The organism is Azospirillum sp. HJ39 (assembly GCF_041507355.1).
Lineage (GTDB): Bacteria > Pseudomonadota > Alphaproteobacteria > Azospirillales > Azospirillaceae > Azospirillum > Azospirillum thiophilum.
Map to the genome: position 1 here is coordinate 7,501 of NZ_CP167911.1, position 109,516 is coordinate 117,016.

The following is a 109,516-nucleotide window of genomic DNA, read 5'->3' on the forward strand; positions in this document are numbered from 1 at the left end:
GGGGCAACATTCCTATAAGCCGGCGGTCAAACCGAATACGGAAGCGGGAGAGAGTTCCGAACCCACGGATATTCCAGAGACTGCAAAAGCCGATGATGGTCCGGCAGGCCCGATCGACCGCCGCACCCTGTCGATCGGGCGTGGCGACACGCTGATGGATCTTTTGGCCGGGGCGAATGTGCCGGCCAATGATGCCCATGACGCGGTTGCCGCCCTGCGCGACGTCTACAATCCGCGCCGCCTCCAGGTCGGGCAGCGCGTGACCGTTCTGTTCGAGCCGCGCCGCGGCGGTGCCCGCAAGTTCGTCGGTCTGGAATTCGCTCCCGATCCCCTGCGGTCCGTGTCGATCGCGCGCAAGGGCGATGCGGGCTTCACCTCCAGCCAGATCGAGAAGCCGGTGACACGGAAGCCGGTCGCGGCACAGGGCGTCATCCGGTCGAGCCTGTTCGAGGCGGGGGCCCAGGCCGGGGTTCCGATCTCGGTCATGATGGCTTTCATCCAGAACTTCTCCTACGACGTCGACTTCCAGCGCGACCTGCAGCCGGGCGACCGCTTCGAGATCATGTACGAAAAGCTGGTCACCGCCGACGGAACCACAGCCGGCGAGGGAGACCTGCTCTATGCATCGCTGACGCTAAGCGGCGACGACATGCCGATCTACCGCTTCAAGAGCCGCGACGGGCGCATCGACTATTTCAACAATGACGGCGAGAGCATCCGACGCGCCCTGCTGCGCACCCCGGTCGACGGCGCGCGCATCACCTCGGGCTTCGGCATGCGCCGCCACCCGATCCTGGGCTTCAGCAAGATGCACAAGGGCGTGGATTTCGGAGCTCCGGCGGGCACGCCGATCTACGCCGCCGGCCGCGGCACGGTAGAGCTGGCCGAACGCAACAGCTCTTATGGCAACTACATCCGCATCCGCCACAATACCGAGATTTCCACCGCCTATGCCCATATGAGCCGTTTCGCCAAATCGATCCGGCGCGGCGGCCGGGTCGAACAGGGCGATGTCATCGGCTATGTCGGCTCCACCGGACGATCCACCGGGCCGCATCTGCATTACGAAGTGCTGAAGGCCGGGCATCAGGTGAACCCGCGCTCGGTGGACCTGCCGACCGGCGAGAAACTGGAAGGGCGTGAGCTTCAGGCCTTCCAGCAGGCCCGGAAGGCGATCGACAAGCTGTTCGAGGAGAACCGCAGCGGCCTCCAGTTGGCGCGCACCCCGGCGCCGGCGGAAGAAAAAGGCTGCAGCAAAGCCACCAGCTGCTGACGGCGCGCCCCCCGATCAGCTCCGTCAGCTCTGGTTCATGATGTTGCGGAGGGCACCGACAAACTGGCGGGCGGTATGTTCGTCCTCCAGCATCTTCTGCAGCTTCTCGCGGATGACCATCGCCTTGGGACGCTGCTGCATCGCGCGTTCGATGGCGAGATCCGCTTCGCCGGGCTTCAACGGTTCGAGGTCGGACATGACGGACATCCCGTGCTGGTGCCGGAAGTCGGCACTGGGGCAAGGATAGCCGGTTCCGGACCGGCCATCATCAGACAAAGCGCGTTGACGGTATTGCTTGTGCGATCCTGCATCAGCGGTATTGACCGACGGTCTCCACCGCTTCCCCGCCGGTGCCAAGCTTGAACTCGGTGACACCGGGGGCGGTGTCGGGATTGATGCCGCCAAGGTCGAGGGCACGGACCCCGCGCCGCTTCAGTTCCTGCATAGCCCGCCACAGCACCAGTCTCATGGCGCCGCTCTTGCGGCCCGACTCGCTGGCCCAACTGATCTGGCTGGTGGCGCACACGCCATGACGGAAGAACAGGCCGCAGGCGACCGGCGTACGGCCGTCCAGCGCAGTGACCATGACGACGCCATCGTTGCAGCTACCACCCTTGACCATGGCATTGCGCAGACGGACAGCCAGCGGTCCGGTCATCGCGCGGAAGCCTTTATCCCGCGCCTGGTCATGTTCCTGCTTCATCAGCCAGGGAAGATTGTCGGCTTTCCAATCGACATCGAGGACCAGCCCGGCCTTCTCCGCTCCGCGCAGCCGCTGGCGCCAGTCCCGTGCCAGCCCGGTGCGCATCGCCTCTTCGCTGCGGGTCAGGTCGAACCAAACCGTTTGGTAACCGGCGCCGATCTTCTGGAAGCCGCAGCGGGCAAGCAGTGCCTCGCTCTCCAATCCGGCCGGGAGCTCCGGCAACAGGTTGGCGCGGCTGAGTGGCGAGCGCGGGCAGGCACGGCGCAGCCGACGGAACACAGCCTCCAGCATGTCGGGTCCAGGGGTTGCACCATCGAGCCACAGCGGGCCGCGATAGCACTGGCGGTCGTGGAACAGCTTCAGCATGCGGCGGTCGAGCGTCTGCACGACGCCGACCGGCTCGCCGTCTCCACGGATCACGCCCAGGCGCGGGACATGGCCGTAGGTGCGGCCCATGGCGCGGCCATAGGCGAAACTCTGCAACAGGGTGGAGCGCGAAACACGTGCGAACAGTGCGTCCCACTCGCCGACAGTGCCCTCGTTCCAGGAAATGTCGATCTCGGGCATCGAGGGTCCCCGCCGGTTCAGGCCGGCGGCAGGGCGGCGGTCGCCTCTTCCACCTGGGCGAAGGACGGACGGTATTCGGGTTCGAGCACGTTGCGCGCGTACTCCACCGAAATGGCTGGAGCATAACCGGACAGATGCGCGATCAGACCGGTCTTCATCGCGTGATAATATTTGCCCTCGGCATGATAGATGTTCTTCAGGCCGCTGGCGATGGGAGCAAGAAAGCCGTAGGCGACCAGGATGCCGGTGAAGGTGCCGACCAGCGCACCACCGATCAGCTTGCCCAGAACCTCCGGCGGTTCGGTGATCGACCCCATGGTATGAATCACGCCCAGCACCGCGGCCACGATGCCCAGCGCCGGCACCGCGTCGGCCACCGCCTGGATGGCGTCGGCAATGCGCTGGTGTTCGTGGTGCATCGTCTCGATGTCCTCGTCCATCAGGTCGACCAGTTCATGCGGGTTGTCGGCCCCCAGTGACATCAGGCGCAGATAGGTACAAAGGAAAGCGATGGCGTGGTGGTCGCCGTAGAATTTGGGAAACTGCTGGAAGAGCGGCGAGTCTTCCGGCTTCTCGATATGCTGCTCCAGCGCAAGCAGGCCCTTGGTCTTCGCGATCTTGAAGACCTGATACATCATGGTGAGGATTTCCAGGAAATCCTCCTTCTTGTATTTCGGACCCTTGAAGAGGTGGCCGAGCTCCTTGCCCGTATGGGTGACCACGGATTTTGGATTGGCGATGAAGAAGGCACCGGCTGCCGACCCGAGAATGATCAGGAACTCGAACGGCATCCACAGCACGCCCATGTGGCCGCCACCCAGGACGTAGCCGCCGAACACGCTGAAGATCACGATGGCCAATCCGATGATCACGAACATTCGGTTTCTTCCTCCCCCGATACCGGTCACGGACTGCAAGCCGACCCGGCTGACAGATGGCCGGAGATCGATTGAGTTTCCGTGAATCACCCGAACGGCCTAACGCCTTTGCGACAGGCCGCGCGATCCTACCGGGGCGGGCGGGTCCTGTCACGAAAGGACTGGCGACCTAGGGTTTCCAACCAGTTCACGACTGCCGGGCGGGGAAGGCGCGCAGCGGATGGCGGATCGGCAAACAAGGAGGACACGAAAAGGTCACAGACCGGTCAGGCGCCGCATTGCCATCAGCCTGCCCCTTTGTTTCCCCTCCTGATCCGGCAGACACCGGACACCGTATCAGTCATCATATGTGCAAGGATGTCGCGATCCCTCCAGCCGGGCCACTGCCATGACCGTCCGAACCCACCTCCGCACCATCGCCCTGGCGGCGCTCCTCCCCTTGATGGGAGCCGCCTCGGCCATGGCCGCCAGCGCCTACGACTTCACCTTCCAGGGTATCGACGGCCGGCCCCTGCCGCTGTCGCAGTTCGCCGGCAAGACGATCCTGGTGGTCAACACCGCATCCCAGTGCGGATTCACTCCGCAATACAAGGGGCTGGAGGCACTCTGGCAGCGCTACCGCGACCGCGGGCTGGTGGTGGTCGGTGTGCCGTCCGACGATTTCGGCGGGCAGGAGCCGGGGAGCGCCGCGCAGATCAAGGATTTCTGCGAGGTCAACTACAGCATAGACTTTCCGATGACGGACAAGACGGTGGTGTCCGGCGACGGTGCCCACCCCTTCTACCGCTGGGCGGCCGACGAGCTGGGCTTCCTGGCCAAGCCGCGCTGGAACTTCCACAAATACCTGATCGGGCCGGACGGCAAGCTGCAATCCTGGTTCTCGACCATGACCGATCCCGAGTCCGAGAAGGTCCGCGAAGCGATCGAAACGCTGCTGCCGGCGACCGCACCGAAGTCATGACGACGGGACGGGCAACCGGCAATGATCTTCACTCCACCGCCTGCCGCAAGGCCGCTGCACCTGCCCAGGGTGCCAGCGGCAGGGCGGCGGCGAGGATGCCGGCCAGCAACAGCAGGTGCGGGCGCGGGGTCAGCCCGTTGATCGCCGCGTCGATGGCGCCGGCACCGAAGATCAGCACCGGGATGTAGAGCGGCAGGATCAGCAGCGACAGCAGCACGCCACCGCGCCGCGCGCCCAGGGTCAACGCCGCGCCGATGGCGCCGATCAGGCTGAGGATCGGTGTGCCCAGCGTCAGCGTCAGCACCAGCACGCCGAACCCTTCCGCATCCATGTTAAGCAGCACCGCCAGCAACGGGGCGGCGACGATCAGCGGCACGCCGGTGACCAGCCAATGGGCCAGGGTCTTGGCCAGTACCGCCGCTTCCAGCGGCAGGGAGGAGAGCGAAAGGAGTTCCAGCGAGCCGTCCTCGTAATCGGTCTGGAACAACCGTTCCAGCGACAGGAGGGAGGCGAGCAGCGCCGACACCCAGATCACGCCGGCGGCGATCCGGGCAAGGATGTTCGGCTCCGGCCCGACGCCGAAGGGGAACAGAACCACACACAGCACGAAGAACATGACGGCGATGGTGGCGTCCGACCCCTGGCGCAGCGCCAGCCGCAGGTCGCGTGCGACCAGACGCAGGAAACGGCTCATGCAGCGGCCCCCTCTTCCTCTTCGTGCCCGTCCCCTTCGTCGGCATAGGGGGTGAAATCGTCCAGATGCAGAGCCTCGCCGCCGGGGGTGGCGATGTCGGTGTGGGTCGAGAGCACCACCATGCCGCCTTGGGCGCGGTGTTCGGCGATCAACCCCTCGAACTGGGCAATGGCCGCGCGGTCGAGCGCCACGGTCGGCTCGTCCAGCAGCCACAGCGCCGCCGGTGCGGCCAACAGCCGCGCCAGATTCAGCCGCCGCTTCTGCCCGGCCGACAGGTAGCGCCCCGGCACCGCGGCGATGTGCGGCACCCCCAGCCGCTCGAGAGCCGTCCGGGCATTGGCCGCCGGATCCCCGGCCCCCGCCAGCGCCGCCCAGAAGGCGAGATTCTCCGCCGCCGTCAGCACCGGCTTCACTGCGTCGAGATGGCCGACATACTGCACCCGCGCCCGGTGACCGTCGGGATCGTCGGCGATCGAGCCCCCATCCCAGCCGAGCGTGCCGTGCAGGGGCTTCAGCAGTCCGGCCATCACCCGCAACAGGCTGGATTTGCCGCTGCCGTTGGGGCCGAGCAGCACCAGCGCCCCGCCGGGGGCGACGCTAAACTCCAGCCCGGTGAAGACCAGCCGGTCGCCACGCAGGCAGGTCAGCTCGGATCCGGCGAAGACGGGCATGGCTACGGGTCGCGCTTCCGGTTGAGGGAGGCGCTGCTATAGCACAAGGCGGCACGAAAGCCGGAGCAAGAATGGCGTCTTCATAGCCACGACTCCGGGCGGACAAAGGAGCGGACAAAGAAAAGGCCACCGCGAGGGGGTTCTCGCGGTGGCCTCGTGCCCGGCCGGGTCCGGCTGGGCGATGCTCTGTAGAACGACCCCCGCTTCACCGCAGCAACAACGTTAGGGGAGACGTCGTGCGCGACCTAATGGGGCCGGTTGCTTGAGAACCCATTTTATGGAAGAAAATGGCAAAATTTGGATGGGGTTCGAGCGATCGGACATCGTCTCCGCTGATAAGACCGCTCCCCCGACAGCACCGTCCCATGCGTGCACTGCAGCACCGGGTGCCGCGATTGTCACGGCTGGACGGGCAACGATTGTTCTGAATCAACGCCTTCGCTCCACCGATCGCGCATCTTCACGCCGTCTTTCCCCGGTCCCCCGGGGATGCGGCACGCTGCTCGGGGCGTGCCGGCGACATGCCAAATTGTGTCCAGGAAGCGAGTTCGCCATGTCGGCCTTTGCAGACATCCTCCAGGCCATGCCGCCGATCGCGCGCGTGGTCCTCATGCTCGGTCTCGTCTCGGCGGCCGGGGTGGCGCTCGGCCATGTGAAGATCCGGGGGGTCGGGCTCGGCATCGGCGGGGTGCTGTTCGCGGGCATCGCCGGCGGCCATGTCGCCAAGCAGGCCGGCATCGCCTTCAATCCGGAGATGATGGACTTCATCCGCGATTTCGGGCTGATCCTGTTCGTCTATACCATCGGCATCCAGGTCGGTCCCGGCTTCTTCGCGGCGCTTCGCCGCACCGGGCTGGCGCTGAACGGCCTGGCGCTGCTGATGGTGGTGTCCAGCATCCTGCTGACCGCGGTGCTGGTGGGATCGGGAGCATTGTCGCTGGGCTCCTCGCTGGGGGTGTTCGCCGGTGCGGTGACCAACGCCCCGGCGCTGGCCGCCACCCAGCAGGTGCTGACCGAGGTCGGGGCCGATGCCGCGGTGATGGCCCTGCCAGGCCTCGCCTTCGCCGTCACCTACCCGTTCGGCATCGCCGGCAACCTGCTGGCGATGGCCGCCGTCCGCATCCTGTTCCGCATCGACCCCGAGGCGGAGGCCCGCCGGTTCGAGGAGTGCCGCCGTGCCGAGGTGTCGACGCTGGAAACCATGGATCTGGCCGTGCGCAACCCGGACCTCGCCGGCAGGCCGCTGGGCTCCCTCACGCTGATGGGACGCCTGATGTGCGACCAGGGCGTCGTCGCCTCGCGCCTGCTGCGCGACGGCGTGCTGTGCGTGCCGCGCCCCGACACCCTGCTGAGGCTGGGCGACGTGCTGCACGTCGTCGGGCCGCGGCCGAAGCTGGAGCAGGCGCGCGCCCTGCTGGGACAGGAGTTCGACCGGCCGCTGACCACCAAGGGCACCGACCTGAAGTGGGAGCGCATCGTCGTCACCAACAGCGCCGTGCTGGGCAAGTCGATCGCCGCCCTGAACCTGCAGGAGGCACATGATGTCGTGGTGAGCCGCGTCAACCGGTCGGGCGTGGAGCTGGTGCCGACCCCGGCGCTGAAGCTGCAGTTCGGCGACATCCTGACGGTGATCGGCCGGCCGGAGAGCCTTGCCGCCGTCGGAAAGGTCTTCGGCAACTCGTCCCGCCGGCTGCAGCAGGTCGAGATGATCCCGATGTTCCTCGGCATCGCGCTCGGGGCGGCGCTGGGTGCCATCCCGATCTTCCTGCCGGGGATGCCGGCGCCCCTGCGCCTGGGTCTGGCCGGCGGGCCGCTGATCGTCGCGCTGATCCTGGGCCGCATCGGCCATGTCGGGCCGCTGGTGTGGTTCATGCCGCCCGCCGCCAACCTGGCGCTGCGCGAGATCGGCATCGTGCTGTTCCTGGCGGTGCTGGGCATCGCGTCGGGCGACCGCTTCGTCGCCACGCTGGCCAGCGGCGCCGGCTGGCCCTGGATGCTCTGGGGCGTGCTGGTGACGCTGGTGCCGCTGCTGCTGACCGGGCTGATCGCGCGCGGGCTGATGAAGCTGAATTTCCTGACCATCTGCGGCGTGCTGGCCGGGGCGCAGACCAACCCGCCGGGGCTGGCCTATGCCAACGCGCTGGTCGCGTCGGAGGCGCCGGCGCTGGCCTATGCCACAGTCTACCCGCTGGCGATGTGCCTGCGCATCCTGGGACCGCAGATCCTGGTACTATTGTTATGGTGACGGAGCATTTTCCGACACAAGCGGCACAACGTGCACGCGGTGTGAAATCCGCGTTGCGGAACCCATACGCCCCGGTCTAGCCTGTGCCGCAATGGTCAGACCATGGCCCGCCACCACAACCCAGCCGGTTCCTGCGCATGCATCGACACCCGCCCGTCAGTGAGTCCGCCCCCGCCGCCGTCGTCGTGGAGGGGTTGCACAAGCGGTTCGGCGAGCTGGAGGTGCTGAAGGGCGTTTCGCTGACCGCGCGGGAAGGCGACGTCATCACCCTGATCGGCTCGTCCGGCTCGGGCAAGAGCACGCTGCTCCGCTGCATCAACATGCTGGAGATCCCCGACGAGGGGCGCGTCGTCATCGGCGGCGAGTCCATCGGGCTGAAGAAGGCCCGCGGCGGCCGCACCGTTCCCGCCGACAGCCGGCAGGTCGAGCGCATCCGCACCCGGCTGGGCATGGTGTTCCAGAGCTTCAACCTCTGGACCCACATGACGATCCTGGAAAACGTGATCGAGGCGCCGGTGCATGTGCTTGGCGTGCCGAAGGCGGAGGCCGTCGACCGCGCCCGCGGGCTGCTGGACAAGGTCGGCATCCTGGCCAAGGCCGACGCCTACCCGGTCCAGCTGTCGGGCGGGCAGCAGCAGCGCGCGGCCATCGCGCGGGCGCTCGCCATGCAGCCCAAGGTGATGCTGTTCGACGAGCCGACCTCGGCGCTCGACCCGGAGCTGGTCGGCGAGGTGCTGCGCGTCATCCGCCAGCTGGCGGACGAAGGCAACACGATGATCCTGGTGACGCACGAGATGGGCTTCGCCCGCGAGGTGGCGTCCAAGGTGGTTTTCCTGCACCAGGGGCGGATCGAGGAGGAGGGGTCACCCGACAAGGTGCTGACCAACCCCGACTCGGACCGGGTGCGGCAGTTCCTCTCGCGCCATCTGTCCGGCGCGGCGTGAGGGGACGAGGCAGAGGGCAGGACCGGACCGTCAGAAACAGCCCGGCCCCGGCAGGGGCCAAAGAACGGGCGAACCGAACAGAGGAGTGTGTTCCTTGAAGAAGATCGTTTCGGCCCTGGCGCTCGGCGCCATGATGGCCGTTGCCGCCGCCGGCGCCGCCGGTGCGAAGGAGTGGAAGACGGTCCGCATCGCCAGCGAGGGCGCCTATCCTCCGTGGAACGCCACCGACACCTCTGGCAAGCTGATCGGTTTCGAGGTCGAGCTCGCCAATGACCTGTGCAAGCGCATGAAGGTCACCTGCGAGTATGTGGCCCAGGACTGGGACGGCATCATTCCGGCCCTGCAGCAGGGCAAGTACGACGCCATCATGTCGGCGATGACCATCACCGACGAGCGCAAGAAGGTCATCGACTTCTCGGTCCCCTACGGCACCGAACCGTCGGTCTTCGCCGTGCTGACCAGCTCGCCGCTGGCCAAGGCGCTGAACCTGGGCGCCGAGCGCGTCGACCTGAACGACCAGGGCAAGGCGAAGCCGACGCTGGACAAGCTGGCCGAAGTGCTGAAGGGCAAGGCGGTCGGCGTCCAGGTGTCGACCATCCAGGCCGATTTCATGGACAAGCATCTGTCGAAGGTGACCATGCGCACCTACGACAAGATCGACAATGCCGGCATCGACCTCACGTCCGGCCGCGTCGACGCCATGCTGGGCGACCGCTCGGTCGTCGAGGCGGTGGTCAAGACCGACCCGACCAAGATGGTCATCGTCGGCCCGAACTTCATCGGCGGCGTGATCGGCGAGGGCATGGGCGTCGGCCTGCGCAAGGACAGCGCCGACCTGAAGGCGATGTTCGACAAGGCGATCGCCGAGGCGCTGAAGGACGGCACCGTCAAGAAGCTCAGCACCCAGCATTTCGGCTACGACATCTCGCCCAAGTAAGACGGACCTCCGGTCCATCCACGCGACCGAACGGCGCCCGGAGGCCTTGGCGGCAACCGGGCGCCAATCGTTCGTCGACCCTGTTCGCTGACCCCGTACGGCCGGCCCCAGCCGCGCCCGGCGGGCCTTACCGGGCGTGCCAATGCTGGAACTCCTTTCCTTCGGTCCCAACGGCTGGGGCGGCCAGCTTCTGCTGGGAACCGCGATGACGGTCGCGGTCGCCGTGTCGGCCTTCGCCTTCGGCATCCTCGTCGGATCGCTCGGCGCGTCGGCCAAGCTCAGCCACAGCATTACGCTGAACGCACTCGCCGACGTCTACACCACGGTGGTGCGCGGCATTCCCGAACTGCTGGTCATCTACCTGCTGTTCTTCGGCGGCAGCGGCGTGGCGACCTCCATCGCGGTCGCCTTCGGCTATGACGGGCGGGTGGATCTGAACGCCTTCACCATCGGCGTGCTGGCAGTCGGCCTGATCTCCGGCGCCTATTCGACCGAGGTGATCCGCGGCGCGGTGCAATCGGTCCCCTTCGGCCAGATCGAGGCGGGGCGTGCCTGCGGGATGAGCCGCTGGCTGATCCTGCGCCGGGTGCTGGTGCCGCAGACGCTGCGCTACGCCCTGCCCGGCCTGGGCAATGTCTGGCAGCTGACGCTGAAGGACACCGCGCTGGTGTCGGTGACGGCGCTGGCCGAGCTGATGCGCGTGACCCATCTGGCCGCCGGCGCGACGCGCGAGCCCTTCCTGTTCTACAGCGCCGCCGCGGTGCTGTACCTGCTGCTGACCACCGTTTCCACGGCGCTGTTCACCCGCGCCGAGCTGTCCGCCAACCGCGGCGTCCGGAGGGCCTGAAGCCATGAACTGGCAACTGATGTGGGACAGCCTGCCCCGCATGCTCGGCGGGCTGTCGCTGACGCTGCAGCTGATCGTGGGATCGCTGGCGCTGGGCGCCCTGGTCGCCTTCGCCGTGGCGCTGCTGCGGCTGTCGGGCAACCGCGTGGTGGAGACGCTGGCCACGGCCTATGTCTTCGTCTTCCGCGGCACGCCGCTGCTGGTGCAGATCTTCCTGGTCTATTACGGGCTGGGCCAGTTCGAGTTCATCCGCGACAGCATCCTCTGGCCCATCCTGCGCGAGCCCTACTGGTGCGCCATCCTGGCGCTGACGCTGAACACCGGCGCCTACACCAGCGAGGTGCTGCGCGGCGCGATCCTGTCGGTGCCGCAGGGACAGGTGGAGGCGGCGCGCGCCTGCGGCATGTCCCGGGCGCTGGCCTTCCGCCGCATCGTGCTGCCGGTGGCGATCCGCCAGATGCTGCCGGCCTACGGCAACGAGGTGATCCTGATGGTGAAGGCGACCTCGCTGGCCAGCACCATCACGCTGATGGAGGTCACCGGCATCGCCCGGCGCATGATCGCCCAGACCTTCGCGGTCTTCGAGCTGTTCATCGTCGCCGGGGCGATCTATCTGGTGCTGAACTTCGTCGCGACCCGCCTGATCAAATACGCCGAATGGCGCCTGACCCCCTATCTGCGGGCGCGGGCGTAAGTAAGGATAGCGCTGCAACAGCCCTCTCCCGGCTCTCCCGGCGGAGAGCCCTAGGAGGGGCGTCATCCTTACTGCCCCAGCATCTCGAAGCTCGGCGGGGCCGGGTCGACGATGCGGGCGCCGGTGGGAGTGATCTCCAGCACCGCGAGGCCACGTTCGACCATGCCGTCGGCGCGCAGGCGGAACAGGCCGTCCAGCCCCTCGAAACCATTGGGATTGGTCATCGCCATCCGGTCGAAGGGCACCGGGCCGCCGGCCCGGCTCAGCACCGCGGCGATGGAGGTCGCATCATAGGCCAGCGTCGCGATGCGCGGCGGCTTGCGGCCGTAGACCTGCTCGAACTGCGATTCGAAACGGGCGCGGGTCTGCGGGGCCGGGGCGGCATACCAGGCGCCGACCAGCGCCGGCTCCTGTCCCAGGGCGCCTTGCGACGTATCGTCCCACAGGCCGGTGCCCAGCAGCTTGACCTGCTGCGGCTGCACGCCGTTGGCGGCCAGCGCCTGGGCGATGCCCTGGGCGCGCTGCCCGCCCTCCGCCAGCATGACCGCCTGCGGCTGCGGCGTTTCCTGCGCCACCTGCTTGGCGGGGACCGACAGGTCGGCAACGGCCGGATCGTAGCGCTCGACCTGCGTGGTCATCGCCCCCAGACGCGGGGCCACAGCCTGCATGGCATTGACCACCGCGTCGCCATAGGGGGAACGCGGCGCCAGCACGGTGAAGCGGGTCGCCCCCCGCGACCGGGCAAGGCCGGCGACGCGGCTGACCTGATCGGCGGGGACGAATCCCATCACATAGGTGCCGTTGCCGGCCTGGGTGGCGTCGTTGGTGAAGGCCAGCACGTCGACGCCGGCATTCTGGGCGATCGGCCGCACCGCGGCGACGTCGGCGGCGAACAGCGGGCCGATGATCAGACGGGCACCCTCGGCCAGCGCCTGCCGGGCCGCGTCGGCGGCGCCGTTCGGCGTGCCCTTGGTGTCGCGCGGCATCAGCTGAAGCTGGTCGCCGGCCATGTCGAACAGCGCCATCTGGGCGGCATCCAGCATCGCCTGGCCGATGGCCGCGCTCTGCCCGCTGAGCGGCACCAGGACAGCGACCTTGACCGGGCCCTGCACCTCCGGCAGGGGAGCCACCGGAGCGGGGACCGGTTGCGGCGCTTGTGCCACCCGCGGCGGCGCGCTTACAGTCGAACAAGCCGACAACAGGCCGGCGACCAGCAAGGCTGCCACGCCGTGACGTTTCAGACCCTGTGAGAAAGCTGTTGCCAAGCGTGCCACCAATCGTCTCCACATCTGCTGAAACAGCCGCCGAACCCGAAAGCGAGGCCCAGGGCATGGCCGGACAAGGCATGGCCGAAGGCGAGCCCACGGGCGGCGCGGACCAAAGTGGCGCTCAAGGTAGCCCCCTCGCCGCGCCAAGTAAACTCGCACCAAGTAAACTCAAAGGGGGCCTCCATGTCGTCGCCACCCCGATCGGAAACGCCGCGGACATCACGCTGAGGGCGCTCGACGCGCTGAAGCGGGCCGACGCCATCGCCTGCGAGGACACGCGCGTCACCGCCAAGCTGATGGGCATCCACGGCATCCACACCCCCTTCGTCTCCTACCACGAGCACAACGCCGCAAAGATGCGTCCGATCCTGATCGAGCGTATGAAAAAGGGCGAGGCCATCGCGCTGGTCACCGACGCCGGCACGCCGCTGGTCTCCGACCCCGGCTACAAGCTGGTGCGGGAGTGCGTGGCGGAGGGGGTGGCGGTGACCACGCTGCCCGGCGCCTCGGCCCCGCTGGTGGCGCTGGTGCTGTCCGGCCTGCCGACCGACCGTTTCCTGTTCGCCGGCTTCCTGCCGAACAAGAGCAGCGCACGTCGCGCCACCGCCGGCGAGTTGAAGGGCGTGCCCGCCACGCTGGTCTTCTTCGAATCGCCGCAGCGTCTGCCGGACTCGCTGGTCGACCTCGCCGACATCCTGGGTCCGCGCGAGGCCGCCGTCGCCCGCGAACTGACCAAATTCTATGAAGAGGTGCGGCGCGGCACCCTCCCCGAGCTGGCTGCCCATTATGCCGAGGCCGGCCCGCCGCGCGGCGAGGTGGTGGTGGTGATCGGCCCGCCGGGGGCGGAGGCGACGCCGGGCGAGGCCGACGTCGACACCCTGCTGCGCGAGGCGCTGACCCGCCTGTCGGTGCGCGATGCCGCCGCCGACGTCGCCGCGCGCACCGGCCAGCATAAGCGCACGGTCTATGCCCGCGCCCTTGAAATGTCGCGTGAGGAGAGGGGAAAATGACCGGCCTGGATGCGCGGCGCCTGCGTGCCGAAAGCCTGGGCCGCCGGGCGGAGGCGCTGTGCCGCCTGTCGCTGCGGCTGCGAGGCTACCGCATCCTGGCCAGTCGCCTGCGCACGCCCATGGGGGAGATCGACATCGTGGCGAGGCGCGGCAAGTCCATCGCCATCGTCGAGGTGAAGGCGAGAGATGACTGGGACACCGCGAACGAGGCGCTGAACGCCCGACAGCGCGGCCGGCTGGCCCGCGCCGCCCATGCCTTCCTGGGCGCAAACCCGCAATATGCCGGCTATGTCTTGCGCTTCGACGTGATGCTGGTTACCCCTTGGGCCTGGCCCCGTCATCTCGTCGACGCCTGGCGGCTCTAGGGGCGGATCTGAGAGGATGACAGCCTTGAGCAACCGCGCGGAAGCCCGCGAGATCCTTCGCCTCATCGGCGACCAGCCCGACGACGAGATCGATCTGGCCGAAGCCGCACTGGCGCTGGGCGCGCTGGAGCTGCCGAATGCCGACCTCGCGCCCTACCGCGCCCACATCAAGGCCATCGTCGACGACCTTGCCGCCCGCGTATCGCAGACAGACGCGGCGGACGACAGCCTGGACAGACGCATCGGCCACCTGCACGCGGTGATCGGCGGGCGCCATGGCTATTCCGGCGATCACGACACCTACGACGACCTGCAGAACGCCAACCTGCTGCGGGTGATCGACCGCCGGCGCGGCCTGCCGGTCGCCCTGGGCATCCTCTACATGCATGCCGCCCGGTCGCAGGGCTGGCCGATGGTCGGGCTGAACTTCCCCGGCCATTTCCTGACCCGCATCGAGAAGGACGGCGCGCGCGCCATCATCGACCCCTTCAACGAGGGCCAGACCCGCAGCGTCGTCGACCTGCGCGACCTGCTGAAGGCCACCGCCGGCAGCGCGGCGGAGCTGGAGCCCGGCCATTACCGGCCGGTGTCGAACCGCGACGTCCTGCTGCGCCTGCAGAACAACATCAAGCTGCGCCATCTCTCGGCGCACGAGGTGCCCAAGGCGCTGGAGGTGCTGGAGGCGATGCGGCTGTTCGCCCCGCACGAACCGGCGCTGTGGCGCGAAACCGGCCTGCTGGAAGCCCATGCCGGCAAGCTGAAGGATGCCATCACCGCGCTGGAGACCTTCATGGCGCTGACCGCCGACGAGCATCACCGGCACCAGACCGCCTCGCTGATCCAGCAGCTGAAGAACCGCCTGAACTAACGTGTCATAATCTGACTGCCCCATCGGGGGACCGGAGACCCGTCATGAGCCTCGCCGTCGCGTTCCAGATGGACCCCATCGAGTCGATCAACATCGACACCGATTCCAGTTTCATGATGGCGTTGGAGGCGCAGAAGCGCGGCCATCGCCTGTACCACTACCAGCCCCGCGACCTGATCCTGACCGGCAACCGGCTCACCGCCCGTGTGCGCGAGATGACGGTCGTGCGCCAGCGCGGCGCCCATTACACGCTGGGCGAATCGGTGGCGACCGACCTGTCGACGATGGACGTCATCCTGCTGCGGCAGGACCCGCCGTTCGACATGGCCTACATCACCTCCACCCATCTGCTGGAGCATGTGCAGCCCAAGGTCCTGGTGGTCAACGATCCGGCCGAGGTACGCAACGCCCCGGAAAAGCTGTTCATCACCAAGTTCCCCGACCTGATGCCGCCGACGCTGATCACCAGCGACAAGCAGGCCATCCTGGACTTCCGGGCGGAGCACAAGGACATCATCGTCAAGCCGCTGTTCGGCAACGGCGGCGCCGGCGTCTTCCACCTGAAGCCGGACGACGAGAATCTGGGCTCGCTGCTGGAGATGTTCACCCAGCTCTACCGCGAGCCGGTGATCGTCCAGCGCTATCTGCCGGAGATCCGCCAGGGCGACAAGCGCATCATCCTGATCGACGGCGAACCGGCCGGCGCCGTCAGCCGCATGCCGCTGGAGGGCGAGGCCCGCGCCAACTTCCATGCCGGCGGCAGCGCCAGGAAGACCGAGCTGACCGCGCGCGAGCGCGAAATGTGCGCCGCCATCGGCCCGGTGCTGCGCGAGAAGGGCCTGGTCTTCGTCGGCATCGACGTGATCGGCGACTATATGACCGAAATCAACGTCACCTCCCCCACCGGCATCCAGGAGATCAACCGGCTGAACGGCGTCCAGCTGGAATCCCTGCTGTGGGACGCCATCGAGCGCCGCCGCGCGGATAAGTAAGGATGCGCCGTCGCGCGGGGAAGTAAGGATACCCCGCCGCGCGGGACGGTAGGAAAAGCACCGTCGCGCGAAAGCATGACGCGCGGAATGGAAGGGCGGCCGGTCAGGCCGCCCGCCTGGACCGGACGAAGGCGTCGCGGATGTGGCGAACCAGTTCAGCCGCCGCCAGCGAGGGCGGGCGGGCCGGCTGGTGCAGGGTCACGGCGAAGGACGGCAGATCGGGAAGACCGCTGTCCGGCGGCAGGATGTCCAGGTCGGACGGTACGGTGAAGGCCAGCCAGGCCGACACGGCGAGATCCATCCGCACGGTGGCGAAGGTGGCGTCGAGCCCGCCATTCTCGAACATGCTGCGCCAGTCCCGCCCCTGTCGGCGCAGCGCCGCCATCACCGCCGGCCGGAAGACGCAGGTTTCCACCACCAGTGACAGCGGCAGCGGGGTCGACCTATGGGCGCTGCCGCCGCGGGCGCCGACCCAAACCAGACGATCGGTCATCAGATGCTCGCCGCGCGCCGTCTCCACCGGCTCCTCGACCACCGCCAGATCGAGGTCGCCGTCAGCGATGCGGGCCGCCAGCTCGGGCGACGACCCGCAGATGAGCGACAGCTCGACCTGCGGACAGGCAGCGGCGAAGCTCCGCAGCATCGGGGCGATGCTGGGAGCGACCAGATCGTAGGGAACGCCGATCCGCACCGGCCCATCGACCGCCCCGCCGGTGATGTCGGCCCAGATTTCGTCGTTCAGCGCCAGCAACCGGCGGGATTTTCCCAACAGCCGTTCCCCCAGTGCCGTCGGGCGCAGGCCGCCGCGGTCGCGGACGAACAGGGGGCCGCCTGCCAGCGCCTCGAGCCGCGCGATCTGCTGGCTGACCGCCCCCTGGGTCAGGTTCAGGATCTGGGCGGCGGCCGTCATGCTGCCACGGTCGGCGACCGCGGCGAAGCTGCGCAGCAGAGTGGTGTCGAGATTGCGAGCCATGCCGTCATTATCATCCGTAATGTTGTGCATCTCCACTATTAGTTTCCATCGAGGATGCTCCGGCGCTATCCCGGTCCCACCCACACCGCAGCCATCCTGGACCGGAGGAAGCCCCGCATGATCCCCGCCGTCAGCATCGACGCCGCGCTCGCCGCCCTGACCGACCACTGGTCGCCCAAGGTTGTCGCCCGGGTGAACGACCAGTATGTGAAGGTTGCCAAGCTGAAGGGCGAATTCGTCTGGCACCGCCACGACGACGAGGACGAACTGTTCCAGCTCGTCCGCGGCCGGCTACGCATCCAGTTCGAGGACGGCAGTGAAACGCTGCTGTCGCCGGGCGAGCTGTGCGTGATCCCGCGTGGTGTGATGCACCGCCCGGTTGCCGACGAGGAGTGTGCGGTCCTGCTGATCGAGACGGTGACGACGAAGCACACCGGCGATGTCGAGACGCCGATGACCCGTTCCATCGCCGAACAGCTGGCCTGACGGCGGGCGCGGCTGCGGCGCACCGTGCCTTGACCGGCGGACTTCGGGGGGCGATAACTGCCGCCTCCCAGAGTTTTCGAGCGAGACCACCCGTGAACCGCATTTTCTCCGGCATGCAGCCGACCCGGCAGCTTCACCTCGGCAACTATCTGGGGGCGCTGCGCAACTGGGTGGAACTGCAGAACAGCTACGAGTGCATCTTCTGCGTCGTCGATCTGCACGCGCTGACCATCGACCAGGATCCGGAGGTCCTGCGCAACAACATCCGCGAGGTCGCCGCGGCCTACATCGCCGCCGGCATCGACCCGGAAAAGAACATCCTGTTCAACCAGTCGGTGGTTTCAGCCCATGCCGAGCTGGGTTGGATCCTGTCCTGCCACACGCCGCTCGGCTGGCTGAACCGCATGACGCAGTTCAAGGAAAAGGCCGGCAAGCAGAAGGACATGGCGAACCTCGGCCTCTACGCCTATCCGACGCTGATGGCCGCCGACATCCTGCTGTACAAGGCGACCCATGTGCCGGTGGGCGAAGACCAGAAGCAGCATCTGGAATTGGCGCGCGACATCGCCGGTGCCTTCAACCGCCGCTATGAGACCGACTTCTTCCCGCTGCCCGAGCCGCAGATCCTGGGCGAGGCGACACGGGTGATGAGCCTGCGCGATGGAAAGAAGAAGATGTCGAAGTCGGACGAGTCCGAATATTCGCGCATCAACATGACCGACGACGCCGACACCATCGCGCAGAAGATCCGCAAGGCGAAGACCGACCCGGAACCCCTGCCGGAAACCGTCACCGAGCTGGAAGCCCGGCCGGAAGCCGACAACCTCGTCACCATCTACGGTGCGCTGGCCGGTCAGTCGCGCGAACAGGTTCTGGCGCAGTTCGCCGGTTCCCAATTCTCCGATTTCAAGAAATCGCTGGTCGACCTGTCGGTGGACAAGCTGGCGCCGATCACCACCCGTATGAAGGAACTGCTGTCCGACAAGGCGGAGATCGACCGCCTGCTGAAGACGGGCGGCGAGCGCGCGGCAGCCATAGCGGAGAGGAACCTGAACGACGTGAAGGACATCATCGGCCTGTTGCGGCCCTGAAGGACGGTATCGGCGTGACGGCTCCCATCCTGCTCACCGGTTTCCAGCCGTTCGGAGCACTTCCGGACGGCGAACCGGGCCCGGCACCGGACCATCCCTGGAGGTCCGACCCGACCACCCTCCTGATGGAGCGGCTGGCCGGCGAGCCGGGAGTCGTCACCGCCTCGCTTCCCCCGCTCTACGACGCCTGCGGCGACGCCTTCGCCGGGTTGCTGGCGGAACACCGTCCGCTGGCGGCGCTCAGCTTCGCCTGTCTGGAATCGAGCGACTTCATCCGGCTGGAACGGCTGGCCTGGAACCGCGACGAAAGCCCGCTGCCGGATGCCGCCGGCACCGTGCGCGAGGCTGCCGACATCGTGCCGGACGGACCGACCGCCTATGGCAGCACCCTGCCGGCGCCGCGGGTGATACGGGAACTGTCGATGGCCGGGTTGCCGGTGACCTTCGGCGACTTTTCCGGCGGCTTCCTCGGCAACCATCTGTTCTACCGGGCGCGGCACATCATCGAGAGCGCCGACCTGGACGTTCCTTACGGCTTCTTCCACATGCCGCCGCTGCCGGAACGCGGGGCGGAGTTGCGGCGCTTCGGCGGTCTGTCGATGGAGCGGCAGGAATTGGCAGTGCGCACTCTTGTGAGAATGCTGCGCACGGCACTGGCCGGAGTCGCTTGAAGGAGGAAGTCAGGCCGTCCTGGCGGACCGGCGCTGGTCGGGCGGGTTCACGATGGCGCGCAGCGCGTCCAGGAACTCACGGCCCTTGTCGGTCAGGGTGACGATCTTGCGGCGGCGCTCGCGCGGGTCTTCCTGCGCCTGCACCAGATCGAGGCCGGCCTTGCCGAAGCTGTGCCAGCGGCTGAGCGCCGCGACGTTGCGCGACGCGGAGGATTGGGCGATGCCCAGGCGTTCCGCCAGTTCGCCGATGGAAATGCCTTCGCTCTGCGCGATGGTCATGAAACTCAGCGCATACTGGATGGGCAGGTCGGGGTCGAGCTTGCGGAACGCCTCAAGCACCTGGACGACGGTGAGAACCTCGTCGTGACGGACGCGGGCCGGCATTCAGCGGCTCTCCGCGGCGTCATGCGCTATGCAGCGCGGGAGGGTGGTCCCCAGCGGGCCGGTGTGTAGATGACGTTCAGGCGTCCAAGCCATAGGATGACTTCCCCGTTTTCCCGCCGCAGGTCGAAGGACCCGGCCGGCGATGCCCAGCGGGCGTGTTCAACGAAGAGACGGTGACCGCAAAAGCCCAGAAAGACACACATGGGATCCTCTCGTTATCCTGAATTCGCGTTCGAAGAATGCGCAAAGCGTAAGAATCGGTTGTGCCGGGGTGCGATTGGCGGCCTGATGGGTGACATGCATGGCCGGATCGCCCGATCGGCGGGTCCAGGCAGTGGCTACGATGGATTTCATCGAAACTCTCCAGTGGTTGGGTGATGCCGACGCTTTCATGCCGGCGGATCCGGTATCGCCGCTCAGCGATACGGTTGCAAGGTCAAAAATGTCCGCGCGTCCGATAGGTTCCGATCGCGGATGCAAAAAGGCGACAGGCGGGGTGCGGGCACGCCCCCCTCCCCGTCCGACGGCTCCCTGTCCGTCAATCCGATGTCGCGCCGCAGATGCCCGCACAGGCTGCCCGGTCCGGGCACTGCGCCGGAATCGAGCCATCGCCTCCGCAATGCGGTCCACAAGGTGGGCATGGTCTGCTCCTCTCCAAGGCAGGAGGACCGAACAGCCGGACCTCCAAAGAGGAATAATTCCGTATCCGGATATGTTCCGTCAAGCCGTCCATGACGAAGCCGGCGACATTGCAGCGGCCATCGGTCGATGCGCTTCACAAACGCAAGGGATTCGACCGGAGAGGTTCAGGCCATGACGCGCAGCAGCAGCCCGGCCAGCGAGCACAGCAGCAACACCGGAACCATCCCGAGCTTGAAGCGGAACACCGCCAGCACCGCAGCCACGGTGAGCAGCGCCGCTGCCGGATCGAGCGAAGACGGCACTGGAACCTCCAGCCGGAGGCCGGACGCCGACACCGGGCGCAGCTGATGGAACAGCACATGCGTTCCGAACCAGAGCGCCAGATTGAGGATCACCCCGACCACCGCGGCGGTGACCGCGGTCAGCGCCGCCGACAGCGCCCGGTTGTCGCGCAACGCCTCGATGTAGGGAGCGCCCAGAAAGATCCACAGGAAGCAGGGGACGAAGGTGACCCAGGTGGTGAGCAGCCCGGCCAGCGTGCCGGCCAGCAGCGGCGGCAGGCTGCCGGGATCGCGGAAGGCGGCGAGAAAGCCCACGAACTGGACCACCATGATCAGCGGACCGGGCGTGGTTTCCGCCATGCCCAGTCCGTCGAGCATCTCGCCCGGCCGCAGCCAGCCATGGATATCGACCGCCTGCTGAGCGACATAGGCCAGCACGGCATAGGCGCCGCCGAAGGTCACGACCGCCATCTGGGAAAAGAACAGGGCGACACGGCTGTAGACGTTCGCCGGACCGAGGACGAGCAGCAGCGCCGCCACCGGGACCAGCCAAAGCGCCAGACAGACGCCGGACACCCGCAGTGACCGGGCGAGGTTTGGGCGGGCATGCGCCGGCATGTCCGTCCCGAGCAGGGAGTCGGCATCCGCGACAGTGTGGGCGAAGCTGGCATGGCCGCCTCCGCCCCGGAACGCCGGCAGGCCGAGCCGCCCGCCGATATATCCCACCGCGCCGGCCACGGCGATGATCAGTGGAAAGGGAATGTCGAACAGGAAGATCGCCAGGAAAGCGGCTGCGGCAATGCCGAGCATGACGCCGTTCCGCAACGCCCGCGCGCCCACCCGGATCACCGCCTGCACGACGATCGCCAGCACCGCCGCCTTCAGGCCGAAGAACAGCCCTTCGACGGCCGGGACAGCACCGAACAGCACGTAGATCCAGCTCAACGCCATGATGGCGGCCATGCCCGGCAGCACGAACAGGATACCCGCGATCAACCCGCCGACCGTGCGGTGCATCAGCCAGCCGATGTAGATGGCAAGTTGCTGCGCCTCGGGACCCGGCAGCAGCATGCAGTAATTGAGCGCGTGCAGAAAACGCTCCTCGCCGATCCAACGTTTTTCCTCAACGACGATGCGATGCATCACCGCGATCTGCCCGGCCGGGCCGCCGAAGCTGAGCGCAGCAATCCGTGCCCACACCCGCGTCGCCTCGCCCAAACCGACCCGCGGGCCGACCACCCCCGCACCGACCCCCAAGCCACTCGCCAAGTCACTCGCCAGGTCACCCCCATGCCGGCCGTTCGGCTCCCCGGATGCGGCCGTACCCGAACAGGCCTTCGCTTCGGTCATGGCGAACCTCTGTCGTTGCGCATCTTGCGGAAATACTCATAGAGGTTCCAAGCCCGCTCCGCCCCTGTGGTAAATCGGCACCGCTCCCGCACCGTTTCGCCACAGGTCCGGGCTTCGGCCGGCATCTCTGGACAAGCAGGGGGCCGGTCGGTCAAACAGGTCCATCCGCGGTACTCCGTCCATCAGTCTCCGAGTCGCCCGTGCCCCACCCTTTCCTCTTCGCGCGGTCCATGCAGGCAGGCTCCGCCCGTCGGATGCTGGCGGCCCTGCTGATGGCCGCTGCGACGGTGACGGGGACAGGCGCGGCACCCGCCGCCGCGGAAACCCGCTTCACCCCCGGTCCCTGCTGGTTCACCGTGCCGGAGGGCGAGGCGGCACTGTGCGGTACGGTGGCGGTGGCGGAACGACGCGACCGCCCCAACAGCCGCAGCCTGCGCCTGCCGGTCGCCGTGCTGCTGAGCACCGCGCGCCAGCCCGCCCCCGACCCGGTGCTGTTCCTGGAGGGCGGCCCCGGCGCCTCCCCCTTCGGCAGCGGCGAGGCGACGGAGGAGCGGATGGAGGTCTGGTGGGAATTGTCCGCCCCCTTCCGCCGCACCCGCAACCTGATCCTGTTCGACCCGCGCGGCGTCGGCCGGGCGGAACCCGACACCGACTGCCCCGAACTCGACGCCGCCGGCGCCACCCGCCGGACCCGGCCGGTGACGCGCGAGCAGCGGGCGGCGGCGGAGCGCACGGCGGTCGCCGCCTGCGCTGCGCGTCTGGGTGCCGCCGGGCTGGACGGCACCCAATTCTCCACCCCCGTCGCCGCGGAGGACGCGCTCGACGTCGTCACCGCGCTGGGCGCCCAACGCGTCAACCTGTTCGCGGTGTCCTACGGCACGCGGGTCGGGCTGGAGATCCTGCGGCGCCAGGGCACCCGGGTGCGGACCGCGGTGTTCGACAGCGTCTATCCGCCCGACGTCAACGCGCAGGAGGAGACGGCTTGGCTGGCCCAGCGCGCCTATCGCCGGCTGTTCGACGACTGCGCCGCCAACCGCGGCTGCCGCTCCTCCTTTCCCGACCTGGAAAAGCGCTTCCTCGATCTGGTGGAGCGGCTGGACCGCAACCCGGTCGACCTCGTCGTCGGCGACCACGAGACGCGCCGTGCCCTGCGGCTGAGCGGCGGCTCGGCCATTGCCGCCGGGCTCGAGGCGATGGCGATCAGCGAGGCGGTCCCCACCGTGCCGGCGATGATCGACAGCGCCATCCGCGGCCAGTATGCGGCGATGGCCGAATGGGCGCCGACCAACTGGCTGGGCGATCCCGAGATCGCCGACGGGCTGGCCTTCTCCGTGGAGTGCCGTGAGTCGGTGAACCCGGCCGAACCGGCCAAGCGTGCCGATGGCGCCCGTCGTTTCCCGCCCTACGGGATCGTCGCCGTCGACGATCCCGGCCAGCGCGTCTGCCGCCTTTGGCCGGCCGGCCACCAGGAACCGGCCGAACGCCTGCCGGTCGCCAGCCCGGTGCCGGTGCTGCTGTTGTCCGGCGCCTACGACCCGGTCACCCCGCCGGACTGGGGCGACCGCGCCGCGGCCACCCTGCCCAAGAGCCGCCATCTGGTCTTCCGCGCCGCCAGCCACATCGTCACCTCCAGCGAGGACTGCGCTCTGGCCGCTGCGGTGAATTTCGTCGAGCAGGAATCGATCCCGGCGACCGTGTGTCCGGGTGCGGCAAGGCCGCCGGTATTCGAGAGGCCCTGACCGATGCCGTTTTCCAGCGAAGAGCGCGCACGTCTGCTGTCCGTCAAGGGGGTCGGCCCGAAAGTGGTCGAACGCCTCGAACAGCTGGGCATTCACGATCTGGCGACGCTGGCCCGCCGGGATGCGGCGGAAATCTGTTCAGCGGTGTCAGACGGTATCGGCAGCAGTTGCTGGAAGAACAGCCCGCAGGCTCGTAACGCCATTCAAGCGGCGATCCTGATGGCCGCGGCCGATCGCGGCATCTGACCGCTCACCGCCCCGGCGCGATCCGCCGGTAACTCAGCGCCTCGGCGATGTGCCGGCGCCTCACCCCTTCCACGCCGTCCAGGTCGGCCAGCGTGCGCCCGACCCTCATCACCCGGTGATAGCCGCGGGCCGACAGCTTCAGCCGCTCCGCCGCCTCGGTCAGCAGGGCACGGCCGGAGGCGTCCGGGGAGGCGACCTTTTCCAGCAGCTCGCCGTCGGCTTCCGCATTCGTCCGCACCACGCGGCCGGCCGGATAGGGGCCGAAGCCGCCGTAGCGCTCCGCCTGGATGGCGCGGGCGACGGCGACGCGGGCGGCGATGTCGGCGCTGCCCTCCGCCGGGGGCGGCAGGCTGAGATCCGCGGGACTGACCGCTGGAACGTCGATGTGCAGGTCGATGCGGTCGAACAGCGGGCCGCTGATTTTCGACTGATAGTCGGCCGCGCATTTCGGCGCGCGGGCGCAGGCGAGCGAGGCGTCGTCGAGATGGCCGCAACGGCAGGGATTCATCGCCGCCACCAGTTGCACCCGTGCCGGATAGGTGACGTGGTGGTTGGCTCGGCTGACCACCGACTTTCCCGTCTCCAGCGGCTGGCGCAGCGCCTCCAGCAGCGGACGCGGGAACTCCGGCAGCTCGTCGAGAAAGAGAACGCCTTGGTGGGCGAGGGAGATCTCGCCCGGTTTGGCCCGTGTGCCGCCGCCGACCAGCGCCGGCAGGCTGGCTGACTGGTGCGGTGCCCGGTAGGGGCGCTGGCGCAGAAGCCGCCCACCCTCCAGCAGGCCGCCGACGCTGTGGATCATCGACACCTCAAGCGCCTCCGCCGGATCGAGCGGCGGCAACAGTCCCGGCAGGCGGGCGGCCAGCATGGACTTGCCCGAGCCGGGCGGTCCGATCATCAGCAGGTTGTGCGACCCGGCGGCGGCGACCTCCAACGCGCGCTTGGCGGTCTCGTTGCCCTTGACGTCGCGCAGGTCGGGCGGCGGCGCCTCCTGTTCCTGCATGCGCGGCTTGGGCGGCGTCAGCACCTGGGTGCCCTTGAAATGGTTGATCAGCGCCAGCAGGTTGACCGGCGCCAGCACGTCGAGGTCGGGACCGGCCCAGGCCGCTTCCCCGCCGCAGGCGGCCGGGCAGATAAGGCCGCGGTCGTTGGCCAGCGCGTCGATGGCGGCGGGCAGGACCCCCGCCACCGGGGTCAGGGTGCCATCCAGCGCCAGTTCGCCCAGCGCGGCATAGCGGGCGATCTCCACATCCGGCAGCACGCCCATCACGGTCAGCAGGCCGAGCGCGATGGGCAGGTCGAAATGGCTGCCCTCCTTCAGCACGTCGGCAGGGGCGAGGTTGACGGTGATGCGCTTGGCCGGCAGCGCCAACCCCAGCGCATGCAGCGCGGCGCGCACCCGCTCCCGGCTTTCCCCGACCGCCTTGTCCGGCAGGCCGACGATGGTGAAGGCGACGATTCCCCCGGACATCTGGACCTGGACGTCGATCCCCAGCACCTCGATGCCCTGGAACGCCACCGTGTTGACGCGCGCAACCAAAACCGCACTCCGATGAAGACGCTGGACCGGACGAATTGCACGCCATTGTAGTCATCGTTTTACCATTGCGCCAGCGCGGGATGAATTCGCACGCGACCATGGCGTCGTCATGCCGGCCCGGCGCAGGGAGCGGTTGTCGTCACCGCGGCGCGGCCTAACATGAAGGCCACGCCAAATCCTGCATCCAGCTTCCTGCTTCCAGTCGAGGATTCGCCACCGTGCAGCTTCACCTGAGCACCTGGGCCGAGGTCGAGACCTATCTGAAGACCTCCAAGGGCATCGTCATGCCGATCGGCTCGACCGAACAGCACGGGCCGAACGGTCTGGTCGGCACCGACGCCATCTGCGCCGAATTCATCGCGCGGGGCGTCGGCGATGCCACCGGCGCCCTGGTCGGCCCGACGATCCCGGTCGGCATGGCCGTCCACCACATGGAATTCCCCGGCTCGATGACGCTGAAGCCGTCGACCCTGATCGCCGTGCTGCGCGACTATGTCGGCTCGCTGGTCGAACACGGGTTCGAGCGCTTCTTCTTCGTCAACGGCCATGGCGGCAACATCGCCACGCTGCGCGCCGCCTTCTACGAAATCCATGCCGAGAACCGGGCGCAGCGCGGCCGCGACGCGCCGGACCTGCGCTGCACCCTGGTGAACTGGTGGGAGAATGCCGAGGTCGGCCGCCTGTCGCGCGAGTTCTACCAGGGCAAGGAAGGGTCGCACGCCACCCCCAGCGAGGTGTCGGTGACCCAGTACGCCTATCCGGACTCGATCAAGGCCGCGGCGATGGAGCCGGAGCAGGCGCCGGCCGGCGGTTTCCACGACGCCCGCGACTTCCGCCGCCGCTATCCGGACGGCCGCATCGGCTCGGCTCCCGGCCTCGCCCGGCCCGAGCATGGCCAGCGCCTCTATGAGGCGGCGGTCGGCGCCATCAGCGCCCAGTACCGCGCTTTTCTGGCGGAGCAGTGATGCCGGAGTGACGCCGGCGGGGCTTCTTCGCCCAGCACGTTGATTCGGCGGTCGGACCTGCCTAAATTCGGACCGGTTGACGGAATTCCCGTTCCGCAACCGTCCTGTCCGAACAGAAACCGGCCGTCCCCAGACCATGATCAGCGAGCTGAACCAGCGGTCACGCGAAATCTTCCGGTTGATCGTCGATGCCTATGTGGCGTCCGGCGAACCGGTCGGGTCGCGCACGATCTCCAGACGGCTCGGCATGGCCCTGTCGCCGGCGACCATCCGCAACGTGATGGCCGACCTGGAGGAACAGGGGCTGCTCTACGCCCCGCACACCTCGGCGGGACGCATCCCGACCGACGCCGGGCTGCGCATGTTCGTCGACGGTCTGCTGGAGATCGGATCGCTGACCGAAGACGAGCGTGCCGGGATCGAGGCGAAATGCGCCGCTTCCGGCCGCGCCTTCTCCGACGTGCTGGGCGAGGCGTCGGGAATGCTGGCCGGCCTGTCGCACTGCGCCGGGCTGGTGGTGGCGCCCAAGACCGACCGGCCGCTGAAGCATATCGAGTTCGTATCGCTCGGCCCCGGCCGTGCGCTGGTCGTGCTGGTGAACGAGGACGGGCTGGTCGAGAACCGGGTGATCGAGGTGCCGGTCGGCCTGCCGACCTCCACCCTTCAGACCGTATCGAACTTCCTCAGCGCCCGCCTTGCCGGCCGCACGCTGGACGAGGCGCGGCAGGAGGTTCTGCAGGACATCCAGGAACAGAAGACCCAGCTGGACGAGCTGTCGCGCAAGGTGGTCGCCGCCGGGCTGGCAACCTGGGCCGGCAGCGGCGGGTCGAACGCCGGCCAGCTGATCGTCCGCGGCCAGTCCCGGCTGTTGGAAGACGTGACCGCGCTGTCCGACCTGGAGCGCGTCCGCGGCCTGTTCGAAGCGCTGGAGACCAAGGAGACGATGCTGCGCATGCTGGACGCCACCGGGCGCGGCGACGGCGTGCAGATCTTCATCGGCGCGGAGAATGTGCTGTTCAACCACTCCGGCTGCTCGATGATCATCTCCCCCTTCCAGAACAGCCGCGAACGGGTGATCGGCGCCATCGGCGTCATCGGTCCGACCCGCATCAATTATGCCCGCATCATTCCGCTGGTGGACTACACCGCCAAGGTGGTCAGCCGCCTGATCGGCTGACCGCATCCATCCCCCCGCCTCACTCGACGAAGCAAGAATTGAGAAAACCATGAGCGAAGAGCAGAACAAGCCCGCCGACGCCGCAGTGGAGCCGACCGAGGCCACCGCCGAGACCGCCACGGCCCCGGAGAGCGCATCGCCGGAGGACCGCGTCGCCAAGCTGGAGACCGAGGTCGCCGGCCTGAAGGACCAGCTTCTGCGCGCCATGGCGGAAACGGAGAACACCCGCCGCCGTGCCCAGCGCGACCGTGAGGATGCCAGCAAGTTCGCCGTGTCGAGCTTCGCCAAGGAGCTGGTGACGGTCGCCGACAACCTGCGCCGCGCGCTGGACGCCGTTCCGGCCGAGGGGCGCGAGCAGGACGAAATGCTGAAGGGCCTCGCCGTCGGCGTCGAGGCGACCGAACGCCAGCTTCTCGCCGCCTTCGAGCGTGCGGGCATCAAGAAGATCGACCCGGCCGGCGAGCTGTTCGACCCGAACTTCCATCAGGTGATGTTCGAGATCGAGAACACCGGCAAGACCGCCGGCACCGTCGTCCAGGTGCTGCAGCCCGGCTACACGATCCACGGCCGCCTGCTGCGTGAGGCGATGGTCGGCGTCGCCAAGGGCGGCCCGAACGAGGCCGGCGGGCAACACGTCGATACGAAGGCGTAACGACTGAACCCCGGCGAGGCCCCGGCACCATTACCCGCGTGCCCGGGGCCTTGCCTGCGGTTCATGGGACCGGGGACGCTATCGGTTGACGGTCGGCGGGAAATTTCCTACGCCTACGATCCGATCCAATCGGCCGAGCAACCGGAGCCGTCCCAATGCCCAAGAGCGTCCTGACCGTCGACGATTCCAAGACCATCCGCGACATGGTCGGCTTCACGCTGAAGAATGCCGGCTATGAGGTGGCGGAGGCGTCGGACGGCAATGCCGGGCTGGCGTTGGCCAGCCAGCGCAAGTTCGATTGCATCATCACCGACCTGAACATGCCGGGCCTGGACGGGCTTGCCCTGACCCGTGCCATCCGCGCATCGGCCGTCAATCGCGCGACCCCCATCCTGCTGCTGACCACCGAGGCCGACCCCGGCAAGAAGACCGCCGGCCGCGAAGCCGGAGCCACCGGCTGGCTGGTCAAGCCCTTCAACCCCGAAAAGCTGGTCGAGACGGTTCGCAAGGTCTGCCCGTAAGGATGCGCGCTCCTGATCGGTGGGATCAGGAACTCCGCCGCGCCACCAGGAATTCCCCCTCCGGGTCGTGCGCGGCGAAGCGGCGCTGGGCCGTGGCACGGTCGGCGACGGCGTAACAATAGACACAGCCATGCGGGCAGCTGTCGTAATCGCCGATATCGCGGCTTTCGGCACACAGGCAGCCGGGACGGTTGCCCTTCTCCCGCGCGGCAACGGGATATCCTGCGACATCCGACAGGCGGGCGGCGTCGATGCAGCGGGCCGCTGCCGTGCCGGGCGTGTCCGCCAGGTCGGGCTGGGTGCAGAGGGTGAGCGCCATCCCCTCCCCCGCCGCGATGGATGCGAGGTCGGACAGCAGGACGCGCTTCTCCCCGGCATCCGGATCGTGCCAGCCGATGCCGGCGGCGGCGAGGTTGCGGGCTGTCTTGCGATAGGGCTGGAGGAAGGACACCGCCACCTCGTCGGTCACGCCATGCAGCCTGCGGGCGATGCGGGCGAAAATCTCCCGGTGCCATACGGGCGGTGTGGCGTCGGTCACGACGATGGGGTCGTAGCGCCAGACCGCGGCGCGCGGCCCCCATCGGTCGCGCACCCGCTCCATATGGCCGGCCGCCGTCTCCCAGTCGGGAACCGAGCGTTCCAGCGCGGTGGGCAGGCCGGTGACGCTGTACTGCACGACGAAGGGAAAGCCCTGCTCCGCCACGCTGTCGAGCGCGCCGAGGAAGGGTCCGAGATTCTTGGTCCAGAAGACGAAGCCGTCGACCGCCGGACGGGTCAGGTCGATGCGGTAGGTCTGGCCGCCATAGGGATTGACCATCCGGCAATGGCCGGCCTGGAGGCGGTTCAGGAACCAGCGTCCATAGAAGGCGGGAATGTCGGTCTTGTAGCTGGCGGAGATGATCATCGCCCCAGCATGGGCATGCCGGCCCGCCGCATCAAGGGACGGGCCGGCACAGGGCCTATTGGACCGAACGGACCTCGACCACTTCCGGGATGTAGTGGCGCAGCATGTTCTCGATGCCGTGCTTCAGCGTGGCGGTGGAGCTGGGACAACCGGAACAGGCCCCCTTCATCGCCAGATAGACCACGCCCTTCTCGAAGCCCTGGAAGGTGATGTCGCCGCCGTCCTGCGCCACCGACGGGCGGACGCGGGTGTCCAGCAGTTCCTTGATCTGCTCGACGATCTCCTCGTCGTCGGCGTTGGCCGCGGCGGCGTGGCCGTCGCCGCCATCCTCCAGCAGGACCGGCCGGTCGGCGGTGAAATGCTCCATGATGACGCCGAGGATCGACGGCTTCAGCAGGAACCAGTCGCGCGCATCGGTCTTACTGATGGTGATGAAGTCGGTCCCCAGGAACACGCCGACGACGCCCTCGATCTCGAACAGGCGCTGGGCGAGCGGTGAACGGGCGGCATCCTCGCGGCTGGTGAAGTCGGCGGTGCCGCGTCCGAGCACGTCACGCCCCGGCAGGAACTTGAGAGTCGCCGGGTTGGGCGTCTGCTCGGTCTGAATGAACATGGTCTGGTCCTCCATCGGCGCCGGAACGGAACTGCCGGCGCGCCCGGGATTGGGCTGCGGAACGATCGGATGGAAATCTGGGCCGAATCGCCGGAGGTATCAAGGACCCGATCCGTGTGGGTATTCGGCAGGTAAGGATACCGTGGCAGCTTCTGGCATGGAAATGGCGCTTCCCGGCCGGAAAAAACGACCGGCGCCCGTCCATCCTTACCTGGTCGCTATCCTTACTTACGTGATCGCGTCCAGCGCCTCGTTGCTCAGCCCGCCGGGGACGATGGTCAACGGAATGTGCAGGCGGCCCAGGCCGCGGCCGGTGTAGTAGGAGATCAGCGGGCCGGGGCCTTCGGGATCGGTGCCGGCGGCCAGCACCAGGATCGAGATGCTCGGCTCCTCCCCGATCAGGGCCAGCACCTCCTCGGTGCGGTTGCCTTCGCGGACATAGAGCGCCGGCAGGGTGCCGGTCAGCTGGTTGACCTCACGCGCCAGCTTCTGGAGCTTCTGTTCCGCCTCGGCGCGCTGTTCCTCGCGGATCAGGTTCTCCACCGCCAGCCAGTGCTGCATCTCGCCTTTCTCCAGCACGGCCAGCAGCGCCACCTTGCCACCCGACTTGCGGGCGCGCAGGCAGGCATAGCGCAGCGCCACCTTCAGCTCCGGGCTGTCGTCGACCACCACCAGGAAGATGCGCACCGGCTTCGCCGGCTGGGGAGCGGGGTTTTCCGGCGTCGGGGCCGGCATCGGGAATTGTGTCGCGTCGGTCATCTCAAAACACCTCTCGGCTAGACCCGGCGGAAGGCGGCGCCGGCCGCCCAGCCGGCCGCGATGGCGCCGACGACGGCCGCCACCCCGTAAACGACCGGGCGGTTGCGGGCGAAGTCCGACACTTCGGCGCTGAACCCGATCTTCGACACAACCAGCGGCGTGGTCTGGGCGCTGACCACGTCGCCGTCCCGGATCAGCAGGGCTTCGACATTGTACAGCCCGGTGGGGACATTGGCGGGGAAATAGATGTTGGTGCGGAACAGCCGCTCGCCCAGGAAGGCGACCTGCCCCGACGCGATGGCGTAAAGCCCCTGGCGCTGCTTGTTGCGGATCAGCGCGGAGCGGAAGGCGGCCTGCTCGTCCGGCGGCAAGGCGGCATCGGCGGCCAGTTGCAGCTGCGGCAGGCCGAGCTGGTGACGCTCCAGCACCGGACGGCCGACCAGCTGGTCGAGCGGCCGGCTGACCGCCACCGTGTAGAAGCCTGGAACCTGGTCGAAACGCAGGCTGTCGGTGTTCATCCACATGCCGGCCACCCGTTCCTTGCGGCGGACGGTGGCGGAGCCGCGCGGGCCGGTGACGACGATGGCGACGTCGCCCGCCCCGTCGGTGGTGCCGAACAGCACGACCTCCGTCCCGGTGAAGCCGGTGGTGATGGCGATCAGGTGGCTCGACAGGTCGGCGACCAGCTGCTGGGCCCACACCGTCGCCGCCACCGTCCCGCCCAGCAGCAGCCCGGCCAGCCCCGCGGCCCCCTGCACCAGACGGCGTTTGGCCAAGGCGCCCATCACCGCATCCCCATCGTCAGGGTGAACAGGTCGTCGGGCCGGGAAAACAGGTCCCAGGCCAGCTTCAGCGCCACCGCCACCACGATCGTCGCCAGCGCCAGCCGGGCGGTCTCGCCACGCAGGCGGCTGCCGGCCCTGGTGCCGAACTGCGCGCCGATCACGCCGCCGACCAGCAGCAGAAGCGCCAGCATGGCGTCGACCGTCTGGTTGGTCGCGGCCTGCAGCAGGGTTGCCGCCGCAGTGGTGAAGATGATCTGGAACAGCGAGGTTCCGGCCACCAGCCCCGCCGGCATGTTCAGCAGGTAGATCATCGCCGGCACCAGCAGGAAGCCGCCGCCGATGCCCATGATCGCCACCAGCATGCCGCCGACCGCCCCGATCCCCGCCGGCAGCAGGGCGGAGATGTAGAGCTTGGAGCGCTGGAACCGCATCTTGAAGGGCAGGCCGTGCAGCCAGATGTGGCGGTGCAGCTTGCCGCGCTTGGCGGTCGGGGCACGGCGGCGCAGGATGGCGCGGCTGCTCTCCACCAGCATCATGCCGCCGATGGTGCCAAGGAAGAAGACGTAGGACAGGGTGATCGCGATGTCGATCTGGCCCAGCCGCTGGAGGATGCCGAAGATCCATACCCCCACCGCGGTGCCGATGACGCCGCCGGCCAGCATCACGACGCCCAGCTTGACGTCGACATTGCCGCGCCGCCAGTGCGCCAGGACGCCCGACACGCTGGCCGCGACCAGCTGGTTGGCCTGGGTGCCGACGGCGATGGCAGGGGGAACGCCGATGAAGATCAGCAGCGGCGTCATCAGGAAGCCGCCGCCGACCCCGAACATCCCCGACAGGAAACCCACCAGCCAGCCCATGCCGAGCACCAGCAGCGCGTTGACCGACATCTCGGCAATCGGCAGATAGACTTGCATGGGGAGCGTGTCGGTCGGCTGCGGCGGGTGCGGCAGCTTACCCGAGGCGGTGCGCCCTTGAAAGCTGGAAGGGGAAAGCTGGAAGGGGAAAGCCGGAGCCGGTCAGTGGACGGGGGCGTGGAAGTAGACCTTGTATCCCGCCTTTTGCGGAAAGGCATGGTCGGCCTCGCGCCGGGCCGCCGACAGGTCCGGTGCATGAACCATCACCCGGTTGCCATATCGCCAGGCCGGATTGACCGGTCGGCCGGCGGCCCGCGCAGAGGTCGCATCGAACTCCACCTCGGCCCGGAAGCGGCGCCGGCCGCTGCCGGGCTTGCCCAGGACGTGGAGGAAGACCGGCGGCGCCTTGTCGAATGCTTCGATCTGCCGCTGAATCTGCTGCACGCGCTGTTCGGCTGCGCCAAGGCGGATCTTCGCCTCCTCAAGCCGGCAGTTCAGGTCGAGCAACGCTTCGGTATCGGCCTGGTGCCGTTCCTTCAGCGGCACCACCGACTGCCGCAGCCGGTCGAGCCCCGCCATGCGATCCCAGCCGCGCCGGATGCCGATCCAGCACAGGTGACACAGGATCGCCAGCGCAGCCACCAGCGGAACCGCCGAATCGAGAATGCTCCGCACTGTTTCCATCACCGCACCGCCCTTCCCCTTCATTCAATCGCTCCCGTGCCGATGGCACGGCGGTTGCTGGCTGAAGACGACGCAGCAAAGAACATGCCGGAGAGAACAATGGACGAACCGTTTCAGCCGATGGCCGGACGATGAGCACGGGGGCTCCGCTGGCCCTGCTGCTGGAAATGGTGATTTCGCTGGCTTGCCTCAGCTGGATCACCGCATCGATCCTGCGGGCCGGAAAGCGGATGGCGGCCGTCCAGCGGCGCCGGTACCAGTTGAACCGGGGCCGGAAGGAGCTGGCGCAGACCTCGGAGGTCCTGCGCCGCGACATATACCGTCAGGAAATCGAGCTGCGCCAGACGGAAGAGGCCATCTCCGTCCGCCAGGCGGAGGCGGCGGACCTGCAATCGCGGCTGAACGACCTGCGCCGCCAGGGGCCGCGGGAATACACGCTGCTGAACGAACGCTTCGGAGACCGCGACCAGCTGTGGCTACTGACCATTCCGAAGCCGGAACGACCGGAATGCTGGGCGGTGGCGGCATCCGACAGCGGGACGGCGATGGCGCTGCTGTCCGGTCATGTTGCCGCCGTCGAGCGGCCGGTGCTGGACGGGCAACTCAACTGAACGTGACCGGCCGGCATTGCAAAACGCAACCCGGCCGGCAGCATCTTCGCGATCTGACGTGCGAAATGCAGTTACAGCACGCCCTTGCCCGCGACCAGGTCACGCAGGTCCACTTCCGGCCGGGCGCCGACATGGCCGATGATCTCTGCCGCGGCGATCGCGCCCAGGCGGCCGCAGACCGCAGGCTCCAGGCCGCGGGTGTAGCCGAACAGGAAGCCGGCGGCATAGAGGTCACCGGCACCTGTGGTGTCCACCACCCGCTCCACCCGCTCGGCCGCCACCTCGACGACCTTGCCGTCGGCGACAATGACCGCGCCCTTCTCGCTACGGGTCAGGGCGGCGGTCTTGCCCAGGCGCGCCACCGCGGCCAGCGCATCCTCGAACCGGTCGGTGCCGTAGAGCGCGCCGATCTCATGCTCGTTGGCGAAGAGGATATCGACGTGGTTCTCCACCAGATCGACGAATTCGGCATGGTGACGGTGGACGCAGAAGCTGTCGGACAGCGACAGCGACACCTTGCGGCCGGCGGCATGCGCAATGGATGCGGCCTTGCGGAACGCCTCCTTGGCGCGGGGAGGATCCCACAGATAGCCTTCCAGGTAGGTCACCTGCGAGCCGGCGATCACTGCCTCGTCGATGTCCTCCGGCCCCAGTTCCACGCAAGCGCCGAGATAGGTGTTCATCGAGCGCTGCGCGTCCGGCGTCACCAGGATCAGGCACCTTGCGGTCGGCGCCCCGGCCACCAGCGGCGCGCTGTCGAACGCGACGCCCGAGGCGCGGATGTCGTGGCGGAAGACGTCGCCCAACTGGTCCTTGGCGACCTTGCCGATATAGGCACCGCGCCCGCCCAGCATGGCGATGCCCGCCATCGTGTTGCCGGCCGATCCGCCGGAGACCTCCACGCCCGGCCCCATGCGGCCGTACAGCTCCTCCGCCCGGGCGGCGTCGATCAACGTCATCGCCCCCTTTTCGATGGTGTTGGCGGCGAGGAAGGCGTCGTCGGCGTGGGCGATCACGTCCACGATGGCGTTGCCGATGCCGGTGACGTCGTAGGCGGACGCGGCCATGGGCTCTCCTGACAGGTCTTGCGGTGAAGGCGATGTTGCGGCGCGAGTATAGCCGCGGCTGCCAGCTTCACAAGCGCGGCCCCTGGAATCACTCCCTTGCTCCGGTCTCCCTTGCGTCCGTGATGTCGGATCCGACTTACTTGCATTATGAAAGTAACAATGCCACAGTTGCGGCGATGCGACGCACCCGCCTGGCCGACGCCCCTTGCCCCATCGCCCGCAGCCTCGACGAGGTCGGTGAATGGTGGTCCCTGCTGATCCTGCGCGATGCGATGCGCGGCGTGACCCGCTTCGACGAGTTCCAGCGCGGCATCGGGCTGGCCACCAACATGCTTTCCCGCCGCCTGCAGGCGCTGGTGGAGGCGGGACTGCTGGAAAGGCTGCCCTACCAGGACCGGCCGCCGCGCCACGGCTACCACCTCACCGACAAGGGACGGGACTTCCTGCCGGTGCTGGTCGCCATGGCCGGCTGGGGCCGCCGCTGGCTGCTGCCGGACGGCGCCTTCGAATTGATCGACCGCGAGACCGGCCGGGCCGTCGACCCGGTGCTGGTCGACCGCAACACCGGCGAGCCGATCCGGCCGGACCGGCTGCGCGCCGCGATGGCTTTCCCTTCACAGGACGCAACGGCAAAGGACGCAATGGAATGAGACGAGTCGTGGTCACCGGCCTTGGCGCCGTCACTCCGCTCGGGGCCGGCGTGGGGTCGAGCTGGCGCGCCGTGCTGGACGGGAAAAGCGGTATCCGGGCGGTGGTGGGCGTCGATGCCGCCGACCTCCCCTGCCGCATCGCCGGACAGCTGCCCGGGACCGGGGACGCTCCCTTCGACGCCGACGCGGTGGTGCCGCCCAAGGACCAGCGCAAGATGGACCGCTTCATCCTGCTGGCGCTCGCCGCCGCGGAGGAGGCGGTCGCGGACGCCGGCTGGCGCCCCGCCGACACGGAGGCGCAGGAACGCACCGGCGTGCTGATCGGCTCCGGCATCGGCGGGTTGCCGGCACTGGCCGAAGGGGCGTTGTCCCTGCACGGGAAGGGACCGCGCCGCATCTCCCCCTTCTTCGTGCCGTCGACCCTGATCAATCTGGCCTCCGGCCATGTGTCGATCCGCTACGGCTTCCGCGGTCCGAACCATGCCGTCGTGACCGCCTGCGCGACAGGAGCGCACGCCATCGGCGACGCGGCACGGCTGATCATGATGGACGACGCCGACGTCATGCTGGCCGGCGGCAGCGAGGCGGCGATCTGCCGCCTGGGGCTGGCCGGATTCTGCGCCGCCCGCGCCATGTCCACCGGCTTCAACGACGATCCGGCCCGTGCGTCGCGCCCCTGGGACCGCGACCGCGACGGTTTCGTGATGGGCGAAGGCGCAGGGGTGCTGGTGCTGGAGGAGCTGGAGCACGCGAAGCGGCGCGGCGCCACGATCCATGCCGAGGTCACCGGCTATGGCCTGTCGGGCGACGCCTACCACATCACGTCCCCGGCGGAGGACGGCAACGGTGCCTTCCGCGCCATGCGCGCCGCGTTGAAGCGGGCCGGCCTGTCGCCGGACGCCGTCGACTACGTCAATGCCCACGCCACCTCGACCCCTGCCGGCGACCCGGTCGAGATCGTCGCGGTCAAGCGGCTGTTCGGCCCGGCGGCGTCCAGCCTGTCGATGTCCTCAACCAAATCGGCGACCGGCCATCTGCTGGGTGCCGCCGGCGCGGTCGAGGCGATCTTCGCCATCCTGGCGCTGCGCGATCAGGTGGCGCCGCCGACCCTGAACCTGGAAGCACCGTCGGAGGGCTGCGACCTCGACCTCGTGCCCCTGCGGCCGAAGGAGCGGCGCATCCGCCATGTGCTGTCCAACAGCTTCGGCTTCGGAGGCACCAACGCGGCGCTGGTGTTCAGCCCGGTGGCGTGAGGGTGCTTTTTGGACGGTCGGGGGTGGAAGCGGGCAACCGGTAACCGTAGATATGCGGGCGGCTTTCACCCCTTTCCCCCACCGTTTCACGGACCGCCGATGATACGCGCCCTCGTCCTCGCCTTTGCCCAGCTGTCCGATCCGCGCGTGCGCCGGGTGGTGTGGACCGGCGTGTTCGTCTCCGCGCTCGCCTATGGGCTGCTGGCCGGCGGGGCCTGGTGGGCCCTGTCGGTGACGCCGCTGACCGGCTATGGCTGGCTCGACGGCATCATCGACCTGCTGGGCGGGCTGGGGGTGCTGCTTCTCGCCTGGCTGCTGTTCCCGGCAACCGTCGGCATGGTGTCGAGCTTCTTCCTGGACGAGGTGGTTGAACGGGTGGAGGCACGGCATTACCCCACCCTGCCCGCCCCGCGCCGGGCCGGCTGGCTGGAGGAGCTGGCGACGGCGCTGCGCTTCCTGATCTTGGTGCTGGCCATCAACCTGCTGGCCCTGCCGATCTACCTCTTCGCGCCAGGCCTGAACCTGATCGTCTTCTACACCGTCAACGGCTATCTGCTGGGACGGGAATATTTCGAGATGGTGGCCCATCGGCGGCTCGACCGCGTGTCGGCCCGGGCGCTGCGGCGGTCGCGGCCGCTGAAACCTTTTTTGGCCGGGATCGCCATTGCCTTTCTTTCGTCAATCCCCTTCGTCAATTTGCTCGTCCCGGTCGTCGCCAGCGCCTTCATGGTTCATGTCCTACAGTCCATGTCGGCTCCTCTTGCGGCAGGCCGGACGACCGTGATACGCCGCTAGGTGGCACGGTCGCAGACGGCCTGCCAGAGACCAGCCCGCCAGAGGCCCGTCTGCCCGGCGGCGCCTTTCCGGCACCGGGCCTCTCGACTTCCGGCTCACTCCGCCACCCGTATGTCCTGATTGGGGGAACCGCTCATGCTGTTCGGACGAAAGACTCCGCCCGCCGCTCCCAAGGCCGACAGCCCCACCCCACCGCCGCCGGGCGCCCGTCCGTACGGCGCGGGCGATGCCGGCACCGTCTCGCCGCTCGCCTCGCTGAACACCCCGGCACCGGGCGCCGAACCGGTATCCGCCGTCGCGACCGGAGCAGCCGCACCCAGCATGGCCCACGCCCTGGCCGACGCGCAGCCCGCCGCACCGGCTTATCCCGCTATGCCTTCCGCCTCGAAGGGACCCGATATGACCAGCATTCCCAAGCCTCCGACCGCGCCGTCCGTGCCCGGCGCCGGCTTCAAGACCGATGTACCGCGCCGCGTGGTCGATATGCCGGGCTCGGCCCCGCGCCAGCCGTCCATGCCCATTGCCACCCCGTCGGCCGCACCGATGGCCGCCGCCCCCGCCCCGGTCCCGGTGGCTCCGCTCGCACCGGCGATGCCGGAGCAGCGCCGCCTGACCGTCGGCCGCGACATCTCCCTGTCGGGCGAGATCGGCTCCTGCGACGTCCTGGTGGTTGAAGGCAACGTCGAGGCCAAGCTGCGCGAGGGCCGGTCGGTCGAGATCGCCGAGACCGGCCTGTTCAAGGGCTCGGTCGAGATCGAGGAGGCCGACATCGCCGGCCGCTTCGAGGGCGATATCTCCGTGCGAGGCCGCCTGACCGTGCGCTCCACCGGCAAGATCACCGGCTCGATCCGCTTCGGCGAACTGGCGGTGGATGCCGGCGGCCAGTTGATCGGCGACATCCAGCTCTACAGCACCGGCGTCAAGCCGGCCGCCGCGCCGGTTGCGGCTCCCGCCGCCCAGCCGGTTGCGGTTCCCTCCGCCGAGGCCCCGCTCGCCCCGGCGGAAGCCGTCTGAGCAAGGCCGACCCCGCTCGAACGCTACCCCATCACGGAGAACGCCCGGCTGGCCCCCGCCACGCCGGGCGTTCTCCGTTCCGGTCAGGCCAATCGGCGTCGGCCTTCCCGTCAGGCGATGATCTTGTCCTTGAAGGCGCAGAGATCGGCGACCGGGCAGATCGGACAATCGGGCTTGCGCGCCTTGCAGACATAGCGGCCGTGCAGGATCAGCCAATGGTGGGCGTGGCGGCGGTAGAGCTTCGGCACCGCCTTCAGCAGCTTTGCCTCCACCGCGTCGGGTGTCTTGCCCGGAGCGAGGCCGGTGCGGTTGCCGACGCGGAAGATATGGGTATCGACCGCGATCGTCTCCTCACCGAAGGCGACGTTCAGGACGACGTTGGCGGTCTTGCGGCCGACCCCGGGAAGCTGTTCAAGCGCCTCACGGTCGCGCGGCACCTCGCCGCCGTGCCGCTCGATCAGCAGCTCCGACAGCCGGATGACGTTCTTCGCCTTGGTGTTGAACAGGCCAATGGTCTTGATGTAGCGGCGAAGCCCCTCCTCGCCCAGCGCCACCATCTGCTGCGGTGTGGTGACGATCTGAAACAGCGGGCCGGTGGCCTTGTTCACCCCGATGTCGGTTGCCTGGGCCGACAGCACGACGGCGACCAGCAACGTGTAGGGATTGAGGTATTCCAGCTCGCTCCGGGGTTCCGGGTTGGCGGCGGACAGGCGGCGGAAGAATTCCTGGATCGCGGCGGGCTTCATGGCCGCCACCTTAACCGCAACGCCCAGGCTTGCGCCAGTGGGTCAGTCTGCCTCCCGGTTTGGATCGGCATGTCGCAGTTTGCGACAAAAACTGAAAGAATTCGCATAAATCCAACAGAAATCGACGCAGGAATACGGCTTTGCCGGCGCTTCCCCGGTGGCGTATGATTTGCTTACCGCCAAGACACCGTTTGAACGCCTGTAAATGAACCGCGAACTGTTTGCGGCGGTGGCGTTCGGATTGGATAAGGATGTGTGGAGATGACCGCGTCTTATCTTGTGGAAATACTGGATTGGGGACTGCACTTGCGATTGCAGGGCGCGCTGCCGGTGGAGGTGCGCGACAACATCGCCCGGCAGGTCGAAATACAGTGTGCCAATCTGGCCGCCCGCTCCACGCCGTGGAGCAGTCTGGTCGAATTCGACCATTTCGAAGCCGATGGGTTCCGGCCCGAAATCGTCGTGGCGCTGATGAAGCTGGCCCGCCGCTGCGGCCATGTCCGCAGTGCCGTGGTGATGACCGACTGGCATTGGGCCTCGGTGATGGCCGAGACGATGATCGCCGCCGGCATCGACGACCAGGCGCGGATTTTCGTGCAGGCGGCCGGCGGACCGGGAGAGGCGCTGACCGGCGAACCGCAGGCCGGCGATCTGGCAGGGCTGGACAGCGCCATGGCCTGGGTGCTGTACGGCGGCGCGGTGCCGATGGTGTCGAAGGCGGCATGACCCGCCTTCCTTGCCATTTTCAGACGGGCACCGGTCGGCTAGAATGATCGCTATGCCCATCGTCAGCTCAGAGAACAATCCAGATTTGGATGCTCCGCCGGCCGTTCCCATGGTGTGTTCCACCGGAACCGGCGCGGTGCGCGTGTTCTTCGATGCCATCCTCCATCCGCATCGCAGCCTGGGACGCGGCGGTTTCCGGATGCTGATGGCGGTAGTGGTGGCGATGAACATTATCATCGCCGGCATCTTCGTCGCCAACGGCGCCTGGCCGGTGGTCCCGTTCTGCGGCCTGGACGTGCTGGCCCTGTGGCTTGCCTTCCGCGTCAGCTACCGTTCGGCCCGGCAGTATGAGCGGGTCCGGCTGACCGACAGCGCCCTGACGGTGCAGCGGGTCCATTGGAAGGTCCCGGAACGGCGCTGGTCCTTCCATCCCTATTGGCTGCGCGTCAGCCACGATGAGCGGGCCGAGCATGACCGGCGGGGCTTCGCCGCCGGTCATGTCATGCTGAGTTCGCACGGCCAGTCGGTCCGCGTCGGATCCTTCCTGTCCCCGGACGAACGCTCCGCCTTCGCCCTTGCGCTGGGCGACGCCCTGCGCGCCTGGCGCCGGCCGCGCTGTCCGGCGGAACCGGCGGGTTGAGAGCGGGCCGAGGCTCCCTCCACCCGGCCGGCTGCCGGTTTTGTTCCGTTACGACCCCTGGCTCAACGCCTCCGCCAGCGCACGGTCCTGTGGGTTGTGCCCGACGACCAGCTGCATGGACTGGGTCGGCATGCTGATCCCCAGCTCGTCGAACCGCTTCTTCAGCAACCGGTTGAACTCGCGGGTCACGCCCCACTGGCGCGTCGGCCGGGTCTTGAACTGGGCGAGGATGTTGATGCCGGTGTCCGACAGCTTGTCGACACCCAGCACCTCCAGCGGGGTCAGGATGTCGGCCGCGAACTGCGGCTGGGCCTGCACCTCCGCGCCGGTCTCCTTCAGGACGGCGATGATGCGGTCGGGATCCTCGCGGTTCGACACCATGACGTTGAACAGCGTGACCGAGAAGTCCTTGCTCATGTTCTTCACGGTGGTCACGGCGCTGAACGGAACGGAATGCACCGCGCCGGCTCCGTCGCGCAGACGGATGGAGCGAATGGAGATCGCCTCCACCGTACCGGAATGGCCGCCGCCGACATCGACCACGTCGCCCACCGACACCGTGTCCTCGAACAGGATGAACAGGCCGGTGATGATGTCCTTGACCAGCGTCTGCGAGCCGAAACCGATGGCCAGACCGACGACACCGGCACCGGCCAGCAGGGGAGCGATGTTGACGCCCAGCTCCGAGAGGCTGATCAGCGACACCATCGTCACCAGCAGGATCAGGAAGGCGTTGCGCAGCAGCGGCAGCAGGGTGCGCATGCGGGCGCTGCGCTCGATGCGGGTGCCGTTCCTGTCGGTGGTGCGCAGGAAATGCTCGATCAGCGCACTCACCACCTCCCAGGCGACGATGGCGCCGGCCAGCAGCAGGCCGATGGAGATGGCGCTGCCGACGATGCGTCGGCCGATGGCGGATTCGACGAGGCCCAGCGTGTCGATGCCCCAGCCGTTCAGCGCCACGCCCAGGGCAACCAGCCAGATGATGGCCTTGCCGATGCGCTGGACGATGGGAAGGTAATGGAAGGCGCGGATATGGAGTTGCGGCAGGTTGCCGGCAAGCTCGCGGTTCATGGTCAGGCCGCGGCGCAGCGCCCGGTTCAGCCCGGTCACCAGCAGCCGCGCCACCACCACCGCCAAAACGGTCAACGCGGTGCCGCGGGCCAGATATTCGAAGCCGCCATAGACGTTCAGCACCCAGACGCCCAGCGTCACCACGACATAGAGGATGGCGAGCACATGCCAGATCTCGGCGAAGCGGCGGCGCGCGGTGCGCAGGACCGCCCCTTGCCCTTCGGCCTCGCGCCGGGCAGTCGCCAGCGGGTCGCCGTCGCCCGACAGCGGGTTGCCGCGCATCCAATCGGCAACGCCGACGCGATTCTGCAGGATCAGCGCGATCAGCATGCCGGCGATCACCACGCCCAGCAGCTTCAGCAGCGCGCCGTAGGCACCCAGAGGCAGGCCCAGCACATAGGCGCCTTCCGCCAGGAAATAGCCATAGACCGCGACCGCGATCAGGCGCCGCGACCAGACATAACAGCGCTGCGCCCCGGCATCGCTGGTCTGGACCAGCCGCAGGTTGCCCGCTTCCGGCGCGAACAGCATGCGCACCACGATCAGCAGCGCCTGGGTGATGACGGTGGCGTTCACCACCGCCAGCGCCACCAGGCGCACGCGCGGCGCCGGCTCGGTCACCGACAGGACGGTGTAGGCGACGACGATGAAGGCGACGATCGGCGCCAGTTCCAGCACCGCACGGCCCAGCAGCATCGGGATGCGCAGCAGGGCCGAACCGACATGGCGGGCGGCCAGCGCATGGCGCGGCCGCTTCAGCAGCCACTCCACTCCGCCTGCGACGAGTGCGCCGACGCCCAGGATCATCGCCAGCTGGATGCCGATCTGAACCCAACGGTCGCGGGCAGTGTCGTCCTCCACCTGCCGCTGGACCCAGGACAGGGCTCCGGGCAGATCGGAGAAGACATTGCCGACCTGCACGATCTGGCGGCTGACCACATCCATCCGCGCCGCCAGGAAAGCCAGCGCATGGGCGCCGATGGTCTGCGGCAGCGCCGACTCGCCCTCCGATTCCTTGGCCTGGGCCAAGCCGCGCTGGGCGGTGATCAGGTTACGCAGCTGGGTGACCAGCTGTGTCCGCGCATCCTGGTTCTCCAGCGTGCCGACCAGCGCTTCGAGCTGCTGGACGGTCGCCTCGTCCACCACAACCGGGGCTGCCCCCGCAGCGGCCGCGGCCCCGCCTGCGGCAGGTGCCGGGACGGCGCCGGAAGGTACGGGCGAGGCGGCCAGGGCGGAAGGTCCCGCCCAGGCAAGCAGGGCCGCGAGCAGCAGGACGGCCAGGCCGCCGGACAGGAACAGACGCCAGGCGCGTGCGACAGGGTTTGCGGCGGGCGTTGCGGACCGGATCATCGGCAATTCACTCGGCTGGTCTTGGGAAAACGGACGGCAAGGACAGGCGGACGCTTGAGCCGCCGGCCGGAACCCTGGCGCGGAACTGTGGCTCCAATATGCCGGGCTCCGGGAAGTTAGTTCTCCCGCTTCCGCTTGCCAACCCGGCCGTCTGTTCCTTTTTTAAGCGGACCCCATGCCGGAACCGATAGCCACCCGAAGCAGCCGACCCGAAACCCCTGAGTCAAGGATATGCCATGAGCGATACCCCCGCCGGATCGGACCGGCCCCTCGGGCCGGATGCCGCCCAGGATGTGGAACGGGAGGGTGCCGTCCGCGACAAGCTGGTCGCCACCAAGGAGCAATGGGCCCGGCAGGGCCGCGCCCTGACCGGACAGGCCGCCGACCCGGCGCGCGCGCGGCTGCCGCCCGGCCAGCGGCTGGTGACCGACTGGCCGGTGCTGGATCTCGGCATCACACCGAAGCTGACGACCGGCAACTGGACCCTGACCGTGGACGGGCTGGTGGAGAACCCGCTGTCCTGGCGCTGGGAGGATTTCCAGGCCCAGCCGCAGGAACGGTTCGTCTCCGACATCCACTGCGTCACCACCTGGTCGCGCTATGACAACCGGTGGGAAGGCGTCAGTGCCCGCCGCCTGCTGGAACTCGCCCGTCCGAAGCCGGAGGCGAGCCATGTCGTCTTCCATTCCTTCGACGGTTACACCACCAACGTCGCGCTGTCCGACTTCGACGATGACGGCGTCCTGCTCGCCACGAGCTGGGAAGGCCAGCCGATCAGCCGCGACCATGGCGGGCCGGTGCGCGTCGTGCTGCCCAGGCTGTATTTCTGGAAGAGCGCGAAGTGGGTGAAACGGATCGAGCTGCTGGCCGGCGACCGCAAGGGCTATTGGGAGGTCCGCGGCTACAACAACCACGCCGACCCGTGGCTGGAGGAACGCTATTCGGACTGACCGTCCCCTGTGTCGCTTCCGGCGGCACTTGTCAGCAAAAGCCACTTCCGCCATCGGAACGAAACGGCTAAGGTGCGGCGCAAGTGGCCCCGTAGCTCATCAGGATAGAGCGCGAGTTTCCTAAACTTGAGGCAGCAGGTTCGAGTCCTGCCGGGGTCACCATTTTTTAAAAACACAATAAAATCAATTGCTTAGATAGATAGCAAGCGCCAGCGATGGCACAGCAAATTGGCACATTCGTTGGCACATGTCTGGCACGCAAGGGACGCTACTGGAAACGCAGCGCCCCTTGTCGATTGCCAAACCCATTAACTGCATAACGGCGGTTTGCTTCGCTCAGTAGAGTCGGGAGAGACCACCCATTGGATACGCGCCAGCTAACCCACCGTTAGCGGCATAGCCTGTATTATAGGTGCTTTGGGGATAGAGGCCGCCGAGGCCATTAGGTGGGCTGGCGTAGCTGTTCTGCATGCCCGCTTGCGATAGCCCGAAAAGCGCAGCGATCAGGCCTCCATTTGCTCCAAGTCGTGCATTCGTCAGCCAGTTCAGCGGACGTAGATTGGAAACATCATCAAGGCCACCCATACACTTAGGAACCGGGAAATGGTCCATCTCCCAGCCGTATAGATGGCTACGGTCCCCATATGCCCAGAAGAACATAAACTGCCCAAATGCATCCACGCGCCATAAGGCTTGGTCATATCCGTAGACCGGACTTCCCTTGATCCATACGGCGAATTTCTTTTGCTCTTCGGTAGGCTTGTTCATGCGCGGACGCCTCCTTCGGGGCCTCTAACTGTGGATAATCAGGAATAGACACCAACGTTCCGTAGGTGTTCTTTTGCACAATAGCATCACCTGATATTTCGAGACAGCTACATTTAGGGGCTATGCCAAAGGAGCAGCACCAGCCATAGCGCGTGTTGACCTTCTTCCCTGAAATACCAATAGGTTGAAATTCCTGATCACATTAGAAACAGAATTATCCAACCATTTCAAGAATTCGATAGACACTTGCACGACCGATCCCAAGTCGTTTTGCAATCTCACTGGCTCCCATACCCTGAGATTTCAGCGCCATCACGTCTTCTGCTTTCGCTTGTGCCGTTGGCTTTCGCCCCTTGTACTTCCCTTCCGCCTTGGCCTTGGCGATACCCTCCCGCTGACGTTCAAGCATGATCTCCCGCTCAAACTCCGCCACACCACCGAGCATGGTCAGCATCAGCTTCCCCGTAGGGGTGCTGGTATCGATCCCCATGTTCATGATGCGCAAGGACGCGCCCTTGGCCTTCAGCGTGTCGAGGATCGTCATCAGATGGGCAACGGAGCGTGCCAAGCGGTCCAACTTCGTCACTACCAGGGTATCGCCTTCCCGGATGAATTCCAGCGCCAGCGCAAGCTGCTCGCGACTCGCCACGTCTACGGATGATACCTGTTCCTGAAACAGCTTCTCGCACCCGGCCGCTTGAAGGTCACGTACCTGCGCTTCTATCCCGGCCCTCTGATCAAGCGTGCTCGTACGTGCGTAGCCGATCAACATGGCGCTATCCTCCCTATCCGTCCCAATAGACTCTTGGACTTTATGACCGAATTGCCTCAAATCTGTCAACACCATTCTATTGAGACAGCTTGAGCGCTGGTATGAGACGACTCACATGGCCTCGCTTTATTGAGACGGCACGCAAGACGGATGATGCGCTCGATATGAACTGCGGGAACGCACCCTTACCGATTTCCGCCTTGTAAGAGGGAGCCGTGCCGAGCAGTCGTCATGCTCAAAATGTTTTGACCCAGTTTGGCGCAAGTATCGTCCAAGTACCCCCCTCACCTGGGCCACCCCCACCCCACCATCTTGCGTATACGAGAAAGACATAGATTACCAAATTTTGATTGTTACCAAGTTATTATACCCTGCTTCTGTGACACTTAAATCATCGTATTGGCTTGGTAACTTCTCGCACGGGAAGGTTACCAAGATCAAGTCTTTGAAATGGTTTCAATCAATCCATGGTGTCTGCATACGTGCTTGCGACTGGCTGCCCCATCACCGATTTCGTTACCATCCCCATTCTTTCAGCAAAAACATGCCAGTCACCCCTTGAAACCGGGTCTGGCAATCCCCATATATCTGTTCGTCTGTCGTTTATGGCGGACTCCCCCCTTATACTGCATCCGAAACGTTGACGATTTTCGCCCTGCGTTAGCCGGGAAAGATCGTGGCGGAACAGCACGTTATTGTCTGTGCTGCTGCCGGATCAGTATTAAGAACATCCCGTATTGTTATTCATACCATCCCCACGGCATTACCCGTGCGAGATACGCTGCCTTTTACAACACAAGGATTTGAATGTCCCCTGTTAAGACCGATGCAATCAGCATCGACTCTGTTATTTCGCTCGTAAATGCTTTCGCGTACGCCGAATACACTGGCACCCCGTTTACCGTATACCTTGCTATTTCATGGTCTAAGACACAGGATTGGACCGATGATCAAATTTCCAACAAACAAGAGGCCTTTGCCCGTAAACTGCGCAAGTGGTTGTCTGCCCGAAACATCCCTCTCGCTTACCTGTACACGTCAGAGATTGGGAATAAACTTGGCATAAACACCCACGTCGCAGTTCACATCCCGTTTGAACACTTCTTTGAATTTCAAAATGTTTTGAACAGTCTCGTACCAGGGTTCAATGGCAATCATGCCACTGCAAAGGTCCAAGACGACAAGTGGAGGAAGCAGCCAAAGTACCATTACCACCCGAATCAGCGACTTGGGTCGTTCAAATATCTGCTTAAAGGCATCGATCCCGATGCATCCTTCAACGCCAATGGCACTCGGATCAAATGGTGCGAAGCCATCGGCATCATACCAAAGTCACAAGGAGTCATAGTAGGACGGCGTGCAGGTGTCTCCCATACGCTTGGAAAGATTGCCAGAGGAAACGCAGGCTGGATTGACCGAACTTCACCAGCGGCCATTGCAGCGGCTCTGACGCTCCTTCCCAAGGGTAAGCGAGGTGCGGAATGAATTACCGCAACCTGCGCAAAGCCATCATGGCCCGACCAAAGGCACGTCGTTACTCGCCTACCCGGAAAGGACCGGACGGAATGCCTGTCTTCCAGCCCCTCAGTGAAGGGCTTGAAGCCGCCATTGACCGGCTTCAAATCGCTGGCAAACTCAATGGTGACATGACTCCGCCGGGCTTCACCGACAGGCGATGAAAATGTTTTGGGATCGGAGGTCAGCCCCCTTCGATCCCGAACTGCACCTTGTCGATAGCCGCTTTCATGCTGGGGATAGAGTGCTTGCCGTAGCTCCGTCCCACATGGCTGCTTTTGTGTCCGGTAAATCGGTCGTGAGTGTCTTCATCCAGACCCGCTGCGCGACAAGCACTCTTGAAAGTGTGTCGCAGAGAGTGAAATGTCTTCGACTCGTCGGTAATGCCAGCCCTATCAATAACTCTGTTTAGTCTCTGCGAAGCAGCAGCGTGCCTTCCTCCAAACATCGGTCCTTCCGATGGAACGAAATCCTCAATTCCATCAGAAATTAACTGCTGATGTACAGGTACCTTTCGGTAGGAACTTGCTGTCTTTAGACTTTTTTCACCTTCATCCGTTAGGTTGAAGTATAGTACTCCACCCTCTTTTTTTATGTCGTCCGCCGTCATCTGGTGGATTTCACCAAGCCGTGCTCCGGTGTAGAGGCAGATACGGAACAGCCACCAATCTTTTGAACGGTTCGGCAGAACCCCGAAAATATCCTTAAGATCATCTGGAGTGAAGTCATCCCGTCGCTTGCTGTCATTTGGCGGGGAGAACGTAACCTCTTGAAACGGGTTAACCTGAACGCGACTATTCCCCATTGCAGTCTTGAATATCGTGTTCAGAAGCGTCCAAGACTTTGCTTTGGTAGCAGATGCTTGATCTAGACTGATTAGGTGGTTCTTGAATGCAAGCACATGTTCCTTCGTAACGTCGTCGTATGGTAGCGGGCCGTTTACCTGTTCAAAAAGACGAATTGCTTTCTTTGCTTCGATGATCGTCTTTTCCTTGACGCTCTTTTCTCGTTTCCAATCATCCATCAAAGAAAGTATACCATTACCTTTTCTACACAGATCATCGCTAGAACGATCTAGAATAGCGGATCTCTTTGCCCACAACGTTTTTTCTTCAGCATCAAGCAACTTGATCAGGCAATCTCGGACCGGAATGACAAACCGTTCGGGAATTACAAAACGCGGCTCTCCGTCCTCATGATGACCCACGATGAAGCTGGTGCTATGCGCACGTTCATATCTGTTCTGCGCAATCGCGTCGTCAATCAGCGCCAAAACATTTTCAGCGGTATCTTCCTCATTAATGATGGCTTGTCTCATCACGCTTTGAATCAGCGTCTCACGGTCGGGCGACGAAAGGGAGAGACCTTTCTCGTCTACCAGCGCCGCCGCTTCTTCATACGTGGGGGTGCGCAGCCAATGATGATCTCCATCCTCCATCACATCGACCATGCTGCGGGCGGTAGAATTGACCGCCTTGACAGCCTCTACAAAGGCCGTGGATTCAAGGAACTGCTTTTCTGCTGCGACCCTACGCGCCTCTTCTTCAAGCGCATCAGCGGCCTTCCTACGGGCAGCACGGACTGCTTCAAACTCGGCGTCCAGTTCGGCTAGCTTGATATGCAACAGCCGTTCCGCCTCCCGCTTCTCCTGCGTGCCAAGGGAGCCGCGAAGGTCCGTCTTAGGAAAGTCAGCACGCACATCGTTGGGTACGACCTTGCGGTACCACCAGTACCCTTGTCGCTGATAGAGGTGCTTGACGGGCTTTGCCATTGGAGCGCTCAAAGTGGCACACGAGAATGGCACATTCGTACCACGATCCGGCCCCTGCTACCAATGCATTCAGTGTTTCCAACGCATATTGCGCCAAGGATGAACCCCTCCTGCCGGGGTCACCACTCGGTTTTCGCAGCGATGCCTAGAGTGCGAGCGGTTCAAGCGGAATGGCTTGAACCGTGAATCACACGGAAAATCAAAAAGCTAGAGTCTGTCAGGTGCTTCAATTAAGAACCTGACAGACTCTAATGAGCGACAATGGCGCAGACCATCGCTTTCGTCATTCCAGCAAGATCGGCGGGCGCCAGCACGATCTGCAGGCCGCGCCGGCCGCCATTCACCACCATTTCCGCCAAGTCTTCGGCGCTCCGGTCGATGAAGGTCGGCAAGGCCTTCTTCTGGCCGAGCGGGCTGATGCCGCCGACCAGGAAGCCGGTGGTCTTTTCCGCCAGCGCCGGGTCCGCAAGGTCGGCCTTCTTTGCCTTGGCCGCCGCGGCGATCGCCTTCAGGTCCAGCTTGGCCGCGACCGGGATGACGGCGCAGGCCAGCGCCTTGGGTTCCAGCTGGACGATCAGCGTCTTGTAGACGATGGCGGGGTCGAGCCCGAGCGCCTCGGCCGCATGCAGGCCGATGGCGTCGGCCGACGGGTCGTACTCATACTCCATCAGCCGGAAGGCGACGCCCGCCGCCTTCGCCGCATTGACCGCCGGTGTCACCTTCGCCGCCATGCCCAGCACCCGTCCGCCGATGAATCGCGGCGGGAGCTTGGCAGGGCCGGTTGGGAGTGTAAAGCCTCCCCCGGCATCGGCAGCCGTGGATAAGGGATCACTCCATCCCGCGGGAAGACGGGTTGCCGATCATGGTCAGGAATTCACGGCGGGTGGAAGGGTCGGTGCGGAAGGCGCCGAGCATTCGGCTGGTCACCATGGTGACGCCGGTCTTGTGGATGCCGCGGGTGGTCATGCACTGGTGCTGCGCCTCGACCACCACGGCGACCCCCTCGGGCTGGAGGACCTCGTCGATGGTGTTGGCGATCTGGGCGGTCATCTTCTCCTGGATCTGCAGGCGCTTGCCATAGGCCTCGACCAGCCGCGCCAGCTTGGAGATGCCGACGACGCGGCGGCGCGGCAGATAGGCGACATGCGCCTTGCCGATGATCGGCACCATGTGGTGCTCGCAATAGGATTCCACCCGGATATCGCGCAGCACGACCATCTCGTCGTAGCCGTCGGTTTCCTCGAAGGTGCGCGACAGGATCTCCACCGGGTCGATGCCGTAGCCGGCGAAGAACTCCTCATAGGAGCGGGCGACCCGGTCCGGTGTGCCGACCAGCCCCTCGCGCGTCGGGTCGTCGCCGGCCCAACGGATCAGGGTACGCACCGCCTCCTCCGCTTCCGCGCGGGACGGACGGACGACAGCGGGCGTCTCGGAGCGGGGCCGTCCGAGGCCGCGAAGCACGTTGTCGACGAGCGGGGTCTTGGTAGCCGTCACGGGAGACATCCTTTCCATACCTGGTCCATAACTGGTCGGCATCCTGCGCAGGCCGGCGGCAATCGCGCAAAACGCCCATCCTTGTGTGACGTCAGTACGGAGCCGGGCCTTTGGCGGATCAAATCCCCCGGCTCATAAACTGTCGGGCTCGTAAGCTGAACGGGTAACCCCCGCCTTTCGGGAGTCCCAAGATGGTTCTGCTCCCACCGCCTTCAAGGTACGGACAGCCATGCGGCTTGTCAAAGCCGGCTGTTGAATAATTCTAGATATACACGCATTCTATTGTATTATCTGTCCGGCTCAAGGGCCGGTCCGGCTCCGGCCCTTTTCGCGACGCCGCGGTCCGGGCGCGTCAGTTCAAGCGCATCGGCTGGTGCGGACTGTCGAGGGAGAAGGCAGGGATCGTCACGTCGAAGGCACGGCCGCCCGCCCCTTCCATCCCGTAGCTGCCGGCCATGATGCCTGACGGCGTGCCGAGCGGCGTGCCGCTGGTGTATTCGAAATGCTCGCCCGGCTCCAGCACCGGCTGCTCGCCGACGACGCCCGGACCCCGCACCTCCTGCACGCGCCCCATGGCGTCGGTGATGCGCCAATGGCGGGTGCGCAGCTGCACCGTCTCGTTGCCTTCATTCTCTATGCGGACATGGTAGGCCCAGACGAAACGCCCCTCCGCCGGGGCGGACTGGTCTTCCAGGAACATTGGCTGGACGGTGACGCGGATGTCGTTGGTGACGGCGGTATACATGGCGGGCGATCCGATGAACGGCGCCGGCCGGGAACGGGCCAGCGGCAAGGGGTTCCCGGAGGAGTCCGGGAGGGCCGGGCGACGACTCTCCGCAGAATAAGGTCGCCCATCCGGACTGTCCAGAACCCGGCCGGACAATCCTGCGACATCCACGCACTGCGATGGATACAGTCATGCACAGTCTTCGGGTCTGCACGGTCTTGCGACAGGGGGACGACGATGATATATGCGCAAGTCCCAGCAACGGCCGAAGTGCCTTGTCCATGTCTCGTTCGCACGCCCTTCGCATCCGACGACGGAGCCTCGCACCGCGCATCGCGGTTGCGGCCGTCCTTGGGTCGCGTGCGAACGCCAAAGGCACAACGGGGACCTGACACCCCGGCCTTCCGGCGGCGGCGCGATCCGCCCTTCAGAAGCCTTCTGAGAAGACCTTCTTCCCGCCGGGAGCCCAACGCATGATCATCACCGTCGAAGAGCCGAAGCACGCCGCCGCCATCGAAGCCCTGCTGGATGCGTCCTTCGGTCCCGATCGCTTCACCAAAACCGCCTACCGGCTGCGTGACGGCGTCGACTCCATCCCCGCCCTCAATCTTGTCGCCATCGAGCATGACGAGCATGGGCGCGAGGTGGTGGTGGGCACCATCCGGTACTGGCCGATCCAGGTCGGCGACACCACCCAGTCCATCCTGCTCGGTCCCATCGCGGTCGCCGCGCACCTGCAAGGCAGCGGGCTGGGCAGCAAGCTGATCCGGATGAGCCTGAACAAGGCGGTGGCCCTGGGCCACCAGTCGGTCATCCTCGTCGGCGACGCCCCCTATTACGAGCGGTTCGGCTTCTCCCGCGCCCTGACGCTGGGCATGGAGATGCCGGGTCCGGTCGACATGAACCGGCTGCTGGCGCTGGAACTGGTCGACGGCGCGCTCGCCGGCGCCACCGGCATGATCGGCCAGCCTCTCAGGACCGACACGCTCGACCGGCCGATGGCCGGTTCCGCTCCGGTCCTGGGCGGAGACACCGGCGCCCCTTTCGGCATGCTGTTCAACCGGACGGGGACGGAGCGAGTGTGGACTGACCGGGTCCGGACCGACTGGTTCTGGCATGGCGGGCTGCAGGCCGGCGCGGCGTGACGGTTCCGGATCGCGGAAAGGTTCGGATTGCGAAATGCCTGGGGGCGAAGCGGGATTGACTCGATTCGCCCCACACGCGATACCATCTCTCCAGGAGCGACGCCGGTCGGACGGCGTGCCGCGCGCCACGCATCATCGTGAGCGCGCTATTCGTTTTGGTTCAGAGCGGAAGGGTGCGGGTTGACCAAGAAGCTGTTCATCAAGACCTGGGGCTGCCAGATGAACGTCTATGACTCCGCCCGCATGGCGGACGTCCTGGCACCGCTGGGCTACCGGCCGGTCGATGAGCCGGACGGCGCCGACATGGTGATCCTGAACACCTGCCACATCCGCGAGAAGGCGGCCGAGAAGGTCTTCTCCGAACTGGGCCGGCTGCGCCGGATGAAGGACCGCAAGGCGGAGGCCGAGGACGGCCGGATGATCCTGGCGGTCGCCGGCTGCGTCGCCCAGGCCGAAGGCGAGGAGATCGTGGCGCGCGCGCCCTTCGTCGACATGGTCTTCGGCCCGCAAACCTACCACACCCTGCCGGAGATGGTGGCCAAGGCCAGCCGCGCGGCCGGCAGCGTGCTGAACACCGACTTCCCCGCCGAATCCAAGTTCGACTTCCTGCCGGAGGAGACGGCGAGCCAGGGCGTGTCGGCCTTCCTCGCGGTGCAGGAGGGTTGCGACAAGTTCTGCACCTTCTGCGTGGTGCCCTACACCCGCGGGGCGGAGTTCTCCCGCCCGGCCGCGCAGATCCTGGTGGAAGCGAGGCGGCTGGTCGCCAGCGGCACCCGCGAGATCAATCTGCTGGGCCAGAATGTCAACGCCTGGCACGGCGACGGGCCGGACGGGTCGAGCTGGGGGCTTGGCCGGCTGATCCGCGAACTGGCGGAGATCGACGGGCTGGAGCGCATCCGCTACACCACCTCGCACCCCCGCGACATGGCCGACGACCTGATCCGCGCCCATGCCGAGGTGCCGCAGCTGATGCCCTACCTGCATCTGCCGGTACAGGCCGGATCCGACCGCATCCTGGCTGCGATGAACCGCAAGCACACCGCCGACGACTACCGCCGGCTGGTCGACCGGCTGCGCGCGGCCAAGCCCGATCTGGCGATGTCCGGCGACTTCATCGTCGGCTTCCCCGGCGAGAGCGACGCCGACTTCGCCGCGACGCTGAAGCTGGTGAGCGACATCGGCTATGCCCAGGCCTATTCCTTCAAATACAGCTCGCGTCCGGGCACCCCGGCGGCGGTCGACGGCGGGCAGCTGCCGGAGGATGTGAAGGAGGCCCGCCTGTCGGCGCTGCAGCAGTTGCTGAACGCGCAGCAGGTCGCCTTCAACCATGGCTTCATCGGCCGCAGCGTGCCGGTCCTGTTCGACCGCATCGGACGCCGCGACGGCCAATTGCTCGGCCGCAGCCCCTGGATGCAGTCGGTCCATGCCGAGGCGAACGAACGGCTGCTCGGCCGCATCGTCGAGGTGCGGGTCGATGCCGCGCTCGCCAACAGCATGGCCGGCACCGTGGCGACCGGCGAGTTCACCACCGCCTCTTTGCCCCGGACCCCTTCCTTCCCGCCCGCCCAACCTCTGGAGGCCAGCGCTTGAACGGTCTGCCCGAACGGCGTATCGACGTTCAATTCGACGACAACCGGCTGCTGCCGATGCTGTACGGGGAGCATGACCGCCACCTCGCGCGCATCGAATCCCTTCTCGGCGTGTCGCTGATTTCCCGCGGCAACACCCTGACGATCTCCGGCCCGCCCGATGCCGCCGAAACGGCGCAGGCGGCGCTGAACGGCCTCTATGTGCGGCTGACCCGCGGCCAGACCATCGACAGCGGCGAGGTCGACGGTGCCGTCCGCATGGCGAACGCCGCGCCCGTCCTTGCCGCCGCCCCGGGCGGCGAAGAGCCGCGCGCTGCCGGCCAGCAGGCGACCGTCATCCGGGCGGAGATCGCGCTGCGCACCCGCCGGCGCGGGCCGATCACCCCGCGGTCGCCCACCCAGGCCGCCTATCTCCAGGCCCTGGCCGAAAGCGAGCTGGTCTTCGGGCTCGGCCCGGCCGGCACCGGCAAGACCTATCTGGCAGTGGCCCAGGCGGTGGCACTGCTCACCACCGGTCAGGTCGACCGCATCGTGCTGTCACGCCCGGCGGTGGAGGCGGGCGAGCGGCTCGGCTTCCTGCCCGGAGACCTGAAGGAAAAGGTCGATCCTTACCTGCGTCCGCTCTATGACGCACTGCACGACATGCTGCCGGCGGAGCAGGTGAAGAAGCGGCTGGAATCCGGCGAGATCGAGATCGCGCCGCTGGCCTTCATGCGCGGCCGGACGCTGGGCAACGCCTTTGTCATCCTGGACGAGGCGCAGAACACCACGCCGATGCAGATGAAGATGTTCCTGACGCGCCTCGGCGAAGGCGGACGGATGGTCGTCACCGGCGACATCTCGCAGATCGACCTGCCGTCCGGCACCCGGTCGGGCCTGCGCGACGCGATGGAGATCCTGCGCGGGGTGGAAGGCGTGCGCTTCGTCCGCTTCACCGACGCCGACGTCGTCCGCCACCCGATGGTCGCCCGCATCATCCGTGCCTACGATCAGGCCGACGCCCGCGAGGCGACACGCAGGCAGGCCCGCCGGACCGGGGCGAATGCCGGATCGGATAGCGGAACGATCGCTGATGAGACAGAGGCCGTTGGGGATCCGAAATGACCAGCGCCGTCGATATCACTGTTTCACGTGAAGCCGGTGCCTGGGCGGAGGATGCCGACTGGCTGGCCGAACGCGCGGCGCTCGCCACACTGGGCGCCGCCTACGATGACGAGGAGGGACCGGCCGAGCTGTCGATCGTTCTCGCCGACGATGAACTGGTCCACAGGCTGAACCGCGAGTATCGTGGCAAGGACAAGCCGACCAACGTCCTGTCCTTCGCCCTGACCGAAGCGGAGGAACCGGAGCCCGAAGACGGCATGCCCGTCATGCTGGGCGACATCATCCTGGCCTATGAAACGATTGCGCGCGAAGCATCCGAACAGCGGAAAAACTTCAAAGACCACATGACCCATCTCGTGATGCATGGCGTTCTGCATCTGCTGGGCTATGATCACGAGACGGACGACGAGGCCGAGGAGATGGAGGCGCTGGAAACCCGGCTGCTTGCCACCCTCGGGATCGCCGACCCCTATGCCGACAACCACCAACCGCCGGACCGATGAGCGAGATATCCGACAGTCGCACGCCCCGTGATGACCACGGGGCCGAAGACCATTCCCTGGGCCACCTGTTCAAGGGGTGGCTCCGCACCGTCTGGGGCGGCCGCGAGGACACATCCCTGCGTGGCACGATCGAAGAGCTGATCGCCGGCCTGGACGGTGCCGCGAGCGAGGACGGCGAGGATTCGCTGGCCTCCGGCGAGCGGGCGCTGCTGACCAACATCCTCAAGCTGCGCGACCGCACGGTCGCCGACGTGATGGTGCCGCGCGCCGATATCGTCGCCGTCGAGATCGACACTCCCTTCCCCACCCTGGTCCAGCGCGTCGCCGAAGAGGGCCATTCCCGCCTGCCGGTGTTCCGCGAGACGCTGGACGACGTGGTCGGTTTCATCCACATCAAGGATGTGCTGACCCTGCTGGCGAAACAGGCCGTCTCGCCGGAGGGTCTGCGCAACAATCCCGACCTGACCGGCATCATCCGCGAGGCGAAGATCGTCGCCCCCTCCATGCTCGTGCTCGACCTTCTGGTGCAGATGCGCCAGACCCGCCAGCACATGGCGCTGGTGGTGGACGAGTTCGGCGGCATAGACGGCCTCGTCACCATCGAGGATCTGGTGGAGGAGATCGTCGGCGAGATCGAGGACGAGCATGACGAAGCGGCTGCGCCACGGCTGGTCCAGCGCCCGGATGGCAGCCTGATCGCCGATGCCCGCTTGCCCATCGAGGATTTCGAATCCCGCGTCGGCCCCGTCCTGACCGAAGAGGAACGCGAGGACATCGACACGCTCGGCGGCCTGGTGGTGTCCATCGCCGGCCGCGTGCCGGGACCTGGCGAACGTCTGGTCCATCCGTCAGGCCTGGAGTTCGAGATCATCGACGCCGACTCCCGCCGCCTGAAGCGCCTGCGCGTCCACAATGTTCCGGCAAACAGCAAGGAACTGACGGAAGCGGTCTAGGAATCGGGGTGGGGCGGCGAGAATCCGGCGTCGGCTGGCGTTGCCCCACTCGTCTCTCGATGCCACTCCCCTTCGGCAACGCAGCCCCGCCGACATCGGCCTTGGCGCCCCTGGTCGGCCGCATTACCTATGGCGCCGCCCGCCCCTGCCGCAGCCGGAGTTTCCGCCTTGACCGTCACCGAAACGCTGCCCGTCCCGGCCCGGCTGGGCCGCGTCTCCGCGCGTCTGGCTGCGCTGACCGGCTGGCGCCGGCTGGCCGCCGCAGCCGCGCTGGGCGGGCTTGCGACCTTCGCCCTGCCGCCGGCCGATGCCCTGCCGCTGCTGCTGATCGTCTTTCCGGGACTGATCTGGCTGCTGGACGGCATCGAGACGAGGAAAGGCGCCTTCGCGGTCGGCTGGTTCTTCGGCTTCGGCCATCACCTGCTGGGACTCTATTGGATCAGCGCCGCCCTGTTCACCGACATCGAGCGCTTCTGGTGGGCGTTGCCGCTGTCTGCCGTCGGGCTGCCGATCCTGCTGGCGATGTTCACTGGCGGCGCCACCCTGACCTTTCACCTGATGCGCCGGCGCGGCTTCGGCAGCGGGCTGGCACGGCCGGTCCTGTTCGCCGCCTGCTGGTGCCTGTGGGAATGGCTGCGCGGCCATGTCTTCACCGGTTTCCCCTGGAACCTGATCGGCTATGGCTGGGTCGGGGTGCTGCCGGTGCTGCAGACCGCATCGCTGGTCGGCATCTACGGGCTGACGCTGGTGACCGTGCTGGTCGCCGCCCTGCCGGCCGCCCTGCCCGACCCCGGCACGACACCGCGCCGCGCCTGGGCCGGCATTGCCGCCGGGATGGCGCTGCTGGCGGTATTGGGCGGCTGGGGAGCCTGGAGGCTGGCCGGCGCGGTCGACGAGCCGGTACCGGGCCTGCGGCTGCGGCTCGTCCAGGCTGCCATCGACCAGCGGCTGAAATGGGCACCGAACGAGCGGGTCCAGAACTTCCAGAGCCACCTTGCCCTGTCCGCCGCGCCGCCGGCGGACCCCTCGGCCCCGCCGCCCAACCTCATCATCTGGCCGGAAACCGCCGTTCCCTTTTTCGTCGAGGATGATGCGCGGGTGCGACAGGCGATGGCCTCCGTCACGCCGCCGGGCGGGTTGCTGATCACCGGGGCCCCGCGCACCAATGTCGGCGCCGACGGCGAGCGGCGCTATTACAACGGCATGGTGGCGGTGGACGGCAGCGGTGCGGTGGTCGCCGATTACGACAAGTTCCATCTGGTTCCCTTCGGAGAGTACATGCCGTTGCGCCGCTGGCTGCCGGTGGGGGCCATCGCCGGCAACGGGGCGGAGTTCTCGGCCGGTCCCGGTCCCCGCACGCTCCATCTGGCCGGCCTGCCGCCGGTCAGCCTGCTGATCTGCTATGAGAGCATCTTTCCAGGCGCAGTGGTGGACGGCACCGACCGGCCGAAATGGTTGCTGAACCTGACAAACGACGCCTGGTACGGCCGCACCGCCGGCCCGCACCAGCATTTCGCCATCAATCAGGTCCGTGCGGTCGAAGAAGGGCTGCCGCTGGTGCGGGTGGCCAATACGGGTATTTCCGGTCTGGTCGACGCGTACGGGCGTGTGCGACAATTGCTCGGTCTGGGTGAGAGAGGATTCATCGATACCACGTTTCCGAAAGCTCCTGATGGAGCCACAGCCTATGCCCGTATGGGAGATTGGATTTTCGGCATAGTGCTTCTTGGCTGTTTTTTGATGGCCTTGGCCTCGCGATATCACCGTTGACGCAACATTGCGGGCAATCCGCCCACCACCTGTGGAAAAACTCGTGTATCCGGGTCGACCGGAGCGGGCTTGACTGCATACGTGGATATGTCGTAACTAGGTTGCACAACCTATACAGGGATAAACGAGATGCAGACTGAAACTGGAGCGCCGCGCGGGCGCCGTGCGGGCGCCGGCCGTCCGAAGACCGGAAAGCCGAATCCCATCGACGTGCATGTCGGATCCCGCGTCCGTCTTCGCCGTACGCTGCTCGGCATGAGCCAGGAGAAGCTGGGCGAGGCCATCGGCCTCACCTTCCAGCAGGTGCAGAAGTACGAGCGCGGCGCCAACCGCATCGGCGCATCGCGCCTGTTCGACCTGAGCCGCGTCCTGGATGTGCCGGTCTCCTTCTTCTTCGACGACATGCCGGTCGAGGCGGCATCCGCCCGCGTCGACGACGAGGATGAGTCGGGTGCGACCGAAGAGCGCTCCGCCGGCGCCTACGAGCCGGATCCGATGGCCAAGCGCGAGACGCTGGAACTGGTCCGCGCCTATTACAAGATCAGCGATCCGTCGGTGCGCAAGCGCCTGTTCGAACTGACCAAGGCCGTCGCCAGCGCTGCCGTCGCGGAAGCCGCCGAGTAACGCCTGCCCCTGCCGCACGGCATGTGACACCGCCGAAAGGGGGATGGCGCGGCACGACTGCGCTCCCCCTTCGTGTGGTGCTATGCTGATCGGTTCGAAGCCCTACCGCCGGTAGTCCGCTTGACCCCGGCCGGATTCCTTGTCAAAACCGGTTTTGGACCGGTGTCTGCGGCCGCTGTACCGGTCTGCCGTTTCGGCTCATGAAATAGCGTGCCGCCGAATGCCGAGGTTTCCCGTGGCAAAGCTGAACTACGTCTTCACCAGCGAATCCGTGTCGGAGGGCCATCCCGACAAGGTGTGCGACCGCATTTCGGACGCCATCGTCGATCTGTATCTCTCGCACGACCCGCATGCCCGCGTGGCCGTCGAAACGCTCGCGACCACCAACCAGGTCGTCCTGGCCGGTGAAGTCCGCGGGCCCGACAGCATCAAGGCCGATCAACTGGTCGAGGTCGCCCGCGCCGCGGTGAAGGACATCGGCTACGAGCAGGACGGCTTCCATTGGGAGAAGATGGACGTCAAGTGCTTCGTCCATTCCCAGTCCGCGGACATCGCCGTCGGCGTCGACGCCGCCGGCAACAAGGATGAGGGTGCCGGCGACCAGGGCATCATGTTCGGTTATGCCTGCCGCGAGACCCCGGCGCTGATGCCTGCCCCGATCTACTACTCGCATGCGATCCTGAAGTCGCTGGCCGAGGCGCGCCATTCCGGTGCCGCTCCCCAGCTGGGCCCGGACGCCAAGAGCCAGGTCACCCTGCAGTATGTCGACGGCCGGCCGACCCGCGCCACCGCCATCGTGCTGTCGACCCAGCACGCCGAGGGGCTGGAGCAGGACGCGGTGCGTGAGATCGTGCTGCCGCACATCGTCAACTGCCTGCCGGAAGGCTGGATGTGCGATGCGCCGAACCTCTACGTCAACCCGACCGGCCGTTTCGTCATCGGCGGCCCAGACGGCGACGCCGGCCTGACCGGCCGCAAGATCATCGTCGACACCTACGGCGGCGCGGCCCCGCATGGCGGCGGCGCCTTCTCCGGCAAGGATCCGACCAAGGTCGACCGTTCGGCCGCCTACGCGGCCCGCTACCTCGCCAAGAACGTCGTCGCGGCGGAACTGGCGGAGAAGTGCACGATCCAGGTTTCCTACGCCATCGGCGTGTCGAAGCCGCTGTCGGTGTATGTCGATACCCACGGCACCGGTCAGGTCGACGAGGACCGTCTGTCCGACGTGCTGCAGCAGCTGGTCGATCTGTCCCCGCGCGGCATCCGCACGCATCTGGGACTGAACAGGCCGATCTACGCCCGCACCGCCGCCTACGGCCATTTCGGCCGCGAGCCGGAGGCCGACGGCGGCTTCTCGTGGGAGAGGACCGATCTGGTCGAGGCCCTGCGCGGCGCCTTCTGACCGTCCGATCCGACGGATCACGGACCTGAACGGGACAGCGGGGGCCGGAAACGGCCTCCGCTGTCTTTTTATGCAGGCCCGTTTTCCGCTGCCACCCTCTTCAAACCGCCCCTACCGATCGCCATGACCGACAGCAAAACCGACCGACCGAACGACGAATCCCCGCAGACCGACACCGGAAACCGCCTGTTCGGCCGGCGCAAAGGACGCCCCCTGCGCAAGCGCCGGACGAGCCTGATCGAGGATCTGCTGCCCCGGCTGGAAATTCCGGTCCCGAAGCCGGGCGACCGGCTGGATCCGGCCGCTCTGTTCGACGGCCCGAAACGGGAGGTCTGGCTGGAGATCGGCTTCGGCATGGGCCATCACCTCGCCTGGCAGGCCGGACACCATCCGGATATCGGCATCGTCGGCGCCGAACCCTTCCTCAACGGCATCGCCGGCCTGTTGGGCATGGTCGAGGACGGGGACCTGCGCAATGTGCGCGTCCTGCCGGACGATGCCCGGCCGCTGCTGGACGCCCTGCCCGACGCCTCCATCGGCCGCGCCTTCGTGCTGTTCGCCGACCCCTGGCCGAAGAAGCGCCACGCCGACCGCCGCTTCATCGGGCCGGAGAACCTGCCGCGGCTGGCCCGCGTGCTGAAGGACGGGGCCGAGTTGCGGCTGGCCAGCGACGACATGGGGCTGGTGCGCTGGATGCTCGAACACACCGTCAAGCACCCCGATTTCGAATGGACGGCGCGCCGCCCGTCCGACTGGCGCATCCGCCCCGACGACTGGCCAGCAACCCGCTACGAGGAAAAGGCCATCGCCGCCGGCCGCAGCCCGGTCTTCATGCGCTTCGTCCGCCGGCCACGCGGCTGAAAATCCACCCGTCCCGCTTGCGTTTCCCGGCACCGACACGATCCATCCGGAAAAGGCTTGCGGCATCGGCTGGAATGACTATATTCACCCTCTGAGAACCCATACGGATCGGCGGCCCGGGCAACCGGGCCGGCGAGACGCTTTGCGGGTGGGCTTTTGCCCACTTATTTTTTTATCAGCGTGCGGCACCGTACGCTTCGTAAACCCAACGTTGTAAAAAGCCCCGTCCGGTTCGATCCCGGCCGCAGGCTCAGGTCAGGTGGAATGGACGCTACAGGTCGCATCGAACAGATCATCACGCCGTCAGTCGAAGCCATGGGCTATGAGGTCGTGCGCGTACAGATCTCCGGCGGCCAGCGGTCGATTCTCCAGATCATGGCGGAGCGCGCCGACGGCGCGCCCATGACTGTCGAGGATTGTGCCGACATCAGCCGTTCCGTTTCCGCCCTGCTGGATGTGGAAGACCCGATCCGCGAGGCCTACACGCTGGAGGTCAGCTCGCCCGGCATCGACCGGCCGCTGACCCGTCTGAAGGATTTCGAGCGTTTCGCCGGTTTCGAAGCCCGGCTGGAAACCCGACAGGCCGCCGATGGCCGCAAACGTTTCAAGGGCATGCTGAAGGGCGTCGATGACGGCCTCGTGTGCATCGACACCGAACAGGGAGCCGCTCGGCTGGAGTTCGACAACATCCTGCGCGCCAAGCTGGTTCTGACGGACGAACTGATCCGCGCCAGCCAGGAGCAGCAGGAGGGTCCGCAGAACTGACGGCCAGCCGCCAGGACGCCCAGCCAGGACGCCCGGCGACCCCCGCCCGCCCGCCGACCCGACCGGACATTACGCAAGACCGGCATCACGCAAGACCGACTCAGGAAGTGTAACGGATGGAACTGCTGCAAGTCGCTGACGCGGTCGCCCGCGAAAAGAACATCGACCGGGACGAAGTCCTGGAGGCGATGGAACAGGCGATCCAGAAGGCCGGCCGCTCCAAGTACGGCCATGAGCACGACATCCGCGCCCGCATCGATCGCAAGACCGGCGACATCCATCTGACCCGCCACCTGGAGGTGGTCGAGGCGGTGGAGAATGAGGCGACGCAGGTCACCCTGCCCTACGCCCTGCGCCGCAAGCCGGGCGCCAAGCTCGGCGATTTCCTGGTCGACCCGCTGCCGCCGATCGATTTCGGCCGCATCGCCGCCCAGACCGCCAAGCAGGTGATCGTGCAGAAGGTGCGCGACGCCGAGCGCAAGCGCCAATTCAACGAGTACAAGGACCGCAACGGCGAGATCGTCAACGGTCTGGTCAAGCGCGTCGAGTACGGCAACGTCACCGTCGATCTGGGCCGCGCCGAGGCGATCCTGCGCCGCGACGAGCTGCTGCCGCGCGAGCATTTCAAGAACGGCGACCGCGTCCGCGCCTACATCTACGATGTCCGCGAGGAGCCGCGCGGTCCGCAGATCTTCCTGTCGCGCACGCATCCCATGTTCATGGCGAAGCTGTTCGCCCAGGAAGTGCCGGAGATCTACGACGGCATCATCGAGATCAGGGCGGTCGCCCGCGATCCCGGCTCGCGCGCCAAGATCGCCGTGCACAGCAACGACAGCTCGATCGATCCGGTCGGCGCCTGCGTCGGCATGCGCGGCAGCCGGGTCCAGGCGGTCGTCGGCGAGCTGCAGGGCGAGAAGATCGACATCATCCCGTGGTCGGGCGAGGCGGCGACCTTCGTCGTCAACGCGCTCGCCCCGGCCGAGGTCGCCAAGGTCGTGCTCGACGACGACAACCACCGCATCGAGGTGGTGGTGCCCGACGACCAGCTGTCGCTGGCCATCGGCCGCCGCGGCCAGAATGTGCGCCTCGCCTCGATGCTGACCGGCTGGGACATCGACATCCTCACCGAACAGGAGGAGTCGGAGCGCCGTTCGGAGGAGATCCACAACCGGTCCGGCCTGTTCATGAAGGCGCTGGACGTGGACGACGTGATCGCCCACCTGCTGGTCGCCGAAGGTTTCACCTCGGTCGAGGAGATAGCCTTCGTCGAGACCGAGGAACTGGCGGAGATCGAAGGCTTCGACGAGTCGGTCGCCGACGAGTTGAAGCAGCGCGCACTCGCCTTCCTGGAAGTGCAGGACGAGCAGGCGAACGAGCGCCGGCTGGAGCTGGGCGTCGAGGACATCGTTGCCGAGCTGACCGGCTTCTCCGCCATGCAGCTGGTGAAGCTGGGCGAGAACGGCGTCAAGACGCTGGACGACCTGGCCGATCTGGCCGGCGACGAGCTGGTCGAGATCCTGGGCAAGGACGGCGCCAAGGATGCTCCGTCGGAAGAGGAGGCGAACGCGATCATCATGGCCGCGCGCGCCCACTGGTTCGAGGGTGAGGAACAGGGCGGTGACGCCGCCGCCGCGGCTCCGGCCGTCGACGGCAAGGGTGACGGGCACGGCGCGCAGGCCTGACCGGCTTGGATGCCGGTTGGATCCGCCGCCGACTGGAACGATGATTTGGGACCGCGCGAGCGGATGACGATCGGATGACCGAACGGAACGACGAACGGACACCGACCGCCGCCGCGGATGCGGTGCCGGATGAGGAATTGGCGCAGGACGAAGGTCCCGGGATGGACCACCTGCCGGCCGATGACGAGAAGGGGCCTTTGCGCCGCTGCATCGCGTCGGGCACGGTCGGGCCGAAGGAAGGCATGATCCGCTTCGTGATCGGCCCCGACGGCGAGGTGGTTCCCGACCTGGAGGAACGTCTGCCAGGCCGCGGCCTTTGGGTCACGGCCGACCGGGATGCCCTGGCGAAGGCCATGGGCAAGTCCGTTTTCGCCAAGGCGGCACGACGGGCGGTCAAGGTACCGCCCGATCTCGCCGAAAGGCTGGAACGGCTGTTGGAACGGCGCTGTCTGCACGGATTGGGCCTTGCCCGCCGTGCCGGCCACGTCCTGGCTGGGTACGAGAAGGTGCGCGAGGCGTTGAAGGCCAACCAGGTCGGCCGTGCGGGTCCCCCGCCGGCCCTGCTGGTCGAGGCCGCCGACGGCTCGCTGGACCAGCGTGGCAAGGTGACGGCGCTTGCGCCGTCGCTGCCGGTAATTGATCTGTTCGTGTCCTCGGCCTTGGCCGCGGCGCTCGGACGCGATCATGCGGTGCATGCAGTGGTGGCGCGGGGCAGGCTGGCCGTTGGGCTGGCTCGCGATGCGGCACGCCTGAGGGGGCTGAAGGGTCCCCAAGGGCAACAGGATTTTGATAAGGGCTTGGGAGTCGGCGATTCGGCCGGCCGGCCTGCGATGTAACGTCTGACCATTCGGGAACCGATGACCGACAGCAACGACCAGGACCAGAAGAAAGTCTTGCACCTCAACTCCGGCGCCGGCAAAGGAAAGCTGGAGTCGAAGAAGCCGGTCGAGACCCAGGTCCGGCAGAGCTTCTCCCATGGCCGGTCCAAACCGGTGACCGTAGAGGTCAAGCGCAAGCGTCATGTTGAAAAGGGCGCCGTCCCCGGCGTGGCCGATGGCGGCGCTGCCGCCCGTCAGGCCGCCCAGGGGCTGCCCATCCGCGGTGCGTCGGGCCAACGGCCCCGCGGCGGCAGTGCCCCTGCTGGGCGCCAACTGACCCGTGAAGAGCTGGAATCGCGCCTGCGCGCACTTCGTGGCGCCGCTGCGTTCGAAGAACAGCGCCGCGTCGAGGCCGAGGAAGAAGCGGCCCGCGCCGAAGCCCGTGCCGCGGAAGCGGCCGAGCGCGCCGCCAGCGAACCGCCGCCCGCCGAAGCCTCCGCTCCAGTCTCCGCCGACGCTCCCGCGACGGCCGAGCCGGATATGCCGCCCGTCATCCTCGACGCCGATACCTTGCGCCAGCGCGAGCTGGACGAGATGCGTGCCATCCAGGAGGAGGAGCGCAAGATCGCCGAGGAGGCCGAACGCCGCCGCAAGGAGGAAGAGGCCAAACGCAAGGAAGCCGAGGAGGCCAAGCGTCGCGACGCCGAGCCGGCACCCCGCCGTGACGGTGCCCGTGACGGTGCCGGCCGCGATGGTGCGCGTCCGGGTCCGGCCGGCACCCGTTCGGGGACCGACCAGCGCCCCGGCGGCGCCGCTTCCGCCCGCCCCGCCGCCGAGGCCGCTCCCGGCCGGCCGCAGCCCGGCGCCGGTGCGCCGCCTGCCCGTGCCGTCGAGGAGGAAGAGGACAACCGCCGCAAGGGCGGACGCAGCGGCGCCCCCGCCAAGGCCGCGCCGGCCCGCCCCGCCGCCAAGGCTCCGGTCGGCGCCGACCGCCGCAAGGGCTCCAAGATGACCGTGTCGCAGGCGCTCAGCGACGACGGCAGCGACCGCACCCGGTCGCTGGCCGCCGTCCGCCGTGCCCGCGAACGCGAGCGTCTGCGCCAGATGAGCCGCCAGGAGACGGCGAAGGTCACCCGCGACGTCGTGCTGCCGGAAGTCATCACGGTCCAGGAACTCGCCAACCGTATGGCCGAGCGCGGTGCCGACGTCATCAAGTCGCTGATGCGCATGGGCGTGATGGCGACGATCAACCAGACCATCGACGCCGACACCGCCGAGTTGCTGATCACCGAGTTCGGCCACCGTGTCCGCCGCGTCTCGGAGTCCGACGTCGAGATCGGCCTGCGTGCAACCGAGGAAGAGGGTGCGGTCCTGATCGCCCGTCCCCCGGTCGTCACGATCATGGGCCACGTCGACCACGGCAAGACCTCGCTGCTCGACGCGCTTCGCCAGACCGACGTGGTGTCGGGCGAGGCCGGCGGCATCACCCAGCACATCGGCGCCTATCAGGTGCAGCTGGAGTCGGGTGCGAAGATCACCTTCATCGACACGCCGGGTCACGCCGCCTTCACCGAGATGCGTGCCCGCGGCGCCAACGTCACCGACGTCGTCGTGCTGGTGGTCGCCGCGAACGACGGCGTCATGCCGCAGACGATCGAGGCCATCCGTCACGCCAAGGCGGCCAAGGTTCCGATCATCGTCGCCATCAACAAGTGCGACCTGCCGGATGCCAAGCCGGAGCGCGTCCGCCAGGAACTGCTCCAGCACGAGCTGGTGGTCGAGGAGATGGGCGGCGACGTGCTCGACGTCGAGGTGTCGGCGAAGGCCAAGCGCAACCTGAGCAAGCTGGAGGAGGCCATCCTCCTGCAGGCCGAAATCCTGGAGCTGCGCGCCAACCCCGACCGTGCCGCCGAAGGCGTCGTCATCGAGGCGAAGCTGGAGCGTGGCCGCGGTTCGGTCGCCACCGTGCTGGTCCAGCGCGGCACGCTGAAGGTCGGCGACGTGTTCGTCACCGGGTCCGAATGGGGCCGTGTCCGCGCCCTGATCAACGACCGCGGCCAGACCGTCAACGAGGCGGCCCCGGCCGTCCCTGTCGAGGTCCTGGGCCTGAACGGCACGCCGATGGCCGGCGACGACTTCACCGTCGTCGAGTCCGAGGCCCGTGCCCGCGAGATCGCCGAGTTCCGCCAGCGCAAGAAGCGCGAAGCGGCGGTGGCGGCCTCGGCCCGCGGTTCGCTGCAGGACATGTTCAGCCGCATCCAGGCCGGCGAGGCCAAGGAACTGCCGGTCGTCATCAAGGGCGACGTGCAGGGCTCGATCGAAGCAATCGCCAGCTCGCTGGAGAAGCTCACGGCCGAGAACACCGAGGTCAAGGTCCGCGTCCTGCACAACTCGGTCGGTGCGATCAACGAGTCCGACATCACGCTGGCGAATGCCTCCAACGCGATGATCATCGGCTTCAACGTCCGTGCCAACCCGCAGGCCCGCGACCTCGCCAAGCGCGACGGCGTGGAAATCCGCTACTACTCGATCATCTACAACGTGATCGACGATGTGAAGGCGGCGCTGACCGGTCTGTTGTCTCCGACGCTGCGGGAACGCTTCATCGGCTACGCGACCATCCGCGAGGTGTTCAACATCACCAAGGTCGGCAAGGTCGCCGGCTGTATGGTCACGCAGGGCACCGTCAAGCGTGGCGCCGGCGTCCGCCTGCTGCGCGACAACGTCGTCATCCACGAGGGTACGCTCAAGACGCTCAAGCGCTTCAAGGACGAAGTCAAGGAAGTGCGCGAGGGTTACGAGTGCGGTATGGCCTTCGAGAATTACGACAACATCCAGGCCGGCGACCAGATCGAAGCCTTCGAGATCGAAGAAATCGCTCGCGAGCTGTAACCTGTTCGGTTCGCCCGGCCCCATCCGGTTTACCACCGGAGCGGGCCGGGCGGATTTCTTCGCTTGAAAGGGCGCGGGATCCGTCCTGCGCCCTGTTCCTATGGTGCAGTGATCTCCGCAACCCAGCCCATGACCATGCCCTGGCTGGCATGAGTGGGGTTGGACGGACAGCTCCCATATGTGTGATCGGCCGGAGAGCTGAAGCAGCCCCGGCACAAGACATCGACGAAAGACATCGACCATGGCCAGCAAGAAGCGCGGCGCGTTCACCGCCGGCAAGCCCCCGTCCCAACGGCAACTGCGCGTCGGCGAGGAACTGCGCCATGCGCTCGCCGACCTGTTCCGCCGCGGAGACTTCCACGATCCGGAGCTGGCCTCGCTGAACGTCACGGTCACCGAGGTCCGGATCAGCCCGGATCTGTCCAACGCCACCGTCTTCTACAGCACTCTCGGCGGCGAACGGATGGAGGAGGCCCAGGTCGCGCTGCGCCGCGCCGCCGCCTTCCTGCGCGGGCAGGTCGCGCGCATGGTCAATCTGCGCCACGCCCCGACGCTGAGCTTCGAAGCGGACACCTCCTTCGACTACGCCCATCACATCGACAACATCCTGCACAGCCCGGAGGTCGCCCGCGACCTGAGCGGCCACCCGCTGGGCCGCGTCAATGGCGACGACGACCATGACGAGGATGAGGACGATTCCTGGGACGAGGATGAGGAGGACGACCTCGAGGCGGACGACGATGCTGACGACACCGCTCCCGACGAGGCCGAGGACGACGATCACGACGAGGATCGCGCGATGCTCGACGACGAAGACAAGGGCGAAGCCGAGGACGAGAGCCGGGGCGGCCGTCGTGGCTCGTAAGCGCAAGGGGACGCCGATCCATGGCTGGATCGTGCTGGACAAACCGGAGGGCATGACCTCCACCCAGGCGCTGTCCAAGGTGCGCCGCCTGCTGAACGCCGAAAAGGCCGGCCATGGCGGCACGCTCGACCCGCTGGCGACCGGCATCCTGCCGATCGCGCTGGGCGAAGCGACCAAGACCGTCTCCTATGCCATGGACGGCGCCAAGACCTACCGTTTCACCATCCGCTGGGGCGAGCGCACGACCACCGACGACCGCGAGGGCGAGGTGATCGACCGGTCCGACTTCCGCCCCGCGACGCAGGCGATCCGCGACGCGCTTCCTGCCTTCCTGGGCGAGATCCAGCAGGTGCCGCCACAGTTCTGCGCCATCAAGATCGATGGCGAGCGCGCCTACGACATCGCGCGCGAAGGCGATGCGGTCGATCTGGCCGCCCGCACCGTGCGCATCGACCGCTTCGAACTGGTGGAGGAACCCGACGCCGACCATGCGATGTTCGAGGTCGATTGCGGCAAGGGCACCTATGTCCGCTCGCTCGCCCGTGATCTGGCGGAAGCGCTGGGAACGGTCGGCCATGTCGGTCTGCTGCGCCGCCTGCGCGTCGGCTCCTTCACGCTGGAGCGCGCGATTTCCCTGGACGAACTGGCCGCCATGGATCAAGGTGCGGCCGTCGAACGACTTCTGTTACCGATCGAGACCGCGCTGGACGACATCCCGGCGCTGGCCCTGACCGAGACGGAAGCGCACCGACTGAGGCATGGCCAGACGGTGGCTCTCCTCACCCGGCAGGACCGTGAACGCCTGATGGCGATCCAGGGACCTGACGGTGGGGATGGCACCGTCATTGCGCTTTTCGGCGGAACGCCGGTGGCGTTGGCCCGTGTCGAGGGGGCGGAGGTCCGTCCGGTGCGCGTGCTCAACCTCTGAATATTTAGGAGACCCCGATGTCGATTACGCCCGAGCGCAAGCAGGAGCTGATCAAGGAATATTCGCGCGGTGAGGCCGATACCGGCTCGCCCGAGGTTCAGGTCTCGATCCTGACGGAGCGGATCAGCAACCTGACCGAACACCTGAAGAGCCACAAGAAGGACTTCCACTCCCGCCGTGGTCTTCTGGTGATGGTCGGCCAGCGTCGCCGTCTTCTTGACTATCTCAAGAAGAAGGACAATTCCCGCTACGCCACGCTCATCGAGCGTCTGGGCCTGCGTCGCTGATCGGCCATCGCTGATCGGTACGCCATTCCCGTGACGGTATTGGATCCCCTGGCCGGCCGCCGGCCGGGGGAGTCCAAGCTGGATGCGCAGGGCCATCAGGATTTTCGTCCACCTGTATCGTTTCGGAACATCTCATTGGTTACTGGCAATAGAAACTCGATCTTGAGCGTTTCGTGACGGACAGGCCGGCCCGTTTATTCGGGGACCGGCCTTTTTTGCATCCGCCGCGCCTCTATCTTGATTCGCTTATTCCTGTTGTCGAGCTCCATATCTCCATTTTTCTCGCGGGGTCCTACGACCGATGGCCCCGGCCTTGGGCGGCAATCCGGCCGTTGCAGGGTGTCGGATGGAAGGAAAGAATCCATGTTCACTGTTCATCGCAAAGAAATCGAATGGGGCGGGCGCAAGCTGGTCCTGGAGACGGGCAAGATCGCCCGCCAGGCCAATGGCGCGGTTCTGGTGACCTACGGGGACACCACCGTCCTGTGCACCGCCGTCGCCGCCAAGGCGCCGAAGCCGGGCATCGATTTCTTCCCGCTGACCGTCAATTACCAGGAAAAGGCTTTCGCGGCCGGCAAGATTCCCGGCGGTTTCTTCAAGCGTGAAGGCCGTCCGACCGAGAAGGAAACGCTGGTCAGCCGCCTGATCGACCGCCCGATCCGTCCGCTGTTCGCCGACGGCTTCCGCAACGAGACGCAGGTCGTCTGCACGGTGCTGAGCCATGATCTGGAGAATGATCCGGACATCGTGGCGATGGTCGGCGCGTCGGCCGCGCTGACGATCTCCGGCATCCCGTTCCTGGGTCCGATCGGCGCCGCCCGCGTCGGCTACAAGAACGGCCAGTACATCCTGAACCCGACCATGGACGATGTCGACGACAGCGACCTGAATCTGGTCGTCGCCGGCACCGTCGATGGCGTGCTGATGGTCGAATCGGAAGCCAAGGAGCTGACCGAAGAGGTCATGCTGGGCGCCGTCATGTTCGGCCACACCAACTTCCAGCCGGTGATCGACATGATCATCGACCTGGCCGAGGACGCGGCCAAGGAGCCGTGGGACCTGCCGGAGCCGGCCTATGACCGCCCGGCCCTGAAGGCCCGCCTGCGCGCCACCGTCGGTTCGGACGTCGAGGCTGCCTACACCGAGACGGTCAAGCAGTCGCGTTACGAGAAGGTCGGCGCCGCCAAGGCGAAGGCCCTGGAGACCCTGGCCGAGGAATTCGACGCCCAGTCGATCGGCTTCGAGTTCAAGGAGCTGGAGGCCGACATCCTGCGCGGCGCCGTCCTGAAGACCGGCCGCCGCATCGACGGCCGCGACACCAAGACCGTGCGCTCGATCGTGTCGGAGGTCGGCATCCTGCCGCGTGCCCACGGTTCGGCCCTGTTCACCCGCGGCGAAACCCAGGCGCTGGTCGTGACCACGCTCGGCACCAGCCAGGACGAGCAGATCATCGACGCGCTCGAAGGCGAGTACCGCGAGCACTTCATGCTGCACTACAACTTCCCCCCGTACTCGGTGGGTGAAGCCGGCCGCATGGGCAGCCCGGGCCGCCGCGAGATCGGCCATGGCAAGCTGGCATGGCGCGCCATCCATCCGCTGCTGCCGAAGAAGGAGGACTTCCCCTACACCCTGCGCGTGGTGTCGGAAGTCACCGAGTCCAACGGCTCCTCCTCGATGGCCACCGTCTGCGGCACCTCGCTGTCGCTGATGGACGCCGGTGCGCCGCTGGCCCGTCCGGTCGCCGGCATCGCCATGGGCCTGATCAAGGAAGACCACGGCTTCGCCGTCCTGTCCGACATCCTGGGCGACGAGGATCACCTCGGCGACATGGACTTCAAGGTGGCCGGGACGGAAGTCGGCGTCACCGCGCTGCAGATGGACATCAAGATCACCTCGATCACCGAGGAGATCATGAAGATCGCGCTGGGCCAGGCCAAGGACGGCCGCCTGCACATCCTGGGCGAGATGTCGAAGGCGCTGACCGGCGCCCGCGAAGGCGTCAACGAGAACGCCCCGCGCATCACCGTGATCAACATCCCGAAGGAGAAGATCCGCGACGTGATCGGCTCCGGCGGCAAGGTGATCCGCGAGATCGTCGAGCAGACCGGCGCCAAGATCGACATCGACGACGACGGCACCGTCAAGGTGTCGGCGGTCGACCAGAAGAAGTCGGACGCCGCCATCGAGTGGATCAAGGGCATCGTCGCCGAGCCGGAGATGAACGTCGTCTACACCGGCAAGGTGGTGAAAGTCGTCGATTTCGGCGCCTTCGTGAACTTCCTGGGCTCGCGCGATGGCCTCGTCCACATCTCCGAACTGGCGCAGCAGCGCGTCGGCAAGGTGTCGGACGTGGTTTCGCAGGGTGACTCGGTGAAGGTCAAGGTCATCGGCTTCGACGACCGTGGCAAGGTCAAGCTGTCGATGAAGCAGGTCGATCAGGCGACCGGCGAGGATCTGACCAAGAAGGCGGAGTGATCCGTCCCGCCCGGTTCGGGTAGTGGAAAGGCCCCGGTTCTCAGGAACCGGGGCTTTTTCTTTGCCGCCCGTGGAAGCGTCAGCGCCCGCCGGACACGTCGAGGATCGCCCCGGTCGTGTAGGACGCCGCATCGCTCAACAGCCAGACGATGGCCTCGGCCACCTCCTCCGCCCGGCCGGCCCGGCCCAGGGGCGCGTTGACACCCAGACGCTGGGCGCGACCGGGTTGCCCTCCGCTGGCGTGGATGTCGGTGTCGATCAGACCGGGACGAACCGCGTTGACCCGGACGCCCTGCGGTCCCAATTCCTTCGACAGCCCGACCGCCAGCGTGTCGAGCGCCGCCTTCGAGCCGGCATAATCGACGTATTCGAAGGGTGAACCGAGCCGGGCCGCGGCCGAGGACACCAGGACGATCGATCCGGCCCCACGCGGTGCCAGCCGGCGCGCGCTCTCGCGTGCGCACAGATAGGCGCCTAAGACGTTCACCTCGAAAACGCGGCGCATGCGCTCGGCCTCCATCTCGGCCAGGGTACGGGAGGGGGCGACGATGCCGGCATTGACCACCACGCCGTCGAGCAGCCCGAGTTGCTCTTCCGCCGCCTGGAACATGCCGATGACGTCGGCTTCGACCGCCACGTCGCCACGCAGCGTCACTGCCCGACCCCCGGCGGCCCGCACCGCATCGGCCGTTTCACGGGCAGCTGCTTCGTTGCCGACATAGTTCACGCCGACCGACCAGCCCCGGGCACCGGCCAGCAGCGCGGCGGACCGGCCGATGCCACGCCCGCCGCCGGTGATAAGGATGGTCTTCATGAGGTCCTCCCTTGGTTGAGCCGCGATCCTCGGACACTATGCCCGGGCGGCCGGGCCGGACAACGCAAACCGATCGTCCCGACCGTTGCGTTCCACTTCGGCCCGGTCACGACAGGCGCGGGCGGCTGCAGGCGGATCGCCAGGAAAGGAAGGCTACGACAATGGAAGCCACAAAAAAGTGACACCGGCGATGGGATTAAAACGTCTGCCGCCGGCGTCCACACCGCGGGAACGGCGAGCGCTCCCCGGGTTCCCGGCCGCCTCATACCTTGGTGTCAGAGTCTGAACGAACGGCCGCGCTTCCTGACCGAGATCAAGGCGAAACCCCTCGCAGTCCGCCATACATGCGCTTATATCGTCCGCAAGCCTGACCAAGGTCGTCCGTAGCCAAGGTCATCCGTACCGGGGCCATCGTCCTATGCACCGTTTCGCCAACCCCGCCCGCTTCCTGCGCCTGTCAGCCGTGCTGCTGCCGTGGTGCGCCGGAGCGACCGTGATCCTGACGATCCTCGGGCTATGGTTCAGCCTGTTCGGCTCGCCGCCGGACTATCAACAGGGCGAGACGGTGCGGATCATGTACATCCATGTGCCCGCCGCCTGGATGAGCCTGTTCGTCTACACCAACATGGCCATTGCCGCCGCGGTGGGGCTGGTATGGAAACATCCGCTGGCCGACCTGTTCGCCAAGGCCGCCGCCCCCATCGGTGCCGGCTTCACCTTCGTGTGCCTGGTGACCGGGTCGCTGTGGGGGGCGCCGATGTGGGGCACCTGGTGGGTGTGGGACGCGCGGCTGACCAGCGTGCTGATCCTGTTCTTCCTCTATCTCGGCTACATGGCACTGGTGAACGCCTTCGACGATCCGCAGCGCGGCTTGAAGGCCGGCAACGTCCTGCTGCTGGTCGGCATCGTCAACGTGCCGATCATCAAGTTCTCGGTCGACTGGTGGAACACGCTGCACCAGCCGGCCAGCGTGGTGCGGATGGGCGGCCCCAGCATCGATCCCAGCATGCTGGCGCCGTTGCTGGTGATGGCCGGCGCCTTCACCGCCTATTTCCTGGCGGTCGTCCTGCTGCGGGTGCGGACCGAGATCGCCCAGCGCAAAATCCAGACGCTGCGTCTGGCGGTTGCCGGCGGCGGAATCGCCGGCGATGGAGCGGCAGACGGGATGCGGGGGTAAGGACGATGAACGAGTTTCTCCATATGGGCGGCTACGCCGCCTATGTCTGGCCGGCCTACGGCATCGCGGCGCTGGTCCTGCTGGGCCTGCTGGTCGCGACCTGGAAGGGGCTGCGCAACGCCGAGGCGACGCTGAAGGCACTGGAAAATTCCCGCCCGGCCCGGCGCCGCCCCCGCAACGCCGGCCGCAAGCCGGCCGACCAAAGCGCCGGAACGCCGGCGGAAGCGAGCGAAGGATGACCCGCAAGAAACGCCGCCTCTACATGCTGGGCCTCGCCCTCCTGGGGTTGGGCACGGCGACCGCCCTGGCGCTGACCGCCTTCCAGGACAACATCGTCTTCTTCTACAGCCCCAGCCAATTGCAGACGCAGCAGGTCGGCGACCGCAACTTCCGCCTGGGCGGGCTGGTCGAGGATGGCAGCGTGCAGAAGCAGCCGGACGGTGTCACCACCGCCTTCCGCGTCACCGACACCGCCCACACGATCGACGTCCGCTACCGCGGCCAGCTGCCCGACCTGTTCCGCGAAGGACAAGGCGTGGTGGCCGAGGGCCGGATGACCGGCGGCGTCTTCGTCGCCCGCGAGGTGCTGGCCAAGCATGACGAGAACTACATGCCGCCCGAGGTGTCCGAGGCGCTGAAGCAGGCCGGCGTCTACAAGAACCCTGCCGAATCCGCGACCAAGACCGCGAAGAAGGAGTAGCGGGACCGTGATCCCCGAACTCGGCCATTATGCGCTGGTGCTGGCGCTGTTCGTGGCGCTGGTGCAGTCCGTGCCGCCGCTGGTCGGCGCCGCCACCCGCAATGCAGCCTGGATGAACGTCGCGGTGCCCGCGGCGCTCGCCCAGATGCTGCTGGTGCTGCTTGCCTACGCCGCGCTGACCTGGGCGCATGTGGTGTCCGATTTCAGCGTGCTGAACGTGGTGCAGAACAGCCACTCGGCCAAGCCGATGCTCTACAAGGTGTCGGGCGTCTGGGGCAACCACGAGGGCTCGATGATGCTGTGGATCGTCATGCTGACGGTCTTCGGCGCTGCCGTGGCCCTGTTCGGCCGCAACCTGCCGCCGACCCTGAAGGCGCGGGTCCTGGCGGTCCAGGGGCTGATCGGGGTCGGCTTCCTGCTGTTCATCCTCGCCACGTCCAACCCCTTCATCCGCGTGGTGCCGGCACCGCTGGACGGCAACGACCTGAACCCGCTGCTGCAGGATCCGGGGCTGGCCTTCCACCCGCCCTTCCTCTATGCGGGATATGTCGGCTTCTCCATGGCCTTCTCCTTCGCCGTCGCGGCATTGATCGAGGGACGGGTCGATCCCGCCTGGGCGCGCTGGGTGCGGCCCTGGACGCTGGCCGCCTGGTCGACCCTGACCATGGGCATCGCCATGGGCTCCTGGTGGGCCTATTACGAGCTGGGCTGGGGCGGCTGGTGGTACTGGGACCCGGTGGAGAACGCATCCTTCATGCCCTGGCTGGCCGGCACCGCGCTGCTGCACTCCGCCATCGTGGTGGAGAAGCGCGACGCGCTGAAGAGCTGGACCATCCTGCTGTCGATCGTCACCTTCTCGCTGTCGCTGATGGGCACCTTCCTGGTGCGCTCCGGCATCCTGACCTCGGTCCATGCCTTCGCGGTCGATCCCAAGCGCGGCGTCTTCATCCTGGTGCTGCTGGCCATCGCCACCGGCGGCTCGCTGCTGCTCTACAGCCTGCGGGCGCCGTCGCTGAAGGCCGGCGGCCTGTTCGCGCCGATCAGCCGCGAGGGTGCGCTGGTGCTGAACAACCTGCTGCTGTCGACGGCGACGGCGACGGTGTTCATCGGCACGCTCTATCCGCTGTTCCTCGACATTCTCAATCTGGGCAAGGTGTCGGTCGGCGCCCCCTTCTTCAACGCCACCTTCGTACCGGTCGCCATCCCGATGATCGTCGCCATGGTGGTCGGTCCCTTCCTGTCCTGGAAGCGGGCGGATCTGGCGGCGGCGCTGAGCCGGCTGTGGATCGCCGGCGTCGCCGTCGTGATCGCCGTGGCCGTCACCGCCTATGTCAAGGCGGGCGGCGGCCCGCTGCTGGCGCTGGTCGGCGTGGCACTCGCCGCCTGGGCCTTCGTCGGCTCACTGGTCGAGTTCGCCGAGCGCATCGGCCTGTTCCGCACCTCGTTCAGGAACAGCTGGAACCGTGCGGTGCATCTGCCGCGCAGTGCCTGGGGCATGACCATCGCCCATGCCTGCATGGGCCTGTCCATCCTGGGCATGACCGGGACATCGGCCTGGCAGACCGAGTCCATCAGCGCGATGAAGCCGGGCGACCGTGCCGCCGTCGCCGGCTACGAGTTCCATTTCGACAGCGTCGGGCTGGTCGACGGTCCGAACTTCAAGGCGGAGCGCGGTGTCTTCACCGTCACCGAGAACGGCCGGTTCGTCGCGACCCTGACGCCGGAGCGCAGGAGTTACAGCACCACCCGGATGACGACGACGGAATCCTCCATCCACACCACGGTCTTCTCCGACCTCTATGTGGCGCTGGGCGATCCGACGCAGAACGGCACCGCCTGGATCGTCCGCATCTACCACCACCCGCTGGTGCCGTGGATCTGGATCGGCGGCGTCGGGATGATGCTGGGCGGGCTGGTCAGCCTGACCGACCGCCGCTTCCGCATCGGCGCACCGGAACGCCGCCGGGCAGGCGGCAAGACCGGCGGCAAGATTGGCCCGCTTCCGGCCGAATGAGGACCAAGACACCATGCGCCGCCTTCTGTACCTGCTGCCCTTCCTGCTGTTCATCGGGGTGGGCATCGCCTTCTATCTCGGGTTCCAGCGTGACCCGCGCGACATCCCGTCGGCCCTGATCGACAAGCCGGCACCGACCTTCGACCTGCCGCCGATACAGGGCCAGCCCGCCGCCACCAGCGGTTTGTCCTCGGCCAAGCTGACGGGCGAGGTGACGCTGGTGAACGTCTTCGCCTCCTGGTGCATCCCCTGCAAGGCGGAGCATCCCGTCATCACCCGCCTGTCGCGCGAGCAGGGAGTGACGGTCTTCGGCATCAACTACAAGGACAAGCCGGAGGACGCGCTGACTTGGCTGTCGCGCAACGGCAATCCCTATGCCGCCGTCGGCGCCGACCTGGATGGCCGGGTGTCGATCGACTGGGGCGTCTACGGCGTGCCGGAAAGCTACCTGATCGACCGCCAGGGCCGGATCCGCTTCAAGCATGTCGGCCCGCTGACCCCGCAGGTGGTGGAGGAGCAGATCCTGCCCATGGTCAAGCATCTGAGGCAGGGCTGATGAAACGCATCCTTCACCCTGCCCTATTGGCTGCCGCCCTGCTGGCCCTGCCGGTCTCCCTCCCCGCACTGGCCGTCCAGCCCGACGAGGTGCTGCCCGATCCGGCGCTGGAGTCCCGCGCCCGCGCCATCAGCCAGGAGCTGCGCTGTCTGGTCTGCCAGAACCAGTCGATCGACGACAGCAACGCGCCGCTTGCCCGCGACCTGCGGGTGCTGGTGCGCGACCGGCTGAAGGCCGGCGACAGCGACACCAGGGTGATGGAGTACGTCACCGACCGCTATGGCGACTATGTGCTGCTGCGCCCGCCCTTCAAGGCGACCACACTGGTGCTGTGGGCCGGACCCTTTGCCGTGCTGCTGTTTGGCGCCATCGGTACCTTCCTGTTCCTGCGCGGACGGCGTGGCGTCGCCGCCGGCACCGACACCGCTCCCTTGAGCGCGGATGAGCGGCGGCGGCTGGACGCCCTGCTGCGGAAAGACGACTGATGCTGTTCTGGATTTTCGCCGCCGTCCTGACCGCGGCCGTGCTGCTGCTGATCGTGCCGCCGCTGCTGCGTTCGGCCGGATCCGCCCCGGACCGTGAGGACTTCGACCGCGAGGTCTATCGCGACCAGCTGGACGAGCTGGAGCGCGACCGTGCCCGCGGCCTGATCAACGACGCCCAGGCCGAAGCCGCCAAGGCGGAGATCGGGCGCCGGATGCTGGCGACCGTGGAGAAGGGCGACGCAGGGAGCACCGCCCCGGCGACGACGCGCAGCGCGCGGGTGCTTGCCATGCTGCTGGCCCTGGTGCTGCCGGTCGGCGCACTCGCGGTCTATGGGACGTATGGCAGCCCGGATCTGCCGGCGCAGCCGCTCGCGTCCCGCAACCTGGAACAGGAGCGCGGCGGCCCGCCGAAGACCGTGCTGGCGGCGATGGACAAGCTGAAGGCCCAGCTGGCCGAGAATCCCGGCGACCTGCAAGGTTGGCTGATCCTGGGCCAGGCCTATGCCAAGATGGGGCGCAACGCCGACGCAGCCGACGCGCTGCGCCATGCGGTCGCCCTGAACAAGGACGATGTCGAGTTGCAGGGGCTGTTCGGCGAGACGCTGGTTTCCGCCAACGACGGCATGGTGCCGGAAGAGGCGGCGATGGCCTTCGACGCCGTGCTGGCGAAGGAACCCAAGGACCCGCGCGCCCGCTTCTTCGCCGCCCTCGCCCGCTTCCAGGCCGGCGACCAGAAGGGCGCGCTGGAGCGCTGGAGCGCATTGCTGGCGGAGTCCCCAGCCGATGCACCGTGGGTTCCGGTGCTGCGCGACCAGATCCGCGAGGCCGCGGTGGCGCTGAATCTCGACCCCGCCACGGTGACGCCGCAGCCGCTGCCGGCGGCATCGAAGGATGCCGGGCCGGTGGCGGGGCAGTCTGGCCAGGGGCAGAACGGCCAAGGCCAGGACGAGATGATCCGCGGCATGGTTTCCAGCCTCGCCGCAAAGCTGGACGCCGATCCTTCGGATATCGACGGCTGGCTGAAGCTGGCCCGCTCCTACGGCGTGCTCGGCGAGCCGGCCAAGGCGTTGGAGGCCGCCCGCAAGGCGCGGGAACGGGCGCCGGAGCGTGCCGACGTGCAGGTCGCCTATGCCAATGCGGTGTTGCAGACCCAGCCGCGCAACGAGACGCCCAAACCCCTGCCGGAGGAGGCCACCGCGGCATTGAGACAGGCACTGGAAGCGGAGCCGGAGAACAAGGACGCCTTGTGGCTGCTCGGCCTCGACGCGATGATGTCAGGCCGCAAGGACGAGGCCGCCACCCATTGGGGCAAGCTGATCGCCCAGTTCAAACCGAGCGACCCGGAATACACCCTGTTGAAGGGACGCCTGGATGCGTTGAAGGCGGGCGGCTGACCCGCGAAAGCCGGCAAGGAGAGGCCCCGTTGCCCCACAGGATCGACAGAGACACCCGTCTGTGCATCTCGCTCTCGGGCCGTCCGAGCAACATCGGCACACGGTTTCACAATCACCTCTACGAGGCCCTCGCTCTCAACTACGTCTACAAGGCGTTCACCACCGACGATCTCCCCGGCGCGATCGCCGGCATCCGGGCGCTGGGCATCCGCGGCTGCGGCGTATCGATGCCCTTCAAGGAAGCCTGCATCCCCTTCCTCGACGATCTCGATCCATCGGCTGCCGGCTTGCAGTCGGTCAACACCATCGTCAACGACACCGCAGCCGATGGCCGTAGCCTGCTGCGCGGCTACAACACCGACTATCTCGCGGTCCGCACGCTGCTGGACCGCCACGACGTTTCGCCCGGCCTTCCCTTCGCACTGCGCGGCAGCGGCGGCATGGCACGGGCCGTCCTGTGCGCGCTGCGCGATTCCGGCTTCACCAACGGCACGCTGATCGCCCGCAACGAGGCGACGGGGCGACGGCTGGCCGACGAATACAGTCTGCCCTGGCAACCGGACACGACCGGACTCGCCGACGGGTCGTTGCTGGTCAACGTGACGCCGCTCGGCATGGCCGGGGGTCCGGACGTCGACACCCTCGCCTTCGAACCGGCGCTGATCGCGACCGCCACCCAGATATTCGACGTCGTCGCCATGCCGGCGGAAACCCCGCTGATCCGTGCCGCCCGCGAGGCCGGCAAGCCGGTCATCACCGGTGCCGAAGTCATCGCCTTGCAAGCGCTCGAACAGTTCGTTCTCTACACCGGCGTGCGCCCGAGCGACGAACAGGCCGCAGCGGCTGCGGCCTATTCGCGAGCCTGATCGGGGCAGCTTTTCGCCCGTGCCCTTTTTCTTCGCGCTGCAGCAACACACATTGACAGGGGCACGCCAACCGGCTTTATCGGTTGGCCGCCCCGTTTCCAGTATCCGCAGAAGGTTCCGCGCCGATGACCCGCAGACGACTGCCCACGCCCGACGAGCGGCGCCTGTGGCGGATCGCCATGCGCGACGCCGAACCGATGCCCGGCCGCCGGATCGAAAGCGAGCCGGAGCCGGTGGCGACCATGGCGGAGCTGGTGGAGGAACCGGTGGCGACCAGCCTCGCCCCACCGCCGAGCGCACGCCGCCATCCCTCACAGCCCGGTCCGGTCCGGCCGGTGCACCCGCCGCTGACGCCAGGGTCGACCGCCAACATCGACCGCCGCACCGGCGACCGCTTCCGCCGCGGCGAGCTGTCCATCGACGGACGCATCGACCTGCACGGCATGAACCAGGCGCAGGCGCACCACGCGCTCGCCGGCTTCGTCCACCGTGCCTGGAACGAGGGGCGCCGCTGCGTGCTGGTCATCACCGGCAAGGGCAGCTTCGGCAGCCTCGGCGTGCTGCGTCAGGCGACGCCCCGCTGGCTGGCGGATCCGGCCCTGCGCCCAATGGTGCTGGCGATCCAGCCGGCCCAGCCCAAGGACGGCGGCGACGGCGCGCTCTATGTCTTGATCAAACGGCGGCGCGACCGTAAGGACTGAGTCCCACTCAACCCAGGGACTTCCCATGACCCCGTTCGGCGTACGGGTCCGGTCGCTGCGCGACGCCAAGGGCGTGACGCTGAAGCAGATGGCGACGGACCTGTCCATCTCGTCCGCCTATCTGTCGGCCCTGGAACATGGCAAGCGCGGCCAGCCCTCGCCGCAGCTGGTGCGGCAGATCTGCGCCTATTTCGGCATCATCTGGGACGAGGCGGAAGATCTCGAACGGCTGGCGGATCTGTCCCACCCGCGGGTGACGGTCGACACCGGCGGGCTCAGCGCCAAAGCGACGGAGCTGGCCAACCGGCTGTCGGAACGGATCGCCGACCTGGACGAGGAGCGCATCGAGGCGCTGCTGGCAATTCTGGACGCGGTGCCGCCGAGGAAGGGCGTGCGGCGCCGGTCGGGGGTGCGGCGGCGGTAGGTTTGTGGTGGGAGCGTCGGCTTACGATTGCCCCCTCAGGCCTTGCCGATCATCCGCCCCAGGTCGCGTCCGGCGAACAGATGGATGTGCAGGTGGGCCACTTCCTGGTGGGCCGCCTCGCCGCAGTTCGACAGGATGCGATAGCCGGGGCCGTCCGCGCCGACCATGCGGGCGACGTCGCCGACCGCACGGAACAGGCCGGCGATCTCGGCCTCCGACGCCCTGGCGGTGAAATCGTCCATGTCGACATAGGCGCCCTTCGGGATCACCAGGACATGGGTCGGCGTCTGCGGCTCGATGTCGTGGAAGGCAAGCGCGTGTTCGGTCTCATGCACCTTCCTGCACGGAATCTCACCGCGCAGGATGCGGGCGAACACATTGCCGTCATCGTAGGTCTTGGCCATCGCATGCGTCCTCTTCTTTGGGCGAGATCCCGCTCAGGACTTGCGGGACTTCTTCTCGTCGATGCCGCTGATGCCCTCGCGCTGGGCGAGCCTGGTCCAGACCTCCGCCGGATCCAGCCCAAGGTCGGCCCACAGCACCAGCAGGTGATAGAGCAGGTCGGCGGATTCCGCCGCCAGCGCCGTCTTGTCGCCGCGCACCGCTTCCAGGATCGCCTCCACCGCCTCCTCGCCGACCTTCTGGGCGATCTTGGCGGTGCCGCGGCTGAAGAGCTTGGCGGTGTAGGAGGTTTCCGGATCGGCGCCCTTGCGCGCCTGGACGGTGACGAAAAGCCGGTCCAGCACCTCGGCGGACGGCAGGGCGGGCGCCTTCTCGGCGGACTTGTCTGCCGTCTTCTTCTCAGCCATGGGCCGTCTCCATCGTCTTCGCCGGCCGTACCGGGATGCCGGCGGCGCTCAGCGCCGCCTTGGCCTGGCCGATGGTATAGGTGCCGAAATGGAAGATCGAGGCGGCAAGCACCGCGGTCGCATGCCCCTCGCGGATGCCTTCCACCAGATGATCGAGCGTGCCGACGCCGCCGGATGCGATCACCGGGATGCGGATGCTGTCCGCCACCGTGCGCGTCAGCTCCAGGTCGAAGCCGCTCTTGGTGCCGTCTCGGTCCATCGAGGTCAGCAGGATCTCGCCCGCCCCCAGCGATTCCATCCGCCGGGCCCACTCCACCGCGTCGATGCCGGTGGCGTTGCGGCCGCCATGGGTGAAGACCTCCCACTTGCCGGGGGCGGTCTTCTTGGCGTCGATGGCGACGACGATGCACTGGGCGCCGAACTTCTCGGCTCCCTCGCGCACGAAGTCGGGACGGTGGATCGCCGCGGTGTTGATCGACACTTTGTCGGCACCGGCCAGCAGCAGCTTGCGGATGTCGTCCACCGTGCGCACGCCGCCGCCGACGGTCAGCGGCATGAAGACCTGTTCCGCCGTCCGCCGCACCACGTCGAAGATGGTATCGCGGTTCTCGTGGCTGGCGGTGATGTCGAGGAAGGTCAGCTCGTCCGCGCCTTCGCGGTCGTAGACGCGGGCCTGTTCGACCGGATCGCCGGCATCGATCAGGTCGACGAAGTTGACCCCCTTGACCACCCGGCCGTCCTTGACGTCCAGGCAGGGGATGACGCGCATCTTCAGCATCAGTCGGCGTCCTCGACGGCGGGGGCGGAGAGCAGGTCCAGCGCCTCTTTCGGGTCGATCCGGCCATCATAGAGGGCACGGCCGCAGATGACGCCCTCGATACCGGTGTCCTCCTCCGCCTTCAGCGCCTTCAGATCCTCGATGGAGGAAACGCCGCCCGACGCGATCACCGGCGTGGTCAGGTGGAAGGCGAGGTCGGAGGTCGACTCCACGTTGACGCCGCCCATGGCGCCGTCGCGGTTGATGTCGGTGTAGATGATGGCGGCGACGCCGCAATCCTCGAACTTCAGCGCCAGATCCAGCGCCTTGATGTCCGAGGTCTCGGCCCAGCCCGCCACCGCGACATAGCCCTCCCGCGCATCGATACCAACGGCGATCCTGCCGGGGAACTCGCGGCAGGCCGCCTTCACCAGCTCCGGATCGCGCAGGGCCACCGTGCCGAGGATGACGCGGCTGATGCCCTTCTCCAGCCACATGCCGATGGTGCCGAGGTCGCGGATGCCGCCGCCCAGCTGCACCGGGATGGTCACCGACTTCAGGATGCTCTCCACCGCGGCGCCATTCACCGGCTTGCCCTCGAAGGCGCCGTTGAGGTCGACCAGATGGAGCCATTCGAAGCCCTGGCTCTGGAACAGGCGGGCCTGTTCGCCGGGATCGGTGTTGAAGACGGTGGCCTGGCTCATCTCGCCGCGCAGCAGGCGGACGCAGGCACCGTCCTTGAGGTCGATGGCGGGGTAGATGATCATCGCGGGCGTCTTCCTATGGCGTTGCTGGCGGTTATTGGGCTGGCGGCTGTTGGGCGGGCTGGAGATCTTTGCAGAAGAAATGTCCGGCGAGCGGCTTGCCCTGCACCAGCGCATAGAAGGGATGGGTGCCCCAGCGCTTGAAGCCGAGCGATTCATAGAGCGCGATGGCCGCATCCTGCGTCACGCGGACATCCAGGTTCAGCACCCGGAAGCCGACGGCGCGGGCCTCTTCCACCACGGCCATCGTCAGCCGGCGGGCAAGCCCGTGGCCGCGCGCCCAGGGGGCGATGAAGCTGGTGGTCAGCTGGGCTGCGTGGGCCTGCGCCTCGTTGTTGCGCGGCGGCTTGACCAGCTGGGCGGATCCGGCCACCACCCCGTCCAGGCGGGCGACGAACAGGATGCGTTCCGGCACCACCAGCACGCCCTTCCAATAGCGCTCCATCACGTCACGGGGCGGCGGCTCGACCCAGCCGAAGCCGCCGCCGGCGCGGATGGCATCGTCGGCCGCATCGCACAGGTCGTGCAGGTCGGCGGTCTTCAGCGCATCGATCTTGTCGACGGCGATCTCGGCCATCGTCTCAGACCTTCCAGCGCAGGAAATTGGCGATCAGGGCCAGGCCGGTCGCCTGGCTCTTTTCCGGATGGAACTGGGTGCCGACCAGATTGTCGCGCCCGACCACCGCGGCGAAGGCTCCGCCGTAATCGGCCGATGCGATCAGCGTGTCCGGATCGGCGAGCCTGAACTGGTAGGAATGGACGAAATAGGCGTGGCAGCCCTCCGGCAGGCCGGCCAGCACCGGATGGGGATGGCGGATGTTCAGCTCGTTCCAGCCCATATGCGGGATTTTCAAGGCCGGATCCGCCGGCTCCAGCTTCACCACCTCGCCCCGGATCCAACCCAGCCCTTCGGTCACGCCATACTCGCGCCCGCGCTCCGCCATCAGCTGCATGCCGACGCAGATACCGAGGAAGGGACGGCCGCGGCGGTGCACCACCTCCTCCAGCGCGTCGAGCATGCCGGGGACCTCCGACAGGCCGCGCTTGCAGTCGGCGAAGGCACCGACACCCGGCAGCACCACGCGGTCGGCCCGGCGGACCGCATCGGCATCCGAGGTGACCAGGACATTGTAGGAGGCTTCGGCTTCGCCGGCCGCGCGCTCGATCGCCTTGGCGGCGGAGCGCAGGTTGCCGGAGCCGTAATCGATCAGCGCGACCGTTTCCATGGACGTGACAAACCTTCCGATAGGACGGCGGAGGGGGGTGGCTAGGCCTGGGGTCCCCGCCGTCAGAGCGATCCGCCGAGCGTGCCCTTGGTGGAGGGCACCGCATCGCGCTTGCGCGGGTCGATCTCCACCCCGGCGCGCAACGCGCGGGCAAGCGCCTTGTAGCAGCTTTCCACGATGTGGTGGTTGTTCTCGCCATAGAGATTCTCGACGTGCAGGGTCACGCCGGCGGCCATGGCGAAGGCCTGGAACCATTCGCGGAACAGCTCGGTGTCGAAATCGCCGATCTTGTCGCGGGTGAAGGCCACCTTCCAGATCAGGTAGGGCCGGTTGGAAAAGTCCAGCGCCACCCGGGTCAGCGTCTCGTCCATCGGAATGTAGGAATGGCCGTAGCGCTGGATGCCCTTGCGGTCGCCAAGCGCCTTCGCCACCGCCATGCCGATGGCGATCCCGCTATCCTCGGTCGTGTGGTGGTAATCGATGTGCAGGTCGCCGTCGGCCCGGACCGTCAGGTCCATCAGACTGTGGCGCGACAGCTGCTCCAGCATATGGTCGAGGAAGCCGATCCCCGTCTTGACGTCGTAGACGCCGGTGCCGTCCAGGTTGAGTTCAACCTGGATCCGGGTTTCGGTCGTGTTCCGCTCGATCGAGGCGCGGCGGCCGCCGTTGATGGGGGTCTGGTCCATGGCGGTTTTGTAGCAGGAAGCATCCGCACGCGCCAGCGCCCGGCATGGCCGAACTGTATCCGTCCATTCCGACGATTGTCGTACCAAGGTGTGCGCTGTACAGTGATTCACATCCGATGCGTGCATAGCCGCCGATGACGATCATCATACATCCATTCACCGCAACTCTGTTCCTCCTTCTCGCCCTGCTGCCTGCCGGCTGCGCGAGCACGGCGCCGCAACAGCCGCAGAAAAGGGCACCGCCGGTGGCCGCCGGAACCACCGCCCCCTTCCGCTTCGGCGAACTGGCGATCGGATCGATGCGGCGGGGGATGCAGATCGGCCGTTATGTCTGGGACATCGACTGCGCTCCGCCTTACGACGACGTCTATTGGACCAGCGGCGTCAACATGAGGCGCGGCTCCACCGTCGAGCAGCGGTTCGGCGAGACGATGGCCGCCGCCGGCTTCGACGTGGTCGGCCGGCCGGGCGGCTCCGACAGCCCCGACGGCAACCGCAGCCGCGCCCGCTTCACCGTGCAGGGCGACCTGCTGAACGTGCAGCTGGAGTTGTGCCACCGCATGAACTGGCTGACCGGCGGCGACAAGGGCACGTCGGGCAGCGGCAGCGTGAAGGTCGAATGGACGGTCTACGACACCCGCGGCGACGGGCTGGTCCACCGCGCCGTCACCACCGGCGCCGCCACCCAGAACCAGGGCGTACCCCAGGGCGATACCTTGCTGATCGAGGAGGCCATCGCCGATGCGGTCGAAGCGCTCGCCGCCGACGCCGGCTTTCGCGCCCTGCTGTCGGGCGGAACCCTGCCGGCCGCTCATGCAATGGCGATGACTCCGCCATCTTTCACGACCGTACCGGCCGGATCCGGCCCAGTTCCGTTGACGCCAGCCGCCATGCCGCCTGCCCCGCCGCTCGCCGTATCGGCGCCTTCCCAGTCCGGGATGCCAAGCCGGCTGCTGCTGCGGGCCGGATCCGGCCCCGGATCCGGCCGGACCGCGGCGTCCCGGCTTCCGGTCGGCCGTACCCATGGCTTGGTGATCGGGGAGACGGAGGTCGGAGGCGAGGTGCAGGCGGTGCTGCTGGCTCCGCTCCCTGGATCCGACCCCATCGTCACCGTGCGGCCGGCGCGGGGAGTGGAGTTGACCGGCTGGGTGGTCGGACGCGACGCGGCCAGCGGCTTTGCGCTGGTCCGGGTGCCGGCACGGCTGAGCGCCCTGCCCCTGCGCACCGCCGCCCTCCGGGTCAGCGAGCCGGTGCGGACGGTTCCGGGCGGGCGGGGACGCGAGATCGCCGGGATCGTCGGAAGCCTGCGCGCCGACGCGGGGGAAAACATGGTGATCCAGGCGGATCTGGGCTCGGCCGCCCTGTTCGACGCGGTCACCGAGGTTGGCGACCCGCTGCTCGACGGCAGCGGCGCGCTCGTCGGCGTGGCTCCGTCGGCCGGACGGTCGGTGGCGACCCCGGCAGGGCTGGTCGATTTCCTGCCGATCGGCCCGCTGCTGGACCGGTTGAGGGCGGACCCGGTCGGCGGGGTCTCGTCCGGCCATCGGTCCGAAAGGGATGCCACCGGCCGCGACAAAGGTGGCCGCGGCACTCTCGCGGACCGATGGCGGAAGGACGGGGAGCTTGACGAGGACTGGCCCGATGGCGACGTTCTTGACGAGGACAGTGCCCCTCCCACATAGACCGGATGCCCGACCGCTGTGATTCGATGGCCGGCGCCCGGCAGCGGCGCGCCGGTCCGGAACGGCGGACGGCTCCCCCTTCATTCCCCAGCGTGGTTTCCGCATGACCTACCAAGCGTCCAATCCCCATGATCCCATCCAATGGCATGGCACCACCATCCTGTCCGTGCGCAAGAACGGTCAGGTGGTGATCGCGGGCGACGGGCAGGTCTCGGTCGGCCAGACCGTGATGAAGGCCAATGCGCGCAAGGTCCGCTGGCTGGCCGGCGGTACGGTGATGGCAGGCTTCGCCGGCGCCACCGCCGACGCGCTGACCCTGTTCGAGCGGCTGGAGGGCAAGCTGGAGCAGTATCCCGGCCAGTTGACCCGCGCCTGCGTCGAAATGGCCAAGGATTGGCGCACCGACCGCTATCTGCGCCGGCTGGAAGCGATGATGGCGGTCGCCGACAAGAGCGTCAGCCTGGTGCTGACCGGCAACGGCGACGTGCTGGAGCCGGAGGACGGGTTGATCGGCATCGGTTCAGGCGGGTCCTATGCCCTGTCGGCGGCACGCGCACTGATCGACATCGAGGGCATGGATGCGGAGGCGGTGGCGCGCAAGGCGATGAGGATCGCCGCCGGCATCTGCGTCTACACCAACGAGAACGTCACCCTGGAAAGGCTGTGAGCGCCATGACGAGCCAGAACGCCGCCCAAACCGCTTCCGTCTCCGCCGAAACCGCCGCCTTCAGCCCGCGCGAGATCGTCTCGGAACTCGACCGCTACATCGTCGGCCAGAACGAGGCCAAGCGCGCGGTCGCCATCGCGCTGCGCAACCGCTGGCGCCGCCAGCAGCTGCCGGAAGCATTGCGCGAGGAGGTCCTGCCGAAGAACATCCTGATGATCGGCCCGACCGGCGTTGGCAAGACCGAGATCGCCCGCCGGCTCGCCAAGCTGGCCCAGGCTCCGTTCCTGAAGGTCGAGGCCACTAAGTTCACCGAGGTCGGCTATGTCGGCCGCGATGTCGAGCAGATCGTCCGAGATCTGGTGGAGGCGGCCATCGGCCTGACCCGCGAGCGGCTGCGCAAGGAGGTCGCCGCCAAGGCGGAGCTGCGGGCGGAAGAGCGCGTGCTGGATGCGCTGTGCGGCGACAGCGCCAGTGCGGAGACGCGGGCCAAGTTCCGCAAGATGCTGCGCGAGGGCACGCTGAACGACAAGGAGATCGAGGTCCAGGTCGCCGACACCGGCGCCCCGGCCGGCATGCCGACCTTCGACATTCCAGGCATGCCCGGTGCCCAGATGGGCATGCTGAACCTGAACGACATGTTCGGGAAGATGATGGGCGGCCGCACCAAGACGCGCCGCATGACCGTGGCCGAAAGCCATGGCGTGCTGATGGCGGAGGAATCCGACAAGCTGCTGGATCAGGAAAAGGTGGTGTCGGAGGCGATCCGCGCCGTCGAGCAGAACGGCATCGTCTTCCTCGACGAGATCGACAAGATCTCCGCCCGGTCAGATGCGCGCGGGGCCGATGTCAGCCGCGAGGGCGTGCAGCGCGACCTGCTGCCGCTGATCGAGGGCACCACCGTGTCGACCAAGCACGGGCCGGTGAAGACCGACCATGTCCTGTTCATCGCGTCCGGCGCCTTCCACGTCGCCAAGCCGTCCGACCTGCTGCCCGAACTGCAGGGCCGGCTGCCGATCCGCGTCGAGCTGAAGGCGCTGAGCCAGGACGACTTCCGGCGCATCCTGACCGAACCGGAAGCCAGCCTGATCCGCCAGTACAAGGCGCTGATGAAGACGGAGGAGGTCGATCTGGTCTTCACCGACGACAGCATCGACGAACTGGCCCGGCTGGCCGCCGAGATCAACGGCTCGGTCGAGAACATCGGCGCGCGCCGCCTGCACACCGTGCTGGAACGCCTGCTGGAGGAGATCAGCTTCGCCGCCAGCGACCGCTCCGGCGAGACGATCACCATCGATGCCGCCCTGGTGCGCGAGCGGGTCGGCGGTCTGGCAAAAAACGCCGACCTGTCCAAGTTCATTCTGTAAACAGGGTCATCCTATAGCGATGTGGACGGGGCGCCACTCGGCGTCCCCGTTCGCGGCATGGAATGGAACGTTTGAAACCGGGTGAAACAGACTCCGGGTGACCGTTCAACTGTTCCATCCCCCGGCGGGCCTGGTCGGCCGCTTCACGTGAAACATCGCCCTACCCGCCCGCGACAGCCACCTTCACCGATTTCGGCAGCAGCAGCACATAGCTCCCACGGCTCTTCATCACGCCTGCCGCCTGTTCCGCCTCCGCGCCATGCCCCCAGAAGACATCGCCGCGCACCGGACCGCGGATGGCGCCACCGGTATCCTGGGCGACCAGCAGCCGGCGCAGCCGCTGCCTGCCGTCCAGCGGGTCCTCGGCATCCAGCCAGACCGGCACGCCATAGGGCATGAACTTGGAGTCCACGGCCAGACTGCGGCCCGGCGTCAGCGCGACACCTTGCGCCCCGTTCGGGCCGTCGCCGGTCAGCGGCTGGAAGAAGACATAGGACGGGTTGACGTTCATGACCGCCGCCGCCTGATCGGGATTGGCCAGCAGCCAGGCACGGATGGTCTGCAACGAGACCTCTTCCCGCTTCAGCGCGCCGCGGTCGATCAGCTCCTTGCCGATGGCAACGTATTTATGGCCGTTCTGGCCGGCGTAGCCGACCCGCATCTCGCCTCCCCCGGCGAGCCGGACCCGGCCCGATCCCTGGATTTGCAGGAAGAAGGCGGCGATGGGGTCCTTGACCCACAACAGTTCCAGCCCCTTGCCGGCAAGGGCGCCACCGACGATGGCGGCGCGATCCTCATAGGGTTTCAGACGCCCATCGACCACGCGGCCGGCGGTGCGTTCGCCCTTCCAGCGTTCGGCGAACTCGCCGAGATCGACCATCACCAGATCGGGCGGCTTGCGGTAGAGCGGCACCGGGTAGGCCGGATCCGGCCGGCGGCTGCCCTCCAGCTCGGCTTCGTAATAGCCGGTGAACAGGCCCTCTCGCGTGCCGTTATTGCCGGCGGCATAGGGGCTGAAATGCGTCTCGAAGAAGCGGCGGGCGGCGGCATCGTCACCCGGCGGCAGATCCGCCAGCCGGGCACAGGGAGTCTGCCAATCGGCAATCCGGCCCGCCACCCCGCCCGGCCCGACCGTCCGGTCGGCCGGCAGGGTTTTGAAGCGGGCGCAGGACCGGGCGAGCGCCGGAACCGCCTGGGCGACCGGGTCGGCGCTCCAGCCCGGCAGGTCGGCGAAGGACAGGGGCCCCAGCGTCAGCGCGTCGGGGGGCGGTTTCGGCTCTTCCCGCGGGGCGCAGGCCGAAAACAGCAACGCCACCGCCCCAAGCAGGACGGTGGCGCCGAAGCCGGTACGGGGACGGCGGGGAGGCCGCATTACTGGACCTGCCGCACCTCGACCAGCGACCAGTTCGGATCGCGCGAGCGGGTGTTGCGGGCGAAGGTCCAGACATCGACATTCTCGACCAGCGCCTTGGGATCGCCGTCGATGACCGCTCCGTCGCGGTCGCGCACCACATTGACCTGATCGGTGACCAGACGGACGGTGACCAGAGCGGTATGGCTGGCGTCGAGCTTCGCTTCCACCACCTCGGCCTCGCGGACGAACTCGATGCGGGCCTCGTGCTGTTCGCCGGCGGCCTGCCGGTCACGGATGACCCGGGCGAAACCGTCATAAACGTCGTCGGCCAGCAGTGGACGCAGCGTCGCGGTGTCGCCGCGGGCAAAGGCGTCGACGATCATCGCGAAGGCGGCCTTGGCGCCTTCCAGGAAATGCTTCTCGTCGAAGGTCGGGTCGGCGGCGCGGATCTGGTCGATCGAGGCGGCCAGCGAAAGCGGCTCGTCCGAGGCCGGTGCGGCATCGGGTCGCGGCCGGTTGCGCTCGGGCAACGGCACGACATTGTCGGGCTTCGCCGGCGGGGCCGCGGTGAAGGGGTTCGAGCGCTGCCGCTCCTCCCCCGTCCGGCGGCCGAGGACGCTGCGCAGCCGATAAACGAGGAAGGCCGCGATCATCGCGAAGATCACGATCTCGATGAACACGAACCCGTCTCCCATCATCTGTTCCTTCTCGAACGACATGTCATGAACGATGCGCCGCGGCGTGGCCCCGGCAACCGGATCCGGGCCGGATCTGCTCCGGATCCCGGCCTGATTCGGGGAGATCCGGTGCCGTCGGCGCCGCCCATCCCCGCCCCACCCCTGGACCTTGCGGCCGGACGGCATTACGTGTTGCCTGCCCATCCGTCATCCGGACCAAAAACCGAGGCCGAAACCACCGATTTGTTGGAGGCGCCGGCCTTTCGACCGGACGACCTATCCAAACTTAGATAGGGGCAGCGAGCCCGAAGAGCAAGGACACCATGAATCCCCTGCTGTTGATCCTCCTTCTGCCGATCCTGGAGATCGTCGGATTCATCCAGGTCGGCGACTGGCTCGGCGCCGGCCCAACCATCGGGCTGCTGATCCTGTCGGCGGTGGTCGGCGTGCTGCTGGTCCGCCATCAGGGGTTGGCGTCGCTGACCCGGGCGCAGGCCGCAGCGGCGCGGGGCGAGGCGCCGATCGGCACTGTGCTGGACGGTTTCTGTGCCGTGCTGGCCGGCATCCTGCTGATCATTCCCGGATTCCTCACCGATCTGCTGGGACTGGTCCTGCTGATCCGCCCGTTGCGCCGTGGCATCGGCCGCTGGCTGCTGGGCCGGCTGGGTGCCGGACTGCCGGTGTTCACCGCCGGGCAGGCCGGATTTGGCGGCCATGGGAGCGGCCGTGGATTCGGCAACGCGGCGCCCGGCGGTTTCGGTGCCGACGATCCCCGCCACACCGCCCCCAACACTGCCGGCGATCCCTTCCGCCCGGCCCCCGGTGTGATCGACGGCGATTACCGCGACGTGACCACCGAGGACGGACGGCGCGATACCGATGCCCGTCCCGATACCGACGGCGACGCGCCCCGGCTGACCGATTCCCAATGGGGCAAGCCCCGTCCGGATGAGCGGCGCTGACCGCCCGCCCGCCCGGCAGTTTCCGTTGGCAGGACGGCCGATCCGTGATAGCCAGCCCGTTGGGCGAAGGCACAACCGTCGCGAACCAAACCTTGCCACCTCACATCCGGGTCGGCCCGCCGCCCTGCCCTGTCCCGGGCCGGGAGCGTGGGCCGGCGATTAGGAGTCCGTTATGTCCGATCAGATGAGCAACGGCGCCGAGCAGCAACAGGCGTCCTCGCTGCCGATGCATGTCCTCGCGCAGTATGTGAAGGACCTCTCGTTCGAGAACCCCAACGCCCCGCAGAGCCTGCTGCCCAACCAGCCGCAGCCGCAGGTGAACATCGGCGTCGACGTCCAGGGCCAGAAGGTCGGCGACGACATCTACGAGCTGACCCTGAACCTGCGCTGCGAAGCCCGCCAGGGCGAGTCCGTGGCCTTCCTGGTCGAGCTGGCCTATGGCGCGCTGTTCCAGTTCCCCGGCCTGCCGGAAGAGCATCACCGCCCGGTCCTGATGATCGAGGGCGCCCGGATGATCTTCCCGTTCGCCCGCGCCATCGTTTCCAGCGCGACCCGCGAAGGCGGCTTCCCGCCGCTGATGATCAACCCCATCGACTTCGCCGAGCTGTACCACCGCCAGTCGGCCCAGCCGGCCCAGGGCGAGCAGCAGCCCCCGTTCTGATCCGGACGGATCGGGAACAGAAAAAGGGCGGGTGGCCGACAGGCCCCCGCCCTTTTTCATGCACGAACACCCTGCCCGGAAGGCCCGGATCCGGCAGGATCCAGGCTTGCCCCGGGCCGGATCCGGCCCTACTGGTTCATGCTTTCGAAGAACTCGTTGTTCGACTTGGTGTGCTTCAGCTTGTCGACCAGGAAGTCGACCGCATCGGTCACGCCCATCGGCATCAGGATACGGCGCAGGATCCACATCTTCGACATGGTGCCCTTGTCGACCAGCAGCTCCTCCTTGCGGGTGCCCGACTTGGAGATGTCGATGGCCGGGAAGGTGCGCTTGTCGGAGAGCTTGCGGTCCAGCACGATCTCCGAGTTGCCGGTACCCTTGAACTCTTCGAAGATCACCTCGTCCATGCGGCTGCCGGTGTCGATCAGCGCGGTCGCGATGATGGTGAGCGAACCGCCCTCCTCCACGTTGCGCGCCGCGCCGAAGAAGCGCTTGGGCCGCTGCAGCGCGTTGGCGTCGACGCCGCCGGTCAGCACCTTGCCCGACGACGGAACGACCGTGTTGTAGGCGCGGGCCAAGCGGGTGATGCTGTCCAGCAGGATCACCACGTCGCGCTTGTGCTCGACCAGCCGCTTGGCCTTCTCGATCACCATCTCGGCGACCTGGACGTGGCGGGTCGCCGGCTCGTCGAAGGTGGAGCTGATGACCTCGCCGCGGACCGAGCGGGCCATGTCCGTCACTTCTTCCGGACGCTCGTCGATGAGGAGGACGATCAGATAGGCTTCGGGATGGTTGGTGGCGACGGAGTGGGCGATGTTCTGCAGCATCACCGTCTTGCCGGTGCGCGGCGGTGCCACGATCAGCCCGCGCTGCCCCTTGCCCAGCGGCGCCACCAGGTCGACGATGCGGCCGGTCAGGTTCTTCTTGGTCGGATCCTCGACCTCCATCCGGATGCGCTCCTCCGGATAGAGCGGCGTCAGGTTGTCGAAGTTGATACGGTGACGGACCTTGTCGGGCGAGTCGAAGTTGATCGTGTTGACCTTCAGCAGGGCGAAGTAGCGTTCACCCTCCTTGGGCGAGCGGATCTGCCCTTCCACCGTGTCGCCGGTGCGCAGGCCGAAGCGGCGCACCTGGCTCGGGCTGACATAGATGTCGTCGGGACCCGGCAGGTAATTGGACTCCGGCGAACGCAGGAAGCCGAACCCGTCCTGCAGCACCTCCAGCACGCCGTCGCCGAAGATCGGAATGTCGTTCTCGGCCAGCTGCTTGAGGATCGCGAACATCATGTCCTGCTTGCGCAGCGTGCTCGCGTTCTCGATCTGCAGCTCCTCCGCGAACGCCAGCAGTTCTGCGGGGCTTTTGCACTTCAGCTCTTGGAGATGCATCGGATTGCCTGTGAAATCGTCATGCGGGGGAGTGGCCTTGGGGATGGGGGGTGCCTGGAATCCCGGCCGACGGCGGTTGGGGGCGGCGGAGGCCGCAACGCGGTCGCGTCGGGTGGGCAGCGGGTGGCGCTTGGACGATCGTGTCCCGAGGCGTCCGGAAAATGGTCGCACGGAAGCGGATCGCCAGCCACCAGGCCCGGCTCAAGAACAGAGCGTCGGATCGGCAGATGTGGGCGTGGGAGGCCACGGGGCGAAAACCCCGTGGTCTTGACATCGTTATCGGATCGGTACGGTCAAGTCAAACGAAAGCGGAACCTGCAAAGCCCGCTGATTCCGCTTTTTCGAGGCGTGGAAGGGCCCGGTCAGAAGGGCTTCACGATCACGAAGATCACGATGCCGATCATCAGCAGCGTCGGCACCTCGTTGGCGATGCGGTAGAAGCGCTGCGGCCGGCTGTTGCGGTCCTCGGCGAAGTCGCGGCGCCAGCGGGCCATCATCATGTGGCTGGCGGTCAGCAGCAGCACGAACAGCAGCTTGGCATGCAGCCAGCCACCCTGCTTGAACAGCAGCGGGTCGATGACGATCATCGAGATTCCGAACACGTACGCCGCGATCATCGCCGGGTTCATGATGGCGCGCAGCAGCCGGCGTTCCATCACCTTGAAGCGTTCGGAGGCGTCGGATCCGGCCGGCGCCTCGCAATGGTAGACGAACAGCCGCGGCAGGTAGAGCAGCCCCGCCATCCAGGCGATGATGCTGATGACGTGCAAGGCCTTGATCCACAGATACAGCACCGGCCGTGTCCCCTCTTTCGTTTCGGTTCAGCGCCGCGCCTGCGGGCAGCCGGAGACGCCGGACGGGCAGATCCGGTCGCCGTTATGGGCGCAGATCGCCGCCTTGCCCGCGACGGTCTGCCGCACCAGCCGGGCCAGCCCGTCGATGAAGCCGGGATGCACCCCGACCGTCGGTACACGGGTGAAATGGGGCACCCCCGCCTCCTTGGCGAGGTGGCGGTATTCGATCTCGATCTCCACCAGCGTCTCGGAATGTTCGGAGACGAAGGCCATCGGCACCACCAGGATCGGCACGCCGTCCTGCCCGGCCCGGCGGATCTCGGCGTCGGTGCTGGGGCCGATCCACTCCATCGGGCCGACGCGGCTCTGGTAGCAGTTGATCCAATCGAGATGGTCGATGTCCAGTGCCGCGGCGATCGATTCAGCCGTCCGCTCGCACTGCCACTGATAGGGGTCGCCGGAGGCCACCACCTTTTTCGGCAGCCCGTGGGCGGAGAACAGGACGCGCGGGGTACCATGGGCCTTAGCGGCCTCGTACAGCGGACGGATCAGATCCGCCGTCGCATCGATGAAGCCGGCCTGGGTCGGGTAGCAGCAGAGCAGCCGGGTCGGCGCCGTCAATCCGACGGTCTGCGCCGCCTCGGCCCACGCCTTGGCGCTGGAGGCCGTCGTGGTGGTGGAGAATTGCGGGTAGAGCGGCAGCAGCACGACCAGATCCGGGTCGTACGCCTTCACCCGGGCAGCCGTCTCGGCGCTCATCGGGTGCCAGTAGCGCATGGCGACGAAGACCTTGGCGTCTGTCCCGCCGGCCGCCGGATCCGCTGCCGGATCTGGCGCCAGATCCGCCGCCGACGATGTCTCCAGGGCCGCCTCCAGGGCTGCCGCCTGCGCTTCCGTGTTCTCCAGCAGCGGCGACTTGCCGCCGATCTGGGCGTAGATCGCCGCCGCCGGCTTCGCCCGCCGTCCGCTGATCAGGCTGGCGATCAGGAAACGGAACGGGTTCGGCAGCCGGATGATGGCCGGATCGTTGAACAGGTTGAACAGGAAGGGCCGCACCGCTTCGGGCGCGTCGGGGCCGCCGAGGTTGAACAGCACGACGGCCACGCGCCGCGGCCGGTCGGCGATGGCGGCAGCGGCGGAAGGCTGGGGGGGGAGCTGGGTCATGGTGCCCGCTAAACTGGAGCGTCACCGGCCCGCTGTCCAGCCCCCCGCCGTCGCTTTTCAGCCGCCGGCCGACATTGTGGGCAAAGCCGTCAGCCGCGGTTCGGCCATTCCCGCAGCAGCCGGCTCAGCTCGGCCACATGGTCGGGCGGCGTCGACTGAATGACGCCATGGCCCAGGTTGAACACGAAGGGCCGGTCGGCCAACGCCTCCAGGATGCCGCTGGCCGCATTGGCCAGGGCCTTGCCGCCGGTGGCCAGCATGATCGGATCGAGGTTGCCCTGCACCGGCAGGCGGGGCTGCAGCGTACGGGCCGCCCAGAGCGGCGAGACGGTGGTGTCGAGGCCGACGGCGTCCACCCCGGCGTCGGCGACGTAATCCTCATAGGCATGGCCGGCACCGCGCGGGAAGCCGATGATCGGTGTCTCCGGATGCTTCGCCTTGACCAGTGCGACGATCCGCCGCGTCGGCTCGATCACCCAGCGCCGGAACTCGCCGATCGGCAGCACGCCGGCCCAGCTGTCGAACAGCTGTACGGTCTCGGCCCCTGCCTCGATCTGCCGGCAGAGATACTCGGCGGTCACCTCGACGATCAGGTCGATCAGCCGGGCGAAGCCCAGGGGATCGCCATAGGCCCAGCGCTTGACATGCGCATACTCCTTGGACCCGGCCCCTTCGACCATGTAGCAGGCGATGGTCCAGGGAGCCCCTGCAAAGCCGATCAGCGTCGTCTGCTCCGGAATCGCGGTGGAGAGCCGACGCACCGTCTCGTAGACCGGGGCCAACGTCTCATGGAAGCGGTCGCGGGACAGGCGCTTGAGATCCTCGACATTGCGGACCGGATCCAGCTTCGGCCCCTCCCCTTCCAGATAGGCCAAGGGCTGGCCCAGCGCGTGCGGCACCACCAGGATGTCGGAGAACAGGATCGCCGCGTCCATGCCATAGCGGCGCAGCGGCTGCAGGGTCACCTCGACCGCGAAGTCGGGATTGTAGCAGAGGTCGAGGAAGCTGCCCGCCTTCGCCCGCAGCTCCCGGTACTCCGGCAGGTAGCGTCCGGCCTGACGCATCAGCCAGAAGGGCGGGCGCGACCGCACCTCTCCCGCCAAAGCGGCGAGCATCGGCTTGCGGGGCGGATTCTGGACGGCGGAGCTGGAAGCGGTCAAGACGATGCGTTCCCCTGAATGCGATTTCGAATCCCGCGATTCCAACCCTGTTCGGGTCCGGAATCGGGACAGGGTTTATCCCCTCTTCTTCACTATATTTTTTAATTGGAGAAAGGAAGAGGAGGTAGTGGATGGCTGTGGATAACGGTGATCCCCATGGCAATCGAATCTATCCACAGATCCGGGGGCTTGTGCCTGCATGTGTGCGGATCTGTGGACGATTCGGAGCACTACCCCCGGAAACGGCGGAAATGCTATAGCTGGACCGACGGGAGTCCCGTGGATAACAAGGCGGACGGGGCCGGATCTTCCCAGCTTCCGAAGCGGTCGGCGGAGTTGTTCTCCGCTTGGCCGTACCGGGGAGGAGGAGTCCCCCAGCCGGGATGAAACGCAGGCGGATCCGGTTGTCCACAGATCTGGACCGGGTTCTCCACAGAATGTTGGGGACGGATGAAAGAGTTCCACCTACATCTCGTGTCCGATGCGACGGGCGAGACCATCAACAGCGTGGCGCGCGCCTGCGTCATCCAGTTCGACGACGTGCGGCCGATCGAACATTTCTGGAATCTGGTGAGGACCGACCGCCAGCTCGACCTCGTGCTGGAGGGGATCCGGGACAACCATGGCCTGGTGATGTTCACCCTGGTGGACGAGACGCTGCGCCGCCGGCTGCAGGATTTCTGCCGTGAGATGCAGGTGCCCTGCATCCCCGTGCTCGATCCGCTGATCAACGCGCTCGCCGCCTTCCTCGGCGTCGAATCCCAGCGCCAGCCCGGCCGCCAGCATGTGCTGGACGCCGAATATTTCAGCCGTATCGATGCCGTCGATTTCGCCCTGTCGCATGACGACGGGCAGTCGAACTGGGACCTGCACGAGGCCGACGTGGTGCTGATCGGCGTGTCGCGCAGTTCGAAGACGCCGACCTGCATCTATCTGGCCAACCGCGGCATCAAGGCGGCCAACATCCCGCTGGTGCCCGGCAGCCCGCTGCCGGCGGAGGTCGATCTGCTGACCCGGCCGCTGATCGTCGGGCTGACCAAGGACCCCGACCGGCTGGTGCAGATCCGCCGCAACCGGCTGAAGCTTCTGAACCAGGGCGAGGGCTCCAGCTATGCCGATCCGGAGCTGGTGCGGTCGGAGGTGCAGGAGGCGCGGCGGCTGTTCAGCCGGCGCGGCTGGCCGGTGATCGACGTTTCCCGACGCTCCATCGAGGAGACGGCGGCCGAGATCATGATGTTGCTGGCCCGCCGCCAGAGCGGCAGCTTCAGCCCGGAAGGAAAGAAGACGTGAGCGCGGTGCCGACGCTCGTCCTGGCGTCCGGTTCGCGCACGCGGGCGGCGATGCTGGAGCAGGCCGGGCTGAACGCCGTCCTCGACAAGCCGCTGGTCGACGAGGAGGAGGTCAAGGAGGCCGGCCGCGTCGAGGGGGTGTCGGCCGACATCGTCGCCGAAGCCCTGGCCGAGCTGAAGGCCCAGCGCATCGCCCGCCGTCATCCCGGCGCGCTGGTGATCGGGGCCGACCAGATGCTGGAGTGCGAGGGCCGCTGGTTCGACAAGCCGGCCGGCCGGGACGCGGCGCGCGACCAGCTGCTGGCCCTGCGCGGCCGGACCCACCGGCTGGTCAGCTGTGCGGTGGTGGTGCGAGACGGCGAGCGGATGTGGCACAAGACCGACAGTGCGCGGCTGACGATGCGCAATTTCTCCGAGGCCTTCCTCGACGACTATCTGGACCGTGCCGGCGAGGGCGTGCTGCACTCGGTCGGCGCCTATCAGCTCGAAGGGCTGGGGGCACAGCTGTTCCACCGGGTCGAGGGTGACTTCTTCACAATCCTCGGGCTGCCGCTGCTGCCGCTGCTCGGATTCCTGCGCGTGCATGGAGTGGGCAAGGAATGACGGCATTCCATTCTATCAGTGGCAAGGCGAAGGTCGCCGGGGTGATGGGCTGGCCGATCGGCCATTCGCGTTCGCCCCGGCTGCATGGCTGGTGGCTGCGTCACTATGGCATCGACGGCGCCTATGTCCCGCTGGCGGTGGCGCCGGAACGGGCCGAGCAGGCGATCCGCGCCCTGCCCGCGCTTGGATTGCGCGGCTGCAACGTCACGGTGCCGTTGAAGGAGATCGCCTTCCGTACCGTCGACCGGCTGGATGACACTGCCCGGCGCATGGGGGCGGTCAACACCATCGTCGTCGCCGACGACGGCGCCTTGGAAGGTGGCAACACGGACGGTTTCGGCTTCATCGAGAATCTGCGGGCCGAGCGGCCGGACTGGACGGCGGATCTGGGACCGGCGGTGGTGATCGGTGCCGGCGGTGCCGCCCGTGCCGTGGTCGTCGCCCTGCTCGATGCCGGCGCGCCGGAGGTCCGGCTGGTCAACCGCACCCGCGCCCGTGCGGAGGAGCTGGCGGCGGATCTGGCCGCTGCCGGCTTGGCGGGAACGGTGACGGTGGTGGAGTGGGTTTCACGTGAAACAGCGCTCGACGGGGCGGCGCTTCTGGTCAACACGACGACCCAGGGCATGGCCGGACAGCCGGCGCTCGACCTGCCCCTGCGCGCCCTGCCCGCGACGGCGCTGGTCAACGACATCGTCTATGTGCCGCTGGAGACCCCGCTGCTGGTCGAGGCGAGGCTGCGCGGCAATCCGGTGGCCGGTGGCCTCGGCATGCTGCTGCATCAGGCGCGTCCCGGCTTCAAGGCCTGGTACGGCGTCGAGCCCGAGGTGACGGCGGATCTGGCCCGTTTCGTCCTGGCCCCCTCCCTCGTGGAAGGCTGAGGCCGGGCATGATCGTGCTGGGCCTGACCGGCTCCATCGGCATGGGCAAGAGCACCGCCGCCCGCATGCTGAAGGCGATGGGCGCACCGGTCTGCGATTCCGATGCGGTGGTGCATGGGTTGCTCGGTCGTGGCGGCCGCGCCGTCCCGGCCATCGGTGCGGCCTTCCCCGGGGTGGTGATCGACGGAGCGGTCAGCCGACCGGCATTGGGTGCGGCGGTGTTCCGCGATCCGGGGGCGCTCAAGCGGCTGGAAGCGATCCTGCATCCGATGGTGCAGGCGGCGCAGCGCGATTTCCTGGCGCGAGCCGCGCGGCGCGGCGCCCGGATCGCGGTGCTCGACATTCCGCTGCTGTTCGAAACCCGTGGGGAGCGGCGGGTCGATGCGACGGTGGTCGTCTCGGCTCCGCTCGCCGTCCAGCGGGCCCGCGTGCTCGCCCGCCCTGGCATGACGGCAGAGAAGTTCGCCGGCATCCTGGCGCGGCAAATGCCGGATGTGGAAAAGCGCCGGCGTGCCGACTATGTCGTACCGACTGGCGGCGGTCGGCTGATGACGCGGCGGGCGCTGCAGGGCATTGTGCGCGACGTGGCACGACGTAAGGGGCGGCGCAAAGGACGTCATTGGCCGCCGCGCGGCTATCAACCGGGGCAAGTGGGACAGGACCATCATGCGTGAAATCGTTCTCGACACCGAAACCACGGGCTTCAAGCCGGAGGAAGGCGACCGGCTGGTCGAGATCGGCTGTATCGAGCTGGTCAACCACATCGCCACCGGGGAGCGCTTCCACGTCTATATCAACCCCGAGCGCGACATGCCGGCCGAGGCGTTCGCCGTCCATGGGCTGAGCGCCGAGTTCCTGTCTGACAAGCCGCTGTTCAATGATGTCGCCGCTAACTTCGTCGCCTTCATCGGCGACGCGCCGCTGGTGATCCACAACGCCGCCTTCGACATGAAGTTCCTGAACTGGGAACTGAAGATCGCAGGCTACCCGACGATGCCGAAGGAGCGCGCCATCGACACGCTGCTGATGGCCCGCCAGAAATTCCCCGGCTCGCCCGCCACGCTCGACGCGCTGTGCAAACGCTTCGGGGTCGACAACTCCAACCGCACCCTGCACGGCGCGCTGCTCGATGCCCAGCTGCTGGCGGAAGTCTATCTGGAGCTGCTGGGCGGCCGGCAGACCGGCCTTGCCTTTGCCGGCGGCCCGGTGGCGAAAGGCGGATCCGGCGGCCCGCTCCGCATCGACCGCCCCTTCCGCGAGGCCCGCGTCTTCGCCATCAGCGAGGAGGAGGCGGCCGCCCATGCGGAGATGCTGAAGAAAATGAAGAACCCACTCTGGACGGTGGAGTAGGCAGCGTCCATTGCCTCCTCCCTGACCCTCTCCCGCCAAAGCGGGAGAGGGCAATGGTCAGCTGGCGGTCCTACGGCACCAGCACCGTCGACCCGGTCGTCGCGCGCGATTCCAGTGCCCGATGTGCGTCGGCCGTGTCCTTCAGCGCAAAGCGCTGGTTGACGGTGAAGGTCACCCCGCCATTCCTCACCGCGTCGAACAGATCCGCGGCCGAGGCCATCAGATCCTCGCGCTTGGCGGTGTAGGTCGCCAGCGTCGGCCGGGTCACGTAGAGCGAGCCCTTCGCCGCCAGCAGCCCCAGATCCAGCGGTGCCGGAGCGCCCGACGCTGCACCGAACAGCACCATCAGTCCGCGCGGGCGCAGGCAGTCCAGCCCGTCGAGGAAGGTCGTCTTGCCGACTCCGTCATAGACCACCGGCACGCCCTGCCCGTCCGTCAGGTCCTTCACCCGGGTCACGAAGCTCTCGCGGGTATAGTCGATGGTGTGGTGGCAGCCATGGGCCTTGGCCAGCTCGGCCTTTTCCGCCGACCCGACGGTGCCGATGACGGTGGCGCCGAGATGCCGCGCCCAGGAGCACAGCAGCAGCCCCACCCCGCCGGCCGCGGCCTGGATCAGGATGGTGTCGCCGGGCTGGACCGCGTAGGTGCTGCGCAGCAGATACTGCGCGGTCAGCCCTTGCAGCAGCGTGGCCGCCGTCGCCTGCTCGTCGAGCCAGCTCGGCAGCGGCACCAGCCGATCGGCGGGGATCAGGCGGCTTTCGGCATAGGCGCCGATCGACATGGCGTAGCCGACGCGGTCGCCGACCTTCAGCGTGGTGATGTCCGGCCCCAGCGCCTCGACCACGCCGGTGCCGGCCATGCCGATCACCGCCGGCAGGTTCGGCAGCCTGTAGGCGCCCGACCGGTGGTAGGTGTCGATGTAGTTCAGCCCGACGGCGGTCTGGCGGATGCGCACCTGGCCGGAGCCGGGCTCGCCGACCTCGATTTCGTCCCAGCGCAGAACCTCCGGCCCGCCGTGCTCATGGATGCGGATCGCGTGAACCATGATGGTGTCGTTTCCTTCTTGCTTGGGTATCGGGTCAGAGCAGGGCGAACTGTTCGGCCGCCGCAGCGTTGCCCTGCCCGATGGCGGCATGCCGGCGTTCGAGCGCCAGCAGCCACGCCTTGGTGTCGAGCCCGCCATGGCCGGAATAGCCGCCGGGCGCCCCGCCGCTGGCCAGCACCCGATGACAGGGGATGACGATGGGGATCGGGTTGGCGCCGCAGGCTCCGCCGACCGCGCGCGGGGCGCTGCCCAGCATCTTCGCCATCCCGCCATAGGTCGCGGTGCCGCCATAGGGGATCGCCAGCATCGCATCCCACACGCTGCGGCGGAAGGGTGTGCCGGCCGGCTTCAGCGGCAGATCGAAGCGGTGGAGCCGGCCGGCGAAATAGGCCGCCAGCTGCCGGGCCGCTTCGTCCAGGACCGGATCCGGGTCGTCATGGTCGAAGCGACCCCAGCCGACTTCGGTCAGAGCGGTTCCATCGCCGGTCAGCATCAGGGGCCCGAGCGGGCTGTCGATGGTCAGGCGTGCCATGATGTCCTCCCCGGATTTCAGGTTTTCGATGACAGCAGGGCCGCCAGATCCGCCGGCTCCGTCACCGGGGCCGAGCAGGCCGTGCCGCGGCAGACATAGGCGGTGGCCTTCCCGTCGCGCATCCCCTTGCCGTGCGCGGGGTGGCTTGCCGGCAGATCCGGCTGCGGATCCGGCCCCGGCGCCAGCAGTGTCAGGATGCGGTTGGGCAGCGAGCGGTCGAGCACGGTACGGCGCAGCGCCTCCGTCTCGGCCGTCTTCGGCGGACCGACGATGACGATCTGCAGGGGGGCCTGCATCAGCTCCACGGCGTTCAGGAAGGTCGGCAGCGGGAAGAAGTTGCGCGCCAGTTCGCCGGAGAAGGCGGCGGCGAGCGCCTCGGCCCGATCCCGGTAGGCATCCTCGCCGGTGCGCTGGAACAAGATGGTCAGCACCGCCAGCATGGTGCCGTTGCCGCTGGGAGTGGCGTTGTCGTAGGCGCTCTTGGTGCGGACGATCAGCCCCTCGGCATCGTCGGCGGTGAAGAAATAGCCGCCATTGGCGCCGTCCCAGAAATGGGCGTCGAGCGTGGCGACCCAGAGCTTCGCCTGGTCGAGCGCCGCCGGATCCCCGGTCGCCTCGTGCAGGGCGAGCGCGGCGCGCGCCATCTGGGCGTAATCGTCGAGCATGCCGGAATGCTTGCCCTGGCCGTGCCGCCAGCTGTGGCAGAGCCGGCCCTGCACATCCATCCTGTCGCGGACGAAGGCGAAGGCGCGGCCGGCGGCGTCCTGCCATTCCGGCTCGTCCATCACCAGGGCGGCATGGGTCAGCGCCGCGATCATCAGGCCGTTCCAGTCGGCCAGCACCTTGTCATCCCAACCCGGCCGCACCCGTTTGGCCCGCACCCGCAGCAGAGCTTCCCGTCCCCGGGCGAGCGTCGCTTCGGTCGCGTCGTCGGCCAGCGGCAGGCTGCCCAGCCGGTTCAGGATGGTGGCGCCTTCCCAATTGCCTTGGGGCAGCACCTCGTACACCCGTTTGAACAGGGCCGACCCGTCCGCTCCCAGCACGGGGCCGAGCAGCCGGTCGACCTCCTCTTCGTTCCAGATATAGAAGAGACCCTCCTCTCCTTCGCTGTCGGCATCCAGCGTCGCGGCGAAGCCGCCGCCGTCGGCGATCATCTCGCGCAGCAGCCAGCCGACCGTCTCGCGGATGCGGACCTCCAGCAGCGGGTCGCGCGTCTCCTGCCAGACCAGGACCATCAGGTCGAGCAACTCCGCATTGTCGTAGAGCATCTTCTCGAAATGCGGCACCAGCCAGCGTTCATCGACCGAGTAGCGGGCGAAGCCGCCGCCGAGATGGTCGTAGATGCCGCCCTGGGCCATGTTCGCCAGCGTGTGGGTCACCGCCTCGCGGAAGGGGTCGCGCCCGGTGCGCTGCCATGCCCGCCACAGCAGCTCGAACAGGGGGACCTGCGGGAATTTCGGCGCGCTGCCGATGCCGCCATGGATCGGATCGACCTCGCGCAGCAGCCGTTGCGCCACCTGGTCCAGCACAGCGGCATCGACCGCACCCGCCGGCCTGTTCTCGCCGAGCCCGGCGAGCGCCGATTTCAGCGCATCGACATTCTTGGCGACCTTGTCCGGTTCCTCGGCATAGGTGCCGGCGATGCCGCGCAGCACGTCGGGGAAGCCGGCGCGGCCATAGCGCGGCGCCGGCGGGAAATAGGTGCCGCCCCAGAAAGGCTGGGCATCCGGGGTCAGGAACATGGTCAGCGGCCAGCCGCCCTGCTGTCCCAGCAGCGCGAGCGCCGACTGGTAGATGGTGTCGAGGTCGGGCCGCTCCTCCCGGTCGACCTTGACGCTGATGAACAGCTCGTTCATCAGCGCGGCGATCTCCGGATTCTCGAAGCTCTCATGTGCCATCACGTGGCACCAGTGGCAGGCGGCATAGCCGATCGACAGCAGCATCGGCTTGTTCTCCGCCCTTGCGCGGGCGAAGGCCTCCGGTCCCCACGGCATCCAATGCACCGGGTTGTCCTTGTGCTGGAGCAGATAGGGGCTGGTCTCCCGGCTCAGCAGGTTCGCGCCCAACGGAGTGGCCGGCATGGCGATGTCCGATCAGTTGGAGTGTCTGGCAATGGCGTGCGGTAAATCAATAGGTGGTGCCGGGGTGGCGTTGCGCCAGTGCATCCTATCTGTATAGTGGGGCATGGGCCGCGGCCGCGCTCAACCCCAAAATCGACAGGGCCCAAGCCGTGCCGGCATCCGGCTGGAAAACGGCCCAACAGTCGGCCCTGTATTCGATAAGGGGGGGTCCCATGAAAATCACCATCGACATCGATTGCACACCCGAGGAAGCCCGGCATTTCCTGGGCCTGCCCGACGTGAAGCCGATGCAGGATGCCATGATGCAGGAGATCCAGGACCGGATGCGCGCCAACCTCCAGGCGATGGACCCGGAAACCATGGTGAAGACCTGGCTTCCCGCCGGCATCCAGGGCATGGAGCAGATGCAGAAGATGTTTTGGTCCCAGATGGCATCCGCCCTGGGCCAGGAAGGACGAAAGTGACCGAACCCGTATCGAACGCCCAGAAGCCGTATTTCGAAGCCCATGTCTTTTGCTGCACCAACCGCCGCCCCGATGGGCACCGGCGCGGATCCTGCGCTACCCATGGTTCGGAGAAGCTGCGCGACTACATGAAGGCCCGCGCCCGTGAACTCGGCTTCGACGGCAAGGTGCGGATCAATTCCGCCGGATGCCTCGACCGCTGCGAACTGGGCCCGACCCTGGTGATCTATCCGGAAGGAGTCTGGTACACCTATCACAGCACCGCCGACATCGACGACATCCTGCAGATCCATCTGGTCGAAGGCCGCCGGGTCGAACGGCTGATGCTGACGCCGGAGCAGCGGGAGCTGCGGCCGGAACAGCGCGGCTGACCGGCTGTCCATGTTCGCTTCGATGCCAGCCATCATGCCCGCCTTCACCTCCGCGACCATCTTCGCGCTCGCCACCGCCCCCGGCCGCTCCGGTGTGGCGGTGGTCCGCATTTCAGGGCCGGAGGCCGGATCTGCGCTCGCCGCGCTGACCGGCCGGCCCCTGCCGCCGCCGCCGCGGCGGGCGGTGCTGACCCAGCTGCGCAATCCCCGCAGCGGCGACGCGCTGGACGATGCCCTGGTGCTGCGCTTCACCGGCCCCGCCAGCTTCACCGGCGAGGATGTGGTGGAACTGCATCTGCATGGCGGCCGGGCGGTCGTCTCCGGAGTGATCGAGGCGCTGGGGGATCTGCCTGGCCTGCGGCTGGCCGAACCCGGCGAGTTCACCCGCCGCGCCTTCGAGAACGGCAAGCTCGACCTGACCGAGGCCGAGGCGGTCGCCGACCTGATCGATGCGGAAACCACGGCACAGCGCCGGCAGGCGTTGCGGCAGATGGAGGGCGCGCTCGGCCGGCTCTATGACGGCTGGCGCGAGCGGCTGACCCGCGCGCTCGCCCATATCGAGGCCGACATCGATTTCGCCGACGAAGACCTGCCCGGCGGGGTCGCCGACGCGGTCCGTCCGGTGCTGGCTGGCCTGGCAGGCGAGATCGCCGTCCATCTCGACGACGGCGGGCGCGGCGAGCGGCTGCGCGAGGGGCTGCACATCGCCATCGTCGGCGCGCCGAACGCCGGCAAGTCGAGCCTGCTGAATGCGCTCGCCCGCCGCGATGCCGCCATCGTCTCCGCCCGCGCCGGCACCACCCGCGACGTCATCGAGGTGCATCTCGACCTTGGCGGCTACCCGGTCGTGCTGGCCGACACCGCCGGACTGCGCGATGCCGCCGCCGACGAGGTGGAGGAGGAAGGCATCCGCCGTGCCCGTGACCGGGCGGCGCGGGCAGACGTGAAGGTCGCTGTGTTCGACGCCACCACCCTGCCCGCCCTCGACGCCGCGACGCTGGCCCTGATCGACCGTGACACCGTGGTGGTCTTCAACAAGATCGACCTCGCCGCCGTGACCGAGCCGCGCCCGGATCTGTCCCCGGTCATGGTGTCCGCCCACAGCGGGGCCGGACTGAAGGAACTGGAAGAGCGGCTGACCGCCTTCAGTGCAGACCGGCTCGCCATCGGCAGCGCCCCGTCCCTCACCCGCGCCCGCCATCGCGCCGCGCTGGCGGATTGCCGGGAGTCGCTGCTCCGTGCCCTTGAGGCGCCGTTGCCGGAACTGGCGGCGGAGGATGTCAGGCTCGCCAGCCGTGCGCTCGGCCGTATCACCGGGCGGGTCGATGTGGAGGATCTGCTGGACGTGATCTTCCGGGATTTCTGCATCGGCAAGTGAGGCCGCTGTTTCACGTGAAACAGCGGTGTGCCGGAAAACGGCGGCAAACGCATTCAACGCATGCATGAGCCTCGCCGGCTTCCCGGATGCAAGTCCTTGGATCCGGGTCTGCGTTCCGCTATGGTCCCGCACATGCGAAGCTTTGACGTCATCGTTGTCGGCGGCGGTCACGCCGGCTGTGAGGCTGCCGCCGCGGCCGCGCGCATGGGTGCGCGCACGCTGCTGCTGACCCACAAGATCGAAACCATCGGCGAGATGTCCTGCAATCCCGCCATCGGCGGCTTGGCCAAGGGGCATCTGGTGCGGGAGATCGATGCGCTCGACGGGGTGATGGCGAAGGCCATCGACCGCGGCGGCATCCAGTTCCGCATCCTCAACCGCAGCAAGGGCCCGGCCGTGCGTGGCCCGCGCGCCCAGGCGGACCGTAAGCTCTATCGTCAGGCGATGCAGTCGCTGCTGGCCGGCCAGGAGAACCTGTCCATCGAGGCCGGCGGCGCCGAGGACCTGATCGTCGATGACGGCCAAGGGATCGCTGGCCACCGCATCACCGGTGTCGTCACCGGGGCTGGCGAGTCCATCCGGGCCGGTGCGGTGGTGCTGACCACCGGCACCTTCCTGCGCGGCCTGATCCATATCGGCGAAGAACGTACCCCTGCCGGCCGGGTGGGAGAGGCGCCGTCCATCGGCCTGTCCGACACGTTGGCCCGGCTTGGCTTCCCGCTCGGCCGGCTGAAGACCGGCACACCGCCGCGGCTCGATGGCCGCACCATCGATTGGGATGCGCTGGAGAAGCAGCCGGGCGACCTGCCGCCGCCGCCCTTCTCCTATATGACGGAGCGGATCGACACGCCGCAGATCGACTGCGCGATCACCTGGACGACGCCTGAGGCCCACGCGCTGATCCGCGCCAACCTGCATCGTGCGCCGATGTATTCCGGCCAGATCACCGGCACCGGCCCGCGCTACTGCCCGTCGATCGAGGATAAGGTCGTCCGCTTCGCCGAGAAGGATCGGCACCAGATCTTCCTGGAGCCGGAAGGGCTGGACGATCCCACCGTCTATCCGAACGGCATCTCCACCTCCCTGCCCCGCGACGTGCAGCTCGGCATTCTCGCCAGCATGCCGGGGCTGGAGAAGGTGGCGATGATCCGCCCCGGCTATGCCATCGAATACGACTATGTCGACCCGCGCGAGTTGAAGCCGACGCTGGAGACCCGCCGTGCGCCGCGCCTGTTCCTGGCCGGCCAGATCAACGGCACCACCGGTTACGAGGAGGCGGCGGCCCAGGGGCTGATGGCCGGCATCAATGCCGCGCTGGCCGCGGGTGGCAATCGCGAGGGCTTCGTGCTCGACCGCGCCGATGCCTATATCGGCGTGCTGATCGACGACCTGATCGGCCGGGGCACCAACGAGCCCTACCGGATGTTCACCTCGCGCGCCGAATACCGGCTGCTGCTACGGGCTGACAACGCCGACCAGCGCCTGACAGCCAAGGGCATCGCCATCGGTTGTGTCGGCTCCGAACGCCGCGATGTCTTCGAGGCCAAGAGCGTGGCGCTGGCCGCCGGCCGGACGCTGGTCGCCTCGCTGCAGGCGACACCGGTCGAACTGGCGCGCCAGGGCGTGGCGGTCAACCAGGACGGCGTGCGCCGTAGCGCCGCCGACCTGCTGCGCTATCCCGACATCGACCTCGCCGCCCTCGCCCGCCTGTGGCCGGAGCTGGGCGGCATTGCGCCGGAGATCGCCGAACAGCTGGAGATCGACGGCAGATATGCCGGCTATCTCGGCCGGCAGGAGGCCGACATCCGCGCCTTCCGCAAGGACGAGTCGCTGGCCCTGCCCGACGACCTCGATGTCGACGGCATCGGCAGCCTGTCGGCCGAAATCCGGCAGAAGCTGCGCCAGTCGCGCCCGGCGACGCTGGGGGCGGCAGCCCGCATTCCGGGCATGACTCCGGCGGCGCTCGTCGCCCTGCTGCGTCATGTGAAGCGTCGCGATGGCGTCTCTTCCGGGGTGGCTGCAGAATGAACGGGTTCGACGCGGTCGCGTTCCAGGAAGCCACGGGTGTTTCACGTGAAACACTCGACCGCCTGATCGCCTACGAGGCGCTGTTGCGCAAGTGGCAGCCGAAGATCAACCTCGTCGGTCCCTCCACCCTGCCCGATGCCTGGAAGCGCCATTTCCTCGACTCCGCACAGCTCTTCCCGCTGTTGCCGGAGGGTACAAGGGTGCTGGCCGATCTCGGCAGCGGTGCCGGCTTTCCCGGTCTGGTGCTCGCCATCCTTGGCGTGCCGCAGGTGCATCTGATCGAAAGCGACGTGCGCAAATGTGCCTTCCTGCGCGAAGTGGCGCGCATCTGCGACGCGCCGGTGACCGTGCATACCAAGCGGATCGAGACGGTCACCGGGATCGAGGCCGACGTCGTCACCGCCCGGGCGCTCGCGCCGCTGACGGATCTGCTGGGC

General features: G+C 67.3%; 113 protein-coding genes, 1 tRNA gene and 1 pseudogene (1 of these 115 cut by a window edge). 73 read left to right on the plus strand and 42 right to left on the minus strand.

What is annotated here, in order from left to right:
- The first annotated feature begins 154 nt into the window (after positions 1-154).
- Entirely contained in the window at positions 155-1,273 is a 1,119-nt protein-coding gene (locus tag ABMY26_RS13455; protein WP_372397793.1) for a M23 family metallopeptidase, read from the plus strand.
- Positions 1,274-1,297: 24 nt separating this feature from the next.
- On the opposite strand, the gene ABMY26_RS13460 is transcribed toward ABMY26_RS13455, so the two are convergent.
- From ABMY26_RS13460 to motA, 3 genes are all read right to left on the minus strand, one after another.
- Positions 1,298-1,471, minus strand: coding sequence for a hypothetical protein (locus ABMY26_RS13460; protein ID WP_158511041.1), 174 nt, complete (start codon positions 1,469-1,471; stop codon positions 1,298-1,300).
- Between the two features lie 112 nt (positions 1,472-1,583).
- Complete coding sequence (locus ABMY26_RS13465; RefSeq protein WP_372397794.1) at positions 1,584-2,543, minus strand: lipid II:glycine glycyltransferase FemX; 960 nt, start codon at positions 2,541-2,543, stop codon at positions 1,584-1,586.
- A gap of 17 nt (positions 2,544-2,560) precedes the next feature.
- Positions 2,561-3,421, minus strand: a complete 861-nt coding sequence (gene motA, locus ABMY26_RS13470) for a flagellar motor stator protein MotA (protein WP_045581253.1) — start codon at positions 3,419-3,421, stop codon at positions 2,561-2,563.
- 388 nt (positions 3,422-3,809) lie between these two features.
- Between motA and ABMY26_RS13475 the strand changes: the two genes are divergently transcribed.
- Complete coding sequence (locus tag ABMY26_RS13475; RefSeq protein WP_372397795.1) at positions 3,810-4,382, plus strand: glutathione peroxidase; 573 nt, start codon at positions 3,810-3,812, stop codon at positions 4,380-4,382.
- 28 nt (positions 4,383-4,410) lie between these two features.
- On the opposite strand, the gene ccmB is transcribed toward ABMY26_RS13475, so the two are convergent.
- On the minus strand, positions 4,411-5,076 hold the full coding sequence (gene ccmB / locus ABMY26_RS13480; protein ID WP_045581255.1) for a heme exporter protein CcmB: 666 nt from the start codon (positions 5,074-5,076) through the stop codon (positions 4,411-4,413).
- A complete protein-coding gene (gene ccmA / locus ABMY26_RS13485; protein ID WP_372397796.1) occupies positions 5,073-5,747 on the minus strand; it encodes a heme ABC exporter ATP-binding protein CcmA in 675 nt (224 codons plus the stop codon). Before ccmA ends, ccmB begins: the two co-directional genes overlap by 4 nt.
- 553 nt (positions 5,748-6,300) lie before the next feature.
- Between ccmA and ABMY26_RS13490 the strand changes: the two genes are divergently transcribed.
- The 5 genes from ABMY26_RS13490 (at position 6,301) to ABMY26_RS13510 (ending at position 11,414) form a co-directional block, all read left to right on the plus strand.
- Positions 6,301-7,992 carry a putative transporter gene (locus ABMY26_RS13490; RefSeq protein ID WP_372397797.1) on the plus strand — a complete coding sequence of 564 codons (1,692 nt, stop codon included), beginning with the start codon at positions 6,301-6,303 and terminating at the stop codon, positions 7,990-7,992.
- Between the two features lie 137 nt (positions 7,993-8,129).
- Complete coding sequence (locus tag ABMY26_RS13495; RefSeq protein ID WP_372397798.1) at positions 8,130-8,936, plus strand: ABC transporter ATP-binding protein; 807 nt, start codon at positions 8,130-8,132, stop codon at positions 8,934-8,936.
- 85 nt (positions 8,937-9,021) lie between these two features.
- Entirely contained in the window at positions 9,022-9,873 is an 852-nt protein-coding gene (locus ABMY26_RS13500) for a lysine/arginine/ornithine ABC transporter substrate-binding protein (protein WP_372397799.1), read from the plus strand.
- A gap of 142 nt (positions 9,874-10,015) precedes the next feature.
- Positions 10,016-10,720: an ABC transporter permease gene (locus ABMY26_RS13505; RefSeq protein ID WP_372397800.1), complete on the plus strand. Its 705-nt coding sequence runs from the start codon at positions 10,016-10,018 to the stop codon at positions 10,718-10,720.
- Between the two features lie 4 nt (positions 10,721-10,724).
- Positions 10,725-11,414 (plus strand): ABC transporter permease, encoded by a 690-nt coding sequence (locus ABMY26_RS13510; RefSeq protein ID WP_372397801.1) that lies wholly within the window; start codon positions 10,725-10,727, stop codon positions 11,412-11,414.
- 68 nt (positions 11,415-11,482) lie between these two features.
- On the opposite strand, the gene ABMY26_RS13515 is transcribed toward ABMY26_RS13510, so the two are convergent.
- Positions 11,483-12,544, minus strand: coding sequence for a penicillin-binding protein activator (locus ABMY26_RS13515; protein WP_372397802.1), 1,062 nt, complete (start codon positions 12,542-12,544; stop codon positions 11,483-11,485).
- Between the two features lie 200 nt (positions 12,545-12,744).
- On the opposite strand from ABMY26_RS13515, the gene rsmI reads away from it, so the two are divergent.
- From rsmI to gshB, 4 genes are read left to right on the plus strand one after another with little or no spacing between them, the layout of a single operon-like run.
- Complete coding sequence (gene rsmI / locus ABMY26_RS13520; RefSeq protein WP_372397803.1) at positions 12,745-13,692, plus strand: 16S rRNA (cytidine(1402)-2'-O)-methyltransferase; 948 nt, start codon at positions 12,745-12,747, stop codon at positions 13,690-13,692.
- Complete coding sequence (locus ABMY26_RS13525) at positions 13,689-14,057, plus strand: YraN family protein (protein WP_372397804.1); 369 nt, start codon at positions 13,689-13,691, stop codon at positions 14,055-14,057. The genes rsmI and ABMY26_RS13525 overlap by 4 nt, the downstream gene beginning before the upstream one ends.
- A gap of 16 nt (positions 14,058-14,073) precedes the next feature.
- Positions 14,074-14,925, plus strand: a complete 852-nt coding sequence (locus tag ABMY26_RS13530) for a SirB1 family protein (RefSeq protein ID WP_045581262.1) — start codon at positions 14,074-14,076, stop codon at positions 14,923-14,925.
- A 44-nt stretch (positions 14,926-14,969) separates the two neighbouring features.
- Positions 14,970-15,917: a glutathione synthase gene (gene gshB / locus ABMY26_RS13535; protein WP_372397805.1), complete on the plus strand. Its 948-nt coding sequence runs from the start codon at positions 14,970-14,972 to the stop codon at positions 15,915-15,917.
- Positions 15,918-16,020: 103 nt separating this feature from the next.
- On the opposite strand, the gene ABMY26_RS13540 is transcribed toward gshB, so the two are convergent.
- Entirely contained in the window at positions 16,021-16,890 is an 870-nt protein-coding gene (locus ABMY26_RS13540; protein ID WP_372397806.1) for a LysR family transcriptional regulator, read from the minus strand.
- Positions 16,891-17,007: 117 nt separating this feature from the next.
- Between ABMY26_RS13540 and ABMY26_RS13545 the strand changes: the two genes are divergently transcribed.
- The 3 genes from ABMY26_RS13545 (at position 17,008) to ABMY26_RS13555 (ending at position 19,138) form a co-directional block, all read left to right on the plus strand.
- Positions 17,008-17,376 (plus strand): cupin domain-containing protein, encoded by a 369-nt coding sequence (locus ABMY26_RS13545; protein ID WP_372397807.1) that lies wholly within the window; start codon positions 17,008-17,010, stop codon positions 17,374-17,376.
- A 92-nt stretch (positions 17,377-17,468) separates the two neighbouring features.
- Positions 17,469-18,467: a tryptophan--tRNA ligase gene (gene trpS / locus ABMY26_RS13550; protein WP_045581266.1), complete on the plus strand. Its 999-nt coding sequence runs from the start codon at positions 17,469-17,471 to the stop codon at positions 18,465-18,467.
- A gap of 14 nt (positions 18,468-18,481) precedes the next feature.
- Complete coding sequence (locus ABMY26_RS13555) at positions 18,482-19,138, plus strand: pyrrolidone-carboxylate peptidase (RefSeq protein WP_372397808.1); 657 nt, start codon at positions 18,482-18,484, stop codon at positions 19,136-19,138.
- Positions 19,139-19,147: 9 nt separating this feature from the next.
- Here ABMY26_RS13555 and ABMY26_RS13560 read toward each other — a convergent pair whose 3' ends face one another.
- On the minus strand, positions 19,148-19,522 hold the full coding sequence (locus ABMY26_RS13560) for a MarR family winged helix-turn-helix transcriptional regulator (RefSeq protein WP_045581268.1): 375 nt from the start codon (positions 19,520-19,522) through the stop codon (positions 19,148-19,150).
- Positions 19,523-20,328: 806 nt separating this feature from the next.
- A complete protein-coding gene (gene chrA, locus ABMY26_RS13565) occupies positions 20,329-21,795 on the minus strand; it encodes a chromate efflux transporter (protein WP_372397809.1) in 1,467 nt (488 codons plus the stop codon).
- Positions 21,796-22,049: 254 nt separating this feature from the next.
- On the opposite strand from chrA, the gene ABMY26_RS13570 reads away from it, so the two are divergent.
- Together ABMY26_RS13570 and ABMY26_RS13575 are read left to right on the plus strand one after the other, a co-directional pair.
- Positions 22,050-23,534, plus strand: coding sequence for an alpha/beta fold hydrolase (locus tag ABMY26_RS13570; RefSeq protein WP_372397810.1), 1,485 nt, complete (start codon positions 22,050-22,052; stop codon positions 23,532-23,534).
- A 3-nt stretch (positions 23,535-23,537) separates the two neighbouring features.
- Positions 23,538-23,780, plus strand: a complete 243-nt coding sequence (locus tag ABMY26_RS13575; RefSeq protein WP_372397811.1) for a helix-hairpin-helix domain-containing protein — start codon at positions 23,538-23,540, stop codon at positions 23,778-23,780.
- A gap of 4 nt (positions 23,781-23,784) precedes the next feature.
- Here ABMY26_RS13575 and ABMY26_RS13580 read toward each other — a convergent pair whose 3' ends face one another.
- Positions 23,785-25,317 carry a YifB family Mg chelatase-like AAA ATPase gene (locus tag ABMY26_RS13580; RefSeq protein ID WP_372397812.1) on the minus strand — a complete coding sequence of 511 codons (1,533 nt, stop codon included), beginning with the start codon at positions 25,315-25,317 and terminating at the stop codon, positions 23,785-23,787.
- Between the two features lie 218 nt (positions 25,318-25,535).
- On the opposite strand from ABMY26_RS13580, the gene ABMY26_RS13585 reads away from it, so the two are divergent.
- The 4 genes from ABMY26_RS13585 to ABMY26_RS13600 all read left to right on the plus strand — a co-directional run bounded on the left by ABMY26_RS13585 (position 25,536) and on the right by ABMY26_RS13600 (position 28,632).
- Positions 25,536-26,282 carry a creatininase family protein gene (locus ABMY26_RS13585; protein WP_372397813.1) on the plus strand — a complete coding sequence of 249 codons (747 nt, stop codon included), beginning with the start codon at positions 25,536-25,538 and terminating at the stop codon, positions 26,280-26,282.
- A 136-nt stretch (positions 26,283-26,418) separates the two neighbouring features.
- Complete coding sequence (gene hrcA / locus ABMY26_RS13590; RefSeq protein WP_045581274.1) at positions 26,419-27,459, plus strand: heat-inducible transcriptional repressor HrcA; 1,041 nt, start codon at positions 26,419-26,421, stop codon at positions 27,457-27,459.
- Between the two features lie 49 nt (positions 27,460-27,508).
- A complete protein-coding gene (gene grpE, locus ABMY26_RS13595) occupies positions 27,509-28,111 on the plus strand; it encodes a nucleotide exchange factor GrpE (protein ID WP_052709940.1) in 603 nt (200 codons plus the stop codon).
- A 155-nt stretch (positions 28,112-28,266) separates the two neighbouring features.
- Positions 28,267-28,632 (plus strand): response regulator, encoded by a 366-nt coding sequence (locus ABMY26_RS13600; RefSeq protein ID WP_045581275.1) that lies wholly within the window; start codon positions 28,267-28,269, stop codon positions 28,630-28,632.
- A 25-nt stretch (positions 28,633-28,657) separates the two neighbouring features.
- Here ABMY26_RS13600 and ABMY26_RS13605 read toward each other — a convergent pair whose 3' ends face one another.
- The 6 genes from ABMY26_RS13605 to ABMY26_RS13630 all read right to left on the minus strand — a co-directional run bounded on the left by ABMY26_RS13605 (position 28,658) and on the right by ABMY26_RS13630 (position 33,258).
- The gene (locus ABMY26_RS13605) at positions 28,658-29,536 is read right to left on the minus strand and encodes a DUF1848 domain-containing protein (protein WP_372397814.1); all 879 of its coding nucleotides are present in this window, start codon (positions 29,534-29,536) and stop codon (positions 28,658-28,660) included.
- Between the two features lie 55 nt (positions 29,537-29,591).
- A complete protein-coding gene (locus ABMY26_RS13610; RefSeq protein WP_045581277.1) occupies positions 29,592-30,149 on the minus strand; it encodes a NifU family protein in 558 nt (185 codons plus the stop codon).
- Positions 30,150-30,377: 228 nt separating this feature from the next.
- On the minus strand, positions 30,378-30,908 hold the full coding sequence (locus ABMY26_RS13615; protein WP_372397815.1) for a universal stress protein: 531 nt from the start codon (positions 30,906-30,908) through the stop codon (positions 30,378-30,380).
- A gap of 17 nt (positions 30,909-30,925) precedes the next feature.
- Positions 30,926-31,693, minus strand: coding sequence for a TIGR02186 family protein (locus tag ABMY26_RS13620; protein WP_045581279.1), 768 nt, complete (start codon positions 31,691-31,693; stop codon positions 30,926-30,928).
- Positions 31,693-32,610: a sulfite exporter TauE/SafE family protein gene (locus ABMY26_RS13625; RefSeq protein WP_372397816.1), complete on the minus strand. Its 918-nt coding sequence runs from the start codon at positions 32,608-32,610 to the stop codon at positions 31,693-31,695. The genes ABMY26_RS13620 and ABMY26_RS13625 overlap by 1 nt, the downstream gene beginning before the upstream one ends.
- Positions 32,611-32,712: 102 nt before the next feature.
- Positions 32,713-33,258, minus strand: coding sequence for a hypothetical protein (locus ABMY26_RS13630; RefSeq protein WP_372397817.1), 546 nt, complete (start codon positions 33,256-33,258; stop codon positions 32,713-32,715).
- Between the two features lie 107 nt (positions 33,259-33,365).
- Between ABMY26_RS13630 and ABMY26_RS13635 the strand changes: the two genes are divergently transcribed.
- On the plus strand, positions 33,366-33,845 hold the full coding sequence (locus tag ABMY26_RS13635; RefSeq protein ID WP_372397818.1) for a hypothetical protein: 480 nt from the start codon (positions 33,366-33,368) through the stop codon (positions 33,843-33,845).
- A gap of 71 nt (positions 33,846-33,916) precedes the next feature.
- Here ABMY26_RS13635 and ABMY26_RS13640 read toward each other — a convergent pair whose 3' ends face one another.
- A complete protein-coding gene (locus ABMY26_RS13640; RefSeq protein WP_372397819.1) occupies positions 33,917-34,912 on the minus strand; it encodes an adenosine kinase in 996 nt (331 codons plus the stop codon).
- A 176-nt stretch (positions 34,913-35,088) separates the two neighbouring features.
- On the opposite strand from ABMY26_RS13640, the gene ABMY26_RS13645 reads away from it, so the two are divergent.
- From ABMY26_RS13645 to ABMY26_RS13660, 4 genes are all read left to right on the plus strand, one after another.
- Entirely contained in the window at positions 35,089-35,562 is a 474-nt protein-coding gene (locus ABMY26_RS13645; RefSeq protein WP_372397820.1) for a winged helix-turn-helix transcriptional regulator, read from the plus strand.
- Positions 35,559-36,815: a beta-ketoacyl-ACP synthase II gene (fabF, locus tag ABMY26_RS13650; protein WP_372397821.1), complete on the plus strand. Its 1,257-nt coding sequence runs from the start codon at positions 35,559-35,561 to the stop codon at positions 36,813-36,815. Before ABMY26_RS13645 ends, fabF begins: the two co-directional genes overlap by 4 nt.
- 99 nt (positions 36,816-36,914) lie before the next feature.
- Positions 36,915-37,610 carry an EI24 domain-containing protein gene (locus ABMY26_RS13655; protein WP_372397822.1) on the plus strand — a complete coding sequence of 232 codons (696 nt, stop codon included), beginning with the start codon at positions 36,915-36,917 and terminating at the stop codon, positions 37,608-37,610.
- Between the two features lie 135 nt (positions 37,611-37,745).
- Positions 37,746-38,624: a polymer-forming cytoskeletal protein gene (locus ABMY26_RS13660; RefSeq protein ID WP_372397823.1), complete on the plus strand. Its 879-nt coding sequence runs from the start codon at positions 37,746-37,748 to the stop codon at positions 38,622-38,624.
- Between the two features lie 110 nt (positions 38,625-38,734).
- Here the strand turns inward: ABMY26_RS13660 and nth are convergent, their stop codons facing one another.
- Positions 38,735-39,370 carry an endonuclease III gene (gene nth, locus ABMY26_RS13665; RefSeq protein ID WP_372397824.1) on the minus strand — a complete coding sequence of 212 codons (636 nt, stop codon included), beginning with the start codon at positions 39,368-39,370 and terminating at the stop codon, positions 38,735-38,737.
- A gap of 261 nt (positions 39,371-39,631) precedes the next feature.
- Between nth and ABMY26_RS13670 the strand changes: the two genes are divergently transcribed.
- Together ABMY26_RS13670 and ABMY26_RS13675 are read left to right on the plus strand one after the other, a co-directional pair.
- A complete protein-coding gene (locus ABMY26_RS13670) occupies positions 39,632-40,096 on the plus strand; it encodes a hypothetical protein (RefSeq protein WP_372397825.1) in 465 nt (154 codons plus the stop codon).
- 109 nt (positions 40,097-40,205) lie between these two features.
- Complete coding sequence (locus ABMY26_RS13675; protein WP_372397826.1) at positions 40,206-40,736, plus strand: DUF2244 domain-containing protein; 531 nt, start codon at positions 40,206-40,208, stop codon at positions 40,734-40,736.
- Between the two features lie 48 nt (positions 40,737-40,784).
- Here the strand turns inward: ABMY26_RS13675 and ABMY26_RS13680 are convergent, their stop codons facing one another.
- A complete protein-coding gene (locus tag ABMY26_RS13680; protein ID WP_372397827.1) occupies positions 40,785-43,157 on the minus strand; it encodes a mechanosensitive ion channel domain-containing protein in 2,373 nt (790 codons plus the stop codon).
- Positions 43,158-43,393: 236 nt separating this feature from the next.
- Between ABMY26_RS13680 and ABMY26_RS13685 the strand changes: the two genes are divergently transcribed.
- Together ABMY26_RS13685 and ABMY26_RS13690 are read left to right on the plus strand one after the other, a co-directional pair.
- Positions 43,394-44,107, plus strand: a complete 714-nt coding sequence (locus ABMY26_RS13685) for a sulfite oxidase-like oxidoreductase (protein ID WP_372397828.1) — start codon at positions 43,394-43,396, stop codon at positions 44,105-44,107.
- An 85-nt stretch (positions 44,108-44,192) separates the two neighbouring features.
- Positions 44,193-44,269, plus strand: a tRNA-Arg gene (locus ABMY26_RS13690).
- 174 nt (positions 44,270-44,443) lie between these two features.
- Here the strand turns inward: ABMY26_RS13690 and ABMY26_RS13695 are convergent.
- Together ABMY26_RS13695 and ABMY26_RS13700 are read right to left on the minus strand one after the other, a co-directional pair.
- Complete coding sequence (locus ABMY26_RS13695) at positions 44,444-44,875, minus strand: hypothetical protein (protein WP_372397829.1); 432 nt, start codon at positions 44,873-44,875, stop codon at positions 44,444-44,446.
- A 214-nt stretch (positions 44,876-45,089) separates the two neighbouring features.
- Positions 45,090-45,647, minus strand: coding sequence for a recombinase family protein (locus tag ABMY26_RS13700; protein WP_372397830.1), 558 nt, complete (start codon positions 45,645-45,647; stop codon positions 45,090-45,092).
- An 807-nt stretch (positions 45,648-46,454) separates the two neighbouring features.
- Here ABMY26_RS13700 and ABMY26_RS13705 point away from each other — a divergent pair.
- Both ABMY26_RS13705 and ABMY26_RS13710 read left to right on the plus strand, forming a co-directional pair.
- Positions 46,455-47,132 carry a hypothetical protein gene (locus ABMY26_RS13705; protein ID WP_372397831.1) on the plus strand — a complete coding sequence of 226 codons (678 nt, stop codon included), beginning with the start codon at positions 46,455-46,457 and terminating at the stop codon, positions 47,130-47,132.
- The gene (locus ABMY26_RS13710; protein ID WP_372397832.1) at positions 47,129-47,326 is read left to right on the plus strand and encodes a hypothetical protein; all 198 of its coding nucleotides are present in this window, start codon (positions 47,129-47,131) and stop codon (positions 47,324-47,326) included. Before ABMY26_RS13705 ends, ABMY26_RS13710 begins: the two co-directional genes overlap by 4 nt.
- 20 nt (positions 47,327-47,346) lie before the next feature.
- Here the strand turns inward: ABMY26_RS13710 and ABMY26_RS13715 are convergent, their stop codons facing one another.
- From ABMY26_RS13715 to apaG, 4 genes are all read right to left on the minus strand, one after another.
- Positions 47,347-48,933 carry a DUF6538 domain-containing protein gene (locus ABMY26_RS13715; protein ID WP_372397833.1) on the minus strand — a complete coding sequence of 529 codons (1,587 nt, stop codon included), beginning with the start codon at positions 48,931-48,933 and terminating at the stop codon, positions 47,347-47,349.
- A gap of 248 nt (positions 48,934-49,181) precedes the next feature.
- Positions 49,182-49,664, minus strand: coding sequence for a Cys-tRNA(Pro) deacylase (ybaK, locus tag ABMY26_RS13720; protein WP_372397834.1), 483 nt, complete (start codon positions 49,662-49,664; stop codon positions 49,182-49,184).
- A gap of 97 nt (positions 49,665-49,761) precedes the next feature.
- A complete protein-coding gene (gene folE / locus ABMY26_RS13725) occupies positions 49,762-50,394 on the minus strand; it encodes a GTP cyclohydrolase I FolE (RefSeq protein ID WP_372399010.1) in 633 nt (210 codons plus the stop codon).
- A 385-nt stretch (positions 50,395-50,779) separates the two neighbouring features.
- Entirely contained in the window at positions 50,780-51,172 is a 393-nt protein-coding gene (gene apaG / locus ABMY26_RS13730; protein ID WP_045581288.1) for a Co2+/Mg2+ efflux protein ApaG, read from the minus strand.
- Between the two features lie 455 nt (positions 51,173-51,627).
- Here apaG and ABMY26_RS13735 point away from each other — a divergent pair, with 455 nt between their 5' ends.
- From ABMY26_RS13735 to pnp, 17 genes and pseudogenes are all read left to right on the plus strand, one after another.
- Positions 51,628-52,299, plus strand: a complete 672-nt coding sequence (locus ABMY26_RS13735; RefSeq protein WP_372397835.1) for a GNAT family N-acetyltransferase — start codon at positions 51,628-51,630, stop codon at positions 52,297-52,299.
- A gap of 180 nt (positions 52,300-52,479) precedes the next feature.
- Entirely contained in the window at positions 52,480-53,889 is a 1,410-nt protein-coding gene (gene miaB, locus ABMY26_RS13740) for a tRNA (N6-isopentenyl adenosine(37)-C2)-methylthiotransferase MiaB (protein ID WP_372397836.1), read from the plus strand.
- Positions 53,886-54,992, plus strand: coding sequence for a PhoH family protein (locus tag ABMY26_RS13745; protein WP_372397837.1), 1,107 nt, complete (start codon positions 53,886-53,888; stop codon positions 54,990-54,992). The genes miaB and ABMY26_RS13745 overlap by 4 nt, the downstream gene beginning before the upstream one ends.
- Complete coding sequence (gene ybeY / locus ABMY26_RS13750) at positions 54,989-55,495, plus strand: rRNA maturation RNase YbeY (protein ID WP_372397838.1); 507 nt, start codon at positions 54,989-54,991, stop codon at positions 55,493-55,495. Before ABMY26_RS13745 ends, ybeY begins: the two co-directional genes overlap by 4 nt.
- Positions 55,492-56,448, plus strand: coding sequence for a hemolysin family protein (locus tag ABMY26_RS13755; RefSeq protein ID WP_372397839.1), 957 nt, complete (start codon positions 55,492-55,494; stop codon positions 56,446-56,448). Before ybeY ends, ABMY26_RS13755 begins: the two co-directional genes overlap by 4 nt.
- 168 nt (positions 56,449-56,616) lie before the next feature.
- Positions 56,617-58,218 (plus strand): apolipoprotein N-acyltransferase, encoded by a 1,602-nt coding sequence (gene lnt / locus ABMY26_RS13760; protein ID WP_372397840.1) that lies wholly within the window; start codon positions 56,617-56,619, stop codon positions 58,216-58,218.
- A 129-nt stretch (positions 58,219-58,347) separates the two neighbouring features.
- A complete protein-coding gene (locus tag ABMY26_RS13765; protein WP_045581294.1) occupies positions 58,348-58,842 on the plus strand; it encodes a helix-turn-helix domain-containing protein in 495 nt (164 codons plus the stop codon).
- A gap of 220 nt (positions 58,843-59,062) precedes the next feature.
- The gene (metK, locus tag ABMY26_RS13770) at positions 59,063-60,244 is read left to right on the plus strand and encodes a methionine adenosyltransferase (protein ID WP_372397841.1); all 1,182 of its coding nucleotides are present in this window, start codon (positions 59,063-59,065) and stop codon (positions 60,242-60,244) included.
- 123 nt (positions 60,245-60,367) lie between these two features.
- Positions 60,368-61,105 (plus strand): tRNA (guanosine(46)-N(7))-methyltransferase TrmB, encoded by a 738-nt coding sequence (locus tag ABMY26_RS13775; RefSeq protein ID WP_372397842.1) that lies wholly within the window; start codon positions 60,368-60,370, stop codon positions 61,103-61,105.
- A 264-nt stretch (positions 61,106-61,369) separates the two neighbouring features.
- Positions 61,370-61,870 (plus strand): ribosome maturation factor RimP, encoded by a 501-nt coding sequence (gene rimP / locus ABMY26_RS13780; RefSeq protein WP_372397843.1) that lies wholly within the window; start codon positions 61,370-61,372, stop codon positions 61,868-61,870.
- Between the two features lie 116 nt (positions 61,871-61,986).
- Positions 61,987-63,552 carry a transcription termination factor NusA gene (gene nusA / locus ABMY26_RS13785; RefSeq protein ID WP_045581298.1) on the plus strand — a complete coding sequence of 522 codons (1,566 nt, stop codon included), beginning with the start codon at positions 61,987-61,989 and terminating at the stop codon, positions 63,550-63,552.
- Between the two features lie 74 nt (positions 63,553-63,626).
- Entirely contained in the window at positions 63,627-64,388 is a 762-nt protein-coding gene (locus tag ABMY26_RS13790; RefSeq protein ID WP_372397844.1) for an RNA-binding protein, read from the plus strand.
- 21 nt (positions 64,389-64,409) lie between these two features.
- A complete protein-coding gene (gene infB / locus ABMY26_RS13795; RefSeq protein WP_372397845.1) occupies positions 64,410-67,262 on the plus strand; it encodes a translation initiation factor IF-2 in 2,853 nt (950 codons plus the stop codon).
- A 241-nt stretch (positions 67,263-67,503) separates the two neighbouring features.
- Positions 67,504-67,971 (plus strand): annotated as a pseudogene (gene rbfA, locus ABMY26_RS13800) (30S ribosome-binding factor RbfA); the annotation flags it as partial.
- A 145-nt stretch (positions 67,972-68,116) separates the two neighbouring features.
- A complete protein-coding gene (gene truB, locus ABMY26_RS13805; protein ID WP_372397846.1) occupies positions 68,117-69,055 on the plus strand; it encodes a tRNA pseudouridine(55) synthase TruB in 939 nt (312 codons plus the stop codon).
- A 17-nt stretch (positions 69,056-69,072) separates the two neighbouring features.
- On the plus strand, positions 69,073-69,342 hold the full coding sequence (gene rpsO, locus ABMY26_RS13810; RefSeq protein WP_045581302.1) for a 30S ribosomal protein S15: 270 nt from the start codon (positions 69,073-69,075) through the stop codon (positions 69,340-69,342).
- A 363-nt stretch (positions 69,343-69,705) separates the two neighbouring features.
- Positions 69,706-71,817, plus strand: a complete 2,112-nt coding sequence (gene pnp, locus ABMY26_RS13815) for a polyribonucleotide nucleotidyltransferase (RefSeq protein WP_372397847.1) — start codon at positions 69,706-69,708, stop codon at positions 71,815-71,817.
- A 79-nt stretch (positions 71,818-71,896) separates the two neighbouring features.
- Here the strand turns inward: pnp and ABMY26_RS13820 are convergent, their stop codons facing one another.
- Positions 71,897-72,631: an SDR family oxidoreductase gene (locus tag ABMY26_RS13820; RefSeq protein ID WP_372397848.1), complete on the minus strand. Its 735-nt coding sequence runs from the start codon at positions 72,629-72,631 to the stop codon at positions 71,897-71,899.
- A gap of 418 nt (positions 72,632-73,049) precedes the next feature.
- Here ABMY26_RS13820 and ABMY26_RS13825 point away from each other — a divergent pair, with 418 nt between their 5' ends.
- The 10 genes from ABMY26_RS13825 to ABMY26_RS13870 all read left to right on the plus strand — a co-directional run bounded on the left by ABMY26_RS13825 (position 73,050) and on the right by ABMY26_RS13870 (position 80,948).
- Entirely contained in the window at positions 73,050-73,808 is a 759-nt protein-coding gene (locus ABMY26_RS13825) for a heme ABC transporter permease (protein ID WP_372397849.1), read from the plus strand.
- Positions 73,809-73,813: 5 nt separating this feature from the next.
- Complete coding sequence (ccmD, locus tag ABMY26_RS13830) at positions 73,814-74,047, plus strand: heme exporter protein CcmD (RefSeq protein ID WP_372397851.1); 234 nt, start codon at positions 73,814-73,816, stop codon at positions 74,045-74,047.
- The gene (gene ccmE / locus ABMY26_RS13835; protein WP_372397852.1) at positions 74,044-74,508 is read left to right on the plus strand and encodes a cytochrome c maturation protein CcmE; all 465 of its coding nucleotides are present in this window, start codon (positions 74,044-74,046) and stop codon (positions 74,506-74,508) included. Before ccmD ends, ccmE begins: the two co-directional genes overlap by 4 nt.
- Positions 74,509-74,515: 7 nt before the next feature.
- Complete coding sequence (locus tag ABMY26_RS13840) at positions 74,516-76,522, plus strand: heme lyase CcmF/NrfE family subunit (RefSeq protein WP_372397853.1); 2,007 nt, start codon at positions 74,516-74,518, stop codon at positions 76,520-76,522.
- Positions 76,523-76,535: 13 nt separating this feature from the next.
- Positions 76,536-77,078 (plus strand): DsbE family thiol:disulfide interchange protein, encoded by a 543-nt coding sequence (locus ABMY26_RS13845; protein WP_372397854.1) that lies wholly within the window; start codon positions 76,536-76,538, stop codon positions 77,076-77,078.
- Positions 77,078-77,563 carry a cytochrome c-type biogenesis protein gene (locus ABMY26_RS13850; RefSeq protein ID WP_372397855.1) on the plus strand — a complete coding sequence of 162 codons (486 nt, stop codon included), beginning with the start codon at positions 77,078-77,080 and terminating at the stop codon, positions 77,561-77,563. Before ABMY26_RS13845 ends, ABMY26_RS13850 begins: the two co-directional genes overlap by 1 nt.
- On the plus strand, positions 77,563-78,957 hold the full coding sequence (ccmI, locus tag ABMY26_RS13855; protein ID WP_372397856.1) for a c-type cytochrome biogenesis protein CcmI: 1,395 nt from the start codon (positions 77,563-77,565) through the stop codon (positions 78,955-78,957). The genes ABMY26_RS13850 and ccmI overlap by 1 nt, the downstream gene beginning before the upstream one ends.
- 29 nt (positions 78,958-78,986) lie before the next feature.
- Positions 78,987-79,823 (plus strand): shikimate 5-dehydrogenase, encoded by an 837-nt coding sequence (locus ABMY26_RS13860; protein WP_372397857.1) that lies wholly within the window; start codon positions 78,987-78,989, stop codon positions 79,821-79,823.
- Between the two features lie 125 nt (positions 79,824-79,948).
- On the plus strand, positions 79,949-80,524 hold the full coding sequence (locus ABMY26_RS13865; RefSeq protein WP_372397858.1) for a Smr/MutS family protein: 576 nt from the start codon (positions 79,949-79,951) through the stop codon (positions 80,522-80,524).
- Positions 80,525-80,549: 25 nt separating this feature from the next.
- Positions 80,550-80,948, plus strand: coding sequence for a helix-turn-helix domain-containing protein (locus tag ABMY26_RS13870; protein ID WP_372397859.1), 399 nt, complete (start codon positions 80,550-80,552; stop codon positions 80,946-80,948).
- Between the two features lie 35 nt (positions 80,949-80,983).
- Here ABMY26_RS13870 and ABMY26_RS13875 read toward each other — a convergent pair whose 3' ends face one another.
- The 7 genes from ABMY26_RS13875 to hisB all read right to left on the minus strand — a co-directional run bounded on the left by ABMY26_RS13875 (position 80,984) and on the right by hisB (position 85,190).
- Entirely contained in the window at positions 80,984-81,352 is a 369-nt protein-coding gene (locus tag ABMY26_RS13875; RefSeq protein WP_045581317.1) for a histidine triad nucleotide-binding protein, read from the minus strand.
- A 33-nt stretch (positions 81,353-81,385) separates the two neighbouring features.
- Positions 81,386-81,757: a phosphoribosyl-ATP diphosphatase gene (locus ABMY26_RS13880; RefSeq protein ID WP_372397861.1), complete on the minus strand. Its 372-nt coding sequence runs from the start codon at positions 81,755-81,757 to the stop codon at positions 81,386-81,388.
- Positions 81,750-82,535, minus strand: coding sequence for an imidazole glycerol phosphate synthase subunit HisF (gene hisF, locus ABMY26_RS13885; RefSeq protein WP_372397862.1), 786 nt, complete (start codon positions 82,533-82,535; stop codon positions 81,750-81,752). The genes ABMY26_RS13880 and hisF overlap by 8 nt, the downstream gene beginning before the upstream one ends.
- Positions 82,535-83,281 carry a 1-(5-phosphoribosyl)-5-[(5-phosphoribosylamino)methylideneamino]imidazole-4-carboxamide isomerase gene (gene hisA / locus ABMY26_RS13890; protein WP_045581320.1) on the minus strand — a complete coding sequence of 249 codons (747 nt, stop codon included), beginning with the start codon at positions 83,279-83,281 and terminating at the stop codon, positions 82,535-82,537. The genes hisF and hisA overlap by 1 nt, the downstream gene beginning before the upstream one ends.
- Positions 83,282-83,312: 31 nt before the next feature.
- Entirely contained in the window at positions 83,313-83,855 is a 543-nt protein-coding gene (locus ABMY26_RS13895; RefSeq protein ID WP_372397863.1) for an N-acetyltransferase family protein, read from the minus strand.
- A gap of 4 nt (positions 83,856-83,859) precedes the next feature.
- The gene (gene hisH / locus ABMY26_RS13900; RefSeq protein ID WP_372397864.1) at positions 83,860-84,504 is read right to left on the minus strand and encodes an imidazole glycerol phosphate synthase subunit HisH; all 645 of its coding nucleotides are present in this window, start codon (positions 84,502-84,504) and stop codon (positions 83,860-83,862) included.
- Positions 84,505-84,566: 62 nt separating this feature from the next.
- Positions 84,567-85,190, minus strand: coding sequence for an imidazoleglycerol-phosphate dehydratase HisB (gene hisB, locus ABMY26_RS13905; RefSeq protein ID WP_372397865.1), 624 nt, complete (start codon positions 85,188-85,190; stop codon positions 84,567-84,569).
- A 134-nt stretch (positions 85,191-85,324) separates the two neighbouring features.
- Here hisB and ABMY26_RS13910 point away from each other — a divergent pair, with 134 nt between their 5' ends.
- From ABMY26_RS13910 to hslU, 3 genes are all read left to right on the plus strand, one after another.
- A complete protein-coding gene (locus ABMY26_RS13910) occupies positions 85,325-86,872 on the plus strand; it encodes a serine protease (RefSeq protein WP_372397866.1) in 1,548 nt (515 codons plus the stop codon).
- 103 nt (positions 86,873-86,975) lie between these two features.
- Positions 86,976-87,539 carry an ATP-dependent protease subunit HslV gene (hslV, locus tag ABMY26_RS13915; RefSeq protein WP_372397867.1) on the plus strand — a complete coding sequence of 188 codons (564 nt, stop codon included), beginning with the start codon at positions 86,976-86,978 and terminating at the stop codon, positions 87,537-87,539.
- A 5-nt stretch (positions 87,540-87,544) separates the two neighbouring features.
- Complete coding sequence (gene hslU, locus ABMY26_RS13920; RefSeq protein WP_372397868.1) at positions 87,545-88,903, plus strand: ATP-dependent protease ATPase subunit HslU; 1,359 nt, start codon at positions 87,545-87,547, stop codon at positions 88,901-88,903.
- A gap of 160 nt (positions 88,904-89,063) precedes the next feature.
- Here the strand turns inward: hslU and ABMY26_RS13925 are convergent, their stop codons facing one another.
- Complete coding sequence (locus tag ABMY26_RS13925) at positions 89,064-90,275, minus strand: murein transglycosylase A (RefSeq protein WP_372397869.1); 1,212 nt, start codon at positions 90,273-90,275, stop codon at positions 89,064-89,066.
- Entirely contained in the window at positions 90,275-90,952 is a 678-nt protein-coding gene (locus ABMY26_RS13930) for a Tim44/TimA family putative adaptor protein (RefSeq protein ID WP_372399011.1), read from the minus strand. Before ABMY26_RS13930 ends, ABMY26_RS13925 begins: the two co-directional genes overlap by 1 nt.
- 305 nt (positions 90,953-91,257) lie before the next feature.
- On the opposite strand from ABMY26_RS13930, the gene ABMY26_RS13935 reads away from it, so the two are divergent.
- Together ABMY26_RS13935 and secB are read left to right on the plus strand one after the other, a co-directional pair.
- Positions 91,258-91,896 (plus strand): FxsA family protein, encoded by a 639-nt coding sequence (locus ABMY26_RS13935; RefSeq protein WP_372397870.1) that lies wholly within the window; start codon positions 91,258-91,260, stop codon positions 91,894-91,896.
- Positions 91,897-92,068: 172 nt separating this feature from the next.
- Positions 92,069-92,557 (plus strand): protein-export chaperone SecB, encoded by a 489-nt coding sequence (gene secB, locus ABMY26_RS13940; protein WP_372397871.1) that lies wholly within the window; start codon positions 92,069-92,071, stop codon positions 92,555-92,557.
- Between the two features lie 128 nt (positions 92,558-92,685).
- On the opposite strand, the gene rho is transcribed toward secB, so the two are convergent.
- From rho to hemE, 4 genes are all read right to left on the minus strand, one after another.
- Positions 92,686-93,942 carry a transcription termination factor Rho gene (gene rho / locus ABMY26_RS13945; RefSeq protein WP_045581329.1) on the minus strand — a complete coding sequence of 419 codons (1,257 nt, stop codon included), beginning with the start codon at positions 93,940-93,942 and terminating at the stop codon, positions 92,686-92,688.
- A 362-nt stretch (positions 93,943-94,304) separates the two neighbouring features.
- Positions 94,305-94,736: a protoporphyrinogen oxidase HemJ gene (hemJ, locus tag ABMY26_RS13950; RefSeq protein ID WP_372397872.1), complete on the minus strand. Its 432-nt coding sequence runs from the start codon at positions 94,734-94,736 to the stop codon at positions 94,305-94,307.
- 27 nt (positions 94,737-94,763) lie between these two features.
- Positions 94,764-95,900 (minus strand): ferrochelatase, encoded by a 1,137-nt coding sequence (gene hemH, locus ABMY26_RS13955; RefSeq protein WP_372397873.1) that lies wholly within the window; start codon positions 95,898-95,900, stop codon positions 94,764-94,766.
- Between the two features lie 89 nt (positions 95,901-95,989).
- Positions 95,990-97,015 (minus strand): uroporphyrinogen decarboxylase, encoded by a 1,026-nt coding sequence (gene hemE / locus ABMY26_RS13960; protein ID WP_372399012.1) that lies wholly within the window; start codon positions 97,013-97,015, stop codon positions 95,990-95,992.
- A gap of 495 nt (positions 97,016-97,510) precedes the next feature.
- On the opposite strand from hemE, the gene ABMY26_RS13965 reads away from it, so the two are divergent.
- From ABMY26_RS13965 to dnaQ, 5 genes are read left to right on the plus strand one after another with little or no spacing between them, the layout of a single operon-like run.
- Positions 97,511-98,350 carry a pyruvate, water dikinase regulatory protein gene (locus ABMY26_RS13965; RefSeq protein WP_045581331.1) on the plus strand — a complete coding sequence of 280 codons (840 nt, stop codon included), beginning with the start codon at positions 97,511-97,513 and terminating at the stop codon, positions 98,348-98,350.
- A gap of 50 nt (positions 98,351-98,400) precedes the next feature.
- On the plus strand, positions 98,401-98,952 hold the full coding sequence (locus ABMY26_RS13970; protein ID WP_372399013.1) for a nucleoside triphosphate pyrophosphatase: 552 nt from the start codon (positions 98,401-98,403) through the stop codon (positions 98,950-98,952).
- Positions 98,949-99,830: a shikimate dehydrogenase gene (locus ABMY26_RS13975; protein WP_372397874.1), complete on the plus strand. Its 882-nt coding sequence runs from the start codon at positions 98,949-98,951 to the stop codon at positions 99,828-99,830. The genes ABMY26_RS13970 and ABMY26_RS13975 overlap by 4 nt, the downstream gene beginning before the upstream one ends.
- An 8-nt stretch (positions 99,831-99,838) precedes the next feature.
- Positions 99,839-100,504, plus strand: a complete 666-nt coding sequence (gene coaE, locus ABMY26_RS13980) for a dephospho-CoA kinase (RefSeq protein ID WP_372397875.1) — start codon at positions 99,839-99,841, stop codon at positions 100,502-100,504.
- A complete protein-coding gene (gene dnaQ / locus ABMY26_RS13985) occupies positions 100,497-101,180 on the plus strand; it encodes a DNA polymerase III subunit epsilon (protein WP_372397876.1) in 684 nt (227 codons plus the stop codon). The genes coaE and dnaQ overlap by 8 nt, the downstream gene beginning before the upstream one ends.
- A gap of 70 nt (positions 101,181-101,250) precedes the next feature.
- Here the strand turns inward: dnaQ and ABMY26_RS13990 are convergent, their stop codons facing one another.
- From ABMY26_RS13990 to ABMY26_RS14000, 3 genes are read right to left on the minus strand one after another with little or no spacing between them, the layout of a single operon-like run.
- A complete protein-coding gene (locus ABMY26_RS13990; RefSeq protein ID WP_372397877.1) occupies positions 101,251-102,225 on the minus strand; it encodes a quinone oxidoreductase in 975 nt (324 codons plus the stop codon).
- Positions 102,226-102,259: 34 nt separating this feature from the next.
- Complete coding sequence (locus ABMY26_RS13995) at positions 102,260-102,757, minus strand: methylated-DNA--[protein]-cysteine S-methyltransferase (RefSeq protein WP_372397878.1); 498 nt, start codon at positions 102,755-102,757, stop codon at positions 102,260-102,262.
- A 17-nt stretch (positions 102,758-102,774) separates the two neighbouring features.
- A complete protein-coding gene (locus ABMY26_RS14000) occupies positions 102,775-104,838 on the minus strand; it encodes a thioredoxin domain-containing protein (RefSeq protein ID WP_372397879.1) in 2,064 nt (687 codons plus the stop codon).
- A 212-nt stretch (positions 104,839-105,050) separates the two neighbouring features.
- Here ABMY26_RS14000 and ABMY26_RS14005 point away from each other — a divergent pair, with 212 nt between their 5' ends.
- The 5 genes from ABMY26_RS14005 to rsmG all read left to right on the plus strand — a co-directional run.
- Positions 105,051-105,302, plus strand: coding sequence for a DUF6489 family protein (locus tag ABMY26_RS14005; protein WP_045581339.1), 252 nt, complete (start codon positions 105,051-105,053; stop codon positions 105,300-105,302).
- A complete protein-coding gene (locus ABMY26_RS14010) occupies positions 105,299-105,673 on the plus strand; it encodes a ferredoxin (RefSeq protein ID WP_372397880.1) in 375 nt (124 codons plus the stop codon). Before ABMY26_RS14005 ends, ABMY26_RS14010 begins: the two co-directional genes overlap by 4 nt.
- A gap of 22 nt (positions 105,674-105,695) precedes the next feature.
- A complete protein-coding gene (mnmE, locus tag ABMY26_RS14015; protein ID WP_372397881.1) occupies positions 105,696-107,051 on the plus strand; it encodes a tRNA uridine-5-carboxymethylaminomethyl(34) synthesis GTPase MnmE in 1,356 nt (451 codons plus the stop codon).
- Positions 107,052-107,183: 132 nt separating this feature from the next.
- On the plus strand, positions 107,184-109,079 hold the full coding sequence (gene mnmG, locus ABMY26_RS14020) for a tRNA uridine-5-carboxymethylaminomethyl(34) synthesis enzyme MnmG (RefSeq protein WP_372397882.1): 1,896 nt from the start codon (positions 107,184-107,186) through the stop codon (positions 109,077-109,079).
- Positions 109,076-109,516, plus strand: partial view of a 16S rRNA (guanine(527)-N(7))-methyltransferase RsmG gene (gene rsmG, locus ABMY26_RS14025; RefSeq protein WP_372397883.1) — the 5' portion only. 174 nt of this gene lie beyond the right edge of the window; the window shows 441 of its 615 coding nt (coding positions 1-441); it begins with the start codon at positions 109,076-109,078; the stop codon falls past the right edge of the window. Before mnmG ends, rsmG begins: the two co-directional genes overlap by 4 nt.

Bases quoted from the DNA above. Each gene is read 5' to 3' on its own strand.
- hisA (WP_045581320.1), bottom strand. From the start codon at position 83,281: ATGATCATCTACCCCGCCATCGACCTCAAGGACGGTGCCTGCGTCCGC.
- ABMY26_RS13895 (WP_372397863.1), bottom strand. From the start codon at position 83,855: ATGGCCGAGATCGCCGTCGACAAGATCGATGCGCTGAAGACCGCCGAC.
- hemH (WP_372397873.1), bottom strand. From the start codon at position 95,900: ATGACCCAGCTCCCCCCCCAGCCTTCCGCCGCTGCCGCCATCGCCGAC.
- ABMY26_RS13460 (WP_158511041.1), bottom strand. From the start codon at position 1,471: ATGTCCGACCTCGAACCGTTGAAGCCCGGCGAAGCGGATCTCGCCATC.
- ABMY26_RS13935 (WP_372397870.1), top strand. From the start codon at position 91,258: ATGAATCCCCTGCTGTTGATCCTCCTTCTGCCGATCCTGGAGATCGTC.
- ABMY26_RS13505 (WP_372397800.1), top strand. From the start codon at position 10,016: ATGCTGGAACTCCTTTCCTTCGGTCCCAACGGCTGGGGCGGCCAGCTT.
- ABMY26_RS13620 (WP_045581279.1), bottom strand. From the start codon at position 31,693: ATGGGCGCCTTGGCCAAACGCCGTCTGGTGCAGGGGGCCGCGGGGCTG.
- ABMY26_RS13530 (WP_045581262.1), top strand. From the start codon at position 14,074: ATGACAGCCTTGAGCAACCGCGCGGAAGCCCGCGAGATCCTTCGCCTC.
- ccmB (WP_045581255.1), bottom strand. From the start codon at position 5,076: ATGAGCCGTTTCCTGCGTCTGGTCGCACGCGACCTGCGGCTGGCGCTG.
- ABMY26_RS13870 (WP_372397859.1), top strand. From the start codon at position 80,550: ATGACCCCGTTCGGCGTACGGGTCCGGTCGCTGCGCGACGCCAAGGGC.
- ABMY26_RS13925 (WP_372397869.1), bottom strand. From the start codon at position 90,275: ATGCGGCCTCCCCGCCGTCCCCGTACCGGCTTCGGCGCCACCGTCCTG.
- ABMY26_RS13525 (WP_372397804.1), top strand. From the start codon at position 13,689: ATGACCGGCCTGGATGCGCGGCGCCTGCGTGCCGAAAGCCTGGGCCGC.
- ccmI (WP_372397856.1), top strand. From the start codon at position 77,563: ATGCTGTTCTGGATTTTCGCCGCCGTCCTGACCGCGGCCGTGCTGCTG.
- ABMY26_RS13575 (WP_372397811.1), top strand. From the start codon at position 23,538: ATGCCGTTTTCCAGCGAAGAGCGCGCACGTCTGCTGTCCGTCAAGGGG.
- ABMY26_RS13990 (WP_372397877.1), bottom strand. From the start codon at position 102,225: ATGGTTCACGCGATCCGCATCCATGAGCACGGCGGGCCGGAGGTTCTG.
- ABMY26_RS13510 (WP_372397801.1), top strand. From the start codon at position 10,725: ATGAACTGGCAACTGATGTGGGACAGCCTGCCCCGCATGCTCGGCGGG.
- hslU (WP_372397868.1), top strand. From the start codon at position 87,545: ATGACGAGCCAGAACGCCGCCCAAACCGCTTCCGTCTCCGCCGAAACC.
- chrA (WP_372397809.1), bottom strand. From the start codon at position 21,795: ATGACCGAAGCGAAGGCCTGTTCGGGTACGGCCGCATCCGGGGAGCCG.
- ABMY26_RS13965 (WP_045581331.1), top strand. From the start codon at position 97,511: ATGAAAGAGTTCCACCTACATCTCGTGTCCGATGCGACGGGCGAGACC.
- infB (WP_372397845.1), top strand. From the start codon at position 64,410: ATGACCGACAGCAACGACCAGGACCAGAAGAAAGTCTTGCACCTCAAC.
- ABMY26_RS13670 (WP_372397825.1), top strand. From the start codon at position 39,632: ATGACCGCGTCTTATCTTGTGGAAATACTGGATTGGGGACTGCACTTG.
- ABMY26_RS13975 (WP_372397874.1), top strand. From the start codon at position 98,949: ATGACGGCATTCCATTCTATCAGTGGCAAGGCGAAGGTCGCCGGGGTG.
- fabF (WP_372397821.1), top strand. From the start codon at position 35,559: ATGAGACGAGTCGTGGTCACCGGCCTTGGCGCCGTCACTCCGCTCGGG.
- ABMY26_RS13865 (WP_372397858.1), top strand. From the start codon at position 79,949: ATGACCCGCAGACGACTGCCCACGCCCGACGAGCGGCGCCTGTGGCGG.
- ybaK (WP_372397834.1), bottom strand. From the start codon at position 49,664: ATGGCGGCGAAGGTGACACCGGCGGTCAATGCGGCGAAGGCGGCGGGC.
- ABMY26_RS13715 (WP_372397833.1), bottom strand. From the start codon at position 48,933: ATGGCAAAGCCCGTCAAGCACCTCTATCAGCGACAAGGGTACTGGTGG.
- ABMY26_RS13845 (WP_372397854.1), top strand. From the start codon at position 76,536: ATGCGCCGCCTTCTGTACCTGCTGCCCTTCCTGCTGTTCATCGGGGTG.
- ABMY26_RS13685 (WP_372397828.1), top strand. From the start codon at position 43,394: ATGAGCGATACCCCCGCCGGATCGGACCGGCCCCTCGGGCCGGATGCC.
- hisF (WP_372397862.1), bottom strand. From the start codon at position 82,535: ATGCTGAAGATGCGCGTCATCCCCTGCCTGGACGTCAAGGACGGCCGG.
- ABMY26_RS13875 (WP_045581317.1), bottom strand. From the start codon at position 81,352: ATGGCCAAGACCTACGATGACGGCAATGTGTTCGCCCGCATCCTGCGC.
- ABMY26_RS13615 (WP_372397815.1), bottom strand. From the start codon at position 30,908: ATGACCGACGCGACACAATTCCCGATGCCGGCCCCGACGCCGGAAAAC.
- metK (WP_372397841.1), top strand. From the start codon at position 59,063: ATGCCGAGGTTTCCCGTGGCAAAGCTGAACTACGTCTTCACCAGCGAA.
- ABMY26_RS13660 (WP_372397823.1), top strand. From the start codon at position 37,746: ATGCTGTTCGGACGAAAGACTCCGCCCGCCGCTCCCAAGGCCGACAGC.
- ABMY26_RS13560 (WP_045581268.1), bottom strand. From the start codon at position 19,522: ATGCCGGCCCGCGTCCGTCACGACGAGGTTCTCACCGTCGTCCAGGTG.
- motA (WP_045581253.1), bottom strand. From the start codon at position 3,421: ATGTTCGTGATCATCGGATTGGCCATCGTGATCTTCAGCGTGTTCGGC.
- ABMY26_RS13545 (WP_372397807.1), top strand. From the start codon at position 17,008: ATGATCCCCGCCGTCAGCATCGACGCCGCGCTCGCCGCCCTGACCGAC.
- rsmI (WP_372397803.1), top strand. From the start codon at position 12,745: ATGGCCGGACAAGGCATGGCCGAAGGCGAGCCCACGGGCGGCGCGGAC.
- ABMY26_RS13995 (WP_372397878.1), bottom strand. From the start codon at position 102,757: ATGGCACGCCTGACCATCGACAGCCCGCTCGGGCCCCTGATGCTGACC.
- ABMY26_RS13570 (WP_372397810.1), top strand. From the start codon at position 22,050: ATGCTGGCGGCCCTGCTGATGGCCGCTGCGACGGTGACGGGGACAGGC.
- ABMY26_RS13605 (WP_372397814.1), bottom strand. From the start codon at position 29,536: ATGATCATCTCCGCCAGCTACAAGACCGACATTCCCGCCTTCTATGGA.
- ABMY26_RS13610 (WP_045581277.1), bottom strand. From the start codon at position 30,149: ATGTTCATTCAGACCGAGCAGACGCCCAACCCGGCGACTCTCAAGTTC.
- ABMY26_RS13635 (WP_372397818.1), top strand. From the start codon at position 33,366: ATGAGCACGGGGGCTCCGCTGGCCCTGCTGCTGGAAATGGTGATTTCG.
- ABMY26_RS13625 (WP_372397816.1), bottom strand. From the start codon at position 32,610: ATGCAAGTCTATCTGCCGATTGCCGAGATGTCGGTCAACGCGCTGCTG.
- hslV (WP_372397867.1), top strand. From the start codon at position 86,976: ATGACCTACCAAGCGTCCAATCCCCATGATCCCATCCAATGGCATGGC.
- ABMY26_RS13630 (WP_372397817.1), bottom strand. From the start codon at position 33,258: ATGAAGGGGAAGGGCGGTGCGGTGATGGAAACAGTGCGGAGCATTCTC.
- grpE (WP_052709940.1), top strand. From the start codon at position 27,509: ATGAGCGAAGAGCAGAACAAGCCCGCCGACGCCGCAGTGGAGCCGACC.
- ABMY26_RS13600 (WP_045581275.1), top strand. From the start codon at position 28,267: ATGCCCAAGAGCGTCCTGACCGTCGACGATTCCAAGACCATCCGCGAC.
- ABMY26_RS13755 (WP_372397839.1), top strand. From the start codon at position 55,492: ATGAGCGAGATATCCGACAGTCGCACGCCCCGTGATGACCACGGGGCC.
- ABMY26_RS13910 (WP_372397866.1), top strand. From the start codon at position 85,325: ATGACGATCATCATACATCCATTCACCGCAACTCTGTTCCTCCTTCTC.
- hisH (WP_372397864.1), bottom strand. From the start codon at position 84,504: ATGGAAACGGTCGCGCTGATCGATTACGGCTCCGGCAACCTGCGCTCC.
- ABMY26_RS13820 (WP_372397848.1), bottom strand. From the start codon at position 72,631: ATGAAGACCATCCTTATCACCGGCGGCGGGCGTGGCATCGGCCGGTCC.
- rho (WP_045581329.1), bottom strand. From the start codon at position 93,942: ATGCATCTCCAAGAGCTGAAGTGCAAAAGCCCCGCAGAACTGCTGGCG.
- ABMY26_RS13970 (WP_372399013.1), top strand. From the start codon at position 98,401: ATGCTGGAGCAGGCCGGGCTGAACGCCGTCCTCGACAAGCCGCTGGTC.
- ccmA (WP_372397796.1), bottom strand. From the start codon at position 5,747: ATGCCCGTCTTCGCCGGATCCGAGCTGACCTGCCTGCGTGGCGACCGG.
- hemE (WP_372399012.1), bottom strand. From the start codon at position 97,015: ATGCTCGCCGCTTTGGCGGGAGAGGTGCGGTCGCGCCCGCCCTTCTGG.
- rpsO (WP_045581302.1), top strand. From the start codon at position 69,073: ATGTCGATTACGCCCGAGCGCAAGCAGGAGCTGATCAAGGAATATTCG.
- ABMY26_RS13790 (WP_372397844.1), top strand. From the start codon at position 63,627: ATGACCGAACGGAACGACGAACGGACACCGACCGCCGCCGCGGATGCG.
- secB (WP_372397871.1), top strand. From the start codon at position 92,069: ATGTCCGATCAGATGAGCAACGGCGCCGAGCAGCAACAGGCGTCCTCG.
- mnmE (WP_372397881.1), top strand. From the start codon at position 105,696: ATGCCAGCCATCATGCCCGCCTTCACCTCCGCGACCATCTTCGCGCTC.
- pnp (WP_372397847.1), top strand. From the start codon at position 69,706: ATGTTCACTGTTCATCGCAAAGAAATCGAATGGGGCGGGCGCAAGCTG.
- ABMY26_RS13490 (WP_372397797.1), top strand. From the start codon at position 6,301: ATGTCGGCCTTTGCAGACATCCTCCAGGCCATGCCGCCGATCGCGCGC.
- ABMY26_RS14005 (WP_045581339.1), top strand. From the start codon at position 105,051: ATGAAAATCACCATCGACATCGATTGCACACCCGAGGAAGCCCGGCAT.
- dnaQ (WP_372397876.1), top strand. From the start codon at position 100,497: ATGCGTGAAATCGTTCTCGACACCGAAACCACGGGCTTCAAGCCGGAG.
- ybeY (WP_372397838.1), top strand. From the start codon at position 54,989: ATGACCAGCGCCGTCGATATCACTGTTTCACGTGAAGCCGGTGCCTGG.
- ABMY26_RS13735 (WP_372397835.1), top strand. From the start codon at position 51,628: ATGATCATCACCGTCGAAGAGCCGAAGCACGCCGCCGCCATCGAAGCC.
- ABMY26_RS13655 (WP_372397822.1), top strand. From the start codon at position 36,915: ATGATACGCGCCCTCGTCCTCGCCTTTGCCCAGCTGTCCGATCCGCGC.
- ABMY26_RS13465 (WP_372397794.1), bottom strand. From the start codon at position 2,543: ATGCCCGAGATCGACATTTCCTGGAACGAGGGCACTGTCGGCGAGTGG.
- hrcA (WP_045581274.1), top strand. From the start codon at position 26,419: ATGATCAGCGAGCTGAACCAGCGGTCACGCGAAATCTTCCGGTTGATC.
- nth (WP_372397824.1), bottom strand. From the start codon at position 39,370: ATGAAGCCCGCCGCGATCCAGGAATTCTTCCGCCGCCTGTCCGCCGCC.
- rimP (WP_372397843.1), top strand. From the start codon at position 61,370: ATGGACGCTACAGGTCGCATCGAACAGATCATCACGCCGTCAGTCGAA.
- ABMY26_RS13880 (WP_372397861.1), bottom strand. From the start codon at position 81,757: ATGGCTGAGAAGAAGACGGCAGACAAGTCCGCCGAGAAGGCGCCCGCC.
- mnmG (WP_372397882.1), top strand. From the start codon at position 107,184: ATGCGAAGCTTTGACGTCATCGTTGTCGGCGGCGGTCACGCCGGCTGT.
- gshB (WP_372397805.1), top strand. From the start codon at position 14,970: ATGAGCCTCGCCGTCGCGTTCCAGATGGACCCCATCGAGTCGATCAAC.
- ABMY26_RS14000 (WP_372397879.1), bottom strand. From the start codon at position 104,838: ATGCCGGCCACTCCGTTGGGCGCGAACCTGCTGAGCCGGGAGACCAGC.
- ABMY26_RS13640 (WP_372397819.1), bottom strand. From the start codon at position 34,912: ATGGCCGCGTCCGCCTACGACGTCACCGGCATCGGCAACGCCATCGTG.
- nusA (WP_045581298.1), top strand. From the start codon at position 61,987: ATGGAACTGCTGCAAGTCGCTGACGCGGTCGCCCGCGAAAAGAACATC.
- ABMY26_RS13705 (WP_372397831.1), top strand. From the start codon at position 46,455: ATGTCCCCTGTTAAGACCGATGCAATCAGCATCGACTCTGTTATTTCG.
- ABMY26_RS13765 (WP_045581294.1), top strand. From the start codon at position 58,348: ATGCAGACTGAAACTGGAGCGCCGCGCGGGCGCCGTGCGGGCGCCGGC.
- ABMY26_RS13775 (WP_372397842.1), top strand. From the start codon at position 60,368: ATGACCGACAGCAAAACCGACCGACCGAACGACGAATCCCCGCAGACC.
- ABMY26_RS13825 (WP_372397849.1), top strand. From the start codon at position 73,050: ATGCACCGTTTCGCCAACCCCGCCCGCTTCCTGCGCCTGTCAGCCGTG.
- ABMY26_RS13695 (WP_372397829.1), bottom strand. From the start codon at position 44,875: ATGAACAAGCCTACCGAAGAGCAAAAGAAATTCGCCGTATGGATCAAG.
- ABMY26_RS13930 (WP_372399011.1), bottom strand. From the start codon at position 90,952: ATGGGAGACGGGTTCGTGTTCATCGAGATCGTGATCTTCGCGATGATC.
- coaE (WP_372397875.1), top strand. From the start codon at position 99,839: ATGATCGTGCTGGGCCTGACCGGCTCCATCGGCATGGGCAAGAGCACC.
- ABMY26_RS13680 (WP_372397827.1), bottom strand. From the start codon at position 43,157: ATGATCCGGTCCGCAACGCCCGCCGCAAACCCTGTCGCACGCGCCTGG.
- ABMY26_RS13495 (WP_372397798.1), top strand. From the start codon at position 8,130: ATGCATCGACACCCGCCCGTCAGTGAGTCCGCCCCCGCCGCCGTCGTC.
- ABMY26_RS13455 (WP_372397793.1), top strand. From the start codon at position 155: ATGGATCTTTTGGCCGGGGCGAATGTGCCGGCCAATGATGCCCATGAC.
- ABMY26_RS13645 (WP_372397820.1), top strand. From the start codon at position 35,089: ATGCGACGCACCCGCCTGGCCGACGCCCCTTGCCCCATCGCCCGCAGC.
- ccmD (WP_372397851.1), top strand. From the start codon at position 73,814: ATGAACGAGTTTCTCCATATGGGCGGCTACGCCGCCTATGTCTGGCCG.
- ABMY26_RS13475 (WP_372397795.1), top strand. From the start codon at position 3,810: ATGACCGTCCGAACCCACCTCCGCACCATCGCCCTGGCGGCGCTCCTC.
- ABMY26_RS13850 (WP_372397855.1), top strand. From the start codon at position 77,078: ATGAAACGCATCCTTCACCCTGCCCTATTGGCTGCCGCCCTGCTGGCC.
- apaG (WP_045581288.1), bottom strand. From the start codon at position 51,172: ATGTATACCGCCGTCACCAACGACATCCGCGTCACCGTCCAGCCAATG.
- ABMY26_RS13675 (WP_372397826.1), top strand. From the start codon at position 40,206: ATGGTGTGTTCCACCGGAACCGGCGCGGTGCGCGTGTTCTTCGATGCC.
- hisB (WP_372397865.1), bottom strand. From the start codon at position 85,190: ATGGACCAGACCCCCATCAACGGCGGCCGCCGCGCCTCGATCGAGCGG.
- ABMY26_RS13540 (WP_372397806.1), bottom strand. From the start codon at position 16,890: ATGGCTCGCAATCTCGACACCACTCTGCTGCGCAGCTTCGCCGCGGTC.
- ABMY26_RS13710 (WP_372397832.1), top strand. From the start codon at position 47,129: ATGAATTACCGCAACCTGCGCAAAGCCATCATGGCCCGACCAAAGGCA.
- ccmE (WP_372397852.1), top strand. From the start codon at position 74,044: ATGACCCGCAAGAAACGCCGCCTCTACATGCTGGGCCTCGCCCTCCTG.
- ABMY26_RS13700 (WP_372397830.1), bottom strand. From the start codon at position 45,647: ATGTTGATCGGCTACGCACGTACGAGCACGCTTGATCAGAGGGCCGGG.